At 52.4% G+C, this 115343-nt stretch carries 98 protein-coding genes, 4 tRNA genes and 2 rRNA genes (1 of these 104 running past the window's edge); 38 read left to right on the top strand and 66 right to left on the bottom strand.

Going from position 1 to position 115343, the window contains the following annotated elements; translation table 11 throughout:
• The 12 genes from M0P74_07175 to M0P74_07120 all read right to left on the bottom strand — a co-directional run.
• Positions 1 to 267: the 5' portion of a hypothetical protein gene (locus M0P74_07175; protein ID MCK9363363.1), read on the bottom strand. Its footprint begins 945 nt before the window's first position; only the first 267 of its 1212 coding nucleotides appear in the window; its start codon is at positions 265 to 267; its stop codon lies off the left edge, out of view.
• Between the two features lie 303 nt (positions 268 to 570).
• Positions 571 to 1431, bottom strand: a complete 861-nt coding sequence (locus M0P74_07170) for a polysaccharide deacetylase family protein (protein ID MCK9363362.1) — start codon at positions 1429 to 1431, stop codon at positions 571 to 573.
• A gap of 166 nt (positions 1432 to 1597) precedes the next feature.
• Positions 1598 to 2620 carry a bifunctional UDP-4-keto-pentose/UDP-xylose synthase gene (locus M0P74_07165; GenBank protein MCK9363361.1) on the bottom strand — a complete coding sequence of 341 codons (1023 nt, stop codon included), beginning with the start codon at positions 2618 to 2620 and terminating at the stop codon, positions 1598 to 1600.
• A complete protein-coding gene (locus tag M0P74_07160; protein MCK9363360.1) occupies positions 2617 to 3555 on the bottom strand; it encodes a formyltransferase in 939 nt (312 codons plus the stop codon). Before M0P74_07160 ends, M0P74_07165 begins: the two co-directional genes overlap by 4 nt.
• Positions 3552 to 4535 (bottom strand): glycosyltransferase, encoded by a 984-nt coding sequence (locus M0P74_07155; protein MCK9363359.1) that lies wholly within the window; start codon positions 4533 to 4535, stop codon positions 3552 to 3554. The genes M0P74_07160 and M0P74_07155 overlap by 4 nt, the downstream gene beginning before the upstream one ends.
• Positions 4536 to 4601: 66 nt before the next feature.
• A complete protein-coding gene (locus tag M0P74_07150) occupies positions 4602 to 5744 on the bottom strand; it encodes an aminotransferase class I/II-fold pyridoxal phosphate-dependent enzyme (GenBank protein ID MCK9363358.1) in 1143 nt (380 codons plus the stop codon).
• Between the two features lies 1 nt (position 5745).
• Complete coding sequence (locus M0P74_07145) at positions 5746 to 7422, bottom strand: glycosyltransferase family 39 protein (protein ID MCK9363357.1); 1677 nt, start codon at positions 7420 to 7422, stop codon at positions 5746 to 5748.
• Positions 7423 to 7594: 172 nt separating this feature from the next.
• Entirely contained in the window at positions 7595 to 9022 is a 1428-nt protein-coding gene (locus tag M0P74_07140; GenBank protein ID MCK9363356.1) for a HAMP domain-containing histidine kinase, read from the bottom strand.
• Positions 9022 to 9702, bottom strand: a complete 681-nt coding sequence (locus tag M0P74_07135; protein MCK9363355.1) for a response regulator transcription factor — start codon at positions 9700 to 9702, stop codon at positions 9022 to 9024. Before M0P74_07135 ends, M0P74_07140 begins: the two co-directional genes overlap by 1 nt.
• Before the next feature lie 81 nt (positions 9703 to 9783).
• The gene (locus M0P74_07130) at positions 9784 to 11490 is read right to left on the bottom strand and encodes a phospholipid carrier-dependent glycosyltransferase (protein MCK9363354.1); all 1707 of its coding nucleotides are present in this window, start codon (positions 11488 to 11490) and stop codon (positions 9784 to 9786) included.
• A gap of 281 nt (positions 11491 to 11771) precedes the next feature.
• Positions 11772 to 12086 carry an SHOCT domain-containing protein gene (locus M0P74_07125; GenBank protein ID MCK9363353.1) on the bottom strand — a complete coding sequence of 105 codons (315 nt, stop codon included), beginning with the start codon at positions 12084 to 12086 and terminating at the stop codon, positions 11772 to 11774.
• Between the two features lie 92 nt (positions 12087 to 12178).
• A complete protein-coding gene (locus M0P74_07120; protein MCK9363352.1) occupies positions 12179 to 12673 on the bottom strand; it encodes a periplasmic heavy metal sensor in 495 nt (164 codons plus the stop codon).
• Between the two features lie 924 nt (positions 12674 to 13597).
• Between M0P74_07120 and M0P74_07115 the strand changes: the two genes are divergently transcribed.
• The 6 genes from M0P74_07115 to lptG all read left to right on the top strand — a co-directional run bounded on the left by M0P74_07115 (position 13598) and on the right by lptG (position 19371).
• Positions 13598 to 14986, top strand: a complete 1389-nt coding sequence (locus tag M0P74_07115; protein ID MCK9363351.1) for an OmpA family protein — start codon at positions 13598 to 13600, stop codon at positions 14984 to 14986.
• Positions 14987 to 15044: 58 nt separating this feature from the next.
• Positions 15045 to 15359 (top strand): BON domain-containing protein, encoded by a 315-nt coding sequence (locus tag M0P74_07110; GenBank protein MCK9363350.1) that lies wholly within the window; start codon positions 15045 to 15047, stop codon positions 15357 to 15359.
• Positions 15360 to 15800: 441 nt separating this feature from the next.
• Complete coding sequence (locus M0P74_07105) at positions 15801 to 16241, top strand: DUF45 domain-containing protein (protein MCK9363349.1); 441 nt, start codon at positions 15801 to 15803, stop codon at positions 16239 to 16241.
• A gap of 153 nt (positions 16242 to 16394) precedes the next feature.
• Complete coding sequence (locus tag M0P74_07100; GenBank protein ID MCK9363348.1) at positions 16395 to 17111, top strand: enoyl-CoA hydratase/isomerase family protein; 717 nt, start codon at positions 16395 to 16397, stop codon at positions 17109 to 17111.
• 23 nt (positions 17112 to 17134) lie between these two features.
• Positions 17135 to 18295 (top strand): LPS export ABC transporter permease LptF, encoded by a 1161-nt coding sequence (gene lptF / locus M0P74_07095; GenBank protein ID MCK9363347.1) that lies wholly within the window; start codon positions 17135 to 17137, stop codon positions 18293 to 18295.
• On the top strand, positions 18292 to 19371 hold the full coding sequence (gene lptG, locus M0P74_07090) for an LPS export ABC transporter permease LptG (protein MCK9363346.1): 1080 nt from the start codon (positions 18292 to 18294) through the stop codon (positions 19369 to 19371). Before lptF ends, lptG begins: the two co-directional genes overlap by 4 nt.
• A gap of 44 nt (positions 19372 to 19415) precedes the next feature.
• On the opposite strand, the gene ahcY is transcribed toward lptG, so the two are convergent.
• The 4 genes from ahcY to panC all read right to left on the bottom strand — a co-directional run bounded on the left by ahcY (position 19416) and on the right by panC (position 23024).
• A complete protein-coding gene (gene ahcY / locus M0P74_07085) occupies positions 19416 to 20840 on the bottom strand; it encodes an adenosylhomocysteinase (protein MCK9363345.1) in 1425 nt (474 codons plus the stop codon).
• Between the two features lie 76 nt (positions 20841 to 20916).
• Entirely contained in the window at positions 20917 to 21558 is a 642-nt protein-coding gene (locus tag M0P74_07080; GenBank protein MCK9363344.1) for a DUF502 domain-containing protein, read from the bottom strand.
• A gap of 204 nt (positions 21559 to 21762) precedes the next feature.
• Positions 21763 to 22119: an aspartate 1-decarboxylase gene (locus tag M0P74_07075; GenBank protein MCK9363343.1), complete on the bottom strand. Its 357-nt coding sequence runs from the start codon at positions 22117 to 22119 to the stop codon at positions 21763 to 21765.
• Between the two features lie 56 nt (positions 22120 to 22175).
• On the bottom strand, positions 22176 to 23024 hold the full coding sequence (gene panC / locus M0P74_07070; GenBank protein MCK9363342.1) for a pantoate--beta-alanine ligase: 849 nt from the start codon (positions 23022 to 23024) through the stop codon (positions 22176 to 22178).
• Positions 23025 to 23330: 306 nt separating this feature from the next.
• Here panC and trxA point away from each other — a divergent pair, with 306 nt between their 5' ends.
• Positions 23331 to 23669 (top strand): thioredoxin, encoded by a 339-nt coding sequence (gene trxA, locus M0P74_07065; GenBank protein ID MCK9363341.1) that lies wholly within the window; start codon positions 23331 to 23333, stop codon positions 23667 to 23669.
• A 412-nt stretch (positions 23670 to 24081) separates the two neighbouring features.
• Here trxA and M0P74_07060 read toward each other — a convergent pair whose 3' ends face one another.
• From M0P74_07060 to M0P74_07045, 4 genes are all read right to left on the bottom strand, one after another.
• On the bottom strand, positions 24082 to 27324 hold the full coding sequence (locus tag M0P74_07060) for an efflux RND transporter permease subunit (GenBank protein MCK9363340.1): 3243 nt from the start codon (positions 27322 to 27324) through the stop codon (positions 24082 to 24084).
• A gap of 11 nt (positions 27325 to 27335) precedes the next feature.
• A complete protein-coding gene (locus M0P74_07055) occupies positions 27336 to 28493 on the bottom strand; it encodes an efflux RND transporter periplasmic adaptor subunit (GenBank protein MCK9363339.1) in 1158 nt (385 codons plus the stop codon).
• The gene (locus M0P74_07050; GenBank protein MCK9363338.1) at positions 28490 to 29887 is read right to left on the bottom strand and encodes a TolC family protein; all 1398 of its coding nucleotides are present in this window, start codon (positions 29885 to 29887) and stop codon (positions 28490 to 28492) included. The genes M0P74_07055 and M0P74_07050 overlap by 4 nt, the downstream gene beginning before the upstream one ends.
• Before the next feature lie 68 nt (positions 29888 to 29955).
• On the bottom strand, positions 29956 to 30213 hold the full coding sequence (locus tag M0P74_07045; protein ID MCK9363337.1) for a DUF2892 domain-containing protein: 258 nt from the start codon (positions 30211 to 30213) through the stop codon (positions 29956 to 29958).
• A gap of 155 nt (positions 30214 to 30368) precedes the next feature.
• Here M0P74_07045 and M0P74_07040 point away from each other — a divergent pair, with 155 nt between their 5' ends.
• Positions 30369 to 31046 carry a Crp/Fnr family transcriptional regulator gene (locus tag M0P74_07040; GenBank protein MCK9363336.1) on the top strand — a complete coding sequence of 226 codons (678 nt, stop codon included), beginning with the start codon at positions 30369 to 30371 and terminating at the stop codon, positions 31044 to 31046.
• A gap of 37 nt (positions 31047 to 31083) precedes the next feature.
• Here M0P74_07040 and rsmA read toward each other — a convergent pair whose 3' ends face one another.
• Genes rsmA through tsaD form a run of 3 tightly spaced genes read right to left on the bottom strand, consistent with a single transcriptional unit; the run spans position 31084 to position 33364 of the window.
• On the bottom strand, positions 31084 to 31914 hold the full coding sequence (rsmA, locus tag M0P74_07035) for a 16S rRNA (adenine(1518)-N(6)/adenine(1519)-N(6))-dimethyltransferase RsmA (GenBank protein MCK9363335.1): 831 nt from the start codon (positions 31912 to 31914) through the stop codon (positions 31084 to 31086).
• Entirely contained in the window at positions 31911 to 32360 is a 450-nt protein-coding gene (locus M0P74_07030; protein MCK9363334.1) for a DUF2062 domain-containing protein, read from the bottom strand. Before M0P74_07030 ends, rsmA begins: the two co-directional genes overlap by 4 nt.
• The gene (gene tsaD, locus M0P74_07025; GenBank protein ID MCK9363333.1) at positions 32357 to 33364 is read right to left on the bottom strand and encodes a tRNA (adenosine(37)-N6)-threonylcarbamoyltransferase complex transferase subunit TsaD; all 1008 of its coding nucleotides are present in this window, start codon (positions 33362 to 33364) and stop codon (positions 32357 to 32359) included. Before tsaD ends, M0P74_07030 begins: the two co-directional genes overlap by 4 nt.
• Positions 33365 to 33460: 96 nt before the next feature.
• Here tsaD and nadB point away from each other — a divergent pair, with 96 nt between their 5' ends.
• Positions 33461 to 35071 carry an L-aspartate oxidase gene (nadB, locus tag M0P74_07020; protein ID MCK9363332.1) on the top strand — a complete coding sequence of 537 codons (1611 nt, stop codon included), beginning with the start codon at positions 33461 to 33463 and terminating at the stop codon, positions 35069 to 35071.
• Positions 35072 to 35098: 27 nt separating this feature from the next.
• Here nadB and M0P74_07015 read toward each other — a convergent pair whose 3' ends face one another.
• From M0P74_07015 to M0P74_07000, 4 genes are all read right to left on the bottom strand, one after another.
• Positions 35099 to 36502, bottom strand: coding sequence for an amidophosphoribosyltransferase (locus tag M0P74_07015; GenBank protein ID MCK9363331.1), 1404 nt, complete (start codon positions 36500 to 36502; stop codon positions 35099 to 35101).
• Between the two features lie 106 nt (positions 36503 to 36608).
• On the bottom strand, positions 36609 to 37883 hold the full coding sequence (purB, locus tag M0P74_07010) for an adenylosuccinate lyase (GenBank protein MCK9363330.1): 1275 nt from the start codon (positions 37881 to 37883) through the stop codon (positions 36609 to 36611).
• Between the two features lie 37 nt (positions 37884 to 37920).
• The gene (locus M0P74_07005; GenBank protein ID MCK9363329.1) at positions 37921 to 39504 is read right to left on the bottom strand and encodes an acyl--CoA ligase; all 1584 of its coding nucleotides are present in this window, start codon (positions 39502 to 39504) and stop codon (positions 37921 to 37923) included.
• A 67-nt stretch (positions 39505 to 39571) separates the two neighbouring features.
• A complete protein-coding gene (locus M0P74_07000; protein MCK9363328.1) occupies positions 39572 to 40453 on the bottom strand; it encodes a MaoC family dehydratase N-terminal domain-containing protein in 882 nt (293 codons plus the stop codon).
• Positions 40454 to 40816: 363 nt separating this feature from the next.
• Here M0P74_07000 and M0P74_06995 point away from each other — a divergent pair, with 363 nt between their 5' ends.
• The 5 genes from M0P74_06995 (at position 40817) to M0P74_06975 (ending at position 48680) form a co-directional block, all read left to right on the top strand.
• The gene (locus tag M0P74_06995) at positions 40817 to 43399 is read left to right on the top strand and encodes a DNA internalization-related competence protein ComEC/Rec2 (GenBank protein ID MCK9363327.1); all 2583 of its coding nucleotides are present in this window, start codon (positions 40817 to 40819) and stop codon (positions 43397 to 43399) included.
• A gap of 72 nt (positions 43400 to 43471) precedes the next feature.
• Positions 43472 to 44863: a B12-binding domain-containing radical SAM protein gene (locus M0P74_06990; protein MCK9363326.1), complete on the top strand. Its 1392-nt coding sequence runs from the start codon at positions 43472 to 43474 to the stop codon at positions 44861 to 44863.
• 113 nt (positions 44864 to 44976) lie between these two features.
• On the top strand, positions 44977 to 45666 hold the full coding sequence (locus M0P74_06985; GenBank protein MCK9363325.1) for a response regulator transcription factor: 690 nt from the start codon (positions 44977 to 44979) through the stop codon (positions 45664 to 45666).
• Complete coding sequence (locus M0P74_06980; GenBank protein ID MCK9363324.1) at positions 45632 to 47071, top strand: ATP-binding protein; 1440 nt, start codon at positions 45632 to 45634, stop codon at positions 47069 to 47071. The genes M0P74_06985 and M0P74_06980 overlap by 35 nt, the downstream gene beginning before the upstream one ends.
• 145 nt (positions 47072 to 47216) lie before the next feature.
• The gene (locus M0P74_06975; protein ID MCK9363323.1) at positions 47217 to 48680 is read left to right on the top strand and encodes a DegQ family serine endoprotease; all 1464 of its coding nucleotides are present in this window, start codon (positions 47217 to 47219) and stop codon (positions 48678 to 48680) included.
• Positions 48681 to 48971: 291 nt separating this feature from the next.
• On the opposite strand, the gene M0P74_06970 is transcribed toward M0P74_06975, so the two are convergent.
• Positions 48972 to 49190, bottom strand: coding sequence for a hypothetical protein (locus tag M0P74_06970; protein MCK9363322.1), 219 nt, complete (start codon positions 49188 to 49190; stop codon positions 48972 to 48974).
• Positions 49191 to 49981: 791 nt separating this feature from the next.
• On the opposite strand from M0P74_06970, the gene M0P74_06965 reads away from it, so the two are divergent.
• Both M0P74_06965 and ybeY read left to right on the top strand, forming a co-directional pair.
• Complete coding sequence (locus M0P74_06965) at positions 49982 to 50974, top strand: PhoH family protein (protein MCK9363321.1); 993 nt, start codon at positions 49982 to 49984, stop codon at positions 50972 to 50974.
• Positions 50971 to 51423: an rRNA maturation RNase YbeY gene (gene ybeY / locus M0P74_06960; protein ID MCK9363320.1), complete on the top strand. Its 453-nt coding sequence runs from the start codon at positions 50971 to 50973 to the stop codon at positions 51421 to 51423. Before M0P74_06965 ends, ybeY begins: the two co-directional genes overlap by 4 nt.
• Before the next feature lies 1 nt (position 51424).
• Here ybeY and M0P74_06955 read toward each other — a convergent pair whose 3' ends face one another.
• Complete coding sequence (locus tag M0P74_06955; protein ID MCK9363319.1) at positions 51425 to 53080, bottom strand: LysM peptidoglycan-binding domain-containing protein; 1656 nt, start codon at positions 53078 to 53080, stop codon at positions 51425 to 51427.
• A gap of 908 nt (positions 53081 to 53988) precedes the next feature.
• Between M0P74_06955 and M0P74_06950 the strand changes: the two genes are divergently transcribed.
• The 8 genes from M0P74_06950 (at position 53989) to mocA (ending at position 61230) form a co-directional block, all read left to right on the top strand.
• Positions 53989 to 54402, top strand: a complete 414-nt coding sequence (locus M0P74_06950) for a MarR family transcriptional regulator (protein ID MCK9363318.1) — start codon at positions 53989 to 53991, stop codon at positions 54400 to 54402.
• A 92-nt stretch (positions 54403 to 54494) separates the two neighbouring features.
• Complete coding sequence (locus tag M0P74_06945) at positions 54495 to 55364, top strand: xanthine dehydrogenase family protein subunit M (GenBank protein ID MCK9363317.1); 870 nt, start codon at positions 54495 to 54497, stop codon at positions 55362 to 55364.
• Between the two features lie 12 nt (positions 55365 to 55376).
• A complete protein-coding gene (locus tag M0P74_06940) occupies positions 55377 to 55910 on the top strand; it encodes a (2Fe-2S)-binding protein (GenBank protein ID MCK9363316.1) in 534 nt (177 codons plus the stop codon).
• Complete coding sequence (gene hcrA / locus M0P74_06935) at positions 55907 to 58255, top strand: 4-hydroxybenzoyl-CoA reductase subunit alpha (protein ID MCK9363315.1); 2349 nt, start codon at positions 55907 to 55909, stop codon at positions 58253 to 58255. The genes M0P74_06940 and hcrA overlap by 4 nt, the downstream gene beginning before the upstream one ends.
• Positions 58215 to 58976: an XdhC family protein gene (locus tag M0P74_06930; GenBank protein ID MCK9363314.1), complete on the top strand. Its 762-nt coding sequence runs from the start codon at positions 58215 to 58217 to the stop codon at positions 58974 to 58976. The genes hcrA and M0P74_06930 overlap by 41 nt, the downstream gene beginning before the upstream one ends.
• A 1-nt stretch (position 58977) precedes the next feature.
• Positions 58978 to 59787: a selenium-dependent molybdenum cofactor biosynthesis protein YqeB gene (gene yqeB / locus M0P74_06925; GenBank protein MCK9363313.1), complete on the top strand. Its 810-nt coding sequence runs from the start codon at positions 58978 to 58980 to the stop codon at positions 59785 to 59787.
• 7 nt (positions 59788 to 59794) lie between these two features.
• Entirely contained in the window at positions 59795 to 60580 is a 786-nt protein-coding gene (gene yqeC / locus M0P74_06920; GenBank protein ID MCK9363312.1) for a selenium cofactor biosynthesis protein YqeC, read from the top strand.
• A complete protein-coding gene (gene mocA / locus M0P74_06915; protein ID MCK9363311.1) occupies positions 60580 to 61230 on the top strand; it encodes a molybdenum cofactor cytidylyltransferase in 651 nt (216 codons plus the stop codon). Before yqeC ends, mocA begins: the two co-directional genes overlap by 1 nt.
• Here mocA and prfB read toward each other — a convergent pair.
• The 15 genes from prfB to M0P74_06840 all read right to left on the bottom strand — a co-directional run bounded on the left by prfB (position 61202) and on the right by M0P74_06840 (position 78037).
• A protein-coding gene (gene prfB, locus M0P74_06910) for a peptide chain release factor 2 (protein ID MCK9363310.1) occupies positions 61202 to 62294 on the bottom strand; the annotation gives its coding sequence in 2 pieces (ribosomal slippage) (positions 61202 to 62224 and positions 62226 to 62294; 1092 coding nt in all). The two genes, mocA and prfB, sit on opposite strands and share 29 nt — an antisense overlap.
• Entirely contained in the window at positions 62275 to 63804 is a 1530-nt protein-coding gene (lnt, locus tag M0P74_06905; GenBank protein ID MCK9363309.1) for an apolipoprotein N-acyltransferase, read from the bottom strand. Before lnt ends, prfB begins: the two co-directional genes overlap by 20 nt.
• A gap of 64 nt (positions 63805 to 63868) precedes the next feature.
• Positions 63869 to 64351, bottom strand: a complete 483-nt coding sequence (locus tag M0P74_06900) for a DUF1156 domain-containing protein (protein ID MCK9363308.1) — start codon at positions 64349 to 64351, stop codon at positions 63869 to 63871.
• 23 nt (positions 64352 to 64374) lie between these two features.
• On the bottom strand, positions 64375 to 66075 hold the full coding sequence (locus M0P74_06895) for a helix-turn-helix domain-containing protein (protein MCK9363307.1): 1701 nt from the start codon (positions 66073 to 66075) through the stop codon (positions 64375 to 64377).
• Positions 66076 to 66097: 22 nt separating this feature from the next.
• Positions 66098 to 67552, bottom strand: a complete 1455-nt coding sequence (locus M0P74_06890) for a putative DNA binding domain-containing protein (protein MCK9363306.1) — start codon at positions 67550 to 67552, stop codon at positions 66098 to 66100.
• A gap of 1 nt (position 67553) precedes the next feature.
• Positions 67554 to 68738 (bottom strand): ATP-binding protein, encoded by a 1185-nt coding sequence (locus M0P74_06885; GenBank protein MCK9363305.1) that lies wholly within the window; start codon positions 68736 to 68738, stop codon positions 67554 to 67556.
• Positions 68739 to 68832: 94 nt separating this feature from the next.
• Complete coding sequence (locus tag M0P74_06880) at positions 68833 to 71565, bottom strand: DUF3883 domain-containing protein (GenBank protein MCK9363304.1); 2733 nt, start codon at positions 71563 to 71565, stop codon at positions 68833 to 68835.
• 189 nt (positions 71566 to 71754) lie between these two features.
• A tRNA-Asp gene (locus M0P74_06875) sits at positions 71755 to 71831 on the bottom strand.
• Positions 71832 to 71913: 82 nt separating this feature from the next.
• Positions 71914 to 71989: transfer RNA gene (locus M0P74_06870), tRNA-Val, on the bottom strand.
• Positions 71990 to 72078: 89 nt separating this feature from the next.
• Positions 72079 to 74499, bottom strand: coding sequence for an endopeptidase La (gene lon / locus M0P74_06865; GenBank protein MCK9363303.1), 2421 nt, complete (start codon positions 74497 to 74499; stop codon positions 72079 to 72081).
• A 25-nt stretch (positions 74500 to 74524) separates the two neighbouring features.
• Complete coding sequence (gene clpX / locus M0P74_06860) at positions 74525 to 75784, bottom strand: ATP-dependent Clp protease ATP-binding subunit ClpX (GenBank protein ID MCK9363302.1); 1260 nt, start codon at positions 75782 to 75784, stop codon at positions 74525 to 74527.
• A gap of 25 nt (positions 75785 to 75809) precedes the next feature.
• A complete protein-coding gene (gene clpP, locus M0P74_06855; GenBank protein MCK9363301.1) occupies positions 75810 to 76394 on the bottom strand; it encodes an ATP-dependent Clp endopeptidase proteolytic subunit ClpP in 585 nt (194 codons plus the stop codon).
• Positions 76391 to 77722, bottom strand: coding sequence for a trigger factor (gene tig / locus M0P74_06850; GenBank protein ID MCK9363300.1), 1332 nt, complete (start codon positions 77720 to 77722; stop codon positions 76391 to 76393). Before tig ends, clpP begins: the two co-directional genes overlap by 4 nt.
• Positions 77723 to 77764: 42 nt before the next feature.
• Positions 77765 to 77851, bottom strand: a tRNA-Leu gene (locus tag M0P74_06845).
• Positions 77852 to 77960: 109 nt separating this feature from the next.
• A tRNA-Pro gene (locus M0P74_06840) sits at positions 77961 to 78037 on the bottom strand.
• Between the two features lie 180 nt (positions 78038 to 78217).
• Here M0P74_06840 and M0P74_06835 point away from each other — a divergent pair.
• Complete coding sequence (locus M0P74_06835; protein MCK9363299.1) at positions 78218 to 78829, top strand: lytic transglycosylase domain-containing protein; 612 nt, start codon at positions 78218 to 78220, stop codon at positions 78827 to 78829.
• Positions 78830 to 78845: 16 nt separating this feature from the next.
• Here the strand turns inward: M0P74_06835 and M0P74_06830 are convergent, their stop codons facing one another.
• From M0P74_06830 to M0P74_06785, 10 genes are all read right to left on the bottom strand, one after another.
• A complete protein-coding gene (locus M0P74_06830) occupies positions 78846 to 79409 on the bottom strand; it encodes a helix-hairpin-helix domain-containing protein (GenBank protein MCK9363298.1) in 564 nt (187 codons plus the stop codon).
• A 1-nt stretch (position 79410) separates the two neighbouring features.
• Positions 79411 to 80631, bottom strand: a complete 1221-nt coding sequence (locus M0P74_06825; protein ID MCK9363297.1) for an aspartate kinase — start codon at positions 80629 to 80631, stop codon at positions 79411 to 79413.
• Complete coding sequence (tsaE, locus tag M0P74_06820) at positions 80632 to 81144, bottom strand: tRNA (adenosine(37)-N6)-threonylcarbamoyltransferase complex ATPase subunit type 1 TsaE (protein MCK9363296.1); 513 nt, start codon at positions 81142 to 81144, stop codon at positions 80632 to 80634.
• 16 nt (positions 81145 to 81160) lie between these two features.
• Positions 81161 to 81538: a holo-ACP synthase gene (gene acpS / locus M0P74_06815; protein MCK9363295.1), complete on the bottom strand. Its 378-nt coding sequence runs from the start codon at positions 81536 to 81538 to the stop codon at positions 81161 to 81163.
• A gap of 1 nt (position 81539) precedes the next feature.
• Positions 81540 to 82400: a dihydropteroate synthase gene (gene folP / locus M0P74_06810; protein MCK9363294.1), complete on the bottom strand. Its 861-nt coding sequence runs from the start codon at positions 82398 to 82400 to the stop codon at positions 81540 to 81542.
• Positions 82397 to 84250 carry an ATP-dependent zinc metalloprotease FtsH gene (gene ftsH / locus M0P74_06805; GenBank protein MCK9363293.1) on the bottom strand — a complete coding sequence of 618 codons (1854 nt, stop codon included), beginning with the start codon at positions 84248 to 84250 and terminating at the stop codon, positions 82397 to 82399. The genes folP and ftsH overlap by 4 nt, the downstream gene beginning before the upstream one ends.
• 111 nt (positions 84251 to 84361) lie before the next feature.
• A complete protein-coding gene (gene tilS, locus M0P74_06800; protein MCK9363292.1) occupies positions 84362 to 85774 on the bottom strand; it encodes a tRNA lysidine(34) synthetase TilS in 1413 nt (470 codons plus the stop codon).
• A 13-nt stretch (positions 85775 to 85787) separates the two neighbouring features.
• Positions 85788 to 86432 (bottom strand): HAD-IA family hydrolase, encoded by a 645-nt coding sequence (locus M0P74_06795; GenBank protein ID MCK9363291.1) that lies wholly within the window; start codon positions 86430 to 86432, stop codon positions 85788 to 85790.
• On the bottom strand, positions 86429 to 87331 hold the full coding sequence (locus M0P74_06790) for an MBL fold metallo-hydrolase (protein MCK9363290.1): 903 nt from the start codon (positions 87329 to 87331) through the stop codon (positions 86429 to 86431). The genes M0P74_06795 and M0P74_06790 overlap by 4 nt, the downstream gene beginning before the upstream one ends.
• A gap of 14 nt (positions 87332 to 87345) precedes the next feature.
• Positions 87346 to 88425 carry a peptidylprolyl isomerase gene (locus tag M0P74_06785; protein ID MCK9363289.1) on the bottom strand — a complete coding sequence of 360 codons (1080 nt, stop codon included), beginning with the start codon at positions 88423 to 88425 and terminating at the stop codon, positions 87346 to 87348.
• A gap of 246 nt (positions 88426 to 88671) precedes the next feature.
• Between M0P74_06785 and M0P74_06780 the strand changes: the two genes are divergently transcribed.
• Positions 88672 to 89883, top strand: a complete 1212-nt coding sequence (locus M0P74_06780) for a thiolase family protein (GenBank protein MCK9363288.1) — start codon at positions 88672 to 88674, stop codon at positions 89881 to 89883.
• 374 nt (positions 89884 to 90257) lie between these two features.
• Here the strand turns inward: M0P74_06780 and M0P74_06775 are convergent, their stop codons facing one another.
• The gene (locus M0P74_06775; GenBank protein ID MCK9363287.1) at positions 90258 to 93104 is read right to left on the bottom strand and encodes an anaerobic glycerol-3-phosphate dehydrogenase subunit C; all 2847 of its coding nucleotides are present in this window, start codon (positions 93102 to 93104) and stop codon (positions 90258 to 90260) included.
• A 382-nt stretch (positions 93105 to 93486) separates the two neighbouring features.
• Between M0P74_06775 and rsfS the strand changes: the two genes are divergently transcribed.
• The 12 genes from rsfS (at position 93487) to M0P74_06715 (ending at position 104814) form a co-directional block, all read left to right on the top strand.
• Positions 93487 to 93885 carry a ribosome silencing factor gene (rsfS, locus tag M0P74_06770; protein ID MCK9363286.1) on the top strand — a complete coding sequence of 133 codons (399 nt, stop codon included), beginning with the start codon at positions 93487 to 93489 and terminating at the stop codon, positions 93883 to 93885.
• Between the two features lie 22 nt (positions 93886 to 93907).
• Positions 93908 to 94648: a ComF family protein gene (locus M0P74_06765; GenBank protein MCK9363285.1), complete on the top strand. Its 741-nt coding sequence runs from the start codon at positions 93908 to 93910 to the stop codon at positions 94646 to 94648.
• Positions 94649 to 94654: 6 nt separating this feature from the next.
• Complete coding sequence (gene rfaE2, locus M0P74_06760) at positions 94655 to 95137, top strand: D-glycero-beta-D-manno-heptose 1-phosphate adenylyltransferase (protein ID MCK9363284.1); 483 nt, start codon at positions 94655 to 94657, stop codon at positions 95135 to 95137.
• A gap of 141 nt (positions 95138 to 95278) precedes the next feature.
• Positions 95279 to 95608, top strand: coding sequence for an RNA polymerase-binding protein DksA (dksA, locus tag M0P74_06755; protein MCK9363283.1), 330 nt, complete (start codon positions 95279 to 95281; stop codon positions 95606 to 95608).
• Between the two features lie 87 nt (positions 95609 to 95695).
• Positions 95696 to 98119: a primosomal protein N' gene (priA, locus tag M0P74_06750; protein ID MCK9363282.1), complete on the top strand. Its 2424-nt coding sequence runs from the start codon at positions 95696 to 95698 to the stop codon at positions 98117 to 98119.
• Positions 98120 to 98131: 12 nt separating this feature from the next.
• Positions 98132 to 99076 (top strand): methionyl-tRNA formyltransferase, encoded by a 945-nt coding sequence (gene fmt / locus M0P74_06745; GenBank protein MCK9363281.1) that lies wholly within the window; start codon positions 98132 to 98134, stop codon positions 99074 to 99076.
• Complete coding sequence (gene rsmB, locus M0P74_06740) at positions 99073 to 100431, top strand: 16S rRNA (cytosine(967)-C(5))-methyltransferase RsmB (GenBank protein ID MCK9363280.1); 1359 nt, start codon at positions 99073 to 99075, stop codon at positions 100429 to 100431. Before fmt ends, rsmB begins: the two co-directional genes overlap by 4 nt.
• 137 nt (positions 100432 to 100568) lie before the next feature.
• Positions 100569 to 101204 (top strand): MBL fold metallo-hydrolase, encoded by a 636-nt coding sequence (locus tag M0P74_06735; protein MCK9363279.1) that lies wholly within the window; start codon positions 100569 to 100571, stop codon positions 101202 to 101204.
• A 12-nt stretch (positions 101205 to 101216) separates the two neighbouring features.
• Entirely contained in the window at positions 101217 to 102101 is an 885-nt protein-coding gene (locus M0P74_06730) for a phosphoribosylaminoimidazolesuccinocarboxamide synthase (GenBank protein ID MCK9363278.1), read from the top strand.
• 86 nt (positions 102102 to 102187) lie between these two features.
• Positions 102188 to 103252, top strand: coding sequence for a molecular chaperone DnaJ (dnaJ, locus tag M0P74_06725; GenBank protein ID MCK9363277.1), 1065 nt, complete (start codon positions 102188 to 102190; stop codon positions 103250 to 103252).
• Between the two features lie 53 nt (positions 103253 to 103305).
• Entirely contained in the window at positions 103306 to 103707 is a 402-nt protein-coding gene (locus tag M0P74_06720) for a DUF3568 domain-containing protein (GenBank protein ID MCK9363276.1), read from the top strand.
• A gap of 129 nt (positions 103708 to 103836) precedes the next feature.
• Complete coding sequence (locus tag M0P74_06715; GenBank protein ID MCK9363275.1) at positions 103837 to 104814, top strand: flippase-like domain-containing protein; 978 nt, start codon at positions 103837 to 103839, stop codon at positions 104812 to 104814.
• Here the strand turns inward: M0P74_06715 and M0P74_06710 are convergent.
• From M0P74_06710 to M0P74_06660, 11 genes are all read right to left on the bottom strand, one after another.
• Entirely contained in the window at positions 104811 to 106214 is a 1404-nt protein-coding gene (locus M0P74_06710; protein MCK9363274.1) for a sigma-54 dependent transcriptional regulator, read from the bottom strand. The two genes, M0P74_06715 and M0P74_06710, sit on opposite strands and share 4 nt — an antisense overlap.
• A gap of 118 nt (positions 106215 to 106332) precedes the next feature.
• On the bottom strand, positions 106333 to 108558 hold the full coding sequence (locus M0P74_06705; GenBank protein MCK9363273.1) for an ATP-binding protein: 2226 nt from the start codon (positions 108556 to 108558) through the stop codon (positions 106333 to 106335).
• Positions 108558 to 109124, bottom strand: a complete 567-nt coding sequence (locus M0P74_06700; protein MCK9363272.1) for a DUF4390 domain-containing protein — start codon at positions 109122 to 109124, stop codon at positions 108558 to 108560. The genes M0P74_06705 and M0P74_06700 overlap by 1 nt, the downstream gene beginning before the upstream one ends.
• Positions 109125 to 109339: 215 nt before the next feature.
• The gene (gene lpxC, locus M0P74_06695) at positions 109340 to 110269 is read right to left on the bottom strand and encodes a UDP-3-O-acyl-N-acetylglucosamine deacetylase (GenBank protein ID MCK9363271.1); all 930 of its coding nucleotides are present in this window, start codon (positions 110267 to 110269) and stop codon (positions 109340 to 109342) included.
• 215 nt (positions 110270 to 110484) lie between these two features.
• Positions 110485 to 111051, bottom strand: coding sequence for an epoxyqueuosine reductase QueH (locus M0P74_06690; GenBank protein MCK9363270.1), 567 nt, complete (start codon positions 111049 to 111051; stop codon positions 110485 to 110487).
• Positions 111048 to 112097, bottom strand: a complete 1050-nt coding sequence (ruvB, locus tag M0P74_06685) for a Holliday junction branch migration DNA helicase RuvB (protein MCK9363269.1) — start codon at positions 112095 to 112097, stop codon at positions 111048 to 111050. Before ruvB ends, M0P74_06690 begins: the two co-directional genes overlap by 4 nt.
• 53 nt (positions 112098 to 112150) lie before the next feature.
• The gene (ruvA, locus tag M0P74_06680; protein ID MCK9363268.1) at positions 112151 to 112756 is read right to left on the bottom strand and encodes a Holliday junction branch migration protein RuvA; all 606 of its coding nucleotides are present in this window, start codon (positions 112754 to 112756) and stop codon (positions 112151 to 112153) included.
• Position 112757: 1 nt separating this feature from the next.
• Entirely contained in the window at positions 112758 to 113228 is a 471-nt protein-coding gene (gene ruvC, locus M0P74_06675) for a crossover junction endodeoxyribonuclease RuvC (protein ID MCK9363267.1), read from the bottom strand.
• Positions 113229 to 113309: 81 nt separating this feature from the next.
• Positions 113310 to 114062: a YebC/PmpR family DNA-binding transcriptional regulator gene (locus M0P74_06670; GenBank protein ID MCK9363266.1), complete on the bottom strand. Its 753-nt coding sequence runs from the start codon at positions 114060 to 114062 to the stop codon at positions 113310 to 113312.
• A gap of 103 nt (positions 114063 to 114165) precedes the next feature.
• A 5S ribosomal RNA gene (gene rrf, locus M0P74_06665) occupies positions 114166 to 114281 on the bottom strand.
• Positions 114282 to 114353: 72 nt separating this feature from the next.
• A 23S ribosomal RNA gene (locus M0P74_06660) occupies positions 114354 to 115343 on the bottom strand; the annotation flags it as partial.

The following is a 115343-nucleotide window of genomic DNA, read 5'->3' as shown; positions in this document are numbered from 1 at the left end:
AACCTCTTTCCAGTACCCCGGATCTTCGCTGATCGCCTGCAGGGAAATCGCCGGATTGGTGGTAACGCCGCGAACGAGCGAGTCTTCCGGATGAGCGGGATTGAACAGTCTGGTCAACTGACGCTCCAGCGTCGCTTTATCCGCCGCAGGGGTTTCAGCAAGGAGCTTGCGCCGCCAGTTCTCATAGGTCAGCGGCGAGGCGTCCCACCAGATCTCCATTCCGGGGCTCGCCTCGGCCAGTTTTTCCAAAAGATTATATTCCTTCATGTTTTGACTCCCGTCTATTTATAGTTGTAAAAAACTCGGAGCCTCATATAACACTGCGAGGCAAAATTACAATCTTTTTTAACATCTATTGAGGTAATTGCAAAACTCCCCATTCTGTCATTCCCGCAACGATTCTGAGCGGGAATCTGGTTCTAACTGCCTGAAAAACCATATTCCCGATAGAGACATTCGGGAATGACAAATGGTTTTGCAATTGCCTCCATATTATGAACATTAAGCTTCGCTTTCGGGAATGACAAATGGTTTTGCAATTACCTCTATTTGCTTAAATTTACCTGCCTCTCAGACGGCGCAGGCAACGGAGCGGCCCGGCAGAAGTTCGAGGCGAAACCGGCGGCGGGGAAGCTCAGCGCGATCCAGCAGGGAGATCATCTCGCCCAGTCTGACAAAGCGATAATCCATCTTTTTTATCGCTTCAATCAGGGCGATAAAATTATCGGCCATGATCCCGCCTTCGACCTCGGCATGAACCGGCAGGACGTGCATCCCGCCTTCGGCCAGCGCGGACAGAATTTTTTGCGTCCCCTCCGCCATCCCCACCTCCTCGAAACAGGGGATATCCGACGGGATTTCAACAAGATTTATCCCTTCGTGGATAAACGGCGCCCGCGCCCTTGTGCAACTTAGATACTCAAAACCAAGCCCGCCCACAATTGACAGCACGCGGTCATCGATCAGCCAAGCCGGGGCGCCGAATGACTGCGGTTTTTCTCCGACCAGGCGCTCAAAACCGGCGATGCCACGCTTAAACCACTCCCGTATCCAACTCTCTGATTTCGTGAAGAGCTCATCCTGCCAGCGCCGGTGATCCCAGGCATGAAACTGCACCTCGTGCCCTTCCGCCTTTATCCGCCGGACGATCTCGGGAAAAGAAAGGGCAATCATTGGCGATGGCAGCAGCGTTCCGTAGAGGGCCGTGCGAAACCCGTAAAGACTCGCCGCGCGCGTCCGGATCATTTTCTTCAAAAAACGGGGGTTTCTCAGAAGCTGCAGAACGGCCCGACCTGAGGCATCCGGGCCGATGCTTAAGTAAAAAGTCGCCGGCAGGTTGTTTTTTCTCAATATATCGAGAAGACAAGGCACCCCTTCCTTCATCCCCTGATAAGTATCGACATCGATTTTCAGACCCAGTATGCCGGACAAAACCCCTCCCCTCCCCAGCAGCCTAACTCCCTACCTGAGAGCTTTGAAAATCTATACCCTTTTGTCATTCCCGCGCAGGCGGGAATCTATAAGTTCCCGAAAAGACCAGATTCCCGTTTTCACGGGAATGACAATTAACAACATTTCGGGAGAAATTCAAAGCTCCCTACCTGTCATTTTCTTCGAGAAACGCATACAAAGTCATCCGCAGCGAATCATCCAGATTTATCTGAGGAGTCCAGTCTAAAAGCCGGCGCGCCTTTTCTATGCTCGGGGTACGGGTGATTATGTCCTGATATCCCTTCCCATAAAAATCCTCGGAGGACACTTCAATGATTTCCGAATAGGTTTTGTCGTCACGATGACGCGGATGCTCCATAAAGAGTTCCTTCAGCTTGTAGGCCAGCTCCCGCACAGAGCATTCATTGCCCGGACTGCCGATGTTGATGATCTCGTTTTTGCAGACATCGTCCTTGTTGGCGATGATCTTCACCAGGGCGGAGATGCCGTCATCTATGTAAGTGAAGCAGCGCTTCTGACTGCCGCCGTCAACAAGCGAGATCGGCCGCTTCAGCATCAGCTCCGCGATGAACTGCGTCACCACCCGGGAACTCCCCTCCTTCGCGGCGTAAAGGGAATCAAGGCGGGGACCGATCCAGTTGAAGGGGCGAAAAAGGGTAAATTCAACCTGCCCCCTTGTGCCATACGCGTAGATAACCCGGTCTAAAAGTTGCTTCGAGCAGGAGTAAATCCAGCGCTCTTTTTGTATCGGGCCGACCACAAGGTAGCTTTCATCCTCCTTGAATTCCCGATCGGGGCAGGCGCCGTAAACCTCTGAGGTGGAAGGAAAAAGCACCCTTTTATGATACTTTACGCACTGCTTGACGATATTGAGGTTCATCTCGAAATCGAGATTAAAAACACCAATTGGGTCCTCAACGTACAGTTTTGGCGTCGCGATCGCGACCAGCGGCAGCACGACATCGCATTTTTTGACATGGTACTCGATCCACTCCCGGTTAATCGCAATATCCCCTTCGATGAAATGAAACCGCGGATTTTGCAGGTTCTTTCCCAGACGGTCATCGGAGAGGTCCATCCCATAGACGCTCCAGTCCGTCTCGTCGAGGATGCGCTGCGTCAGATGGTGCCCGATAAATCCGTTTACCCCTAAAATCAATACCTTCATGATAGTTTTATTCCTTCCCTTTTTTTGAAAAAGTTATAAAGCGCGTCTCCGGTCATCCTTACCCCTTCACTCTGAACATCCAAAAGACGGATTTTCCCCTCCCCTGTCTGTACCGTAACCATTTTGTTCTCTACCCCAATTGTTCCAGGAATTTCCTGCTCGCTTTTCTCTCCTGTCTCCTCATCCTCCTGGGGCAGGCCCCACCATACCATCAGCCGGGAGCAGTCCGGCATAGCGCCGAACGCGCCCGGATAGGGGTCGGTAACTGCGCGAATCAGGTTATATATCCGCTCTGCCGGCCAGCTCCAGCAGATACGGCCATCGTCCGGCCGCCGGCCGCCAAAATAGCTGCCCTTCGCTAAATCCTGTTTGATACGGGGCGCCTTGCCGATTTTCATCAAAGGCAGCAGCTCGTCAAGAAGCCCGCCCGCGGCTGCGCACAATTTTCCAAAGAGCGCAAGCGCCGTGTCCTCAAACGCGATCGGCACAACCCGCTGACCCACGATATCGCCGGCATCGGGTTTATGCCCAAGATGGTGCAGCGTAACCCCCGTCTGCTTCTCACCATTAACCAGCACCCAGTTCACCGGCGCCCGGCCGCGATACTTGGGGAGCAAAGAGCCGTGGAGGTTATACGCCCCCCAGGTGGGAATTACGAGAATTTCATCGGGGAGCATAAAACGGTAGTAAAAGGAAAAGATCATCTCCGGAGCAAGCGCGGCGATCCGCTTCGTCCATTTCTCCTCGCGGATATCCATAGGACATTCCACCGGTATGCCCCGTTTTATTCCCCACTCCCGGACCGAGCCAAACCAGCAGTTCTCCGCCGGATCGTCTGCGTGGGAAAAAATCAAGGAGATTTCCAATCCGGCTCTTTCCAGGGCGTCAAGCCCCGCTATTCCCATGTTATGATAGGCAAATACCACTGCTTTCATGCTTTTTCTTCCGCCTTTGCAACTGGACCGCCATAAACCTTTTCGATCACATATTCCGGCCGTTTGCGAACCTCCCGGTATATCCTGCCGATATATTCTCCCAGAATGCCCAGGGCAAAAAACTGAAGTCCCACAAAGACAAACATGATGGCAAACAGCGTGAAGACGCCCTGAGCCGCCCAATGGGCGCCATAGATAAGCCGGGCGGCGGCCAGAAAAAGGCCGAACAGCACGCCGAGGAAGGCAAGCAGAACGCCTCCGTACATGATGAGTTTGATCGGCCATTCGGAGAAGGAGGCGACCAGATCGAACTGCAAGCTGATCAGTTTTCTCAGCGGGTAGTTTGATTTTCCCCCGTGCCGCTCTTCGTGGGCAACCTCTATCTCCTTGATGCGCTTTCCAAAATGGGTAGCCAGGGCCGGGATGAAGGTGGCATGTTCGTGACAGGAGATCATCCTCTCGACAACCGTCCGGCGGTAGGCCCGCAGCATGCATCCCCAGTCGGTCATGTGGACGCCGGTGATCTTCCGGGCAACGATATTGACGATTCGGGAAGGAATGATCCGAAAGAGGGAATCCTTTCGCTTTTTTCGAATCGTCCCGACCACGTCGAGCCCGTCCTCTTCCATTGCGGCGATAAGACGGGGGATCTCCTCGGGCGGATTCTGGAGATCCGCATCCAGGGTAACGATTATCTCACCGTTGACAACCGAAAAACCCGCCAGAATCGCCGCGTGCTGCCCATAATTTCTGGTTAGTTCGACAACCCGCACCTCGGGATAAACGGTAAATTCCTTCAAGAGTTCCAGCGATCGATCCCGGCTGCCGTCATCGACCAGGATTATCTCCCATCGTCTGTCTAAAGCCGCCATCACCGGGCGGATCCGTTTCATCAGCTCCGGCAGATTCTCCTCTTCGTTATAAACAGGAACTACTAATGATATCATATCTTTATAATTTCCAATGTTTTCTGTTGCCATCTCTTCAAGTTTCCTTCTGCGCTTTCACTCGAAAACGAAGTTTAATGTTCATAAAATGCGTGCATGTCAGCCGGCCATTATTTCCTTTATCGCCTCTGAGACATACCCGACGTCGTCATCCGTCATTTCCGGGAAAAGGGGCAGAGAGATGATTTTATCCGCGGCTTTTTCCGTCTCCGGCAGGGAGACAAGCCCATAGCGCTCCCTGACATATTTGAGCAGATGGCAGGGCGGGAAATGGAGCCCGTAGCCGATGTTGTAGTCGGAGAGCTTCTCCATGAAGCGCTCCCTTTTCATCGCGAGAATTTTCACCACAAAGAGGTGATGGGCATGTTCGTGCGGGTAGTCGGGAGCGAGCGTCAGTTCCAGCCCTTGCACCTCCCGCAGCCCCTCCTCGTACAACGAAACGATTTCGGCCCGGCGGCGGTTGAACTCACCGAGCCTATCAAACTGGGCGTTCCCCAGGGCCGCCTGGATGTCCGTCATGTTGTATTTCCAGCCCGGCGCCTCGATATCGTATTCGGGGTTCCCCCCTTTTCCATAGCGTTTCCAGGCATCCCGCTCTATACCGTGAAAGCGCAGCAGACGGAGTTTCTTTTCCAGTTTCTCATCGTTATGGGTGATCAGCCCTCCCTCGCCGGTCGTTATATTCTTGATTGGATGAAAGGAAAATATTGCAATCTCCCCGAAGCCGCCGGCATGAATTCCCCGGTAGCGCGTTCCCACAGCGTGGGCTGCGTCTTCAATTACAATCAGGTTATGACGCTGGGCAATCTCCTGAATTTTGTCCATATCCGACGGGGCGCCGCCAAAATGCACGGGGATAATCGCCTTTGTCCGGGGGGTTATCAAGGCCTCAATTGCATCGGCGTTGATGTTGAGGGTGTCATAGTCGATATCGACAAAAACCGGCCGGCCGCCGTGCAGCGCAATCATATTAACCGTTGAGGCAAATGTCAGCGAGGGGGTAATCACTTCATCGCCTGTGCCAATGCCAAGCGCCGTCAGCAGAATATCCATCCCCGCCGTTCCGGAAGTCAGGGAAACAGCGTACTTTGCCCCAGTAAGTACCTGAAATTTTTCTTCAAAAGTCTTACAGAGCGCCCCGGTTGTAATCCAGCGCGAGCGCAGACAAGCGGTAACTGCGGCAATCTCGGCTTCTCCGAGGGAAGGCCGGTTCATCGGCAGAAAATCCTCTCTTTTCTTCACATCAATTCTCCTTGGGGGTTGATCCGTTCAGTTGCAAAAGCGAGTACTCGGCACTCTGCCACAAAATGCGGCTCTCGGGAAACTCTTTTTTCAGCCTCGCCAGTTTTTCGTCGTTTTCCGTCGCGCAGTATAACCCTTTTGTATTTTTTGCCTTCTTGAAAAACGCCTCCGAATGGAGGAAGTAATGATCACGCTTTTCCTTAGGAAGTTGCAAAACACCGTACCCCAATTCCCCGATATCATCAACAATCGGGGTTTTTCTGCCGGTGTAAAAATCAACGCCGTAAAGTGATATCCCATATTGATACACCTCGGCATCCCGAGGAATATTGCTTTCGATAGCAGCAGAAAGCTGCCGGGCCGATTTGTAAGGAGCAAGATAATGGGACAGGGGCGCCGTCAGCGAAACGAAAAAAAGCGCGTAAAGCAGATAAATCGTCAAAAACCAGCCGCGGCCGCCTTTGGTTCGTATCCGGAAAGGCAAAAATAGTAAAACAAGCTGAATAAAAGCGGGTATCGCGATCAAGGCCAGCCATGTCGAAGGATTAACGCTATGTTTGGAGAGAAAAAGCGGGACAAAAAGCGCCGTCAGAAAAAGCAGGGGCATAATAATGCCGGCAAGGCGCCAGCCTCCGGCAACCGGATCGACCGTGTCCCCTTGGCTTTTCTCAAAACGCCGGAAAATCACGCCGAAACCAACGGCAAGCGGAGGGAAAAGCGGGGTCAGGTAGGGAACCAGTTTCGATGAGGATAAGGAAAAAAAGACAAAAATTAACCCTGCCCACACCAGCAAAAATGACTTCTCCTCCCTTTTGAACAGGGATTCGCCGCCCTTAACTCCCTTTATCGCCTCGGGAAGATAGAAAATCCAGGGCAGCGTTCCGGCAAGAAGGAAGGGGAGATAGTAATAGAGCGGCTGATAGTGATCATGAATCTTTGTTGTGTAACGTAAAAAGTGCTCCTGAATGAAAAAGAAGCGAAAGAAATCCGGGTTCTCCCGTTGCACGAGGATCAGCCAGGGCAGCGAAACCGCTGCAAACAGCAGGATGCCGAGGGGGGAGACGAGACGCAAGATGTCGCGGAACCGTCGGGAGAAAAGCAGCCAGACGCCAATAATGCCGAACGGAAACACGATCCCGATCAGTCCCTTAGTCAAAAACGCGAGGGCGCTGAAGAGGTAGAGGAGGTAAAGCCAAACCTTCCGTTTTTCCTCGCTGGCGAAAAACCGGAATCCCGACCAAATCGCCACCCCGAGGAAAAAGGCAAGCGGCATATCGAGAATGTTTATCCGACCGAGCGCCGAATGATATAAAAATGTCGTCAGTACAGCCGCCGCGTAAAGCCCCGTCCGGGGATCATGAAAAAAGAGCCCCATCCGATAGGCCAGGATGATGCACCCCCAGGCCGCAAGGGCAACAAAAAGACGCGCGGAAAATTCGTTTTTCCCGAAAACCTTGAAAGAAAGCGCCGTCGCCCAGTAGGCAAGCGGGGGCTTCTCGAAATAGACAACCCCTTTGAGCCGCGGGGTCACATAGTCTCCGGAGATATTCATCTCGTTCGGAATGGAACTGTAGCGCCCCTCATCCGGCTCCATCAGCGGCATGAAGGGGAGCGGCAGCAGATAGACAAAGATGGGGACAATCACCAGAACCAGCATTTTAATTGATTTTAAACCCATTTATCCGGAAATCCTGCCCATATTTTTATAAAGCTCCTAATGATTCTTAGCCATAAAATTTTCTTAATCATTTGCCGACGAGATTATTCATACTGAAGGCTCTCTCCGAGTGCAACTACCTTATTTCATATACAGAAAATTGTCAAACGGGGAATACCCGCCCAATCCTCCCTTAAACGGAAATTTCACTATAAGCCGCAACTAACTGCCCAGAGTTAATGGGAAGAAAAACCGTCACCTGCGTCCAATTTTCCACCCTGCTCTCAATTGTTATCTGTCCCCTGTGCAGTTCGACAATTCGTTTTGCGATCGTCAACCCCAGGCCGGAGCCGCCGAATTGGGACGACCGGGACTTCTCAATCCGGTAAAACTGTTCAAATACCAGGGGAAGTTCGGCTGCGGCAATGCCGGCGCCTGTGTTGCCGATTCTTATCGTCAACCCGGCTGCGGATTGCTCAACGCTTGCTTCAATCCGGCCGCCCTCCAGATTATACTTGAGGGCGTTGTCGATAATATTGGAGAAGGCGCGGCTCAGTTTTTCAGGGTCTCCTCTGACCACGAGTCGCTCGGGCAGGCTGATCTCCATCTTGATCCTCTGCGCATCCGCCAGAAATTCATATTCCGCCAGCAGCGAAGAAAAAAGCGCCGTAAAATCAAACGATCGGGAATCAATGCCCGCGAGTGTCTCCAGCGCTGACAGATTCAGCATATCCTTGACCAGTTTTTCCATCCGCAACACCTGGTTTTGCAAGCGCAAAAGGTTTTCTTCCGCAGACGGCCGCGATTTTTCCCCGTCAGCAGCGAAAATTTCCTCAACCGCCAGACGCATGGTTGCAAGGGGCGTTTTTAATTCGTGCGCCGTGTCAAACAAAAATTCCCGCTGTTTCACGAAGGAGTATTGCAGACGATCCAGCATCGTATTTATGGCGCCGGCAAGCTCACTGAACTCATCATGCCCTCTTCCCGTGGGGATCCGTCTTTCAAGATTCTTCTCCGATATATTGACCGCCAAATCCTTCATTTTCCCAATTGGTTGCAGTATCCGGCCGGCGACAAAACGGCTGATGACGATCAGAATAAGGGTGGAGAAAATAAGGCCGGCGATAATTCCGAAAATTATATCCCATATTTCCTCTTCCAGTTTCCCCAATGGCCGCGCAATCTGAGTAATGTAAGTTTTGCCATCAGCATTAATGGAGAAGGTCTTAACCCTGAATCTCACTTCCTGGATTTTGCTATTTTCAGAAGCAGGCTGTCCCTTGGGAACCACAGCCTTGACAACGGCGTCGGCGCCGACATTTAAGGAAGAGAGTCGCACCGCTTTGGCAAGGTCGGATTGGTAAATTATTTGATGCGAACCTTGCCGATAAATCCTGATCCAGTATGGATGCATTTTATCGAAAGAGTGATCAAGAACTGACGCTTCCCCCTGATTTTTAACGACAATCCTGGTTGTTCTGTCTGCCTCCTCCTGCAGCACGGCGTCCAGAAGTTCGAAAGGCTGTTCTATCAATTCAAAAAACAACACGACGGAGAACAGCAAACTGGCGATAAAGCCGGCCCCGGCGATGAACAGCGTTATTCTTGTTTTGACGGTCATTATTCCGAATCCCTGATAATATATCCAACCCCGCGCACGGTTTGAAGAATCTTGTCCTGTTCCCCATCGCCGATTTTACGGCGCAAATTTTTTATATGGACATCCATGAAATTAGACATGCTGAACGGATCAAAATCATCGCCCCAAACGTGTTCGGCCAGACTGAAACGAGAGACAACCCTGTTTTTGTTGTACAGGAGAAATTCCAGCAGCGAAAACTCCCTGGGAGTAAGCTCTACCTGTTTCCCCTGTCTCATTACCGTGCGGCTCACCGTGTCCAGCTCAAGATCATGAACCTTCAAAAGCGCTGCGGAGGCGCTGCCCGACCGTCTCAACAAGGCGCGCACCCGGGCCAGCAGCTCGTCGCGGGAAAATGGTTTCGCGAGGTAGTCATCCGCGCCAAGATCGAGCCCTTTGACCTTATCGGCGGCATCGCCCCTGGCAGTAAGCAGCAGCACCCTCGTCCCGATTTTTGCCTTGCGCAACTGCTTTAAAACCGTCAGGCCGTCAATCTTCGGCATCATGATATCGAGGATAACAATATCAAACGCGGCTGCGGACAATTTGTCCAGAGCTTGTTCGCCGTCCTGCGCCGTTTCCACCGTATATCGCTGATTTTCCAATATATTTTTTACTTGTTCCCGCAGCGAATTTTCATCGTCAACAAGTAAAACTCTCATAAGCGCGCCCCTTAAGATATCTCAGCCGCCCGGTCCCAAACAAATAAAATTATGCGAACCGAGTTATTATTCACCAATTTTTCAGAACTTTAATAACACATATCCCAAAGATTTGCTTTCCGCGAGAAACAGCGGCTGGGGAAGCTGCTTGCGCCATTGAGAAAAATATTTACCGCGGGCTACCAGAATTGTTTTTCCCTTATTTTCCTCAATCAGGGCAAGCGTGGATTTCATATCAAGCCCTCTGTCTTTGGCATCCTTATAATTCAGCCCGTAATCGAGCTCGCCGGCGCCGCCGATAATGTTAACATCGGTACGCCGCCAATACCAGCAGACAGACCTCAGGGAATCTTCGTCGGAAATAATAACAGAATTGGCATCTGTCCCTTTCTTATACTGTTCAAGAAAGCTGCCCGGCGCTTTTGCCGCAATGGTCGCGTCAGGTATCACAAAATGAAAGAAAAAAAACAGAAGAAGCGGCGCCACTCCAAACAGTAAAACCTTGCTTGCCAATGTTTTACTTCTAAGAGCCGAGATGCAAAAGATCACAAGAAAAAGAAGCCCGTTTACCGCCATTACCGTTTTCCAGGGTTTGCTGTACGGATGAAAACCGTCATAGCCAAAAAACTGCAGCAGCAAAAAGGCAATCAGGACAACCCCGAAAAATGCCGCGCTGAAAACGGCGCCCCCTTGAAAACGTTTTTTCCACCGCTCTTTTTGGAGCGCCTCAAAAAGCCCGAAACTCATCAGGAGCGCGGCAGGCGGAAAACAAGGCAAGATGTATGTCAACAGTTTTCCGTGGGAAAAAGAGAAAAACAAAAAGGGGAGCGCCAGCCAGCCAATCGATAATTTCAGAAGCCTCCCTTTTACCCCGGTCTCGTTAAGCAGCGCTCTGACTCCCGGAACAGCCGCGGGAATCATGAACGTCCAGGGTATGAACATGCCGGGGGCGGCCAAAATGAAAAACCAGAAAGACTCCCGGTGCTGGGCGTTTTCAGCCAAAAAGCGCCGGATATGTTCATTCCAGAAAAAAAACCGCCAGAAATCCGGCTCTCTGGATTGAATCATCAGCGCCCAGGGCATGGAAACCAACAAAGCGGCAAGAAGCGGCAACCAGCTCATCCTAAGCAGGTCAACATAACGGCGCCGCCAAAGCAGATAGGGGGCAAGGGCCAGAACCGGCACGGCAAAGGCAACAAATCCCTTGGTGAGAAAGGCCAGCCCGCAGAAAAGCCCGGAAAGCACCAGAAAGATTCTTTCCCTGCCGGAGCCGGGTGATTCTTCGGAGGCGAAAAAGAAGGCGGCAATCGTTGCCGTTACGAAGAAAGAAAACAGGCTGTCGAGCACGGCCGTGTTGCCGACGCCAAACACCTCAAAACTGGAGAGAAAAACAAGGGCGGCAACCAGTGCCGGAAAATTATTATTCTCTCCCGGACGCCGCACCCGAATGGCCAACGCAAATATCAGCAGCGCCGAGAGCCCGACTGCCAGGGCGGAAGGAAGACGAACGGCGAAATTGTTTTCTCCAAAAAGCAGCAAAGAGCCGGCGCCCACCCAATAGCCCAGCGCCGGCTTTTCAAAGTAACGAAGATTGTCCAGCCGGGGCACAATCCAGTCTCCGGATGCAATCATCTCGCGGGGTATTTCTGCATAACGGGTTTCGTCCGGCTCCAGGAGTTCCCCCGCCCCCAGGGGTAAGATATAGGCAAGCAAAAAAAATATGAGAAGCAGAAACCCATATCTTTTCTGGAAAACTGTCGCTTTGAGCGCACTGGAATTGATCTGCATTTGCCGCCTCTTCTTCATATTAACCAACACCGTTCGTCTCCCGCTTGCAAAAACGTCAAGCCGGGGAGGAAATCCGGATGCTGATTAACATGTTAAAATGAAGAATTGATGAAGGCGGGAAGAAAAACAATTTTATTTCTAATTTCGGCCCTTTCAGCGGGCGCGGATCAGGATGGATAGTATAAGCTATGACAGGCCCGGACAATCAATTTTCTCCTGCCATACTGGTTACTTTCATACCTGCCCGCGCCATCTGCACGGCTAATCCATAATCCTTACGCCTAAAGGTCCTTCCTGGTTTTCTCAAACTCGTCCTGCGTGATCTCCCCTTTGGCATAACGCTTTTTCAGTATATCAAGAGGGGTTTCCCGCTGCGGTTGCCCATAATTTCTGTTTCCGGCGCCCCTGATGAACCACCAGATTGCCGCCGCAATTAAAACAATCAGCAAAATCATTCCCATAAACATTCCTCCGTAACCAAAATTCATCGGCCCTCCCCAGCAACCGAGACCTCGCGGGCCGTAGTAAGCTTCTCCGGCGCTGGCCAGGAGCAAAACGCCCGTCATCATGATAAACGCTGCAAGATATTTTTTCATCTTCTCAACCTCCCTATTATTTTATCGCATCGAATGCCTGCTGGAACTGGAACAGTCGCTTCGACCGCTCCAGTTCGGGTTGAAGGCAAATTTTATCGCCCGCAGGGAGCATCGTCGAAATCGTAATTCATCATTCCTCTGCCGGCAAAGCCTCTGCCCGCATTGGGGATGGCCTTTCTGACGGCAAACATATGCTCAATTCGCTTTTGCTCAAACTGCCCTTCCAGTTCGGATATCTCTTTCTGCAAACGAGCAGCCTTCTCGGCATCGGGATTCTCCCTGGCAAATTCAGCTCTCAACTCAAGCCCTTTTGCATAAAGTTCCTGCCGGGTCTTTTCCGTCGCACTGAGAAACGCGTCTCGTTCTTTTTCCATCTTCGCGGCGTCCTCGTCGCTAAAATTTCCTCGGTTGCCGCATCCCTCTTCAATATTTCCCATCATTCCCGGGCCATAGCCTGAACCCCTGCCGTATTCACCCGCATTGCGGCCGTAACCTCTACCCCAATCGGCATACGCGTACGATCCGATTCCCAATACCGCGACCACCGCCAAAATCAATAGAGTCTTACCTTTTTGCATCCGTTTCATTTACTTCTCCTTTCAAAGTTTATCCATTCTTTAAATTCACCACGCGGATAACGTCTCATTTCCGTTCGGCAGTAATACAGCAAACAGCGTGCCACTATGCTTATGTGAACTGCAATATATATCCAAAGTACTGTTATTGTTATTTATAATGTATATGGGCGTCAAAGGATAAGTAGCGATTCTTTTATGCGCCGCCGACCGCTGCGCATAAAATACCCATATCAACCGTTTTGCCGAACCTACTGGATAGATAGTATCCACTTTCATCACAAGATTTAGAACAATGTTCTCCCTCCGCCAGGAGACAAACGCTCTAACATCAAGACAATAAAATATATATAATGATTTCTCCCCCGGCCAGCAGTTATGTCTTCGTGGCAATATTATGATCGCCGGAGCAGAACTTTCTTCCGGAATGAAGATAGTGTTCGCAGAGAGTGCGAATTTTTTCAGCAGTTGATAGAATATAAAATGCTCCTCCCCCAGCAAGTTACGGGAATGTACTCTTAGCCCAAATTCATGAATTTCAAAAAAACATTTATTAAGAGGCAATTGCAAAACCATTTGTCATTCCCGAAAGCGAAGCTTAATGTTCATAATGTCTCTATCGGGAAAGCATACCGACCCTGAAAAAAAAGGGGCAGGTCTCCCTCAACATGTTGAGGTTCCACCAAATATAAAGGCTAAACAAATTATTACTCACTCCTCCGCTCTTCCCTCTTATTAACCCAACCCCCTGTTATTAAAGCCTCAATCTAACATTATAATCTTTATTATTTTTTTGGCAGGCCCTTTGCTATTGCTATTTACATTGATGGTCATTTCACACCAAGGCAAGTTTTTATTATTGGGGAAAAGGCAAAGGGTAACTTCTAAAAAAGCGGTTTAAGGCTTGTTGAGTAAAAATGGGAAAGGAGAAGTAAGATGAAAAAGATGTTGGCAGTATCAATGTTTATTATGGCAGTTTTTGCGCTTTTCGCTGGATCGGGCGTTACGCGAGCGCAAGCGGCAGATGAAGGTTACGCTATTACGTATGGAAGGGGCATAATCCTGACTTCGCTCGATGGTGATAACTGGATTGTGAGGAATTCCGGGACTGACGTGTCTCTTGTCGATCTGGAATACGGGCAGGAAAAGTATGTGGCCGTTGGCGGCCGCGGTACGATCCTGACCGGTCTCAAGGACGGCTCAGAATGGACCATCAGGAAGTCCGAAGTCACCAGCGATCTCAGTGCCGTAAGGTTTGGAAAAGGGATCTTCGTGGCAGTCGGCAGCGAGGGTACGGTCACCACGTCGCCGGACGGAGTCACATGGACCAAAAGGGCGAACCTGACTATTTATGCCCTGAGAAGTCTCGCCTATGGCAAGGATAATTTCGTAACTATCGGCGAGCGGGGTGCTATCTTCAACTCACAGGACGGTATCTACTGGGCACGTCAGCCCTCGCAACATACCAGCAACCTTGTCGGCCTTACATACGCGAAGGGCAAATTTGTAGCCGTTGGGTCGGAGGGAAGAATCCTGACGTCGCCGGACGACGGGGCGATATGGACTGAGCGTTATTCAGGAACGACGGAGCATCTCGCCGCTGTCGCCTATGGCAAGAAGAAATACGTGGCCGTGGGCGCCTATGGCACAATCGTGTCGTCGCCTGATGCACTGAACTGGACTAAAGAAAGGTCCGGTTCGACAAGTTTTCTCGCGGCAATCACGTATGCGGGTGATAAATTTATTGTTGTTGGTACGGATGGTACAGTATTGGAATCGCCCGACGGGACGAACTGGTCCTTTTCGCGTTATAGACCAATCGTTATCCCCGAACCGGAGAAGATGGCTAAAGAGCCCGTCGTTATCATGAAGTATGAACCGAAGGTCGAGAAGAAGGCCGTCATCATTGCGTCTGAACCAAAGGTCGAGGAGCTGATTGTGGCCGCCGCAGTTGAGCCGACGATCATTATTCTTGCTTTTGAAGACGTACATTTCGATTTCGACAAGTCCAACCTTAAGCCGTCAGCGCAGACGATCCTGAAAAGAAACGTCCAGTTGCTGAAAGATAACCCGAAGGCCAAAGTCCGCATTGCCGGCTATACCTCTGCCTCCGGCACAGAAGCCTATAACCAGCAGTTAAGCGAAAAAAGGGCAAATGCCGTCCAGGCATACCTTATTAACGAAGGCATCATTACACCGGACAGGCTTTCCACCATCGGCTATGGCGAGACAAACCCTGCCGTTTATGAAGCAGCGCCGAAAGAGCTTTACTCGGAAGCAGCCAAGGCTAACATGAGAGTGCTTTTTGAAATTATTATTCAATAGGTGCAGTGGATTAAGTTGTCCAAACCAAAGTTTTAACTTATTAAAAGGAGCCAAAATCGTGAAAAAAATAAATATCGTAATCTGTTGTTTCGCGGCTTTGATGCTGATCGTAACCTTTACCGCCTGTGCTTCGACACGCACACATGAAAGTGCCGGTGAATTCGTTGACGATTCGGTTATCACAACCAAGGTGAAATCTCTTATCGCGGCTGATGATTTTCTAAAGTCATTTCAGATCAGTGTTGAAACGTATAAGGGCGCTGTGCAACTGAGCGGCTTCGTTAATTCTCAAAAGGCCGTCGATAAAGCGCTTGAAATCACCCGTAGCGTCAAATGGGTAAAATCCATAAAGAATAGTCTGATCGTGAAATAGGCTGTTGATATCGTTTCCCCCAGTTTTATATGAATCCCCCCATCCCCCCTTTACCAAAGGGGGGTAAGGGGGGATTTTCATGCTTCGTTGTGCCCGCTTCGGGCATGGGGGTTTATAGGCAAAGCCCGCTATCTGCCTTCGGCCAGGCGAGGTTCACCCTCGTGCCTGGCCGAAGGCTTATTGTTAGTGCCAAGAGTAAGTAGAAATCATCACTGACAACCATGCTTGACACATTTACTGCGGTGAGTAAAATTACTCATCGTATTGAGTAAATTGTAAATCGTGGCATAGGCATACTGATAAGCGGAACGTGAGCTCCGCTTCGCTACGCACACGGTTCGCTTATCGCCGGCTGTTGCGCTACGCTCGAACACTCTTGACAGGCTCCGCTCACGCTCCGCCTATCAAGGCAGCGCGCCGCTGTTTTATTACAACCAGATCGTGATCGCCACCTGCCGCAACGAAGCCAAGTTCGGCACCATCGCCACCCATAGCGAGAAGCACTTCTACCGCTGGGCCGATCCCTATCCCCGCACGGTGGATGACCTCCCGCACGGCGGCAGCGGCCCCAATGATCAGCAGCGCCTGGTCGCCGGGATGCTCGCCCGCGAACTTGGCGTCAATGTTGCCGGGATCAAGATCAAGGACAGCCGTTATCGCTGGGGTTCCTGCACCGTCAAGAACAACGTCGGTTTCAACTGGCGGCTGATCAAGGCGCCGATGTTTGTCATCGACTACGTCATCGTCCACGAACTCGCCCATCTTATCGAAACTAACCATACACCCCGGTTCTGGAACGTCGTCCGTACACAAGCCCCGATGATGGACAAAGCGAAGGTCTGGTTGAAGGAGAACGGCCAGTTGCTGGAAGATGCAATATAAGGCGCCCGAGCGGGTCTAATTCCATGCAGAGTTACTGCTTTATCTCCCCGAGAGTCCCGGATATTTCCATCTTCTTGACATACCGCTCAAGATATGCCATGCAGACCGACATTGATCCTGACCATCTCTATTACCCGCAAGGAGGCGCGAGATATGTCGTCCATTAAATGGCAAAAAAGTGAAACCGTCGCCGTTATTACGATGACTAATGGTGAAAACAGGCACAACCCGGAGTTTATCGAATCAATTCTTTCCGCTTTTGATGAGATAGAAAATGATACGGATGTATTTTCCGTGATAATAACATCCGACGATCCGAAAAGCTGGTCGCAGGGGATCGACCTGCAGTGGATGACCACCGCCGTTGCCGGAAATGACCTTCAGGGAATCAGGGATTTCATGTACGGCCTGAATCGCCTGTTTAAACGGATGCTGCTCTACCCGATGCCGATCATCGCCGCAATCAACGGCCATGTTTTCGGCGACGGGAGCATCATGGCCTGCGCCTGCGACTTTCGCTTCATGAAGGCGGACCGCGGCTATTTCTGCTTCCCGGAGATAGACATCAATATCCCTTTTCTTCCTGGGATGCTTGCCCTCACCAAAAAGGCGATCCCCAACCATAAACTGCAGGAACTCATTTTAACCGGGAAAAGGGCCGGCGCACCGGAGCTGGCGCAAAGTCACGTTATCACAAAATCCTGCAAGGACGCAGAAGAACTGATGACAGAGTCGCTCCTGTTTGCAAAATCCTTCACGAAGAAACGGCCGATCTTTGGTGAAATAAAAAAACGCATGTATGGATGCATCATTGACACCATGGATAATGAGGATCCCAAATTTATCGAGCCGTTGCAGTTGACGATGTAGAAGCGGGGATAAAATGTAAACAGATGAAGAAAGGATTGATGTTCAAAATTATCAACCGCTACATACTGAGGGAAATAGTCGTCCCCTTTTTCATGATCCTCGCGGTGCTGACCTTCGTGCTCCTCATGGGCAAGATCCTGCAGGTGATGGATCTGATGGTCAACAAGGGGATTTCTTTTCTCGATATCTTCCGGCTGATTATCTATCTTATCCCCGGGTTTCTCGTTTATACGGTGCCGATCTCCCTTTTGATTGCCATCCTGATCGGGGTGGGCAGACTATCCGGCGATAATGAATGGACCGTCCTGCGCATGTCCGGCCTTAGCCTCCTTCAACTTTCGCGGCCAGTCGCCCGCGTTGCCTTCGCGGCCTTTCTGATCACCCTGGCAACAACACTTTTTCTTGTTCCCAAGGGCAACCTCGCCTCCCGGTCGCTGCTGTTTGAGATTGCGCGCAGCGGCGCCGGCGTCGGCATCCCTGAAAAGATATTTATCGACTATTTCAAGGATATTCTACTGTACGCGGACAGAATTCCCGCGCAGGGCGATTTTCTGGAGGGAATCTTCATCTCCGACAACCATCTGGGAAAGGAAGCAAACACGGTGATCGCCCGCCGCGCCTATCTCATCTCCGACCCCGATAAACGTTACATAACCCTCCGGCTGGAAGACGGCAGCACGCATACCGTAGATGCAAATCTGAACACCTACCGCAAGGCTGATTTCCGTTTTTATGATATGAAACTGGAAATTGGGGCAACCATCGCCGGGGAAGAGGGGAAGCGCAAGTCCAGCAAAGAGATGACATTCCCCGAATTGAAGCGCATGGTTAACGACCGGAGTCTTAAAGACGTGGAAATAAGAGAGCTGCTGATTGAATTAAATAAAAAGCTCGCGATCCCGCTCTCCTGCCTGATCTTTCCGCTGCTTGGGATTCCGCTGGGGATGAGGGCCCACCGCTCTGTTCGCGCCCGCGGCTTTATTGCAGGCGTGTTTTTGGTGATGATCTACTACCTGTTACGGCTGATCGGCGAGGGGCTGGTCGAATCCGGCAAAATCGCCCCTTTTGTCGGCGTCTGGACGCCCAACGCCATCTTTGCCGTTGCCGGGGCTTTACTATTTTTCAACTCGGCCCGCGAAAAAACGCTGCTGAAATTTTTCAGAACTCGAAGAACCAAAGCATGAAAATCCTCGACCGCTATCTGCTGAAAGAATATCTGCGCAACATGCTTTTGATTGCCCTTATCTTTGTCTTTCTTTTTCTCACCATCGATTTCTTCGAAAAAATAAGAATGTTTCTCAGCAACCACGCCACCTTGGAGCAAATGCTCGGCTACTCCCTCCTCCAAGTCCCGATTGCCCTGTCGCAAACGCTCCCCGCCGTCGTTTTACTGTCAGCGCTGATCACGTTCGGCAATCTGTCGCGTCACAGCGAAATCATCGCCCTGAAGGCCAATGGCATCAGGCTGTTCCGTTTTGCCGTCCCGACCCTGGGCATCGCGCTTTTGGCATCGCTTGCGGTTTTCCTTCTTAACGAATGGATTACCCCCTACGCCTATGCAAGAGCTGACTATATCCGCTATGTTGAGGTGCAAAAACGACCCAGCCCGGGAAGCTTCAATCATGGGCAGATCTGGTACCGGGGAGAGAAAGGCATTTACAATTTCCGCATGTTTGATGCCGGCGCCAAATCGCTGCAGGGGATTACCATCTACTATCTCGACCACCAGATGAATCTGTTGCAACGCCTTGACGCCAAAAGAGGGGAATGGAAAGAGGGAAAGTGGCTTTTTTACGATCTGCTGATCACCCGGTTCGACGGCGGCGATTTTCCGGTCATTTCCAGGCTGAAAACGCAAACAGCCGATATCCCCGAAACGCCTGCTGATTTCAAACTCGTGCAGAAAGATGCGGAGGCCATGGGCTATTTGGAGTTGAGGCGATATATCAAAAAGCTTCAGGCGGAAGGGTACAACGCCACCCGCTATATCGTCGAGCTTCAGGGCAAGATCGCCTTCCCGCTGATCAGCATCATCCTGTTCGTGATCGGTTTTTCCTTCTCGCTGCGCTCGGAAAGGAGCGGCGGAATCGCCACAGGGATCGGAACCGGATTAATCATCGGCTTTTCCTACTGGATAGTCTTCGCCTTCGGGATTTCGCTCGGACGTTCGGGAGCGCTTTCTCCCATCCTCGCCGCCTGGTTTGCCAATATCCTTTTCGGCTTGGGGTCTGTTTTTCTTTTGTCCCGAGTAAGAAGCTAAAAAAGGCGACCATTGGGTCGCCCTTTCGTTGTTGCCAATAGAAATCAATAACGGTAGTTTTCCGCTTTGAACGGCCCCGCAACGGGAACGCCCAGATAGTCCGCCTGTTTCTTCGTCAGTTTTCCCAGCTTCGCTCCGAGCCGCTCAAGATGAAGCATCGCCACCTCTTCGTCCATCTTCTTGGAGAGCGTGTAAACAGCGGTTTTTAATTTGCCGGTTGCCAGTTCCAACTGGGCGAGACACTGGTTGCTGAAACTTGTGCTCATCACAAAACTGGCATGCCCCGTCGCGCAGCCAAGATTGACCAGCCGCCCCTCGGCAAGGACAATGATGCTCTTGCCGGATTTCAACGTCCATTTATCGACCTGCGGCTTGATATTATGGCGTTTGCATTCCGGGTTGCTCTCCAGGTAGTGCATGTCTATTTCGCTGTCGAAATGGCCGATGTTACAGACAATCGCCTCGTTCTTCATCTTCTCCATATCCCTGCCGGTTATCACGTCGCAGCAGCCGGTCGCCGAGACAAAAATGTCTCCCTCCCCGACAACATCGCCCAGCGTCTTGACTTCATACCCCTCCATCGCCGCCTGCAGGGCGCAAATGGGATCAATCTCAACGATCACAACGCGGGCGCCGAACCCCCTCATTGACTGGGCGCAGCCTTTCCCCACATCGCCATAACCGCAAACCACCACCTTTTTCCCGGCAATCATTGTGTCGGTGGCCCTTTTAATCCCGTCGGCAAGGGATTCCCTGCAGCCGTAAACATTGTCGAATTTCGACTTTGTCACCGAATTGTTCACATTGATGGCCGGGAAAAGCAGCTCTTTCCTTTTTTCCATCTGGTAGAGCCGATGCACCCCGGTTGTCGTCTCTTCCGAAACCCCGCGGATTTTTTTCGCCACCTTGTGCCAGTGCTGCGGATCTTCCTTCAGGCCTTTCGCGAGGCGCTCCATGATAATTGACATCTCTTTGTTTTCAGACGGCTTTTTCAGCAGGGAGGGGTCATCCTCCGCCTTCACCCCTTCATGCACAATCAGGGTCGCGTCTCCGCCGTCATCGACGATCAGGTCCGGTCCTGAGCCGTCCGGCCAGGTCAGGGCCTGTTCGGTGCACCACCAGTACTCTTCGAGGGTCTCCCCCTTCCAGGCGAAGACGGCTGCAGAGCCGGCCTTGGCAATCGCCGCGGCGGCATTATCCTGCGTGGAAAAGATGTTGCACGACGCCCAGCGCAGATCAGCCCCCAACTCCTTCAAGGTCTCGATCAGCATCGCCGTTTGAATGGTCATATGCAGACTGCCCATTATTTTCAGCCCCGCGAGGGGTTTCTTCGGTCCGTACTTTTTTCTGATCGCCATCAACCCCGGCATCTCGTTTTCCGAGAGCCGCATCTCCTCCCGTCCCCAGTCCGCCAGGGAAAGATCGGCAACCCGGTAAGGCAACTTGTTCTCGAGCTTCAAAAATTTCATGCGTTAATCTCCTTTTATAATTTTATCGATTGGCGGAAAGCGGATTTACAGCCGCCCGCCTTTATAAAGCATTTCTTCACTTACCACCATTGCCATTAACGGAGACGGCATCCGGGCGATCCCGGGGGATCACGACGCCGGTGGAAATAATAAGGGTAAAGGCCTCCTCAACGGAAATATTGATATCGATAATTTCTTCGCGGGGCACGATAATATAGGTACCGGTCGTCGGGGTGAGGGCATGGGGGAAATACACCCCTAACGTCGGGCCCAATTTCTCCTGGATTTCCCGGTTGGGAGTCCCGGTGACGAAACCGATGCTGTAGATGCCGCGGCGGGGATACTCCACGAGAACTACCCGTTTAAAGCTCTTTGTTTTATTGGTAAACAGACTGTCCGAGATACTTTTTATGGCCTGGTAGATGCTTCTGACCACCGGGATTCTGCCGACAAAGCGCTCACCGAACTCTACAACGCGATTGCCGATATAGCTTGCCGTCACCATGCCGGCAAGCAGGATGAGCAGCACCGTAAAGATCGCGCCCAATCCGGGAACGTGGAAACCAAGCAAAGTATCCGGCTGATACCTCTCAGGGATTACCAAAAGGAGGTTGTCCATAACGCCGATGATAAAAGAGAGGATATAGAGCGTCAGGCCAGCGGGGATTACTACAACAAGACCGGTTAAAAAAAACCTTTTTATTTTCTTTTTAAACATCCAACCTTCACCAGCTGTTCATGAACACTTTCGTTACCAAATGCGACGCTTAATGTCCACCATCATGCATGCACATTCGGTACGCGGCTAAGTATCAGAATCAGCAAATATTTTCAATCGTTTATTTTTTAAAAATGCCGCTGCTGGAAGCTCAAGCTTCACGTGCGAAGACGGCATAAGTAAGGCGCGTTACCAGACGATCGGTCAGGAAATGCTCTTGATACGGTTATTTTCATCGAGCAGGATCTTCCGGGGATGCCAGTTGGCCGCCTCGGATTCATCAACCATCACATAGGTCGCAATGATAATCAGATCCCCCTTGGCAACCTTTCTGGCCGCAGCGCCGTTGAGACAGAACACTCCGGAATCTTTCGGACCGGGAATAACGTAGGTGGAAAATCGCTCGCCATTGGAAACATCATAGATATCGACTTTTTCATAAGGGATGAAATTAGCCGCCTCCATGAGCCCCTCATCGATCGTAATGCTTCCCTCATAATGAAGATCCGCATCCGTAACGGTGGCCCGGTGGATTTTAGACTTAAGCATAAATCTCAACATGAGCATACCTCCCGTGAAAACAAAGTTTAATGTTTTAACTATCAGATAGTTGTATTCTATTTATTCTGAAAAACCAGGTTGTCTATCAACCTTGTCTTTCCGACCCATACCGCCAAGGCAAGAACCGCTTCCCCATCAATCTTATCCACATCCCTGATCGTCGCCGCATCGCAGATCTTGGCGTAATCAATGCGGGTATGGGGAGTATTGGAGATCATCTCCCTCACCTTTTCGAGGATCGGGGCGGCGTTTTGCTCCCCCTGCGCATAGAGGTCGCCGGCAAGCGCCAGGGAACGGCTGAGACACAGGGCAGATTTTCTCTCTGCCGGGCTCAAATAAACGTTCCGGGAACTCATCGCCAGACCGTCAGGCTCGCGGGTTATCTCCATCCCGACAATCTCAATATCCAGGTTGAGATCGCGCACCATCTGCCTGATTGTCACATACTGCTGAAAATCCTTTTTCCCGAAGATCGCCGCGTGCGGTTTGACGCTATGGAAGAGTTTCGTGCAGACAGTCGCAACCCCGCGGAAAAAATTGGGGCGGGAAACGCCGCAGAGGTTTTTTGTTGTCTCCTGAACCTCAACGTATGTCTGATATCCTTCCGGATACATCTCGTGGTTGTCCGGATTGAAAATTACATCGACGCCCACCCCTTCGGCAAGGGCTCTATCCCGTTCAAAATCACGGGGATAGGCCTCAAAATCCTCCGTCGGGGCAAACTGGGTCGGATTTACATAGATGCTGACGACCAGACAATCGCCGGCCTTCCGCCCCATCCTCATCAGATTCAGGTGCCCCTCATGAAAATAACCCATCGTCGGTACGAGGACAATCCTTTGTCCCCGCAACCTTTCGGCTTCCGCAAATTTATGCATCTCATCAACAGTTTTAATTATTTTCATCTTCCGCCACCTGCAAAAAAGCCCCCTCGCCAAAGACGAGGGGGCCTGCAATAAAAACACAGATAATCAATCCCTTACGTCCCAGTCCGCATTCGGATCCAAGCGTTGTTCGCGCCCTATCAGACACCCTGTGGTTTGTCAAGAATTTTGTTTAATTGGCGCTTGCAACTACTCGCAAAACTTCCGCCGTTGATATGGATCAATGACAAGCCCCCGAGCCAGGGGTTATCATGCAGCCATATCCATGATAATCGCCAGATGTAAATAGCAAAAGATAAATACAAACGAATGCGAAAGGGGTATATAATGGAAACGAAAGAGTTTGTCGGACACGCCAATGATGTCACCTTCGAATTGGCTCTGTTAAAAACGGACAAACCGCTGGTGATCGATTTCTGGGCGCCCTGGTGCGGGCCCTGCAGAGCAATCGCTCCGGCGCTGGAAGAGGTCGGCAAGGCTTACGGCGGGCGGGTAAAGGTAATAAAGGTGAACGTTGACGAGTCTCCGAAAACCACCGAGCATTACGGGATCCGGAACATACCGACGCTGCTGTTTTTTTGGGAGGGAAAAGTCCGGGAAACCATCACCGGCATGACGACCAAAGAGAAGCTTGCAGCTTTCATCGACCGGAACCTGCCCGGATAACGGGCGAATAGCAGCGTGAAAATTATTGCAACAGGGAAAACTCAAGGAGGATAAGAATGAACGATTTTTATATTTTATTGATTGTGGTCGCAGTGTGGCTTTTCGTCCAGTTGTGGCTCCTTCCCAAAATGGGCGTCTCGTCCTGACTGCGCTCGGGCTGCTCCGTTGAGAGCGGCAAAAAGAAAGCGGAAGAGATTAAGCCGAAAAACTGACCTCCTATTCTATAAAACTCTCATGACGGCCTGCCGTCACAAAGGGGAATGAAAGCGAAGCTTAATGTTCACAAAATCGAGGGTCGAACCCATTCCCACCCTTTCCCTCCCCTTGAAGGGGAGGGAAGTTGGATGCAATATTTTCAGCAAGTTGAGTTATATTTTCAGTTGAAAAGGGAGTGCGGCAAGGAGAGAAATGCTCATTTCTGTTCCTTTTCCTCTTCGCAGCTTTCCTCCATCTGTTCGGCCATCGGGCAGGTTTTTTTCTGGAAAAACTCAAAATAGAGGAGCGGCACCGCGATCAGCGTCAAGGCTGTGGCGCCGACAGCGCCGAACATCATCGCGATCGCGAGCCCCTGAAAGATCGGGTCGAAGAGCATCACGAACGAGCCGACCACAACGGCCGCGGCGGTCAGGACAATCGGCCGGAAGCGGACAGCGCCGGCCATGATCAGCGCGTTTTCCAAATGCCCCTTGTCGCGCCACTCCATCTCGACAAAATCAATGAGGAGGATGGAATTTCTTACAATTATCCCCGCGAGGGCGATAAAGCCGATCATCGAGGTGGCCGTGAAAAAGGCGCCGAAAAGCCAGTGACCGGGCAGAATCCCCACCAGGGTCAGCGGGATCGGCGCCATGATGATAAGCGGCGTGATGAAATTCTTGAACCAGGCAACGATGAGGACATAAATCAGGATCAGCACCGCGGCAAAGGCCAGCCCCAAATCCCGGAACACCTCGTAGGTTATGTGCCACTCTCCATCCCACTTCATCGAGTATGTGTCCTCCAGCCAGGGCTGAACGGTGGAGTATTGTTTCAGGCCGTAGCCTTCGGGCAGCTTCATCTTTTCGATTGTTTTCTTCATCTTCATAATCGCGTAAACCGGGCTCTCCTCCGTTCCGGCTACATCCCCCAGGACATAGGTCACGTTTTTGAGGTTCTTGTGGTAGATTGTCTTTTCCTCGAAGCCGTCCTGACGCTTCACCAGCTCAGAAAGCGGAATCATGGCCCCTCCAGGAGTCGGCATCCCGATCGATTCCAAGGAAGCGATATCGGCCCTCTTCGCAAGCGGCATCCGCAGAAAGAGTTCTACCGGTTCCTTTTCTTTATCCAGATGGACAACTCCGGCGCCCATTCCATTCAACGCAATTCTCAAACTCTGAGAAACCGCCTCGGCAGTGACCCCGGCCCGGGCCGCCTTGTCCTGATCCACCGCCAAACTTATCTTGGGCTGGTCTTCCTCCACGTACCAGTCCACATCGACCACGCCGTCGGTCTCCGTAAAGACCTTTTTAATCTCGCGGGCAATCTCGATTCGCCGCTTGTCATCGGGACCGTATATCTCCGCCACCAGCGTGCTTAGGACAGGCGGCCCGGGAGGAATTTCCGCCACCTTGACCCGGGCGCCGTAGCGGTCGCCGATTTTCTTCAAGTTCGGCCGCAGCCGCTTGGCGATCCCATGGCTCTGTTCTTTCCTCTCTTCCTTGGCGACAAAATTCACCTGAAGGTCGGCGACTGTGCTGCCGGCGCGCAGAAAGTAGTGGCGCACCAGACCGTTGAAGTTATAAGGGGCGGCCGTTCCAACATAGGTCTGATAATCGGTGACCTCCGGGACGGTTTTCAGATATTCCCCCATCTCTCGGGCCATCGCCGCCGTTTCTTCCAGGGTTGTCCCCTCCGGCAGATCGATGATGACCTGGAGTTCGCTCTTGTTGTCAAAGGGCAGCATCTTGACGGTGACCTTCTTGAGGGGAACCAGCATGACGACCAAAAGCAGCAGAAAGACGACACTCCCCAGAGCCAGCATCCGCTTGAATCTACTCTCCAGCAGGGGCCCCAGGATCCTTTTGTAAATGCGGAACATTTTTCCGCCCTCTTCGGTTACATCGGTCTTTTTCACGTTCTTCAGGACGATGTAGCTGAGCCACGGGCTGACGATAAAGGCAACCAGCAGCGAAAAGATCATCGCCGCCGACGCGCCGACCGGTATCGGGCGCATATAGGGCCCCATCAGGCCGGAGACGAAGGCCATCGGAAGTAGCGCGGCGATCACCGCCAGCGTGGCCAGGATGGTGGGATTGCCCACCTCGGCCACTGCCAGGACGGCGGTTAGCGGTTCGATCTTGTGGAGCTTGAAGTGGCGATGGATGTTTTCCACGACGACGATGGCGTCGTCAACCAGGATGCCGATTGAAAAGATCAGCGCAAAAAGGGTCACCCGGTTCAAAGTGTAGCCGTAGAGGTAGTTGATCAAAAGCGTCAGGGCCAGCGTCACCGGGACGGCGACCGCGACCACAACAGCCTCCCGCCAGCCGAGGGTCAGCGCAATCAGGATTATCACGGCGATGGTGGCCAGCAACATATGCTTCAGCAGCTCGTCGGATTTCTCTTTGGCCGTATCGCCGTAATTCCGGGTTACAGTGACGTTCACATCCCCGGGGATGAGCTTGCCCTTCAGCGCCTCCACCTTTGCCAGCGCCTCGTGCGCAACAAGGCTGGCGTTGGCGCCTTTTTTCTTGGCGATGGTGATGGTAACAGCCTCTTTCTGTCCTGCCGCCTCGCTTTTGATTCCCTTTTGGGCCGCCGCCGCTCCCAGTCCCATGAAAACATAATTAGACGGTTCTTCCGGACCGTCGGCAATCGTGGCCACATCCCGCAAGGTTACGGGTCGGCCGTTAAAAACACCGGCGACTACGCTGCCCACATCTTCGCTGTTTTTCAGAAAAGCCCCCGTTTCCACGAGGTATTCCCTGTTTCCGGTCGGGAAAGAGCCGGAAGGAAGACGGAAGTTTGCCTTCTGCAGCGCGCCCATGATCTGGAAGGAGGACAAATGGTAAGCCTTGAGCTTCGCCGGATCCAGCGTAATTAAAACCTGCCGTTTCTGCCCGCCGATCAGCGAAAACTCGGATACGTCCTGATTCTTCTTGATTTCGTCGCAAACCTCGGCGCCGATCCGCCGGAGTTCATAGCCGGAGTAGCGGTCGCTGTCGCTCCAAAGGGTCAGCGTGAGAATCGGAACGTCGTCAATGGAACGCTGCTTGACCAGCGGCGGCATTACGCCCGGCGGCATCCGATCGAAGTTGGACGAAAGCTTGTTGTTCAGGTTGACAATGCTCTCCTCCATGCCCTGCCCCACATAAAAACGGACAATCGTCAGATTGAAGCCGGGCTTGACGATGGAGTAAACATATTCCACCCCTTTGATTTCCCACAGCAGCTTTTCCATGGGTTTTGTAACCCGGGCTTCCACTTCCTGCGGCGAAGCCCCCGGATAGGCGACGAAGATGTCGATCATCGGCACGAGGATCTGCGGCTCCTCTTCGCGCGGGGTGATAACGACCGCCAGCAACCCGAGCAGCAGAGAGGCAATGATCACAAGCGGCGTCAGCTTGGATTTGATAAACGCCTTGGCAATATTTCCCGATATTCCGATACCTTCCATGATGAATTCCTTTACTTTTCCTTTTTCAGGATTCCGCCGTCCACAGCCTTTTCAACCCCGCCAACGATGATCCGGTCGTTGGGTTTCAGGCCCGACAGGATCTCCAGGCGACCTTCATACTCCCTGCCGGTCCTGACCAGACGGTAGGTGACAATGTTCTGGTCATCCACGGCATAAACTCCGGCAAGCTGCCCCTTTTCAACAACGGCAGCGCGGGGCGCCAGCAGGATTTCTTTCTTACCCTGGGGAATCCTGACTTTGGCGTACAAACCGGTCCTCAGACCGGGGCCGCTTACGGAAACCTTCGCCGTGAAGGAACGCGACATGGGGTCAACTGCCGGAAGAATCTCCTTGATCTTTCCCGTCATCTGCCGGTTGAGGGCCTCGATCGACACCCAAACCGGCGCACCGATCTTCAGCCTGCCGGCGAGGCTTTCATCAACGGCGATTTCCGCCATGTAGTCGGCCGCACTTTCCAACGTCAGAAGCGGCATGCCGGGCACGGCCATGCTCCCCACTTCCGTCTTCTTTTCCGTAACCACACCCTTTACCGGGGAGGTAACCCTGGTGAAACCGAGATAAATCTTTGCTTCGGCAAGACCGGCTGCCGCTCGTTTCACCATCTCCTGCCCGCGCTCATATTCCAGCCCGGCCACTCTTTTTTGTGTCTCAAACTGATCCATCTCCTGCCGGGAGATGGCTTTTTCCTCGTACATCTTTTTATAACGCTGATAGGTAATTTCAACCAACTCGCGATTCTGCTTTCCCGATTCCAGGGCCTTGGCCGCCTCCTGATGGCCCGCCTCAGCCGCATTTACCTTCTGCACCACATCCCGGTCGTCGATGGTCAAGAGCAGTTGCCCCTTCTCCACCGCGTCTCCCTCCTTTACGAGCAGGGAGGTAACCGCCCCCATCATTCGCCCGGCCACATAGCTGGTTTTGGCAGCCCGGATAGTGCCTGCGGCTTCGTAAAATTCATCAACCGCGGTGGGTGTAACCGTTGCGACTGATACACCGCTTATGACCGGCTGCTTTACCGGCGCGGCAACCGGCGCCGCCTTCTCGCCGCAGCCGGTCAGCAGAAGGGCCGCGACCAGCAGCGGAAACAGCGCCTGCAGGAGCGGCCTTTTTTCCTTTTTCTGCCGCCCGCCTATTGTTCGTGCTTTCATTTTGTCCTCCCATTTTGCTCTTCGCTCTGCAACCCCTGGAGAATCGTGCCGCTTGCATAACCGAGGTTGAAGACCGCCAGCTTGTATTCATTTTCCCGGGCCACCCGGTTGGCCCGCGCGTGGTCAAAACTTAACTGTGCGTCCAGCAGATCCACCATCGGCGACAGCGCGCCTTCGTACCGCACCCACACGAGCCGTCGGCCCTCTTCGGCGGTTTTCAGCTCTTCCTGCGCGAGTTCCCTGTTTTTTTCTGCCTCTTTCAGGGTCAGCCACGCCTCGTCCACCTGGAAGGAGACCATCTTTTTCATCCCTTTGAGATACTCTTCCGCCTCAGCGGCCTGGTACCCGGCCTTGATCTTCTCATACCTTGTTTTGGCGCCGTCAAAGAGTTCCCAGCGGAGGAAAGCCATCACCTGCCAGCCGTCCCCCTCGCCGCCCAGCGGGTGGTTGCGGTCATTCCACTGATAGGTTCCGCCCACACCCACCATCGGGTAATAACCAGCTTCGGCCAGTTTGATCTGGTTCCGGGCGTTCTCGGTCCGCAGCTCCAGGGATTTGACATCCCTCCGGGACAGCGCCTGGTTGCGCAACGATTCAATCTCCGGCGCCGGCAGGACGGGCGTATCCGTGAAAACCTCGACCGCTTCCGCGGAGCCGATCATGAGTCCCAGCCCCCGTTTGGCCACGTTGAAATTCTTCTCCGCACTGACAAGCCGCTGCCGGGCCTCTGCCACTGCCGTTGAGGCTCTGAGCGTATCGGAGTAAAGCCCAAGGCCTGCCTCATAGCGAACCTTGGCAAGACGCTCATGCTCCTGCGCATCCTCCAGGGCTTTTTGTGCAACTTGGACATACGCGCCGGCGGTGCCCGCCATCAGGTAGTACTGAACCACCTTGAAGGCCACCTCTTCCTTTTTCCTTTGCAGCGACTCTTCCGAGGCAGCCGCCTCCGTTTTGGACATCGCTATTCCCACATTCGCTTTTTTTACAAAGAGGGGCTGTTCCAGCGTGAAGGCTGTCTGAAAGTCGTTGACGGCCTCCGGATGGTTCAGCGTCTCGGGGACAAAGTCGGCCATTCCGATCCGCTGCTGATTGAGCTTGGTCATGAAGGCGTAAACAGGACTGGCCGTTCGTAAATATCTCTCCTCCAAAGATATTTTGGGCAGCAGGGAACTGCGGGCAATGCCCACCTCCGCACCCTTGGCAGCGTTGGCGTTTCTCTGCGCCTGGAGTTCATGGTTGTTTTTCAGGGCCATCCTTACGGCCTCCTCCAATGTAAGCCTTTCTCCAGCGGCGTTTCCTGTTCCCGTCATCGCCGCCAACAGGGAAAGAATAAAGAAAATGGCGGCGACGGCGCGTTGCTTATGTCTGCTTCTCATTTCGTTTGTTGTTTTCATCTTGCCTCCTGCTGCCTGACGGAACCGCCCCGGGTTGGGTTGAACAAGGAACAAAACTAACGAGGAACTTACCGATTCGTTGCCGCGGTATAGGGATGTTTCGCGTTGCTCTTGGAAAGATTCCCCTTTCGCTCATTATCGCGCGGAACGCCTAACTTTTCCAGAAAAAATATCATCGGACACCATTTTGTAAAAGCGGACTGCAAAAGGTTGAGTCCGACGAAAGCCGTGAAAAACAGCCAATATGGACTGTAGAGATAGGAAAGCAGAACCGAGATCGTGATAAAACTGCCGGCAATCGCCCGTATATATTGTTCCATTTTCATTTTCATTCCCCCTTTTTTCCCCGGCAAAGCGCCGGAGCTGCAAATTATATTTTGTTTCCCTTCGCTCCCTGTGTTAAACATTTTCCAATCTTTGCGCCATAAATACGCGCTCGCGCGCGGAATGTCATTGATCTGAATCAACGGGGAGGATTTTTATGGATATCTTGAAGCAAATGCAGACATTGGACTTATTCCAGGGGCTGCCTGCCGAAAAACTCAAGGCGTTGTCGGAACACGCCCGTTACAGAACCTACAAGGCGGGAGAAATGTTCCTGGGCGAGCTGGATCCCGCCCATGCCTTTTATGTCATCGTCACCGGCCAGGTAAAGCTCTACAAAAGTTCTCCCGAGGGAAGGGAACAGACGCTCAATCTGCTTAGGCCGGGAGACCCCTTCGGCATGTGCACCGCCTTCGCCATCGATTCTTTTCCGGCAAACGCGATGGCCCTTGAAGATAGCAGCCTCCTCTTGATCCCCGGGACGGTCATGGAGGCCGTCGCGATGCAAGAGCCGCGCCTGTTGGTGAACATCATCCAGGTTCTCTCTGATCGCCTCCGGGAATCGATGATCCTGATCGAGTCGTTGTCGCTCAAGGAGCTTCCGCAGCGGCTCGCCTCTTTCCTGCTCCATGCCCAGAGGATGGAGGGCGCACAGGCAAACCAACTGGAACTGACGGTCACGCAGCGGGAGCTGGCCAAGATCCTGGGCGCCACCCCGGAAGCCCTTTCGCGGGGAATCCGGAAAATGAGCAACGCCGGGTTGCTGGCGGTGGACGGCAGGTCGATCCGGATTCTGGATCGGGAGGCACTTAGCGAGCTGGCGGAGGGGGAGTGATCGCTCATTGCCCGGCTACAGAACAGCCGCAAAGCAGCTATTCCCGAATGGCGCTGTCGGCAAGGCAAGCCGTAAGCTGCGTAAACTCTTCCAGAGTCAGGGTCTCCGCCCGTCTTGTCGGCTCAATCCCGCACTCGGCAAAGGAAAAATCAAGCATTTCCCTTGAAAAACCCATATATAAAAGGTTGTTGAAAATGTTCTTGCGCCTGTGAGCGAAGGCGGCATGAACCAGCTTGTCAAAAAGATCATTGCGAGAATCGTCCAAGCCCTCTTTAACGGTCATCCGCACTACAGCGGAAGCAACATCCGGAACGGGATAAAAGCATTGCGGGGGAACCGTCATTTCATAAACTGCGTCCGTATATTTTGCGACCATTACCGAGGGTATTCCATATTTTTTTGTCCCGGGGATAGCGGTGATCCGGTCGGCCAGTTCCTTTTGAAACATCAGGATAACGGACGCTATCGCGTTGCGAAATGACAGCAGGCGAAAGAGAATCGGGGTGGAAATATAGTAGGGAATATTGCCGATAACCTTTATTTTTTTATCTTTGTCAGCGGCGGAAAAATCGTATTTCAGAACATCCTGGCCGAGGACTTGAACGTTTTCAACACCGTCAAAGCGCTCATGCAGAATATTCAACAGTCTGGGGTCTATCTCCAGGGCAATCACCCGGCGGGCCGTTTTGGCCAGTTCCTCGGTCATAAAACCGAGCCCCGCCCCAATCTCTACCACCGTTTCATCCGCCGCAGACGCGGACAGGGCGGCAATCCGCCTCATGATATTCATGTCCGTGAGAAACGACTGCCCCAGTTTCTTCCGGGGGCGAATGTCATAGGCAGCGATCAATTTCCGAACGGTTGTCACGAGGCAGTCCGCTTTCTTATTTTACTGACAAAATAGCGAGCGATAAAATAGGCGGGAACGGCAAAAAACGGGGCCATGCAGATCCCGCCGACCAGGAGCGGCACGAGTATCTCGCGCCCGGCTGACGCAAGTACCCGCAAACTGTAGTCATTAAATTGGAAACCGCTGCCTCCCATGCCGAGGAGAAAACGGCCGAGCTTGTACTGGGAAAGGTAAAGAAGGGGAATGGTAAGCGGGTTGGACACGAGCCAGGAAACAATATAGGCGGCCGATATATTCTGCCGGAAAGTGATCCCGATCAGGACGATCAGCGCCGTATGGAAGGGGATTGTCGGGGTAATGCTGACAAAAACCCCGATTGCCATTCCCATGGCGATCTCCCCGGGGTCGCCCTGGAGGCTGAGAAAGCGCCGATAAAAGTCTCTTAGTTTATCCTGAATGATCATATTGCCGTTGCAAGAGGGATGCGTGATACGGCATTGAGGTCAAGACCGTCTTTAAACCCGCTCTGCAGCAAGTGGGTCCCAACCACCGCGATCATTGCCGCGTTGTCCGTACACAAAATGGCGGGAGGAATAAAAACATCAATTCCTGCGGCTTGGGCCTCACCGTACATTTTCTCCCGCAGGCGGCTGTTCGCGGCAACGCCGCCGCAGACAACAATCCGTTTTGTCGAAACCAGCCGCACGGCGCGGATCGTTTTTTCCGTCAACACATCGCAGATTGCCTCCTGAAAGGAAGCGGCAAAGTCCGGTATTTCTTCGGGCGTTATGGGGAAATCCCTTTTTTTTATCTTCGTCAGGAGGGCTGTTTTCAACCCGCTGAAGCTGAAATCGAGGCTGTCGCGCATCGCCCGAGGAAAATTGAAAGCAAGGGGGTTGCCCTTTTTGGCGAGTCTGTCGATCTCTACCCCGCCCGGATAGCCGATGCCCAGAAGGTTGGCGGCCTTGTCAAAGGCCTCTCCCGCCGCGTCGTCTCTCGTTTGCCCAAGCAGGGTGAAATCCCTGAATCCTTTGACAAGGTAAAGGGAAGTATGACCGCCGGAGACGGCGAGGGCGACAAAGGGAAAGGCGGGGGGATTATCAGTCAGGAATATCGCCGCGATATGACCTTCGAGGTGATTGACGCCGACGAGCGGCAACCCTAAGCCGAAGGCCAGGGCCTTGGCAGTGGAAAGTCCGATCAAAAGCGAGCCCACCAGTCCCGGCCCTTTTGTCACAGCAATTGCGTCAATTTCGTCTATGGTGACGGCCGCATCTTCAAGCGACTGCATGATCACCGGCGCGATCGCCTCGATATGCTTCCGGGAGGCGATTTCCGGAACCACCCCCCCGTAACGTTCATGCACCTTCACCTGGGAGGCAATAACATTGGAAAGCATGGCGCTCCCGTCTTTCACAACCGCGGCGGCCGTTTCATCGCATGAAGATTCTATTCCCAGCACCAGCATCCCAATCCACATCCCCGAATTTTATTTACAAATCGGGGGGAAATATATATAGCTATACCCGTTTTTGCAATTAAACTTTTCAAAGAAGGAATAATCATGGAAATTTATACTGACTTTCTCGTTCTCGGCACAGGAATCGCCGGCCTCAGTTTTGCCATCAAAGCATCGCAATACGGCACCGTGGCGATGGTGACAAAAAAGGAAAAGATGGAATCGAATACCAATTACGCGCAAGGCGGCATCGCGGTGGTTCAGGATGAACTCGACAGCTTCGAGGAGCATATAGCCGACACCCTGGTCTGCGGAGCGGGACTTTCGAAGGAAGAGACCGTCCGTTTTGTCGTGGAAGAGGGACCAGCCCGAATTGAGGAACTCGTTGAATGGGGGGTGGAATTCACCCATTCGACGGAAAATGTCGGCAAGTTTGATCTGGGCCGCGAAGGCGGACACTCCCGCAGAAGGGTTGTGCACGCCAAAGACCTCACCGGCCGGGAAATTGAAAGGGCCCTGAACGAAAAAGCCGGCAACATTGAAAATATCCGGTTATTCGAGAATCATATCGCCATTGATTTGATCATGAAGGCCTCCGCCCTTGGGCAAAAAACCGAAAAGGACCGGTGTATCGGCGCTTATGTCCTCGATATCAACGGCAGGGAGGTTCATACCTTCCGGGCAAAATTCGTAATGATGGCAACCGGAGGCATCGGCAAGGTATATCTTCTTACCACCAACCCCGACATCGCGACGGCAGATGGGGTGGCGATGGCCTACCGGGCGGGGGCAAAAATCGCCAATATGGAATTTATCCAGTTTCACCCGACCTGCCTCTACCACCCCGACGCCAAATCCTTTCTGATCAGCGAGGCGGTTCGCGGCGAAGGCGGGGTGCTGAAGCTGAAAAACGGCGATACCTTTATGGAAAAATACCATCCCTTCCAGAGCCTGGCGCCGCGAGATATCGTCGCCCGGGCGATTGACACGGAGCTGAAGAAATCGGGCGACGAGTGCGTTTTTCTCGATATCACCCATAAAGGGCGGGAGTTCCTCTCCGCAAGATTCCCCAACATCTATGGGAAATGCCTTGAATTTGGAATCGATATGGCAACGGAGCCGATTCCCGTGGCCCCCGCGGAGCACTACCTCTGCGGCGGGATTGTCGTGAACGAAACCGGCGAGACCTCCCTCCCGGGACTCTTTGCCTGCGGCGAGGTTTCCTGCACGGGACTGCATGGCGCCAACCGGCTGGCAAGCAATTCGCTTCTGGAAGCCGCCGTCCTCGCCCACCGCTCCGCGAACCGGGTCGCGGAATTGTTCAGGGAACTTCGGCAGGAAGAGACTATTCCCATTCCCCCCTGGGACCCGCGGGGGGCGACAGAAATTAACGAGGCAATCTTCGTCACATACAACTGGGAAGAGATACGCCGCTGCATGTGGCAGTATGTGGGCATCGTCCGCTCCGACCGGCGCCTGCAGAGGGCGCAACACCGGATTGACATGATAAACCGGGAAATAGACGAGTATTACCGGGACTTCCTTGTAACGAGGGATCTGCTGGAGTTGCGCAATATCGCGCTCACAGCGAAGCTTATCGTCACCTGCGCCAGAATTCGCAAGGAAAGCCGCGGCTTGCACTACAATCTCGACTATCCCGAAAAAAACGACCGTGTCTGGCTAAAAGACACGGTCATCTCGAGAAACGATTTATAAAACCTGATAAGCAGCAGTAAAACAGCATCAGAAATAACTTGAGCCGTCCCAGCAATGGGTGCAAATTCTTTCCTTTGGCAAGCCGATAGCTTCTACAAGATCGTCAAGTTTCTGGTACTTTAGCGTAGTTACACCAATATTTTGCCTGATTTTTTCAATCATTTGCTGATAACGGTCTGTTCCTGCTTTGGCATATTCCTCCAGATGGCTGGCTTCTGCTCCTTCAATTTCCTTGATCGCTTTGCGTCCGGCAAGGTCAAGTGTGGAGCGCGACCGGGAGAAATTAAGGAACAGGCAAGGGAAAATGAGGGTGGGACAGGCCGGTCTTATGTGGACTTCCCTGACGCCATAGTCGTATAAGATCCTGACATTATCTTTTAATTGAGTCCCCCTGACAATCGAATCGTCGCAGAAGAGAATCCTTTTCCCGTTTATCAGCGTTTTTATCGGGATCAGTTTCATTTTCGCCACCAGATCTCTCATTTCCTGGTTTTGCGGCATGAAGCTCCGCGGCCATGTTGGCGTATATTTTACATAAGCCCGTTTATAAGGGATTTGTTTTTCTATCGAATAGCCAATAGCGTGAGCAACCCCGGAATCAGGGATGCCTGAGACAAAATCGACCTGGACATCATCATTTTTTGCCAATGCCGCACCACAGCGGTACCGGCACTCTTCGACATTTATATTTTCGTAATCAGAGCTGGGATAACCGTAATAAACCCAAAGGAAAGCGCACACCTGCATCTTATCATTGGGTTTTCGGCGCTGCTCATATCCATCAGCCGTGATAAACACGATTTCACCCGGGCCCAGGAACTTTTCTGTTTCGTAGCCAAGGTTGCAAAACGAACTTGATTCCGAACTTACGGCAAAGGCCCCTGCCTTTTTCCCAATGACCACAGGGGTTCTTCCCAGTTTGTCCCTTGCCGCAAACAATCCGTCTTCGGTCAGCAGCAACAAAGAACAGGACCCTTTTACCTTTTCAAAAACATTTTCTATCCCCTTTTCATACGAATCCTCTTCATCGATCAACATGGCGATCAGCTCTGAGGGGTTGGCTTCGCCATCGATGGTTTCCGAAAAGTGCCGGTACTGCTTCAGGGCTCGGTCGGTAAGCTCTGCAATATTGTGAATCTTGCTGACCGTGACAATGGCAAATTCCCCGAGATGGGACTTGATCATGATCGGCTGCGATTCCGTGTCACTGATAATGCCGATGCCGCTGTTGCCATGAAATTGAGGGAGATCCGGTTCGAATTTTGTCCTGAAATAGGAGCTTTCCAAGTTATGGATGCTTCTTTTAAATTCCCGGGAATTTTTTACCGCCATTCCCCCCTTTTTTGTGCCAAGGTGGGAATTGTAATCTGTTCCGTAGAACAAGTCATCTACACAATCGGATACTGAAATGGCGCCGAAGAAACCGCTCATGATTCTCTCTTTCTTTTATTATATTTGTTTTATTTAAATAAGTTACAAATACTCCATACCTCTCAAGGATATATTCTGGCTCGCCTTTGAATTTTCGTCCTTCCTATCATAGCGAGGGGCCGAAGACGCGGGCGAAGATAAAATCAACCTGCCGGATGAAATTTTGAACATCGAACGCCTCTTCGAGGTCGGCTTTGTCGATACGGGAGACGACTTCGTCGTCCTGGAGCAGCAGTTCTTTGAATTCGACGCCGTTTTCCCATGATTTCATCGCATTGCGCTGAACGATTGCGTAGGCGTTTTCCCGCGTGATCCCCTTCTCGATCAGTTTCAGCAACACCATCTGCGAGAAAATAACCCCCTTCGTCATCTGGAGGTTGGCCAGCATCCGCTCCGGATAGACGACCAGCCGGTCGATGAGCCCGGTGAAGCGCGACAGCATGAAATCGAGCAGGATTGTCGCATCGGGGCCAATCACCCGTTCAACGGAGGAATGGCTGATGTCCCGCTCGTGCCAGAGGGCGACATCCTCAAGGGCGGCAACCGCATAGGAGCGCATCAGGCGCGCCAGACCGGAGATATTTTCCGAGAGCACGGGGTTGCGTTTGTGCGGCATCGCGGAGGAACCCTTCTGCCCCGGCGAAAAATACTCCTCTGCCTCGCGCACCTCCGTCCGCTGCAAAAGCCGGATCTCCTGGGCGAATTTGTCGAGTGAGGACGCCACAATCGCCAGCGTCGTAAAATATTCCGCATGACGATCCCGCTGGACAATCTGTGAGGAGGCAGGCGCCGGCTTCAATCCTGCCATACTGCATACGTACTCCTCGATAGAGGGGTCAATGAAGGAAAACGTGCCGACGGCGCCGGAAATCTTGCCGGCGCTGATCGTCTCTTTCGCCCGCACGAGTCGTTCGCGGTTGCGCTCCATCTCGGCGTACCAGACGGCCAGCTTAAGACCAAAGGTTATCGGTTCCGCGTGGATTCCATGAGAACGTCCGATCATCAGCGTCCGGCGGTGGGCAAACGCCTTTTTTTTCAGCGCGTCGAGCAGCAGGTCAACATCCTCTATCAGAAGCTCCACCGCCTCGCGCAACAAAAGCGCCAGGGAGGTGTCAAGCACATCCGACGAGGTCATGCCGCGATGGATAAACCTGCTGTCCGGGCCAACCTTCTCCGATACGGAGGTCAAAAAGGCGATCACATCGTGTTTGGTCGTTTTCTCGATCTCGTCGATCCTTTCAATGTCGAAACCGGCCCGCTCCTTGATGTTTTTAAGCGCGTCCGGGGGGATTTCGCCCTTTGCAGCCATCCCCTCGCAGGCCAGAATCTCGATATCCAGCCATTTCTGAAACCGGTTCTGCGAACTCCAGATTGCCTCCATTTTTTCCCGTGAATATCTCGGTATCAATCTATCCTCCTTATATATTCGCTAACTCTTCCTTCAACGCAAGTTTGTTCACCTTGCCGCTCGCAAGCAGCGGCAGAAGCGGACGGATGAAAAACTTTTTCGGAATCTTGAAGTTGGCAAGCCGGGAGCGGCACAGCTCCCGCAGCTCTTCTTCGGAGGCTTCCTTGCCCGGCATCTGCATTATCCAGGCCCAGCCGACTTCCTGGTACAGCTCATCGGGAACCCCGATTACGGCGGCAAACAACACCCCTGGACTGGTTTCCAGAACTTCCTCTATCTCGCGGGGATAAACATTTTCTCCGCCGCTCTTGAACATCTCGGATTTTCGCCCGGTAATGGATATGTAACCGCGGGCATCCCTGCTTGCCAGATCGGAGGTATAGAACCAGCCATCCTTGTCGAGCACCTCAGCCGTCATCTCCGGCTTGTTGAGATAACGCTTGAATATCGAAGGCCCCCGGAGGGCTATCTCTCCGATCTGACCGTCCGGCAGCTCCTTGCGGTTTTCATCAACGATCTTCAATTCGAACGGCGGCGCAATCTTTCCCGCAGTAGAAAGCAGGGTTTCCAGGTCATCCCCTTTTTCGGAGTAGGTGACAAACCCGCAAACCTCCGTGCTGCCATAGCCGGTCAGCAGAGCGGCGCCGGCATTTTTACAGATTCCGGAAAGCAGTTCGAGCATAATCTTCGGGGCGGCGGCGCCGGAAAAGACAATCGCCTTCAAACTGCTGAAATTGGTTTGAAAAAACTCCGGTTGCTTCATCTCTAACAGAAACATAACCGGCACCTGCCCCCAGAGCGTAATCTTCTCCTTTTCGATGGTCTTCAAAGTGCCGACCGGATCAAACTGCTCCATATGCACAATGGCGCCGCCTTTCATTATGGAGGCAAAGGCAATCTCGGTATCCGCCGCGACGTGGTTTATCGGAAAATGGAGGAGACAGCGGGCTTCGTTATCCACGCCGAACTTTAAAACCTCCACCTTGATGTTTTCAACTATTCCTGCGTGGGTGTGGAGAACCCCCTTCGGTTTCCCGGTAGAACCGGATGTGTACAGAAGGAGCGCCTCGTCGTCAGGACAAACCTCCGTGGCGCGTTTTGTCAGGAGGACGTCAAACTCCGGCCGGGGCCTGTTTACAAAGTCAGTAAAATTATCGGCGCCCTCAAGCGGCTCGCCGATAACAAACACCCTCTTGATGAACGGAAATTCCTGCTTCAGGGCAGTAATTTTATCTCCCAGATCGGCGCCGAGAAATGACCGAACCGCAATGAGAATAGACGGTTTAGAGTCGCCAATCTGGTAGCGCAGCTCGTCGAGGGTAAGCTTCGGATTCAACCCCAGCCAGACAGCCCCGACTTTCCCCGCCGCCATGTAACTTAACGGAAATTCATTGCGGGCAGCGGCAAGCAGCGCAACCTTCTCGCCCTTCTGCAAACCGATTTCCAGATAGGCGCGGGCGATCTGGTCCATCCTTTTCTTGAAATCAGCCCAGGTCAGCCGCTCCTCTTCGTAGATTAGCGCCTCGGCCACAGGCTTTTCCGCTGCCCATTTTTCCACGTAATGCCAGGTCAAATTCAAATCCTGCCAGCTCATTGGTGTTTCCTCCCTTAGTTTGACAGTTGCGTACCAGAATACTGCTTTTCTGCCGCTTTTTTGATCTTCACCGTGAGGCGAAAGAGACAACGCCGTCGCTTACGGCCTTTTTACCTTCGGAATTAATTATGTTAAAGAAAACATTGACATCCTCTCCCTTGCGGAAGCGGCCGACCGCCTGCACGCTTATTTCGCTTCCCGGCAGAACCATCCCGGTAAAACGGCAGGCTATGGCTTTTACCCGTGCGGGGTCGCCGCCGCATTCCCTGTCTATAACCTCGCGCACCCCCAGCGCCAGCGTCGCAGTTCCCTGATAGATGATGCCGGGCAGCCCAACCTGCCGGGCAAACTTGACGGAGGTGTGGATCGGGAAACAGATGTTCGTGCAGCCATCGTAAATGAACGGAGCTTCTCTCGACACGGAGATAATCGTTTCCCAGAGCAGCGAGGGATTGCCGTCATTTGCAGCAATTTCAGGAAGTTGATCAGCGCCCGCGCCTCCATCAGGGCAGAGCGCTCCCCGCATCAACGCCCCCAAATGCTCCGTAAAGACAAGCCTGTCCCACTCGTCATAAGCGTCGTAGCGCAAAACCATCAGAGTTCCCGCTTTGTGGGGGATAATGGCCGCAAGCCTCCCCTTTATGGAAAGGCGGTCTCCCGGCACTACCAGACGATAAAGCTGGAGATGTTCCGTATAGTGCACCTGCGACAGCAGAACTTCATAGGGAAAATCGGGGATATCCAGATATTCCCAGATTCGCTCGGAGATCGGCCAGGTGATTGCCACGCAGAACATCGGCGGGGCCGCGATGCCTCCGGGCCGCTCATCGTCCACGTAGCGGGGATTGGCATCGCCCACAGCGGCGGCATAATTTGTCGTCTGCCGCCAGGTGATCTGCGTTTCCAGTGGTTTGAGGACAGCGCCGACGAAACGTGAGCTTATTTCCATAATGAATCTCCTTGCACCTGGCTCTTCAAAACGGCCTGGGTTCAACATCTCCGCAAAAACAGGGTTTATCTATCGCACGCTAATCATTGCAGTCAATGACAAATCGTTATGTTTATGGAAAAGCTTAATTGCTCTGCGTTCAACAAGTCTTGTATGATACATTGAAAATCCAATATGTCAACGGGGGATTTGACACGGGGGATTTGAGCTTACAGGGACGATGATCAGAGGCCGGACGTTTGACAGCGCCTCGCATTTTTCTATTGACAGTCGCTCGCGTACCTCCTATCCTGCACCCGCCGGTTATCCTCCTTTCTAATAATCACCCGGGCCGGCCTTCCTTTAGATAAAGGCGAAAGAGGCATGCGAAGACCCTTTGTTGCCATGACGGCGGCGCTGATGGCGGGCATTTCGTGCGGAAGCATCTGGATTATCCCGGTTTTTCCCGTTCTTGCCTCTATTGCTTTGCTGCTCGTCGCGACCGTCCTTTACGAACACCGCAAACTCTGTTTTGAAAAAATCAGTCTCCGTTTTCATTTTTTCAGCAGGTCTGCCATCGTCCTGGCTTCCTTGCTGCTTTGTGTTTTTTTGCTGGGAATCCTTCTGATCGGCCTCTATCTTTATCCGCCATTGCCGAAAAACCACATTGCCCATTTCATCGAAGACCGTCCACTGACCGCGGAAGGAATCGTTGCCGAGAATCCCCTGAGATCTCCGGAGAAGACCGACCTGGTCGTTTCCATCTCCCGCATTCTCAAGGATAAAAGCTACATCCCCGCCTCAGGTTCTGTGCTGCTGAGCATCCGCGGGGAAAACCCGTTTCGCTACGGCGATTTCATTCGTTTCCATGCACGCCTTAAAATTCCCCGCAGCTTCAAGAATCCTGGCGGATTTGATTACGAAAGGTATCTGCGCCTGCGGGGCATCCTCGTCAGGGGTTTCCTCAATGACAATATTTCCTTCGTTGTCCTGCGCCGCGACCAGGGGAACCCGCTGAAGGCAAAACTGGAGGGTTTTCGGGAGCTGATCCGCCGAACCATCTCCGAAAAATCGCCCGGCACGGAGGGAAGCATCATTCAGGCGATGATCCTCGGCGATCAAAAATCCATCCCCAGAGAAACGATGGAAAAGTTCAACAAGACCGGGCTTACCCATATTATCGCCATCTCCGGATTCAACATCGGGATTGTCGCCGCCTTCGCCCTTTTTCTGGCGCACCTGCTTCTGAAGGCGGAATACATCCTCCTGCGGGGAAACGTCGCTAAGTTAGCCGTAATTATTGCCATCTCCGTTGTTATTTTCTACACCGGGGTTGCCGGCGCCGGGATCTCCGTGCTGCGCGCGACGATCATGTTTACGGTTTTTTTGACGGCGCTTTTGCTCGACCGGGAAGGCGACCTCTTCAATATTCTCGCTTTTGCCGCCTTTCTGATTTTAATCATTGCCCCCTCTTCGCTCTTCGACATTTCCTTCCAGCTTTCGTTCGCCGCGGTCGCCGCGTTGATCTTTTTCATGCCTGAATTCATGAATATTCTCCCGCCGCCCCCGGTAAAAGAACCCTTTGCCAATATAAAAACGAGAATGATCTACATCATCAAGATGTCCGTCCGGGGAATTGTAATCTTTTTTCTCGTATCGCTGACAGCGACACTGGGAACGCTGCCCCTGATTATCTTCTATTTCAACCGGATTCCGCTTGTCGGCCTTGCCGCCAACATGATCTGCGTGCCGATTCTCGGCGTGCTGGCGATTCCCGTTTCCCTGGCCATTGTCCTTGCCGCGCCACTCTCTTCCTCCCTGGCCGGTCTGGTGGTGGGTCTGACGGAACTGCTCGTTAAAATCTCGCTCTTTTTCGTTGATCGTTTTGCCGCCCTTCCCTGGGCTTCCCTCATTGTTTCCACCCCAACCATTCCGGAGGTTGCGGCTTGGTACGCATTGCTTATCTGGGCGGGTCTGGCCCTGGGCCGCTTTTCCAAGCCAGCGGCGCTGAAAATAAGTCTGGCAGGCAGATTTTTTTTCATCGCGACGCCGTTTTTCGTAATGCTGTTCTTAGCTTCAACCTGGACATATCAATATTTAAGCAACGCCCATCAGACTGACCTTTCGGTGACAGCCATCGATGTCGGTCAGGGGAACAGCATCCTGGTGAGGTTTCCCGGTGGAAAAAGCATGCTTGTGGACGGGGGCGGTTTTTTCGACGAGAGCTTCGACATCGGAAAACTTGTAGTGGCGCCTTATCTCCTCCACGAAAGGATAACAAAGATAGACACCGTTGTTCTGACGCATCCTGATTCCGACCACCTAAACGGTCTTTTATTCATCCTGGAAAATTTCCATGTAAACGAGGTTTGGAGCAGCGGCGATGAAGCCGCAACCGCTCAATACCGTTCCTTTCTGGATATTATCGGTAAAAAAAGAATAACCCACAGAATTATGGCAAGCGGGCTGCCCGAGATTGACTTCTCCGGCGTTCGCATCCTGATTATGAACCCGCCCGCCTCCCCTCCGACTCCCCTCCCCTTTATTGCCGAGGAGACGGAAGAGCGAGGTTATCCTACCGGGACAAACGACCGCGCCCTCGCAATAAAATTTTCCCTGGGGAAACGGAGCATTCTCCTGCCCTCGGACATCTCCAAGGCCTCCGAGGAGAGGCTGGCCGAATCAGGCCTTGATTTGAAGAGCGATGCGCTGATTGTTCCCCACCACGGAAGCCGCTTCTCCAGCAGCCTCCCCTTTCTCGAGAAGGTTGCCCCCAAAATCGCCGTTGTCAGTTGCGGTTATAAAAATCTCTTCGGTTTTCCCCATCCGGAAACACTGGAAAAATATCGGCAGATAAACGCCGATTTGTATCGCACTGACGAAGACGGCGCCGTCCGGGTAACAACAGACGGAAGAAACATCGTCGTTGATTGCATCGCTTCCGGCGCTTGCGAAGACAGAATATAGCTCCTGAATTCACAAAAAGAAACTGCCTTCCGGTTATTGCAGCAGAAACGCTTCTGTGTTAGCAAGCGAGTCATGAAATATCAGGCGCTGCTTATCAACCCGTGGATTTATGATTTCTCCGCGTACAACCTCTGGTATAAACCACTGGGACTTTTGTCCATAGCCTCCCTGCTGCGGATAAACGGGATTGCTGTCTCGTTTATCGACTGCCTTGAAGACGATCCGGAACTGCGCCCCGAAAGCGCAATTTACCCAGGGAAAATAAGAGCCGACGGCGCGGGGACATATTCCCGGGAGCGTATTATCAAACCTTTGCCACTGCGGATGATCCCGAGAAATTATCACCGTTTTGGCCTGCCCCCCGAAATCTTCCTGAAAAAACTGCGCAATCTCCCACGTCCGGACATCATCATGATAACGACGATGATGACTTACTGGTATCCCGGCCTGTTTGCCATCATCCCCTACGTGAAGCAGGTCTTTCCGGGCGTTCCCGTTGTTATCGGCGGCAATTACGTCTCCCTTTGCCCGCAGCATGCATCGCAAGCGGGGGCGGATTTCTGTCTCCCCGGGGCGGGCGAGGCAACCCTGCCTGGACTTTTAAAAGACCTTTTAAAAATAGATATGCAATTCCTCCCCGACCCCGATAATCTCGACTCATACCCCTACCCGGCCTTCGACTTCCTTCGCAACCCTGCCAGTTTGCCGATCCTGACCTCGCGAGGCTGTCCCTGCCGCTGCAGTTATTGCGCCTCGCATCTGCTGTATCCAGGCTTCCGCAGAAGAGACCCACTCCTTGTCGCCGCGGAGATAGAGTTCTGGCATCGGCGTTGCGGAACAAGAAATTTTTCCTTTTATGACGACGCCCTGCTGGTGAATTCGCAAGAAATGGCAACGCCGCTTTTAAAAGAGTTAATCCGAAGAAATCTGCCTCTCCATTTCCATTGTCCGAACGGACTGCATCTGCGAGAAGTAACCCCGGAAATAAGCAGGCTTATGTATAAGTCCGGCTTTAAAACCCTCCGTTTCGGCTTTGAAACCTCTGATCTGCTCCGGCAGAAAATAACGGGCGGCAAGGTTAGTAACAAGGATTTGCAGGAGGCCGTGAAAAATCTTCAAAAAGGGGGCTATTCCCCGTCCGACATCGGGATATACATTCTCTGCGGACTCCCCGGCCAGTCGGCCGAGGAGGTTGCCGAAAGCATCGAATACGTCCAGACCTTCGGGGCGCGTCCAATTCTGGCGGAGTATTCGCCGATTCCCGGCACCATCCTCTGGCCCGAGGCCGTGGCCTCTTCACCCGACCCGGTCGCAGCGGAACCACTTTTTCAAAACAACACGTTGCTTCCCTGCAGGAATCAGTCGCTTACCCCTGCCGCTTACCAAAAACTGAAATTAATGACCAGGGGTCGGCGGAATACTGTCATTCTCTGCCGCAGTAATGCCACTGGTGAAAAGTATTGACAGCTTGGGAAGGATTGGCTTATTTATTAAACCGATAAAATAATCGGCAGATTGAAAGGGTTTCTTTTTCAGCGAAACGTTTTTTTCAACAGCAACCGGCAAAAGAGGGTTCAATGCGAGTCTTACTAGTCGAGGATGACATCAAGATCGCCTCTTTCATCGTCAAGGGGCTCAAAGCGGCCGCTTTTGCGGTTGACTGCGCCATGGATGGCGAGGAAGGTCTCGAACTCGCCATGTCGGAACCATATGACGCGGCGATTATCGATCTGATGCTTCCAAGAAGAACTGGTCTGTCGTTGATCAAAGAGATGCGGGCCGAGAAGGTGAATACCCCCGTTTTGATTCTTAGCGCGAAGAGTTCCGTGGACGACCGGGTAAAGGGGCTCGATACCGGGGCAGACGACTATCTTACGAAACCTTTTGCCTTTTCAGAGCTGCTGGCCCGTGTTCAGGCCCTTATCCGCAGGGCAAGCGGCACGGCGGATCCCGCCCGTTTGAGCGTCGGGGATTTGTCAATCAATCTGCTTACCAGGGAGGTGGCAAGAGGTGAAAGACATATCGATCTCCAGCCGCGGGAGTTCTCACTGCTCGAATACCTGATGCGCAATGCCGGGAGGATTGTTTCTAAAACGATGATCATGGAACATGTGTGGGACTACCATTTCGATCCGCAGACCAATGTGGTTGAGGCAAGAATCAGCAGGTTGCGGGAAAAGATAGACAGAGACGCTGATCAAAAACTGATCCATACCGTTAGGGGTGCGGGGTATGTCATTAAAGAAACCGGTTCGTTTCCGCAATAGCCTTACGCTGCGACTAACCCTGTGGTACACAGGCATTTTTGCGGTTTTCTCCCTGGTCGCCTTCTTCTTGTTTTATACCCTTATCACGTCCGTCATTCAAGAAAAGACCGATCAGGACCTTCTGAGTCAGGCCGGACAGTTTTCGGCGGTCTTGACCCAGCGGGGCATAGAGACGGTCGAGGGGATCGCGGTATTCGAAGCTAAAGCGGCCGGGGAAAAGAAAGTTTTTTTTCGTTTTCTTTACCCGAATGGTCAGGTTTTTTCGTCATCCAATATGGATTACTGGAAAGACATCTCCATAAATAAGGAGGCCATTGCGAAGATTCTGGGCGGGGATGGGCAGGCGATCGAAACGGTCAGTCTGACCATCACGAACAATCAGGTTCGCATCCTCTATGCGATGATCGGTCCGGGGGTTATCCTGCAAGTCGGCCAGTCCATGGAAAACTATAGGCGGATCATTGAAGCCTTCAAGGGGGTGTTTCTTGCCACGATGGCCCTGCTCATCGCTCTGGCGGCAGGAATTGGCTGGTTCATGGCCCGCCGCGCGGTTTCGGGAGTTGAGGCCGTCACTATAACAGCTCAGAGCATTTCCGGAGGAACGCTCGAAAAGAGGGTCCCCGTGAAGAATCGCGGCGACGAGATTGATCAACTGGCCGTTACGTTCAATCAGATGCTGGATCGAATACAATCGCTTGTTGCCGAAATCAGGCAGATGGGCGACGATATCGCCCATGATCTGAAAAGTCCGCTTACCCGCATCCGGGGTATGGCGGAAATAACGCTAACCACCGGCAAATCACTTAATGAATATGAAACCATGGCGGCAAGCGTGATTGAGGAATGTGATCTGCTTCAGAATATAATCAATACGATGCTGATGATATCGAGGACCGAAGCAGGCGTGGAAAAACCGTCCGGGACAACGATAGATCTGGCAAAAATCGTCAAAGACGGCTGCGAACTTTTCGGGGCAACCGCCGAGGACAGAAACATAACCCTCTCCTGCAATGTTCCGGAGGAATGCATGATTCAGGGTGATGCCCGGATGATTCAGCGACTTTTGTTCAATCTGCTGGACAATGCGATAAAGTACACCCCCGCAGCGGGAGTGGTCAGGACGTCGCTTTCGCAAGACAAAGGATCACGAGTTATCCTCAAAATTGAAGACACGGGGATCGGCATTTCCGCTGTGGATATCCCCCGTATTTTTGAGCGATTCTACCGGGGCGACAAAAGCCGCTCCGCATCCGGCTCTGGCCTCGGGCTTAGCCTGGCAAGGGCAATAGCCCGCGCCCATGGAGGCGACATCCGGGTGGTAAGCCGGATAAGCAAAGGAAGTGTCTTCACTGTAACCCTGCCGATTTCCCTCGAAAGCTCTCTCCTCGGAAATTCCCCCGAATAAACCAGCTCCTCAATTTTGTACGCTTGACGAACATTACCAAATGGTCACTTTGCGATCATCCTCCCGTTAGGTTCGATCATTATAATGGATTAAAAATAAAAAAGGGGCTGATATCAAGCCAAAATTTTAACGAGGAGGATAGGTCATGAAGGTAAAGAATAATATCAAGATGGCAGTGGTTGTCCTGTTTTTGACGGTCGCGGTTGCCGGGTTGGGTTACGGAATGAACGCTGCCGGTAAAACGGGCGAGACGCGAACAGCGCAAGCGGCGGGGTCTTTTGCCGGGTCAGCGATGATTCCCAACAATTTCAGCGATCTGGCAGAAAGAGTGAGGTCTGGCGTCGTCAACATTCAGGTCAGTAAAAAAATCAGGGACACCGGATTGGAAAGATTCGGGGGAAACCCATTCGGCGAAGGTAATCCCTTCGGTGATTTTTTCGGGCCGTTTGGCGATTTCAGAAACAGGCATCCCGAGAGGAGACAGCAAGGAATAGGTTCCGGCTTCATCATGAACAACGACGGTTACATCCTGACCAACAATCATGTCGTAGATGATGCCGGCCAGATCAAGGTAAAGCTGACGAATGGGAAGGAGTTTGACGCCAAGATCATCGGCCGTGATCCCAAAACCGATCTGGCCCTCATCAAAATTAAGGCTTCAGCCGATCTACAGCCGCTGAAACTCGGCAATTCCGATGACATGAAGGTGGGAAACTGGGTGCTGGCGGTCGGAAGTCCCTTTGGACTCGAGCAGACGGTTACCGCAGGAATTGTCAGCGCCAAGGGCCGGGTGATCGGCTCCGGGCCCTATGACAACTTCATCCAGACCGACGCTTCGATTAACCCCGGCAACAGCGGCGGTCCGTTGATCAACATGCTGGGAGAGGTTATCGGCATCAACACGGCCATTATCGCATCCGGGCAGGGAATAGGATTTGCGATTCCGATTAATATGGCCAAGGAGATCGCCCCGCAGCTTCAGAAACGGGGGCATGTCACTCGGGGATTGCTGGGCGTAACGATTCAGGATGTAACCCCGGAACTGGCAAAATCGCTTGGTCTCGGCGCAACCAAAGGCGCCCTCGTTTCGCAGACGCTTCCGGGTGAACCGGCCGACAAGGCAGGAATCAAACAGGGTGATGTCATCATCAATTTTGATGGACGAAAGGTTGAAAATTCCAAGGATCTGCCGCGGATTGTCGCCGCCACTCCAATCGGGAAAGAGGTAGCGGTAACGGTGATAAGGGATGGAAAAGAGATAAAACTGCAGGCAAAGATCGGCGAGATGGAGGAGGAAAAGAGCGCCGGGCTGAAAACTCCCGGACAGCCTACCCTTGGGGTTTCCGTGCAGAACCTGACGCCTCAGGTGGCCCGGGAGCTCGGGCTGAAGCAGACTGCCGGGGTGGTCGTAACCGATATTGAATCCGGAAGCCCGGCGGAGGACGCGGGGATTCAGCCCGGCGATGTTATCGAGTCGGTCAACCGCAAGCCAGTCAAGAATGTAAGCGAGTTTGTCAAGGAGGTAGAAAAGGTGAAAAAGGGCGACGGCCTTCTACTTCTTGTCCAGCGGGGACAAAGCGCCCTTTTTGTCGGAATAACGCTCAAGTAAGACAGGCCCTCAAGCGCCGGGCTGACGAAAGAATCTCACGCCAGCCCGACGCCGGCTTTTCAAGGTAACGCGAACCATTCAAAGAAAAAGTGACATACCTCCAAGATCCAAGGGGAGTTGCCACCAATTTGACCTATGCCGCAAACAATGTGGATCTCAGCGAGCTCAAGAACGGACTCGGCTCCATCACCGCGACCTATAACGACAAGCGCGACATCAAAACCCTGACCATTCGCGCGGGAAAGACCAAGTTCTTTGAATGCAATGCTTTTGGGCAGGTGGAATACACGCTCAGCTATTATTTTTTATCCGGTCGCCGGCGATGGTCATCTCCGGCAGGTCGGTCAGAAAGTTGATCAGCAGAATCTGCTTCGGCAGCATCGGCAAAAACGGCAGGAACAGCGAAGCCCCGGCCATGCTGAACGTGTTTCCGAAATTCGCGCTGGTTGCCATGAACACATACTTGAGCGTGTTGGCATCGAACCGCTGATTTTGTCCGCATGATGCCAAAAAAACATACCCAGATGCACTCTCCCTTGAGCAGTGCACTGGTCTGACTGCATCCTTCGTTCGCTTAAAACCAGTCTTGCCAATGTTAAAAAGGCATTAACCCTACCCTGCCGCTGTTTTGACCCTTGAGCTCCTCTCATAACTCAATATCGCTCATATCCCTTCTGTCCGACAGTGAGAACAAATTTACCGTACCGGGATCGTAAAGATGCTTGACAAGCTTTTTCGATGTTAGTATATGGATGCCGACGGCGGGGTCTGCTGTGTTCGCTATTGAGTCGGACTGCTGGATTGCAACATTTAAAGAGCAGCAGGACCCTTTGGTGCTTTGGCACCGCTTGAGGGCCAATTTTTTCATGTACCGACTTTCCAGCGCCAAGACAAAACGGCACGAGCGGATTTCGTCGTCACCTTATCGGCAGTTTTCCTGAAAACTTCTTCAGCCTCAAACGAAGGTCCTTTAAAATGCCGCTTTTGTCCATTACGATCCATCCTGTTGGGGTAATTTGATTTGCGGACGGAAAATCAAAAATTGAGTCCCTTGCTTGCACTGTTCTGGTGGGCGAAAATAACTCTGATGGGGCTGATTTCCCTCTTTTTTCTGCTTTACGGCATAGAAACCCTGATCGGCGCCTATTCATTAAAAAACCCCTTGGATTTCATCATGTATTTTTTCTCCGCCAGCTTCATGATTCTGGTGAGCAGCGTCGGAGTAATATTTTCATTCTTTAAAATTTACGGGCGCCTTAAAGCGCGGGATAGAAAAAAAACGCAGGAGGAATTGCGGAACTTTGAAAAAAACGACAGCGCCGGAAATTCTGGAAAAACTGAGTTTTAGCGACAATGATTCCCTGCGCACGCTGTGCGGAGAGCATGACCGGAACTTAAGGCTGATTGAAAAACTCGCGGCGGTAAAGATCGCCGTTCGCGGCAATGCCGTTGTTCTCGGCGGTGACAAATCTTTAATCCTGCACGCTAAAAATCTCTTTTTGCAACTCTATGAAATAACGAGCAAAGGTTATAACATTTTTCCGCTCGACATCGAACAGGCCCATAAAATCCTTGCGGAGGATTCCCATGCTGACTTGGAGAAAATATTTCTCGATACGATCTTCATCTCTTCGAAAAAACGCATTATCACCCCCAAAAGCCTCTCGCAGAAAAGCTATATAGACGCGATCAGAACCTCCGATATGGTCTTCGGCATCGGACCGGCGGGAACCGGCAAGACCTACCTGGCAATGGCCATGGCCGTCGCCGCATTAATGGAAAAGAAGGTAAGCCGCATCTCGCTTGCCCGCCCAGCCGTGGAAGCCGGAGAAAAACTGGGCTTCCTACCCGGCGATCTTGCCGAAAAGGTCAACCCATATCTCCGTCCCCTGTATGACGCCCTGTTCGACATGATTGATTTTGACAGGGCCCAGGCGTTGATCCACAAGGGCGTAATCGAGGTCGCACCGCTTGCCTTTATGAGGGGGCGCACGCTGAACGATTCCTTTGTCATTCTCGATGAAGCCCAGAACACAACCCCCGAGCAGATGAAGATGTTTTTGACGCGACTCGGTTATGGGTCAAAGGCAGTTGTTACCGGCGACATAACCCAGATCGATCTCCCCCCGGACAAGGTTTCGGGACTCGTCCAAGCTAAGAATTTGCTGAATCGCATCGAGGGAATACGTTTCATCTATTTCTCCGATCGGGACGTGGTGCGTCATCCTCTCGTACAGCAGGTAATTCGCGCTTACGATCAGGGGGAGCAAAAGAGCGGGAGGAAAAAACCGTGACGGTTTCGCTTCACAATAAACAGAAAAAAGAAACGATCAATAAAAGCAGGCTCCGTCGGAGTTTAAAGAGACTTCTGAAGGAACTTAAGCGGGAAAACGGCGAAGTGAGCGTCCTTATCGTGGACGATGCACAGATACAGGCCATAAACCGCGACTATCTCGACCGGGACCGGCCGACCAATGTCATCTCTTTTGCGATGACGGAGGGCGAGGGGGGGGATATTCACCCTGAGGTATTGGGGGATATCATCATTTCGGCAGAAACGGCCGCGCGGGACGCCGCTTGCGCGGAGCTGCCGCTAATGGACGAGCTGGAATTCCTGCTGATCCACGGCATTCTGCACCTGCTTGGGTATAACCACGAAAATACCCTTCCGGAGGAAGTGGCGCGGATGAAAGTAAAAGAGGATGAATTATTTTTTCTGTTGAGAAATTACCGTCTGGATTGAACTATTGAACAAGTATCTCCTGACCTGGATAGATATCGTCCTTGAGGGTCAGCTTGTTTAGGGTCAGCAACTTCTGGAGGGCAACCCCTTTTTCTTTTGCTATCCTGGCAAGATTATCCCCCTTTTTCACCTTGTATGTCTTGGCTTCCGCCTTGCCCTTCTGGGGAATCGACGCTTTTTTCGAGTCCTTCTCTTCCTTCTGTGAAAGCCGGATGGTTTGTCCGATCTTCAAGACATCCTTCTTCAGATTGTTGATCTTCTTCAGATCGGCCACGGAAACGTGATAGGTATCGGAAAGTTTCGCAAGGGTATCGCCCTTCTTGACTTTATGGACGCTCGCCTTGGCAGTCACCGAAGAACTTACAGAAGTTGTCGAAACGCTCGTTTTCGTAATCGGGATATTCAATTTCTGCCCGGCATACAATCCTCTATTGGACAACTTGTTGGCGGAACGTATTGAGCTTACGGATGTTCTGTATTTTTCTGCGATGTATCCCAGGGTTTCTCCCCTGCGCACCTTGTATTTTATGAAAACGCCTTTTACCGTCCGGGAAGAGGCGCGGGGAATGTCGGCATTGGGAATGTCGGCGGCAAGCTGCAGGAGTTTGTCGGCATTGCCTGACGGGACCTTCAACTTGTACGGTTTGTTCGGAGTTGTTTTAAGCCGCAGTTCGGCATTCAGGATAATCAAGTTTTCTTCCGATACTTCCAGTTTTGCCGCAATGTCCTGTAAACGCATTGACTTGGTTGTCTCAACCGTTTCATAGGCGGACACGTCGTATTTGCTCTTTTCCGCTGTAAAGTCGAACCCGTACTTTGCGGGGTCTTTAACGACCAGCAGCGTCGCAATAAACCGGGGAACATAGCGCGCAGTTTCATTGGGCAGTTTCTGATATAGATCCCAGAAGCGATCCAGGTAGTTTATCTGCTGAGAGGCAATTGTGCGCGCGACCCGTCCCTCCCCGCAATTGTATCCGGCCAAAACGGTAAGCCAGTCTCCGAACATCGCATGGAGGTCTTTGAAATACGCAATTGCCGCCCTCGTGGATTTTTCAATATCCATCCGTTCATCAACCCAGTCATCCCGATTCAGACCGTACTTGTAGCCGGTCGAGGGGATGAACTGCCATAGACCCAGCGCCCTTGCAGAAGAAAGGGCGTTTATTTTAAAGCCGCTTTCCACGAGGGGCAGCCAGGAGAGCTCATCCGGCAATCCCGCTTTCTTGAGCTCCGCCGAAATTTTCGGGCGATAGATAAGGGAGCGGTAATAAGAGGATATAAAAAAATCGCGCTCATAGTTTTGAAAGGAACGTATCTCCTTTTCAACGTCGGCATTGGATATTAAAGGTATTTCCCCGCGCTTCCCCTTGGCGGCAGTGGGAAAGGAATTATAAACGGCGAGAATCCTCTTGGAAATTATCAGGCGAAGATCGTCCTTCTGCCTGGCAATTTCAGGATTGCCGTTGGTATCGAGCAACAGGGCATACGCCTGATCGAGCATCTGCAGGGCATCGTCCAGCTCGCCTTTTGCCCAGTATTTGTGCGACTCGTCCAAAAGAACAAGCGCCTCTTCCATGATATCCTTTTCATTCTCAACTTCCGCTGAATTTTTATTCTTCGAGGGATCTTTTTCATAATCTACAAGAGAAGAGTCCATCAGATCATCCCTTGTGTATGGTTTATGTTTTATAACAGGCGGTGGATTCGCCGGCGCGGAAACAATCGCCCTGCTGTTTGCGGAAAGGGAAACTGAATTTTTAACGAGGTCCGTTTCCTTAAGGGGAGCAGCGACCTGAGATAATTTCGCCCCGGTTGAAACCCCCGACTTTTCGGCAGTGGCTTTCCCAGTTGGGGAAGGGAAAGCTGCTGACGGAGCATTCTCAGTGCGACCATTGCTTTGGGGTGCGACGCTTTCGTTTCCGGCAGTTTCCGTCGAGAGGGTTGCACATGCTGAAAACATGAAGACGCTTAAACACAAAAATACAGCAACTATTGTCGCAGTATTCGGCCGGCTGATTTTAATCATTTTTTTTCTCCGTCCATCTTTAATCTTACAACAGGAAGAGATGACTCTCCCTGTTACAACGAATGAATCCACCTGCCTGTACAATATTTGTAGTACGTTCGGCTGGTTCTCCTATCATATTTTTTATTCTCCACCAACGTTTATTTTCCCGAACATCCCAGGCATCTCCCCTAAATGATTTCAACCGGCCTGGCGGGCGACCTTGCGGACGTTTGTCCGCCTTAGCTTTGGGCCTGTCCAAAAATAACCTGAACATCTTGCATCTCATCTTTGGGCCATCTTTGGCTGTGGCTCAATCACAAAATCCTCAACGTAGCGCTGCTACGTCTGCGGTTTTGTTCAATCGCCGCAACCAAATCCAACCCAAATCTGAGCGCAATCTTGCCCAGGTTATTTGTGGACAGGCCCTTTGTGTCGGCCCGGACAATCAATACTACATCGTATGTCCTCAATGAAAAGTTCGATATCTCCAGCGCGCATTTTTTCCCTTGACATGTTTTTCCGTTGTTGTTATCTTGCATACAAGAGGATTTTTGAAAATGACTTCGTATAGGGAAAATATAGTTTTTTTACTTGCCAAAGCCCACCAGCGGGCCCAGAGCGCCTTGAAGGGGAAACTCCGCACTTTCGGGTTAACCCCTATGCAATGCCTGGTCATGGAATCTCTCTGGGAGGAAGACAGGCTTTCCGTAGGAGAAATCGGCAGGCGAATTGCTTTGGATACGGCTACGCTGGCAGGGGTGCTGGAGCGCCTGGTTGCCGCAGGATGGCTGCGGCGAGAAACTGATCCCGATGACGGAAGGGTGGGAAGAGTCTCACTGACGGAAAAAGCGCGGGCAGCAATAACCGATCTAAAATCTGTCATCGAACGCACAAATAATGAATTGTTGAATAATTTCAGCTTGGAAGAAAAGCTTCTCTTTAAACGTTTCCTGCGTGATATCAAGGAGTAGCGGAGTGAAATTTTTTACCTATATACATCGCATACGAGGTATCAGGAAGCGCAATTGCCTCGTCTATTTTAAGAATTTGAAGGAGATGAAAGATGAACATGCCTGATTTTGAGTATCATGCCCCGGAGACTCTGAAGGAGGCCTGTGCGCTCCTGGCCGAACTCGGAGGAAATGCCACAGTGCTGGCCGGCGGAACGGACGTTCTTCACAAGATGAAGACGGGGAAACTGGCCCCGGGGCATCTGGTCTCTCTCAAGCGCTTAGACGAACTCCGGAATATCCGGAGCAAATCCGGCCGCGGCATTGTCATCGGGGCGCTCACCCGGCACAATGAAATATATAACTCGCCGCTTTTACAGGAGCTCTTTCTCTCGCTCCCGATGGCGGCCCACACCATGGCCTCGAACCAGATCTGCAACCTGGGGACGCTGGGAGGAAATATAGTAAACGGCGTCCCTTCCGCCGATCTCCCCCCGATCCTGATTGCGCTCAAGGCAAGCATTCGCCTGGTATCCGCCCAAGGCGAGCGGAGCATGGCGCTGGAGGATTTCTTCTGCGGGGCGGCCCAGACCCGGATTTTCCCGGGCGAGATACTTGCCGATGTAACAATTCCGGAGCAGTCCACAACCGGCAGCACCTACATCAAGTTCGGCCTGCGTCGTTCCGGCGCCCTGGCCGTTACCGGCGTTGCCGTTTCGGTTACGGTACAGAAAGACACCTTGCGCGAGGCACGGGTCGTTCTGGCCTCCGCCGCTCCTACGGTGATGAGGGCTCGCAATGCTGAAAGCTGCCTGTCTGGTAAAAAGATCAGCGACGAACTTCTGGCGCAGGCAGGGAAACTGGCGGCCACAGAGAGCCGTCCCCGGGACAGCATCCGCGGCTCTGCCGAGTACCGCAGGAACCTGGTGGAGGTGTTGACAAAGCGCGCCCTTCGCAAGGCAATCGATAAAGGTCACGTGTAAGGAGGCAATGATATGTCACAGGTTATAACTGATAACAACGGGGTAAAGCGCTACCTGATCACCATTAATGTAAACGGCGATTCCCATTCCTTGCTGGTGAAGGGGAATGCCATCCTGACCAACGTGCTGCGCGACGATCTCAATCTCACCGGCACCAAGAAGGGATGCGAGCTCGGCGACTGCGGCTCCTGCACCGTGCTTTTGGACGGCAAGCCGGTTGACTCGTGTATGGTTTTGGCCGTGGAAGCCGACGGTCGGGAAATCACGACCATCGAGGGGGTCGCCGCCAATGGCAAGCTTGACGACATCCAGCAGTCGATGCTCAACCATGCCGCAGTGCAATGCGGCTACTGCACCCCCGGCATGGTGCTTTCAGCCAAGGCCCTTCTGACCCGCAACCCCCACCCCTCTGAACGGGAAGTGCGGGAGGCCATTGCCGGCAACCTCTGCCGCTGCACGGGATACGTCCATATTGTTGAAGCCGTCCTCGCCGCTTCCCGTGGGGAGATCACCCCTGCCGATCACGAAGAAGGAGAACCCCGATGAGCAACAACTATAAAGTAATCGGCCGCAGCGTCCAGCGCATCGACGGCCCGGATAAGGTAACGGGCGCCGCGAAGTACACCGGCGACCTGAAATTTCCCAATATGCTTTTCGGAAAGATCCTGACAAGTCCCCACGCCCATGCCCGGATCATTTCCATTGATGCCTCCGCGGCTGAAAAACTCCCCGGTGTAAAGGCAATCATCACCCACAAGGATGTGCCGTCCATGAAGTATGGGCTCAGTCCGGCGCGCTGGGACGAGAACATCTTCTGCAGCGACAAGGTGCGTTTCGTCGGCGACAAGGTTGCCGCTGTGTGCTGCGTGGATGAAGAAACCTGCTACAAGGCCCTGAAACTCATCAAGATAGAGTACGAAGAGCTGCCGGCAGTGCTCGATTACATCCATGCCATGGATGAGGGACAACCCCTGATTCACGACGAGTACAAGCGTAACATCAACACAGAGATCCATCAGGAGTTCGGCGATGTGGAGCAGGCCCTGGCCGCTTCCTTCCACGTGCGCACCGACACCTTCCGGGGGCAGCGCGCATACCAGTCCCCCATCGAGCCGCACTCCTCCATCTCCATGTGGGATGGAAAAAAGCTCACTATCTATGCGAGCACCCAGTCTCCCCACTACTTCCAGCACTACATAGCCCGGCAGTTCGACCTGCCCATGGGGGATGTCCGGATCATCAAACCTCATGTGGGAGGCGGCTTCGGCGGTAAAATGGAGCCGACCGGGCTTGAATTCGCCGGTTCGGTGCTGGCAAAACTTACCGGACGGCCGGTGCGGATGTTTTACGACCGGGCTGAGATGTTTGCCCATAACCGGGGGCGGCACGCCCAGCACATGGAGATCACCACCGGCGTCGATAAGAAAGGGAAGATCCTTGCCGTCAAGGCCAACTTCATCATGGACGGAGGCGCCTACACAAGCCTCGGGATAGCCAGCGCCTACTACGCCGGGGCACTGCTGCCCCTGACCTATGAATTTGACAACTACAAGTTCGACATGTTCCGGGTTTATACCAATCTGCCTGCCTGCGGCGCCCAGCGCGGACATGGCGCCCCCCAGCCCAAGTATGCCTTTGAGAGCCACCTTGACAATGTTGCCGCCGACCTGGGGATCGATCCGATGGACATCCGGCTCCTCAATGCCCGCAGGCCGGATACAGTTACACCCAATGATTTTCAGGTGAACTCCTGCAAGCTCCGTGAATGTCTGGAGCGGGCAAGGGTAATTTCGGGCTGGGATGAAAAAAAGAAAAATCTCCCCCACGGCCGGGGCATTGGAGTGGCAACGGGCAGTTTCGTCACCGGGGCCGGCTATTCCATCTATCGCACCGATCTCCCCCATGCAGCAGCCGTCATCAAGGTCAATGAGGACGGCACATCGGCCACTCTTTACACCGGCGCGGCCGACATTGGTCAGGGCTCTGATACGGTTCTTTGCCAGATGGCCGCAGAGGCAATGGGATACCGCTACGAACAGATGAAGATAGTCGCGGCGGACACCGAACTTACACCCATCGATTTCGGCGCCTACGCCAGCCGCCAAACCTATATGTCCGGGGCTGCCGTCAAACAGGCCGGCGAGGAGATCAAAAAACAGCTCCTTGCAATGGCCTCAACCATGCTCTCCCTGCCTGTAGCTGATCTGGACTGTGAGGAGGGCGTGATCTTTTCCAAATCCCGCGCCAATAAGACCATTTCCTTTCAGGAGGCAGCGCGCCGGCATTTCGTGCTCAGGGGGCCGTTGCTCGGCAAAGGCGCCTACACGCCGCCCAAACTGGGGGGAACCTTCAAGGGAGCTGCGGTTGGCACCTCGCCGGCCTACAGCTTCGGGGTCCAGGTGGGCGAGGTGGCGATTGACGAGGAGACCGGGGAGATCACAGTGGTGGGAATCTGGGACGTGCACGACTGCGGCAAAGTGATCAACCCGCGCCTGCTGCATGGGCAGGTGCATGGAGCGCTGTACATGGGAATGGGAGAGGCATCCTGGGAGGAGGTTCTTTTCGACGACAAGGGAAGGATCAAAAACGCCGACCTGGCCAATTACCGGGTGCTTACCGCCCTGGATATGCCGCCGGTCCAGTCGGAGGTTGTCGACAGCTATGAGCCAAGCGGCCCCTGGGGCGTCAAGGAGATTGGCGAAGGCTCAACCAATCCCACCCTGGGAATGTTCTCCAATGCCATTTTTGACGCCATGGGAGTGCGCGTCAACAGCCTGCCGTTGAGTTACGAAAAGATATGGCAAGCTCTCAAGGAAAAGCGTGAAGAGGAAGTCGAGGAAGGAGGCAAGCATGTGGGACTGGATAGGCAAATTAGAAGAACTGCGGCGTAATGATCAGTTGTGCGTACTGGTTACGGTCACCAAGAGCAGCGGGTCAACCCCGCGCAAGCAGGGGGCCAAAATGATCGTTCTTTCGAACGGAATATTTTTCGGCACGGTAGGCGGCGGAACGCCGGAGCTTTACGCCCTGGAGGACGCCCGTAAATGTTTCGACAGTTTGCAGGGCGCCACCTCGGAGATACCGTTAAAACCAAGAGGGGAATTTCCCGCCTGTGGAGGAACCATGGAATTATATCTGGAAGTACTCAACGATAACCCTTCGCTCTACCTGTTCGGCGCCGGCCATGTCGGTCAGTCCCTCTGTCAGGTTATGGAAGGAACCCCCTTCCGGATTCACCTGATCGATACGCGCGAAGAGTGGATCAACTCGCCGGCCATTCCGCAAAGCGTGGTCTGCCATCAGTGCCAGTGGAGCGATTTTATCGAAAAAACCAACTGGGATCCGCAGCGGAGCTTCGTCGCCATCCAGACCTACAGCGGCGCTGTCGATCAGCAGGTGCTGGAGGAGGTTCTGCCCCATCCGACCCGTTACCTCGGCATGATCGGCAGCAAGTCTAAATGGGCCGGCATCAAGCAAAACCTGGAGAAAAAGGGGTTGGATATCTCCTCTGTCCGCTGTCCAATCGGCCATGATAACGGCGGCGATTCCCCGCGGGAGATCGCCATCAGCATCGCCAACCAGCTTATCGCCACCTATAACGGACTGGAATGAAGTGGATATCCGGCTAAAAGAGCTCTTCATAATTATCAAGGGCGCCGGGGAGCAGGCCACCGGCATCGCCTGTCGGCTCTATTGCGCCAACTTCAGGCGAATACTGATGTTAGAGACCAGTTCTCCCCTGGCCGTCCGGCGGCAGGTCTCCTTCTGCGAAGCGGTCCATGAAAAGAGCATGACAGTGGAAGGAATCGAGGCAATCAAGGTTGTTGACAAGGCCGAACTTGCTGCCGCATGGGCGACAGGGAAGATCGCCGTCCAGGTGGATCCGGCGGGAGAAGCCATTTACCGCTTGCGGCCGGATGTGCTTATCGATGCGACAGTGGCCAAACGAAACCTGGGGATTTCCATCGCAGACGCCCCGCTGGTGATCGCCCTGGGGCCCGGCTTCACGGCCGGAGTGGACTGTCACGCAGTGATCGAGACTAACCGCGGCCACAATCTCGGCCGCCTGATTGCCGAGGGAATGGCCGAGGCGAATACCGGCATCCCCGGCAATATCGGCGGTTACACGGCGGAACGGGTGCTGCGCGCCCCGGCGGACGGCATCTTCACTTCCGAAAAGAAGATCGGCGATCTGATCCGCAAGGGGGAAGTGATCGGCCGAATCGGCACGGATGAGATAACTGCGAAGATCGACGGCATCCTGCGCGGCCTGATCAGGCCCGCGTCTATCGTCGCCAAGGGGCTCAAGATCGGCGACGTCGATCCGCGCGGTAAAGCAGATTATTGCGGCACCATCTCGGAAAAAGCCCGAGCCCTTGGCGGCGCCGTTCTCGAAGCGCTGCTCAACGCCTATAACCGGTAAGCGGCACATGAGAACGATCGAAGAGATATTTTGCAATGAATCGCGGGGAGTATTGAGCCTGACCGGGGGTGGCGGAAAGACGAGTCTGATGTTTCAGCTCGCCCGGCTGTTGGTTGGAGCCGGGATGAGGGTGCTGACCACGACCACAACCAGGATATTTCCGCCCACCGCGGAGCAGTCAGAAAAGGTATTTATTGACAGAGACCCGGAGTTGATAATGCGGCTGGCGTCGGCCTGCATTCAAACGGCCAGGCATGTTACCGCTGCCTCCATGCGCCTGGCGGATTCCGGCAAACTCCAGGGTTTTTCCCCGGAGACAATCTGCACCTTCGCAGAGTCTGGCCTTTTCGACTGGATCATCGTGGAGGCCGACGGAGCGGCGATGCGCCCCCTCAAGGCGCCGGAAGATCACGAACCGGTCATTCCCTCCTGCACGACGATTCATGTTGCAGTGGCGGGACTGGAGGCGGTAGGGGCAGAGTTAAATGAAAAGCTGGTCTTCCGTTCCGGGCGCGCCGGAGAGCTGATGGAGCTTTCTGCAGGAGAAACGATTACCGAGGCGGCGCTGACGCGCCTCTTTGTCAACCCCCTCGGCCTCTTGAAGGGCGCCCCTCCCAAGGCCCGCCGCTTCATCTTTTTGAACAAGGCCGACGACCGCAAGCGGCGTGAGAGCGGCGCCCGGATTGCCGAATTGCTCCGCCATAGCCTACTTCCCGAAGTTGCGGGAGTTGTCGTCGGGCAAGCGCTGGCGGGGGTGTGCATCCATTCGTTTCACCCCCTGGGGGGAGCGTAATGAATCGTCCTGCGCGCGTTGCCGGGGTGGTCCTTGCTGCCGGAACAGGTTCCCGGATGAACAGGGCGAAGCAACTCCTCCCCTTTCGGGGAAAAACCATCCTGGAATGTGTTGTGGACACCGCCCTTGCGTCGTCGCTCAGCCAGGTAGTAGTGATCCTCGGTCACCAGGCGCGGAGCATCCTCTCTTTGCTGCAGGGGCGGGATTTGAAGACTGTTATAAATTACGACTACGAAGACGGTCAGAGCACTTCTCTCAAGGCTGGTTTGCAGGCGCTGACACCGGATACAGAGGCGGTATTATTCCTGCTCGGAGATCAGCCGCTCATCAGTCCGGAATTAATAGACGCCATCTTGGCAGTCTATCATCGGTCGCCAGCTCCCATTGTTATCCCGGTATTTGCAGGAGTGCGCGGCAATCCCGCCCTCTTTGCCCGGCAGACCTTCCCCAAAATAGCAGAGCTGACCGGTGATTGCGGCGCCAGAGCCATCTTCGCGGAGTATGCCGATCAGATACTGGAGACGCCTGTTAGCGATCGCGCCATCCATTTAGACATTGACACCGAGGAAGATTACCAGAATCTCCTCAGGCTTGAGACGCAGGTCTCGCCAACTTTAACAATCAATTCTGGATCAGATATCCCTCGATAAAACGGTCAATATCCCCATCGAGCACCTGATTGACATTGCCGGTCTCCAAATCCGTGCGATGATCCTTTACCATTTTATAGGGATGCAAAACATAGGAGCGTATCTGACTTCCAAAGTTAATGTTTTTTTTCGTTTTATTCACTTCGGCAAGCTTCTCGTTCTGCTCCTTCAATTTCATCGCATAGATGCGCGAACGCAGATATTTCATGGCCATTGACTTGTTTTTGTGCTGCGAACGCTCATTTTGACACTGCACGACAATCCCGGTCGGCAGATGGGTAATACGGATCGCCGAATCGGTCTTGTTGACATGCTGACCGCCCGCGCCTGAGGAACGAAAGGTGTCGATGCGCAGGTCTTTTTCATCTATTTCGACAATAATGCGGTCATCAACCTCCGGGAAGACGAAGACGGACGCAAAGGATGTATGCCGTCTGGCCCCTGCGTCAAAAGGGGAGATTCGCACAAGCCGGTGAATCCCGATCTCCGCCTTCGCGTAGCCATAGGCGTACTCGCCCTTGAGCGTCCAGGAGACGCTCTTAAGACCCGCCTCATCGCCCGGCAGGTAATCTATGATCTCGGTCTGAAAGCCTTTTCTTTCCGCCCAGCGCAGATACATCCGCAGGATCATCTCGGCCCAATCCTGCGCCTCGGTCCCCCCGGCACCGGCGTGGATCGACATGATGGCATTCATCACATCCTGCTCGGAGCCCAGCATCATTTTCAGCTCTTCATCGCGCAGCTCAGCGTCGATCTGGGCGAGCTCTTTTTTTATCTCTTCTTCAGCCTTATTGTCCTTTTCCGCCGCGGCCATCTCGGCAAGTCCCCGAAAATCGGACAGGCTCTCCCTGCGCCCTTTCCACTTTACTACAATGTCCGACAGATTGCTCTTTTCCCTCAGCAGGGTCCCGGCCTTCTCCGGGTCATCCCAGAAACCGGCCTTTTCCAATTCCTTTTCCAGTTCCCTTATTCGCAACTCTTTTTCAGGCAAGTCAAAGACAGTCCCCAAATTTTTCCAGTCTTTGGGTTAAATCGATGAGCATTTCATGTATTTCTTCCTGCATGTCTTGTTCTCCTTCTTATTATAATTCCATATGCGATCAGCATGATAAAACAGATATATGCAAAGATGTCGCCGTATGCCGCATAAAAGGTCTTTTTGTCAATATATTTTACTTCACCCCTCAGAACTGTTCTGGTGAAGATGGCCGTCCGGGAGCTTATCGCGCCGGTGGGAGCGATGATTGCGCTGATTCCGGTATTGGCTGCCCGCACGAGGTAGAGCCTGGTTTCCACGGCCCGGAAGACGGTCATCGACAGATGCTGATACGGGGCGGAGGTTTTTCCAAACCAGGCGTCATTGGTGATATTTACCAGCAGATCGGCGCCGCGCTTTTTGTACGCCCGGGCCGCCTCGGGAAAGATTCCCTCATAACAGATAAAAACCCCTAAACGACGCTTGCCGCTGACAAGAGGAACAAAATCACTTCCAGAACGAAAATCGCCGATGCCTGCCACCAGCTTGCCGATAAAGGGAAATAACCGTTTTAGCGGGACATATTCGCCATAAGGGACAAGGTGCACCTTGTCATAACGCCCGGCAACCGCCCCACTCGGTTCCAGCAGATAGGCGCTGTTCATATAGGCTACAGTTGCGCCTTCCTGTTCATAATGGGGGCTGCCGAAAAGCAGGGCGCGATCAGCCGTCTGGGCCAGCGCCATCACCTTTTTCTGCAACGGAGATGGATAACCGAAAAAAAACGGCGCCGCCGTCTCCGGCCAGACGATGATGCCCCCTTTTGCCGGAAGCGAAGCGAGGGAAAGGCTGGCATAAATATCTATTGTTTCCGATTGGTAGCGGGGGTCCCACTTGCTGCTTTGCTCGATATTCCCCTGCACAAGGACCACCTCGGCAGACGGCGCTTCGATAAGGGAATCTTTAATGTCGGCAAGCCGGAAATAACCGTAGAAAAAAATCAGCAGCATGACGCCAAACACCGGCAGCAGTTTCCTTATGGGCATACTGCCTGCCGGACGCGCTTCCAGAATTGCAAAGATTGTCTCATTGACCAAAACGATCGCAAACGATATCCCATAGACACCTGTAATATCGGCTATCTGGATAGCGGTTGCGTTCAAATACTGGGAATAGCCAAGATTTTCCCAGGGAAAACCGGTGAAGAGCTGGGAACGGGCAAACTCGAGGATAACCCACACCAGCGGGACGGCCAGCAGCGAATCGCGTCCGCTTTTCCGGAAGAAAACTACTCCTGCCGCAAAAAGTCCTGTGTATATGCTCAGGTACGCGGAAAGAAGCAGCATCACCGCTATGCCGACATAGATGGGCAGGCCGCCGTATTGCACGACGACGAAGGAAATCCAGTAAAGAATGCCGGTGTTGGCAATCATTCCGGCAATGAAGCCCGTCCGAAAGCCCTCCGCCGGCGTTGAACCTTTCAGCGCATAAAACAGCGGCAAGAGGGCAAACCAGGCAACCAGGCCGTTTCCGAATTTCGGAAAAGAGAAAAAAAGCAGCCCGCCCGAGAGCGCCGCCAGCAGCATTCGTCGTTGCAAACCCCGATCTTCTATGAAATTTTCAAAGCTGCTGGGCACTGTATTCCCTTAAAATTATTAACATTTATTCCTTTTCAAATTCCTGGCTTGTAAATTTCAGCGTCCGGCTGTTTTCGGTGACGGTGCGAACCACACGATCGGGCGCGCCGGAGGGAATATCCGCCTCCACCTCCAGCGTGACCGTCACCTTTGCACCGACCAGACCGGAGAGATGGGCAATCACCTCATCGGCGATACGGCTGGCGTCACGCCCCACACGGGCGGGGTCCAGAGTCACGGTTCCATGGAAGCGTTTCAACACCGCCGCCAGGGGCCGCCGCGCCCACCAGAGATGCAGTGTGCTCGGATGCCCGTGGCGGATAGACTTCTCCCGAGCCGACGCCCTGTTGATGGCATCCAGCGGCAATACGACTTCAATGAGTTTTTTCTTATAGTTCATGCCGTTTTCAGAAGTTTTCCGGCCGACTTCCTTTGTTTGTCGCCGATTCAGCCCCATCGTCAGGTCTTTTCCGGCCGATTTCGGACGACCGGTGATAGATTCCGCCAATATGGTGATAGAAAAGTGATGGATTAACCATGATCCCCTTCAATGATATATTTCGTGCTTCGACCGCGACCGGTGGTTTGAACGATTCCAAGTTCGAGAAGCGCGGTCAAGTCGCGATACACGGTCAGGTAGGCAACTCCAAACTCTTTTCGACACCATCCGCTTGTGACCGATCCATGCTCCAGGATATACGCCAATATCGCCTTTTGCCGATCATTCAGACGCGCCTCGATCGCCGGGGTCACCAAAAGCCGCTTCTCAGGCACTCGCAGTCGCTCGACGTTATCGCCCGGACCGGGGAATGTAATCTGGAAATAGCCCATGTCTGTACCAAGGAGCGGCGGATCGAGCCCGTGGTCGAGCATCTGGTCGTGCATCCGGCGGAAGCCGCTGCCGCGTTCCTCTATTCGGTGAAAGTATGACAGACACTGGGCCAGAACAGGGTTTCGCGAACAGGGGCGGTATTTCCCCTTGCGCAAGTTGGCGAGCGTGAGCGGTCGAGGGGGAAGGCCAGGGCTCAAGAGGGTGACTCGATCAGCGAAGATCTCAAGGATGATCTTGCGACCGGCGTCCTCGTACTGGCGGTGCGCCACCGCGTTGACCAGCGCCTCGCGCAGACCATCGACAGGGTACTCGTCAAGACGCAGGCGTTCGAGCCCGACGATACGCATCGGGTGGCGGGTGTTGCGATCGATGAAGGCGATGGCGCGATCGATCGCCAACGGCATGGGCGACCGGATGTCCTCGTGGTCCCGCGGGTCGCCGTCCGGTTCAGTACTTCGGTAGGCATCGGCGAGAATGCGGCACTGGGGAAACACCATCGAGGGATCCTTGGCAAGGAGAACAATGCCAGCAGCGGTGGCGTAGGTTAAGCCTGTGCCCTGGTCACGCCAGGCAAGGCCGCGAGCAGAGGCGCCGGATAAGAGATCCGCAGCCGAAAGACTGCCCGCATCTCGGTTCTCGGCCGCTGCAATCAATCTGCGTAGCACCTCGTGGTCAAGATCCTGCCAACGGAGACGAGCAAGCGGCTGCGATTCGAACGAAGAGGTGGCCTCTATGGTCTGCTGGGCGATCTTATCCTCGTCGCTGGACGGGGCGATGCCGAATTTGTCTGCAAGAAGCTTCACCAAGGCAGCACGGACTTCCTTTTGGAGCTCGATGATGTTGCCGAAACGCTTGAATTTCGGCCCGTCTGCATCGAGTTCAGCAAGAAGTTTTGATGTCCCCCGCTCCCTTTTTAAGCTGCGGTCGCCCTTGATGAACGCCAGTATGGGCAATGCTTTTTTCTTAGCACGTCGGTACTCGGCGTGGGTAATCGACAGTCCCCCCACCGGCGTGCCGTATTCGATACCTACTATGAGCAGATAGACCTGGCAGCCATCGAGCGATTGCAGGCATCCCTCCAGCGCCTTGTCCGGGGAAGCCGGTTCCAACTCGTAGAGTACGGGCGTGCAGTAGGCCGATAGGAAAGCGTCGGTGTTAATCAGGTTCTGGACGATAAGGCGCTCGTCCTCAAGTTCCTTTTGGACCGAACTGACAAAAACACAGAGTTTCGCACTCATCGTGGCGCCTCCGCCTGTGCCCATCGGTTGTGCAGTTTCGCACCGATCTTCCTTCCTGCCGGCGAAGCGGTTGGGCTTGGCCTTCCGGTAGTCAAAATTATACTCCGGCAGTATGTCTTCCCGAACCATCGAGGGCGTTTTAGACGTTGCAGGTTTCTTCATAAACTTCTCGTTATCGAATCGATTATCCTTCACTCTTTTCGATCACTTCCCAATGCCCGCCCTTGGCCGGGCCAACACGGCGGAGACGACCGTCACTCTGTAGCTGTTGGATGTTCCGTTCAATGGATCGCTCCGTCACTCCGATGGTCAAAGCCAGCTCCGGAATAGTGATTTCACCATTTTGACGGATGGCATTCAGAATTTTCCCCGACGTTTTCCCCGACGTTTTCCCCGACGTTTTCCCCGACGTTTTCCCAGACGTTTTCCCCGACGTTTTCCCCGCACTTTCCGGCAAACCAGTGAGTTCTCCCGAACCAGATATTGCTTTCCGGTGAACCGTTGCGGTGAACAGGCAGACTTCCCGATCATCGGTAAAGTCGATGTCCGGCCATTCCTCCAGCGCCCGTTTGATCCCGGAGCCGAGCCCGTGATAGGGCAAAAGCCCCTTGGCCACAAAGGAAACCAGAATCGAGTTGCGGATATTGGACATCCCCGTACGAATTTTCTCCACCGTGAGGTTATCGGGCAGATGGCCGGGGCTGATGATCTCGATGCGGTTGTCGAAGATGAAAAGACGAATCGTGGCGCTTACCAGATAGTCCCGATGGATCAGGGCATTGACCAGAAGCTCCTCGAAAACCGCCTCCGGGATCTCCGGCAGACCCGGCGCATTGACGCCGCGCCCGGCCTGCACCTTGTGCAGGTTGCGCATGACAAACGCCAGGGAATCGTCGAACATCTTGCGCAGGGAACCGGAAAAATCCTCGGTATCGATATAGTCGCTGACGTGGATTTCGTTTCCCGGATAGCGGATCGCCTTGACGACAAACTGGGGTTTGATCCACTCCGGACGCTCGGCAAACAGAAGGACACCCGCCAGATTCAGCATCCCCTCAGCGGTGGCCAGGTTCATGTTCTGTAAAAGCCGCAGAAGTTCGGCGGGCGAGTCGGGATATTCCTGCTTGTACACATCGCGCAGGAAATCGCGAAAACGCAGCTTGTCGAGTTTGTCGATGCCCGCCCGGGTGGGCAATTCATCGGCGTGGAACTGATCGGAAATCTGGAAGAGCCGGCGCAGCTCCTCCTTGGAATTGATCCGCCGTTTGTCCGCCCCGCATTTCAGCCAGATGACGCCGTTTTTGTCGAAATAGGGTTTGTCAATCCCCCTGGGTACGGTCAGAACGATGACGATGCTTCCATTGGGAAGGCCTACATTTTCCGTCTGCACTGTGAGCGGGCTTCGCACATGCTGGCTGGCCACGTTGCTGATGAGTTGGTTGATCCGGGCGACATCCTCCCGCGTCAGGCCGGGCGTGGAGCCATCATTCCCTACGCCAATGTAGATAGTCCCGCCTTCGGAATTGGCAAAAGCTGCCATCTCCGAGGCCAGAGCATCGTTGTTCTTCACGTTGGCATTGAACTGGCGGGTGCTGTCTTCGCCGAGAGTTATACTGGAAAGCAGGTCGTTTATCTTCATCTCAAATCACCTTCCACCACGGCGCGGCCAGCACGGTGGGCGTCAACCATTCGATCTCCGTGCCATTGTGCAGCAGCAGCCCTGCGCGCGCATCTTTGCCGTACTCATGCTGGAAGGCAATCAGATTCGCAGCGTCCCGCACCCTGGGGCGGGACGTTGATTTAATCTCGATGGGCAGCACCTTCCCCTCCGTCTCGATTACCAAATCCACTTCTTCGCCCGTCGTCGTCCGCCAATAGAGAATCTCCGTGTTCAGAAGCCGACCGCATTGCCATACCAGCAGATCAAGCAGAATCAGATTTTCGAGGTGAGCGCCAGTCGGTTCGGCCATTCCGGAAAGGTGCATCGCCAGTCCGACGTCGCCCCAGTACAGCTTGGGAGACTTGAGGAGACGTTTCGTACGGTTCACCGAATAGGCCGGCAAGCGAATCAGGAGGTACGAAGTTTCCAGTAAATTCAGATAGCGGTGTATCGTGGGCTGTTTCAGTGATAGATCGCGGGCCATTTCCGTCTGGTTTACGAGCTGCCCGAGACGAAAACAGGCTGCCCGCATCAGCCGGCGAAAATCAGGCAGGGCGGCGATGGAGGAAAGCATCTGAAGGTCCCGTTCCAGGTAGGTCCGAACGTACCCATCGAACCAGACCATCCTATCCTCTGCCTGGGACATGTGGACGGCGGGCGTGGGAAATCCGCCGCGTCGGGCAAATTCCTGCCAGTCTTCCGGGCCAGATGTGTCTACGCTGAGGAGATCGGGCCATTGGACGTCATTCGCCGCGACCAGTTCTTCCCACATGCCACACCGGCCAAGGCCCAGTTGCTCCCGCCGGGTCATCGGCCAGAGGGTAAGGTAGCTGGCGCGACCGGCGAGCGATTCGGATACTCCCTGCATCAGGAGCAGATTAGCCGATCCGGTCAGCAGAAATCGGCCGGACTGCCGGTCGGAATCAATCGCCCGTTTTACGGCGATTAGCAGGTCGGGTTCCCGTTGCACCTCATCGAGGGTCACGTTCATCGCACTACCAACCAGTGATTCGGGATTTTCCCTCGCCAGTTCGAAGACATCCATGTCATCCAGGGAAAAATAGGAACGCTTTTCCTGCGTAAGCACCTTTACCAGGGTGCTCTTGCCAGTCTGACGGGCGCCGGTAACCACAACGGCAGGCATCACGCGTAAACGTTGGCTCAACGCAGCCATCATGTGTCGGGGATATGTATTTTCATTCATGGCGTGAATTATATTCATTCATGAGCGAATTTGCAAGTGTTTATGACGGTGCTGTTTATGACGGTGCCTCTGCCCGCGCCAGCAGCTCGGCGAAATCGTAGCTCACGCTTGTCACGCCGAAGTCCGGCTCGCGCTGGAAGGGCTGTCTTATATAGTGGACTCGGTGTGAGTCGCCGTCGATGAATTCCACGATGGCGAGGATGAAGTTCTCGGGCTTGTTGAGAGAATAGAGGATTTCGTTGCGGGTTACCGTGATCGTCGGCGCGCCGGTTACACGACCCTTCACCTCGATGAAGCGCAGCTTGCCGGTGCCCGGCACACCGCTCTCGACATCGTAGCCGAGTTTCTCAAATTCGCGATCGGTTGGCTCGAAGCCGAGACTGCGCTCGATCTCCATGACGATGGCGCGAGCGCGCGCCGCACTGGCCTGTGTATCGGCCTGAAAGCGCAGGCATCTTGCCTGCTCCTCTGCGGACGGTACGTCCGAACTCCCGGCAATGGCAGCAAGAAGCCCTCTCGGTACCACCAGCATTCCGCCCAGCACCACCGGCGGCAACGGTGATATCTGGGCTTCGAGTTTCAGATCTTCAAGACGCTTCTGCAAACGCCCCTGAAGCAGGTCAGCCCGTTTGCGAGCCTCGCCTGAATTGAGCCGGCTGCCGGTCTTGCCGGCCTGCTCCTGAAGTTTAAGCTCCTCCGCACGATGATCCCAGTAAGTGATCTCCTTGGTGAGCCGCTCCTTGACCGCTGCCTCGGTCTTGGCAATCAGGACAAGCTTGGGACCCCGTACCTCCGCCAGATGTTCGGGAACGACGTTCACAACTGCGTGGCCCTGAGCCTTCTTTTCCAGATCCCGGGTTATCCAGGCGCACTCGGACCGATCAAGCAGGTCTTCGACACTCGGCTCGTCCTTGGCCAGAGGCCGATAATCGAGATAGGGGGCATAATTCAGATGGCGCGTGGCGCCGTCGGCGTCGAGCTCCACATAGAGCATCCTCCTGGAGACGACGCGGCGCTCTCCCGAGCGCGTAAGGCTTGCGTCCTGGATCGCATGCTCCAGATAGAACATCACGCGCGGCCGGGTGCCCGGGTCGCGTTCATCCACCAGCACTGCGCCGCGCTTCAAGAGATCACGGTGGCGCTCGAGGGTCAGATCGATGACCGAATCGAGCAGCGGGTGCCCCGGACACATAAAGGCGGCCAGCGGCTGGCCTTGAGGCGCTACCAGCGGTTTTTCGAAGGCAATGCGTTCATAACGCGGCAAAACCGGTTCGCCGATACCGATCAGGCGATCGCGATTGCGCACCGGGGCCGGGACATGGGTGACCTCGTAGCGGCGCGGCTCCCGCTGCCTGGCCGATCCTCCTAAATAGCGGAAAGCTTCGAGGAAAAAAGACTCGATATAGTGTGGCTGCAGGCGGCGGGCCTCTGCCCGTTCCATGTCCTTTCGGATGCGTTGGACGCGGCTCGCGTCCATGGTGTCGTGGGCAAGGGCGTGGTCTTCGAGCAGTTCCTGGAAGTGGTCGCGGTCGAGCGCGTGCTCCACGACCGTTGTGAGGCGAGCTTTTACTTCAGGCTGATCGCCGTAACGGATAGCCTCGATCAGAAGATCCCGCAGCAATTTGCCTTCGAACTGGAACTTGCCGAGCACGTCGAATACCTGGCCGCCGAGGGTTTGGCGGGCCTGCTCCAGCTTCTCCAGGAGCTTGCGATAAACGTCGCCTTCCCGGGTCTCTTCGGCAACCAGGTTCCAGAGGTGGCATACTTCCGTCTGACCGATCCGGTGGATGCGCCCAAAGCGCTGCTCGATGCGATTGGGGTTCCACGGAAGGTCATAGTTGACCATCAGGTGGGCCCGCTGGAGGTTGATACCTTCGCCGGCAGCATCGGTGGCCAGAAGCACCTGCACCGCCGGATCGTGCCGGAAGGATTCCTGCGCCTTCATGCGCTCCTCGCGGCCCATGCCGCCGTGGATGATGACCACCGCCTCACTGCGGCCGAGCAGCGTGGCGATGCGGTTTTCGAGATAATTCAGGGTGTCGCGGTGCTCGGTGAAGAGAACGAGCTTCTGATGCATTGAGGGTGTGGGCCGGGGAATAACTCCGGCGCCATAAGGTTTGATCGCTTCGGTCACGCTGCCGGAAACAGCAGCGGTGGTAAAAATCTCACACAGGAGTGAGGAGAGCTCACGCCACTTCGTATCCGTACCGCTGCGCCGGACGCTAAGCGCCAGGACCTCCAGCCCCTTCAATGTCTCGATCTCGGCCTTCAGCTCAGCAATGGACCGTGCCGCGGTCGCCTGATCGAGAATCTCCTCCTCGGCAGCCTGGACTTCGTTGTCCGGGGCATCTTCAAGGTCTTCGACATCCTCGGCATCCAGTACCGGAAGGTCGGGCTGAGGCATCGGCGCAGTTCCACATCCGCGCTGAAGAACCTCCATCTCGCGCAATCTGCTTTCCAGTCGTTCGCGACGGCGGCGGAGCGATTGATAGATCGCTTCGGGCGAGGAAGCGAGCCTCCGCTGCAGAATCATCAGCGCAAAGCCAACGGTCCCGGCCCGTTTATCATTCGCAAGCGCCTCGGCACGGTTGAACTCCTCGCGCACGTAGTCGGTCACCGCCTTGTAGAGTTGGGCCTCGGCTTCGGAAAGCTTGTAGGGCACGGTATAGGCAATGCGCTCGGGAAACAGGTGCGTACCGTCGAACTTGAGGAGGTTTTCCTTCACCATCCGGCGCATCAGATCGGAGACATCGGTCACATGCACCCCGTCACGGAAGCGACCCTCCATTTAATCAGCCCCCCGCACAAAGTGACCCATTGGGAGTTATTTGGATGCAGATGGTAAAAAGCAGAACGGCACCTCCGGATTTGCCGCCACGGAAAAGAACCGATTCGTTGCTGGGGATGGTGCTGGGGACGGCGGGAGAAGAAAAAGAAACAGGGGGCGGAATAACTTCCTAACCCCCTGTTTTCATTTTGGCGGGGCCGAGGGGACTTGAACCCCTGGCCTCCGGCGTGACAGGCCGGCGTTATAACCAACTTAACTACGACCCCGTAAATAAAAAATTTATCTGCTCGAAATCTCCCCAAACCCATAAGCCTGCGCGAACGGCCCCGGAGAATCACGCTTTTTCCATGGTAGGCGGAACAGGACTTGAACCTGTGACATCCACGGTGTAAGCGTGGCGCTCTCCCAGCTGAGCTACCCGCCCATATTATCAAGCAGCGGGGGCCTCTTTAGCAATGATTACAATCCTTGTCAAGAACTAAGTTCGAAAAAACGACAAATCCTCCCGCGCTTTCAGCAGGGCAAGGGGACCGTTTCCTCGATCTTGCTGCTCACAGGAACGCCCCCAATATCTGCCGGGTTCTCTTCTTTGGGCAGCAAAGCGGCGCTCATCACCTCATCAACATTCTGAACAAAAATCATTTTAAGCTTCTTCAGAACGTTTGCCGGCACCTCGCTCAAATCCTTTTCATTGTCCTTGGGAATTATTACCGTCTTTATTCCCGCCCGGTGGGCAGCCAGCAGTTTTTCCTTCAAACCGCCGATGGGCAGCACCCTTCCGCGGAGGGTAATTTCCCCCGTCATCGCCAGATCGCCCCGCACCTTGCGATTCGTCAGGGCCGAGGCAATGGAGGTCGCCATGGCAATGCCGGCGGATGGTCCGTCCTTCGGGATCGCCCCCTCCGGGACATGCACGTGGATGTCCGTATCCTTGTAAAACCCTTCAGGCAATCCGAACTCCCCGGAGCGGGAACGCACGTAGGTGAGCGCGGCCTGGGCGGACTCCTGCATGACATCGCCTAATTTGCCCGTCAGGGTCATCTTGCCGGAGCCTTTCATTACCGTTGTTTCGAGGGTCAAAAGCTCCCCGCCCACCTCCGTCCAGGCAAGGCCAATCGTTAAGCCGACCCGGTCCATCCCCTCGTTTTCATTATCCCGGAATTTCGGTACGCCGAGATATCCCGAGACGGCGTTTGCGGATATCTTTATGCATGTTTTTACCCCTTCCGATACTACCTTCCTGGCAACCTTACGGCAAATGGAGGATATTTCCCTGTCCAGATTCCGGACTCCCGCTTCTCTGGTATAGTTGCGGATCATCGTCAGAATGGCGCCTTCGGTAAAAACCAGATTTTTCTTGCTCAGCCCGTTGGCCTCAATAATCTTGGGGACAAGAAATTTAACGGCGATATTGAGCTTCTCCTGCTCGGTATAACCGGCAATCCGGATTACCTCCATCCGGTCCTGAAGAGGCGCGGGAATCGTTTGCAGGACGTTGGCAGTGGTAATGAACATTACGTCTGACAAGTCGTAATCAACTTCGAGATAATTGTCGTTGAAGGCATTATTCTGCTCCGGATCGAGAACCTCGAGCAGCGCCGCGGAGGGATCGCCGCGAAAGTCGGAGCTGAGCTTATCGACCTCGTCCAGACAGAAAACGGGGTTGCTGCTTCCCGCCTTTTTTAAAAGCTGGATTATTTTCCCGGGCATTGCGCCGATGTAGGTGCGCCGGTGCCCCCTTATTTCCGCCTCGTCCCGCACCCCGCCCAGGGAAAACCTCACAAACTTCCGGTTTGTCGCCCGTGCTACCGATTTGGCGATAGAGGTCTTGCCGACCCCCGGAGGACCTACCAGGCATAAAATGGAACCCCTGTTCTTTTTGACGAGGGTCTGGACAGCGAGGTACTCGATGATTCGCTCCTTTACCTTCTTGAGGCCGTAATGATCCTCTTCCAGAATCGTCTCAGACTCTTTCAACGCGTAATTGTTCGCAGTTTTCTCCTCCCAAGGCATGTCGAGAAGCCAGTCGATGTAATTTCTCACGACGGTGGCCTCGGCAGACATCGGCGCCATCATCTGCATCTTTTTGATTTCCTGCTTGACCTTTTTGGCGGCCTCTTCGGGAAGCTTTTTCTGCTTCAGCCTCTTTTCCAGCTCGATAACTTCGCTTTTAAATTCATCCTTCTCGCCCATTTCCTTCTGAATGGCCCGCATCTGCTCGTTGAGGTAGTAATCCTTCTGGGTCTTTTCCATCTGCTTTTTGACCCGTTTTTTTATTTTTTCCTCAACCTGCAGGATCTCTATCTCGGAAAGCATCAATTTATAGATTGCTTCCATTCTGTCGGGAATGCTCGTGATCTCAATAATTTTCTGTTTGTCATCCAGTTTGGCGTTGATTTGGGAAATGACGATGTCGGCAAGCTTGGAGGGGTCGTTAATGGCAGATACCGTTCCGGCCATATCCAGATGAACCTTGCCGGTCATTTTGGCATAGTTTTCAAAGGCAGCGCCGATGCTCCTCATCAGCGCCTCAATGCGGAGGGCATCCTCTTTCCCCGTTTCCTCGAGCTCATCCACCAGAACGAGGAAATGCTCCTCGCAGAAAACGTAGTTTCTGATGATTCCCCTTTTCCTGCCCTCAACCAGCACCTTGACGGTGCCGTCGGGGAGACGCAACAACTGGATTATAATCCCGATTGTGCCAACGCTGTATATATCCTCTTCGCCCGGCTCGTCTTTCTGGGCATTTTTTTGCGCTACCATGAAGATCTCTTTTTCATCCTTCATGGCGGCCTCAAGCGCGGCAATTGACTTTTCCCTGCCCACAAACAGCGGGACAATCATGTGCGGGAAAACCACCACATCCCGAAGCGGCAAAAGCGGCATTTCCGCGTCATTCTGCATCAACTCATTTGTTTCTCTTCTGGAGGTCATTTATTATTACCTGTAATAGTTAAAATCACGCCGTCTCGGATTTTTTTTCGAGAAGGAGAATAGGTTTTTCATCATTTTTTACAACTTCTTCGCTGACGATGCATTCCAGCACATCATTGCGGGAAGGAAGCTCATACATTATCTCAAGCAGGGTGTTTTCCATAATCGCCCGCAAACCGCGGGCGCCGGATTTTCTTTCCAGCGAGAGCTCGGCAATGGCCTTCAAGGCGCCCTCGGTAAATTTCAATTTGACCCCGTCCAGCTCGAAAAGCTTTTGATATTGCTTGACAAGGGCATCCTTCGGTTCCAGAAGAATTCGGATCAGATCATCATGCGTCAACTCTTTGAGCGTCGAAATTACCGGCAGCCGGCCGATAAATTCCGGGATCAGGCCAAACTTGAGAAGATCCTCAGGCTGCACTTTGCTAAGCAGTTCATCCTTGTTTTTCTCTTTATTACTACGGATCTCGGATCCAAAACCGATAGAGTTGGAACCAGTCCGGCGAGAGATTATTCCGTCGAGATCATTAAAGGCGCCGCCGCAAATGAAGAGGATATTCGTCGTATCTACCTGAATAAACTCCTGTTGGGGGTGTTTTCTGCCTCCCTTGGGGGGGATGCTCGCCGTTGTCCCCTCAATAATTTTCAAGAGCGCCTGCTGCACGCCTTCGCCTGAAACATCGCGTGTTATCGAGGGGTTGCCAGACTTTCTGGCAATTTTGTCGATCTCGTCAATGTAAACAATCCCTCGGGATGCCTTCTCTACATCATAATCGGCGTTCTGCAGCAGGCTGAGGATAATATTTTCCACATCCTCCCCAACATATCCCGCTTCCGTCAGCGTCGTTGCGTCGGCAATGGTAAACGGAACATTCAGCATCCTGGCCAGTGTTTTCGCAAGCAGGGTCTTCCCGGAACCGGTTGGCCCGATCAGCAGGATATTGCTCTTCTGAATTTCCACCCCTCCCACATCCGCGCCTGCGGAGAGCCTCCGGTAATGGTTGTACACCGCCACGGAGAGAATTTTCTTGGCTCTTTCCTGACCGATTACATACTGGTCAAGAAACTTGACAATGTCCCTCGGCTCCGGAAATCCCCCGGAAATTGACCCTTTATCTTCCTGATTTTCCTCGTTAATGATCGAACGGCAAAGCTCAACACATTCATCGCATATATAAGATGTCGAACCGGCGACAAGTTTTTTGACCTCATTTTGTCCCTTGCCGCAAAAAGAACAGTACAATATCCCCTTTTCGTAGCCAGAATCCTTTGGTTTTCTCCCCATTATGGAACCCCTTCAGCAAACTTTGTTAAGCCCTCTTTAAGATGACTTCATCGATAATGCCATACTCTACAGCATTTGTCCCCGACATATAATAATCACGCTCGGTATCGGCGGCAATCTTTTCGAGCGGCTGACCGGTCAAATCGGCGAGGATCTGATTCAGCTCCTCCTTCAATCTCAGAATCTCGCGAGCCTGAATGCCGATATCGGTGGCCTGCCCCTGGAATCCGCCCAGCGGTTGATGGATCATAATCCGGGAATGGGGCAGCGCATAGCGCTTTCCCTTTTGCCCCGCCGCGAGCAGCAGGGCGCCCATGCTGGCCGCCTGCCCCATGCAGACGGTACTTACCGAGGGCTTGATGTACTGCATGGTATCATAAATTGCCATCCCGGCGCTGACGCTGCCGCCCGGAGAGTTCAAATAAAAAAATATGTCCTTATCGGGATCGTCAGATTCCAGAAAGAGCATCTGGGCAATCACCAGATTCGCGACATCGTCATCAATTGCCGTGCCGAGAAAGATGATCCGATCCCGCAGGAGCCGGGAATAGATATCAAAGGCCCTCTCCCCGCGGCCATCCTGTTCTACAACCATTGGTATCAAACTCATTTTGCAGCATCCCCGCTTTCTATTTTCTCAGCCTCCCGCACCGTTATATTTGCCTTAGACTCAATAAATTCATACGTTTTACGGTTTATAAGTTCACCCCGGATATTTTCCACAAGATTATCCTTTTCGAGAGATTTTCTGAATGTTTCATAGTCCTGGGAGCGCTGAAGCGCGAATTCCCTGATCCTTGCTTCCAACTCTTCATCCGTTGCCGCGATCGCCTCCTTTTGGGCAATCTTGTCCAGCAAAATAGTTGTTTTAACTATCTTGGCCGCTTCGTCCCGGAAAGGAGCACGCAAATTAGCTGCCAATTCCTCGGCCTTCTTGGGGTCCATACCCTCGGACACCATTCTGCTGTGCGCATCGGAAACCATATAATAAACCTGCTGTTCAATAAATGCTTCCGGCGCCTCAAAAATATTATTTTCGAGCAGTTTATCGCCGATCTGCTTTACAAATGCCGCGTCAAGGCGCTTCTTTTTTTCTTCCTCGGCTCTTTTTCGGACATCCGCCCGCAGCTCGTCAAGGGATGTATATTTCCCGAAATTTTTAATAAATTTATCATCGAGGTCAGGAAGCCTCCTTACGCGAATATCCTTTATCGCAACTGCGAACTGTACATTTTTTCCTGCCAGACGGGGCGCCTGATAATCCGCGGGAAAGGTAACCTCAATATTCTTGGTCGCGCCCTTTGGAGAATCGATCAGCTGTTCTTCGAAACCGGGGATAAACGACCCTGAGCCTATTTCCAGAAGATGGTTTTCCGCCTTCAGTTCGGGGAGCTTTTCCCCGGCGAGGGCGCCTTCAAAACCGATTGTGACAAAATCACCGGTCTGAACGCCTCTTTCTTCCTCTACGTTCTCCAAGACGGCAAACATCTGGCGCATCTGCTGCATGTTTGCCTCCAGTTCGTCGTCGTTAACAACGGGCGTCTGCTTTTCCAGTTCCAGCCCCGTATAGCCCACCGGCTCTATCTGCGGCTCAACGTCAACAGTGGCGGTGAAGGTAAAGTTCTTTTCCTGCTCTATCCCCTCTTGTTCTATCTGGGGCTGACTTACCGCGGCGATGTTATGCTTCTGGATCGTTTCCCAGTAATAACGATTAACAAGATTGGAAATAGCATCCACCTCTACGTCCTGGCGGTAGTATTTTTCCATTATATTACGGGGTATTTTACCTGGCCTGAATCCTTTGATCCTGGCTGTTTTTCCGGCCTTCTGATAAACTTTGTCCAGTTCATGTTTAACGTCATCCCAGGGAATCTCAAAAGAAATCCTCTTTTTTACGGAACTGACATCATCGATCTTTGGTTCAACAATTTCACTCACGGCAGCACACTCCTTATGTTTATCTCAATACCGGGCCAAGTATGGTGCGAGAGAGGGGATTTGAACCCCTACCCGCGCAAACGGGCTGGATCCTAAGTCCAGTGCGTCTCCCAATTCCGCCACCCTCGCATTTTCTTATCGCCTTTATATTCATCCGATACTTTTATGTCAACCTATGGATATAAGGAAGATGCGAAAAATATTAAAAAACCGCCCTTTCGGCGGTTTATTTTACTATTGGTCGGGGCGAGTGGATTTGAACCACCGGCCCTCTGAACCCCATTCAGATACGCTACCAGACTGCGCCACGCCCCGACATCAATTACTGCGATCGTGACGTTTCTTAACACCATAAATTATCTCTGTCAAGGACAATGACACGGCAAAAAAGCAACCGAGCGGCAGCAAGGCGAAAACGGAAGATTATAAAAAGCTTGAATAAACGATCGCTGTTGGGGTATAGTCAGGGCACAAGACAGGGAGCGATGGGAAGTAATGAAATCCAGAAAATATATCTTGGCTGAAAAATTTTTCTTTTTTTGCGTTGTCGCCGTATTCCTATTGGCGGCAACGTCAGCCTATTCAGATATTTACCGATACACTGATCCTGAAGGCGTTATCCACCTGACTAATGTACCGACAGACAACGGCGCCCCTTATGTCCTGGTAATGAGGGAAAAGCGGGTGCTTTTAAAGGCGCCCGGGAAGATTTCCGCTTACGAATCTCTAATTAATCAAGCTTCCGAAAAGTACGCCGTTGATTCAACCCTTGTCAAGGCTGTAATCAAGGCTGAATCCAATTTTAATCACAAGGCCGTCTCGCCCGTCGGCGCCCGGGGGCTCATGCAGCTCATGCCGGCCACCGCGGCTTCCCTTCAGGTAGCCGACTCCTTTCATCCGGAAAGCAATATAGACGGCGGGGTCCGCTATCTGCGCTACCTGTCCACCTTATTCAAGGGCAATCTGCCTTTGGTCCTTGCGGCTTATAACGCTGGCGAAAATGCCGTCCTGCGCTATAACAACAGCATCCCCCCCTACAAAGAAACCCAGACCTATGTAAAAAGGGTGCTTCACTACCTTGAACAGTACCGGAATGAGAAGAATTAAAGATGTTTAAATAAACCTACCTGCTCAAACCCGTTGTTAAGTAGTCCCTTATTTTCTCAAGTTTTTTCTCTTTAATTCCCGGGATATCCGATAGATCAGCCAAACTGGATAAATTCCCCCTCTCCCTGCGTCTCTGCACAATTCGCGCCGCGTCCCCCTCCCCAATGCCGGGGACAAGAGCCAGGTCGCCTGCCGAAGCCCGATTGACGTCAAGCGGAATGCCCAAGGCAACCCTTGTTGCGGCGGACATTTCCCCTCTCTGCAAACTGCCGTCGCCAGCAACCGTAAAAAGGGCGCCCTGAGAAATCTTTGCCCCCAATAGACTTTCTTTATAGCCGGGGTTTTTTACACCGGCGGCCTCAATCAGGCTTTGAGGCGCAGCGCCGGGGGGGAGGAAATAGATTCCCTCGCCCTGAAAGCCGCGGAGTTCGACTGCAATAAAATCCGCATTCTGCAGCACCAAGGGTATGGGTTCTCCTTGCCGCGGCTGTCTAATGGTGAAGGACGAAAATCCATAAATTGCCAGGCAGACAAGCAAAACGGCAAGCATGCCGGCTCGCTGTCCTGTGGAGACGATCATTTCAACGCTCTTTCTCCAGTTCAAAGGCATCGTGCAGGGCGGTCACGGCCAACTCCGTGTACTTTGCCTCGACAACGCAGGAAACCTTGATTTCGGAGGTGCTGATCATCAGGATGTTTATCCTTTCGTTGGCAAGCGTCTGGAAAATTTTTGCCGCAACGCCGGCATGGCTGATCATGCCGCTGCCGATCACGGAAACCTTGGCAACGTTCTCGTCCACTTCCAGCTTATCCGCGCCGATCGCATGAACAGCCTCGCCGATAATCCGCTTGGCCTCAAGAACTTCCTTGCGGGAAACGGTGAAGGTCATGTCCGTATATCCATCGATGCTCGCATTCTGAATGATCATGTCCACCATGATATTATGTTCTGCCAGCGGCGCAAAGATGGCTACCGCAATCCCGGGACGGTCCGGAACATGAATAACCGTTATCTTGGCCTGGTCGCGATCATACGTCACGCCGGAAACGATTTCCTTCTCCATATTTTCAGCCTCCTTTGTTACAAGCGTCCCCCCTTCATCAGAAAAAGAGGATTTTACATAGACCGGCACGTTGAATTTTTTTGCCAGCTCCACCGAACGCGGCTGCAGCACCTTGGCGCCCGCCCTGGCCATTTCCAGCATCTCGTCGTAGGTTATCCGGGAAAGTCTCCGGGCTTTACTGCAGATGTTCGGATCAGTTGTATATACCCCGTCAACATCAGTATATATATCGCATACATCCGCGTTCAGCGCCGCTGCCAGCGCCACGGCGCTGGTGTCGGAGCCGCCCCTGCCAAGCGTGGTTATGTTGTTGTCGCCATCCCTCCCCTGAAAACCCGCGACAACCACAATTGTTCCTTCTGCCAGCTCCTTCAGTACAGCCTCTTTCTGCACGCTTAAGATGCGGGCCTTGCTGAAGGCCTGATCGGTAATGACGGGAACCTGAAATCCCAGAAAAGATTTTGCCTTATGGCCCATGCCATTGAGCATGATGGCAAGCAGCGTTACCGTTGCCTGCTCGCCGGTGGAAATAAGCGAATCGTACTCCCGCAGGTTTGGTTCATCCGCCGCCTGCCGGGCAAGTTTAATAAGGCGATCCGTCTCGCCGGACATGGCCGATAGGACAACAACCACCTCATTTCCTTCCCCTTTTGTGCGGACCACCTTTTTGGCCACATTGGCAATCCTCTCCAGATTGGCAACCGAGGTGCCGCCATATTTCTGTACAATCAAAGCCATCTAATTAAAGCCCTCCTCCGAGCGGCGCTTCTTAAAAACTACGCCTTTTAGTCTCTGCCTAATCGATCCCTCTGCTGTGGAAATGCGTATTTCCCTTTTTGTCTCGTCAAGATATGTGAAGGCGAGGAAAATGGCGCCAGCCGGAATAAAATCGGCAATCTTTTCAGCCCACTCTACAACCGTAACCCCATTTCGGGAAACCGTTTCGTCAAATCCTGCGTCGAGCAGCTCCGCGCTTCCGGCAAGACGATAGACGTCGAGATGATAAAGAGGCGCTGCCTCGCCCGGGTACTCGTTGATCAGGGTGAAGGTCGGCGAGACAACCGCATACGCATCGGGAACCCCCATACCTTTGGCTATTCCCTGGACAAAGACCGTTTTCCCCGCTCCCAATTCCCCGTGCAGCGCGACAAAGTCGCCAGCCTTCAGGATCCTGCCGATGTCAACTCCCAGCCGAAAGGTCTGTTCAGGGTTTTCCGATACCAGAGCAACAAAGAAGCTATTTCCAGTCAAAGCTGCATCCGCCCGTTCATTTATCAAGAATAACGATGGCGGTCGCCAAATCGTCTGTATGCGAAATGCTTACCGCAACTTTTTCCCTGCACCCGCCGCGCTGTAAAGCCGAGGCTTTTCCGGACAGCTTGACAGTGGGCTTCCCGTTGCCGTCGTGAATCGTTGCAATATCATTAAAGCCGATTCCTCCGCCCAATCCGGTCCCCAGCGCCTTTAAAAAGGCCTCTTTAACGGCGAAACAAGCGGCAAAATGCAGAGCCGGACGCGCCTTGGCCTGACAATAGGCAATTTCCTCAACCGTGTAGATGCGCCGAATGAATGCGTCTCCCCATTTGGCGAGAATCCTCTCGACTCTTGCAACCGCTACAAGATCAATCCCGACGCCGGATACCATTTTAAGCCCTGCTAATTGCATCCGCCATCAGGACCACCTTCTTCATGACGGAAACATCATGCACCCTGACGATATGCGCCCCACCCATGATTGAAGCCGTTACCGCAGCCGCAGTCCCTTCCATACGCTCGGCAGGCAGCCCCCCCGTTATCTTGCCAATGAAGGCTTTGCGGGAAACACCCATAAGAATTGGTCTTCCTAATTTTTTAAACTCGCCGAGATGGCGAATAAGTCGCAGATTGTCGTCCGCTGTTTTGCCGAAGCCGATGCCCGGATCAATAACTGTTTGAGTCCGGCCTATTCCTTCCGACAGGGCCCTTTCCATCCGTTCCTGCAAAAACTCCGCTATATCGTCAAGCAGGGAAGGGTAAGTCAAGTCGCCCTGCTGCATCACCTTGGGGATACCCCGCATATGCATCAAAACCACCCCCGCGCCCGCGGCAGAAATGGTTTTTGCCATTGCCTCGTCATAATTCAGAGAGCTTACATCATTTATTATTTCCGCGCCTGCCCTCAACGCCTCCCGGGCAACCTCCGCCTTCATGGTATCAATCGAAAGAGGGATGGAGAGCTTTGCCGCAAGGCCTCGAATAACCGGAATAACCCTCGTTAGCTCTTCTTCGACGGAAACGGCGTCTGAACCGGGACGAGTGGATTCGCCGCCAATGTCCAGGATGTCGGCGCCCTCTTCGACCATCCGCATCCCTTCCTCGATTGCCTTTTGCGGCGAAGCGTAACGGCCGCCATCCGAGAAGGAATCGGGGGTCGCATTGATGATCCCCATGATCAGAGTGCGCTCGCCCAAGACAATCTCCCGGCGCGACGTCCGAAACAGCAGATTGTCGTCATTCACTTCTTTCATAAGGTTGTCTCTGCCGGACCGCCTTCTTCAATTTGCGAGCGGACATCTTCAATTTGCGGGAGGACATCGCCCTTGATGAGTGCATCAAGTTCCTGCCCGGTTAATACCTCTTTTTCGAGAAGTACAATGGCGATTTTGTTAAGCAACTCCAGATTATCCGAGAGAATACCCCTTGCCCTCTCATAACTGGAGATAACAATCTGGTTTATCTCTGCATCTATTTTCTTGGCCGTCTCTTCGCTGTAATCCTTGTGGGAGGCAAATTCCCTTCCCAGAAAAATCTGTTCTTCCTTCTTGCCATAGCTCAGGGGCCCGATCGCCTCGCTCATTCCCCACTCGCAGACCATCTTGCGAGCCAGGCCGGTAGCCCTCTCAATATCGTTCCCGGCCCCGGTTGTATAATCCTTGAGGATAATTTCCTCGGCAGCCCGCCCCCCGAGGAGTATGACGATGTTATTGAGAAGAAACTCCCGCGGATAGGCATGCTTCTCATCAACCGGCAGTTGCTGGGTAAGACCGAGCGCCATTCCCCGGGGGATGATCGTTACCTTGTGAATAGGGTCCGTTCCAGGAAGCATGCGGGCCACAAGCGCATGACCCGTTTCGTGATAAGCGGTGTTTTTCTTTTCCTCATCACTGATCACCATGCTCTTGCGCTCCGTCCCCATCATCACCTTGTCTTTGGCATACTCGAAGTCGGACATGGAGACCTTATCCTTGTTGAAACGGGCGGCGTACAGCACCGATTCATTGACAAGATTCTCTATGTCGGCGCCGGAAAATCCCGGCGTTCCCCGGGCGATAACGCTGAAATTGACATCCTCGGTAAGGGGTGTTTTGCGGGCATGAACCTCCAGGATCTTTTCCCTGCCGCGCACGTCCGGAAGCGGCACCACCACCTGGCGGTCGAAACGGCCGGGTCGCATCAGGGCTGGATCCAGGACATCCGGACGGTTGGTCGCGGAAACGAGGATAACACCCTCATTCGATTCGAAACCATCCATCTCGACCAGTAACTGGTTTAAGGTCTGTTCCCTTTCGTCGTGTCCGCCGCCCAGACCGGCCCCACGATGACGCCCCACCGCGTCTATTTCATCGATGAAGATTATGCAGGGGGCATTCTTCTTCCCTTGGACAAACAGATCGCGAACACGGGAGGCGCCGACGCCGACAAACATCTCCACAAAATCCGAGCCACTGATGCTCAGAAAGGGGACATCCGCCTCCCCGGCAATTGCCCGCGCCAGCAGTGTCTTACCTGTCCCGGGAGGGCCGACAAGCAATAGTCCTTTGGGGATTCTCCCCCCCAATTTGGTATATTTCTTAGGGTCGCGCAAAAAGTCAATGACCTCCTGCAACTCGGCTTTTGCCTCTTCAACCCCGGCCACATCGAGGAACGTAATCTTTTTTGATTTGTCATTGACCAGACGAGCGCGGCTTTTACCGAAAGCCATCGCCTTGCCCCCCCCGCCCTGCATTTGCCGCATGAAAAATATCCAGACCCCGATCAGCAGGAGCATCGGCAGCCATGAGACAAGCAGCGTCATATACCAGGGGGAATCATCAACGGGCTTGGCGGAAATGCGCACCCCCTTCTCCTTCAGCAGGGCAATCGCACCTGCATCTTTAGGGGCATAAGTCTTGAAAACCTTGCCGTTGGTCAATTTACCGGTTATGTTCTCTCCCTGAATCGTCACCTCGGAAACCTGTGATTTTTCAACATTGCTTAAAAACTCGCTATAGATCATCTCTGTTTGCGCTATTTTCGGCTGGCTGAAAAGATGGTACATCATAACGAAAACCAGACTGATCACAAGCCAGAGCGCTATATTTTTCTGTAGAGGATTCAATTTGTTATTCTCCTTTTATGAACATTCGACAACTTTTCCATGAACCGCAACCCACGGGGAACGGTTTATAAACTGTCCACAGCACACATTTCAATTGCGCCCTTGATTACTTCAAACCAACTCTATTTTCAACACTTTTTTAGTTTTTTCGGTAATGCGCACCCTCTGGCTTATCCGCTCGCCGGCAATCCAGATAACCGACTGCGCGTCAACCAGCAGGGGAATGGTCTCTCTCTGCGCGCTGGGAATCTTTCTATCAATGAAGTATTTCTTCAACTTCTTTGTTCCTCCCAGCCCCAAAAGATCAATCCGGTCGCCATAACGCCAATTTCTTATAAACAACGGCGGATGGATGCAATCATAATCGATAAAGGCCGTCTCCGGGTGGCTTTTAAACTCCGCAAACCCCGGTTTATCAATCATCGCTGCCCGGATATTCATATTAATTTCAGGCAGACTGATCGTCCCCGGAATTTTAACCTCTCTCTCGAAACCGCCTTCTTTACTCTTTGAAACCCCCTCAGCGGTTCGCAGGTCAGACACTTTCATGATCTTCAGGACCGCCGCCCGTTTTTCGACCAATATCCGCGCGGGAAGATCAAACTTGCGAAATCTATTGTCTTTTTTATGGCACAATTCCAGAACCGCCTCTATATGAAGGCAGCCAATACGTTTTTCAAAAGCGGTCATCCCCTCCAGCAAAAATTTAATAAGGCGCGCCTGAATCGCCCGGTGCTGCTGCAAAAATTCCGATAACGGAATGGCAATTTCTCTATCGTCTTGACTTATCCCCCAGGAAACTGCCAATTGCCGAACAACGTCAAGCATATAATCGTCTTCCTGCCGGATGATCTCGGCGGTGCGGGCGACCCCCGCTGCAAGCTGCGGGTTGTAGCGCTTCGTCAATTCGGGAAGAAGCCAGTTGCGGATGCTGTTGCGCAAAAAAGTCTGGTCCGAGTTGGAGCTGTCCGTCCTGTAAGAAAGCCCCTCCCTGCTTAAAAACTCCAGAATCTCGCTGCGGCTGACATATAGCAGCGGACGGATCAAATAATCATCCCGAATTGGGGCAATTCCCTTGAGACCGTCCATACCGGCGCCTCGGAGAAGATTGATAAAGAATGTCTCCACCTGGTCGTCCCGATGGTGGCCGGTGGCTATCTTTTCAGCACCGCATCCGGCGGCAGTTTCATACAAAAAGCGATAACGCTCCTCCCGGCTGCTCTCTTCTATGGACTTCCCGGTTTTTTTTTGCCGCTCGCGGATATCCACCCTTTTTGTTATGAATGCTATATTCCTTTTTTCACTAAGAATTCGCACAAAATCCTCATCCCGATCGGCATCTTTGCCCCGGAGACCATGGTTAAGGTGCGCCACGGTGATTTTCAGAGAGTATTCCCCGGCAAGAATTTCCAGGATTCTCAGCAACGCGACCGAATCAGGGCCGCCGGAGACGGCGGCCAAAACGTGTTCGCCGCGTCTGAGGAGAAGATTATCAGCAATGGTTTTTCTTACGGTGTTGAGCATTAGTTGGCATTGATCAGCAAAAAAAAGCCTTCAGGTCGGAGAGCCGCTCGCAGACGAAATCAGGGGCAAGACTGAGCAGTTTTTCCCTGTCGCTTATCCCGTTAAGAAACGCGCAACTTATTGCGCCCGCCCTTTTCGCCAAAAGAATATCGTTGGCGCCGTCGCCTATCATCACCGTGCGCGCCGGAACAACCCCCCTCTTTTCCATGATCAGCTCCAGAAGACGGGGATCCGGTTTTTTGAAAGGGGTGCTGTCCTCTCCGCAAACATCGAGAAAATAATCATTGATACGCAGGGACTTCACTATCCTGAGCGTATATTTTTCGGTCTTGTTAGTCACAAGAACCTTTTTTTTATCACCGAAGTAGGCAAGAAAATCAACAACATCGGGGTAGAGGGCGGTATGATCTAACAGATGCCCCTCATAATAATCGCGAAACAATTCTATTGCCTGGGGAAAATACTTATCCGCCTGACCTCCCAATGCCCGCTGGACAGTCGCTGAAACACCATCGCCAACATATTCTTTTACAGCCTCCACGGTTATCTCGGCAAGACCAAGCGTTGACAAGGCATGATTTACAGAATCAGTCAAATCAATGGTTGAATCGATCAATGTGCCGTCAAGATCGAAAGCCAGCATGTCAACGGATTTCATCTTTCCCCCATGGCCGAGGCAATGTGCCGCACTGTCTGGCGGTAAACCCCGGCATATATCTCCGGGGAAAGAAAGTAGCTGGGACGTTCTTTATAGACCGCATCCAGAACCTCTTGCACCGTTTCCTCCACAGAACCGGTTCGCCGGTAAATGGCCTCAATTTTCGTTCGATGCTCCCTTGCCGACTCCATGCTGTTTTGGATATAGTTATTTGCCTCTTCGCCCGTTACATACCCATAATGATCGGCACAGAAAATATCCACCGGCAAAGAGGAAAGCTTCGCCAGACTTTGCTGATATTGGGTATAATTGGAGTTGCCGGCGGGTAAGATTATGTCCTCAAAGGGGATTCCCCCTCCATCCGACGGGAAAAGCGCTTTTATTTCCGGACAGTACGCAGAAAGGGAGCAGGAGGAGTGACCCGGCGTCTCCAGAACCCGCACCGTCAAACCGCCCAAATCGAGCACACTTCCCTCCTCAACAACGGAGCCGCTGACATCATCCCGCCACTCCAGATCCATCCCCTTCAGCAAATCCTCAACCCCTACCCTTTTGGCTACCATAAGGCTCGAGGAATTGATTGTGGCAATAGCCTTTTCCATCTTCAGTATCTCCCACCCCCGGGCAAGGGCGAAAATCTGCAGCTCCGGATAACGGCGTTTGAAGAACGGAACCAGTCCCACATGATCAAAATGGGCATGAAGAATAATCAGCTTGCCTATCTTCTCCTCTTTAATATGGAAATCCTCGAGCTGTTCGAGAACAACAGGCGCCAGATAACTCATCCCGCCACTTATAATCAGCGAACAATCATCCCCCTCCAGCAGGTAAACGCCCGATTCCTCTCTCCCGAGGTACCAGAGGCGATCACATACCTTGCCCGCATTGCGGTGTCTCATTTTGAGTCCTCCCGTTAACCGTTTATAACTATCTTCGTTCCCGTCTTAAGCCTTTTCATCATTTTTTCAAAATTTTCTTCCTGCTTTTGCCGTTCCATAAAGGCGGCAATCTTCTTTTTCATCTCGCCGTCCAGTTTTAGCGTTTCGGCGGCCTTATGTTCAAGCACCTGGATTATGTGAAACCCGAAATCGGTCTTGACAATCGGGCCGATCGCCTTGGGCGCCTGTGAAAAAGCGGCATCCTCAAAGGGTTTGACCATCTGCCCGCGGCCAAATGTTCCAAGATCTCCGCCCTTTTCCTTGCTTGGACAATCGGAATTATTGGCTGCTAACTGCGCAAAATCTTCCCCGGCCACCAATTTTTTACGAATTCCTTCAGCCTTGGCCAACTTCTGCGCCTTGGTCTTTTCGTCGTCCTTCGCTTCACTGGCCACCAGAATGTGCCGGGCATGCACCGATTCCGGCTTTAAAAACATCTGTTTGTTTTTGGCATAGAAATCGTTGATTTCCTTATCTGTTGCCTTAAGGCTTCCCCCCGCCTCCTGCTGGATAAGCTTTTTTATCTTGATGTTGTTGCCGACCTCTTCGCGAAACTTTGCCATATCCATGCTGTTTTGCTTCATAAATCCCTCGATCGTCTGTCCAGGAGGCATATTCGCCTTAACTTCCTCGATGAAGGCAGTAATCTCCTTTTCACTCGCCGTGACCTTCTTGGTCGCTATCTCCTTTTTCAAGAGGGTCAAATTAACAAACCCGTCTATTATTCCCTTGCGGATATCGCCTCTGGCCTGTTCCAAACGTTCCGGGGGTATCTGTCCCGCAATTTGCGCCATTTTCTGCTCGACTTGCGCGGCGACTTCGGCATTGGTAAGCTTCAGTCCATCTACTTCAACGGCTGTTGCGCCTCCATCTACCGTTGCGGCCGGGGTTGCGTTTTGTCCGGCAGGCAAGGCCGCAGAGGCGTTCCCCGCCGGCGCCATAATCTGTTTAACCGTCTTATCTTTTTCCGCATTCGCATCGCACCCGACTGTAATGCCGAAGATAAAAGCAAATACCGCCGCAATTGTAACATACCGCCCAATTTTCTTAGTCACGCCCCATCCTCCTGAAAGTTTATTCATATCCCGCTATCATCCTGATTTTACATAGATAACACATAGCGCATCTGCTAAAACATGAGTAAGTATATGCGAAAGCAGGCGCTGCCGTCAAGCGGATGGTGATCAAAAAAATCTTGACAACCGAAAAAATTGTATATATTTCCTCAACTCTGAAGGTATGGAAGCAACAAGGGATAGTTACAGGATGGCAACGTGTTTTGCTAACAGGGAGGATGTTATATGAACGTTTTTGAAAAGGCCTATATACCCTACAATGGTTATTACTCTACCCCTTTTGTCCGTTGGCAGGGAAGCATGCAGAATGAAAATTCAATCGAGCTGGCGGGAAAAACGGCGCGAAGGTGGCTGCTCGAGAAAAAAAAGATTGACCCTGCTATTTTTGACTATATGTACTTCGGGATTACCATTACCCAGCCCCATCTGTTTTACAGCCACAACTGGGCCGCCGGCATACTGACCGACAACAAAAAGAATCTGCCCGCCCTGATGGTAAATCAGGCCTGCACAACTTCCACAACCATCCTGAATCTGGCGGCGCTGGCCGTGGAACACGGCTCGCTGCAAGTTGCCTTTGGTCTGATGGCCGACCGCTGCTCCAATGGCGGCCACACGGTATGGGCGAACCCGATGGGCCCCGGAGGCGAGGTATATTCGGAAAACTGGCTGATGGACAATTTCAACAATGACCCCAATGTTTACCCGCCCACCAAGATGGTGCAGACCGCCGATAACGTGGCCAAAAAGGAAGGAATCACCAAAGAGGAGTGCGATGCCGTGACGTTGCGCCGCTATGAGCAGTATGAGATGGCGCTGGCCAACGACCGAGCTTTCCAGAAACGGTATATGTTCCCGGCGGAGGTAAAGGTCTCAAAGAAAAAAACCATCTTGATAGAAGAGGATGACGGTGTGACCCCAACGACGGCAGAAGGTTTGGCGAAGCTCTCTCCCATTGAAAAGGGCGGGGTTCACAGTTTCGGCGTACAGACGCACCCGGCTGATGGCAACGCCGGCTTCATCGTCACAACCAGGGAAAAAGCGAAGGAATTGAGCGCGGATCCCAAGATCGAAGTCCGGATCGTCTCCTATGGCTTTTCCAGGGTTGAGCCCGGCTTCATGGCTGCGGCGCCGGTGCCGGCGGCTCAGATGGCCCTTGCCAACGCCGGCCTGAAAATCACCGATATGAAGGCGATCAAAAGCCATAACCCCTTCGCGACAAATGACATCAATTTCGCCAAAAAGCTGGGCAATGACGTCATGAAGATGAATAACTACGGATCATCCATTGTCTATGGCCATCCCCAGGCGCCGACCGCAGGCAGAATCATTGCCGAAATGATTGAAGAAGTCGCCATGGCCGGCGGCGGCTACTGCCTCTGGGCCGGTTGCGCCGCCGGCGACACCGGCGCCTCCATGATCTTCAAGGTAGGTTAAAAAACACTCAGGGCCTGTCCACAAATAACCTGGGCAAGATTGCGCTCAGATTTGGGTTGGATTTGGTTGCGGCGATTGAACAAAACCGCAGACGTAGCAGCGCTACGTTGAGGATTTTGTGATTGAGCCACAGCCAAAGATGGCCCAAAGATGAGATGCAAGCTGTTCAGGTTATTTGAGGACAGGCCCTCAGGCCGGAACTGCTGATTACCGCCGGTCCGGCCTGAGTGTTATTCCTTATTTCTATATCCAAGCTTTTTCCCGCTTAACCTTCGTTCGTTGTGCGCAACTGAAACTGACACGGAAGATCGCCCTCGCCCAGATGATAAACATGAATTCGCCTGATGCCTTGCTCAGCTTGTTTTTACTTCCGGTTACTTCTTAGCCCTGTAGGCTTTCGCGAGCAGGGAAACCGGGGCAACCGCCTTTCTTTGCGTTCCCTGAAAGATTTGCAGAGCGCAGGCGCCACAGCCGGTTATGAGCTGCTCAGCATCGGAAGCCCTTATTTCGTTGAATAATCGCTCGCCAATCGCCAGCGAGAGGTCGTAGTTCTTTTTCTTCAGGCCAAAGGTGCCCGCGATGCCGCAGCACTCGTCAGAGTATGCCTGAACCGTAACCCCGGGAATCAGCCGGAGCAGTTCCACCGGCTCCTTGACAATGCCGAGCGCGCGGAGGTGACAGGGATTGTGGTAGCCGAGTTTGACGTTCAAACTGCCGAAATCCAGGCTAAGCTCGCCTTTTTTATGAAGCTTCATCAAAAAGTCATGAATATCATAGCAGTTTCTTGCCACACTTACCGCCTCTTCCGAATGCACAATTTTCGGATATTCCATTTTAACGGCAAGAGCGCAGCTTGACTCGCTGAAAATAATGGGAATGTTTTTGTCTGCAAATTCTGATAGTTTGCGAATATTGAATTTGATGTCCTCTTCAACCGCGCTTAAGGCCCCGGAACTCAGACGGGCGATGCCGCAGCAGCGGAAATCTGGCAGGAGAACCTCAAAACCGTTCTTTTCGAGAATTTCCACGGTTGCCAGACCGTCATCCTCGGGCTCATTAAAATTGGTATAGCAGCCCGCAAAAAAGACGACCTTCCTGGCGCTGGTCTTATGCGGACGGCTCTCCATTTTTTTCTGCAGCGTGCAATTCGGAAATATCGGCAGCGTCCTACGGGAATCAAGGCCAACAGCAATTTCCATCCCCTTGCGCAGCGGCTTCAGCGAGTTAGCCAGATTGGCAAGAGGCGCGAACATACTCGATATCTCGCAGAGCTGACGGGTGCTTGCCAGGACTCTCTGGCCGAAAGGCTCCCCGTTTTTCTCTATTTCATAAGCCCGGCCCATGACCGCAAGCCAGGGAATGTCGGCGCCCGATGGACACTCTGTCAGGCACCGCTTGCAGTTCACGCAAGAGTCAAGAACCTCCTTGAATTTCGGAGAATCCAGAATAGCCCGGTCGAGCGTTCCGTCCAAGTATCCGCGGATCAGCGTCGCCTTTGCCCTTCCCAGCGCCCATTCCTCCAGCACCTTCATTGCCACCGGGCAGTAGGAGCGGCACTTCCCGCAGCCTGAACAGACCCCGCTTGCCTCCTGCACCTCTTCACTGGTCAGGATCGCGGACAGGGAAGAACTCTCGTCTTTTTTCATAAATTTGAGGAAGTGGGCAAGGGGATTTTCATCCCCGCCGACGATGGAGCCGGGGTTTAAGATGTTGTCGGGGTCGAAAAGTTTTTTTATTTCGATAAACGCAGCGTAAAGCTTGGGATACTGCCGCCGGGTATAATAGGTCCGCAGCCGGCCGTCCCCATGTTCGCCGCTGATCGTTCCCTTGAGTGAAAAGATAAGCTTGTAGGTTTCCTCGGCAATAGCCAGCATCTTCTTCACTTCTTCTTCCTGGCGCAGGTCCAGAAAGACCATCAAATGCATATTGCCGTCGCCGGCATGTCCATAGATGCCTGCATCAACCCCGTATTTACTGAATATTTCCCGCAACCCCTTGATATACTGCGGCAGCCTTGTAGGATGGACTGCGCCGTCCTCAACAAAGGCCACGGGCTTTTTGACGCCTTTTGTTTTATTGAGGATCGGGCCGGAGATGGCGCGCACCTTTCCCAACATGGCCATGTCCTTCTGGTCCTTTGCCACTTTTATTTCCACGGCCAAATTTTCGCCCTTCAGGGCCTGCTCGACCTGGGAAAACTTTTCGCGGAGCTCACCCTCCTCTTTTCCCTCGAACTCGATGAAAAGCATCGCTTCAACGCCCTCCGGCAGATACGGCCGCAATTCCGCCTTCTGCTGCCGGGCCAGATCAAGAATCCGCCGTTCGATGATCTCCAGCATCGTGGGCTCCAGCTCACGGATTTTCTGGACAGCCCGGCCGACCTTCTCCAATGAATCCAAATAAACCAAACCGCCCAGGGTCTTCCCCGGAAGCGGACAGAGCCGGATTTTCGCCTCGGTAATAATCCCGAGCGTTCCTTCGGAACCCACCAAAAGGGGGGTCAGATCCATAGCCCCATTCTGCTGAATACTCCAGAGATCATAACCTGAGGAATTCTTGATCGTGAAAGGTTTTTCTTCTTCAAGCGGTTTTTTGTAACGATTGAGGACGTCGGCAAGTCCCTGATAAAGTGCTCCCGTCTTTCCAGGAGCATTTCCCCCCGCAACAGGCCCGGTCGTAATCATCTCGCCATTGGCGAGAACAATCTCCAGTGAAAGCGCCGTATCGCGGGTAGCCCCGTATTTTATGGCATGCGGGCCGCTGGAATTGTTCGAGATCATGCCGCCGATGGTGCAATGCTCTTTGGTAGAGGGATCAATCGGGTAAAAGAGCTTGCTCGTTTTGAGCAGTTTGTTCAGAGCGCCCGGCGTTATGCCCGGCTGGACGCGGACCCATTTTTCCTGAGCGTTCTCTTCCAGAACATTATTCATGAAGCGGGAAAAATCGAGAATGATTCCCTCGCCCAGCTCGTTCCCGACACGGCTGGTTCCTCCCCCCCGGGCAATAAGCGGAATTTTATTGCGGCTTGCATACTGCACGACTTTGCTTACATCATCCTTGTCCCTCGGCTGCACAATCCCCAAAGGCTTCACCTGAAACAGGCAGGCCGCGCTGCTGTAGAGAGTTCGGCTGAGATCATCGTAAAACACCTCGCCCTTGATCATTTTTTTGATCTCTGTAAATATTTTTTCCGGGTTTAAGGAACTGTCTGTTGCGCTCATCCTGTTATTCCTCTCCAATAGAGATGATGGGAATTATGATTCGCCCGCCCTAACTTACGTCGCACTGCCCTGATTGCCGGGCCATTTTTTGAGAGGGCGCGGCTGCCGGGTGTATAGGGGGGTTGTTTTAGCTTGTCAAGCAATAATCAACCTTGGTGACGGGGGGTTGTCTTGTTTTTTGCATTAAAGACATAAGGGCATCCTTTCGGGGGGGAAGCAATGATTCACGATCAGGATGTCCATTGACATAAATCCCGTATTCTGCTACAAAAACCATCAAGAGTTGAAAAAATCCGAACGAACAGCAAAATTTGTGCGCCTCCGGAAAAGGGATGTTCATGTTCAGGATAATACAGGTAAATGTTTATTATTGGGAGGAAGCTTGCCAGAAAAAAAGGAAAATGATTCACCGGAAAGGTTATTGCTCTTCATTAACGCCCTGCTGGATAAAAAAGCCTTAAACCCCGTTGTGCTCAATGTAAAAGAAATCTCCGCTTTTGCCGATTGGTTTATTATCTGCAGCGGGACATCCGACCGGCAGGTCAGGGCAATATCCTCTGCTATTCAGGAAAGTGTAAAAAAAGCAGGACTCCTGCCCTTGGGCGTTGAAGGCGAATCGGAGGGAAAATGGATGCTTCTCGATTACGACGACATCATCGTGCATGTCTTTCTCGAATCGATTCGCATCTTTTACGACTTGGAGCGACTATGGGCGGAAGCCCCTCTAATGGCGATCCCGGAGGACGCAACGGCCCTCCGTTCGCTGCCGAAAGCAATATAACCCGCAGAGAAGGTCCAAGGCATTGAATATTCTTGCCGGGATTGCGGACATTATTTTCCCGCCTTGCTGTGTCGTTTGCGGAGAGCTTCTGCAGCGGCATTCTTCACTGTCTCTCTGCGAAAACTGCCTGAAAGGAATCAGCTTTATTGTCTCGCCGCTTTGCCCTCGCTGCGGGATCCCTTTTCCCGCTGAAGAGGGTAGCGATCACCTCTGCGGCCAGTGCCTGATGGAGGAAAAACCATACGCGCTCGCCCGTTCCGTCGGAAGGTATGAAGGAACAATCCTTACCGCCATTCACAAGTTCAAGTACCACGGCAAAACCGGAATCGGCAAGGCGCTGGGAAACATCATGGCCGATTTCGCCTCCGGAATATGGGAAATGGGAACGTTCGACCTGATCATCCCGGTTCCCCTGCACATCAAAAGACTGCGAGAAAGGGGATTCAACCAGGCGGTGATCCTGGCACGCGCGTTGTCCAACCGTTTCCATGTCCCGCTTGACTTTTCATCGTTAAAAAGGGTGCGGTTTACGCCGCCGCAGGTCGGCATGGGCAGAAAAGAGCGTTCGGTAAATGTGCAAGGGGCGTTTTCCATAAAAAACCCTGAAAACATAGCCGGGAAAAAAATCCTTTTGATTGACGATGTTTACACAACGGGAAGCACTCTTGCCGAGTGCTCCCGCGTTCTGCTTGACGCCAATGCCGAAGCAGTGGCCATCTTGACCGCGGCTCGGGCAACCGGAGAACATACTGCGGAGAAATGAGGATACATGAAAAATATTCTGTCCTGGGAAGAGTTGAAGGAGACGGTGGAAAACCTGCGGGGAAAAGGCGGCAAAATCGTATTCACAAACGGATGTTTCGACATACTTCACGCGGGGCACGTCCGGTATCTCAAGCAGGCAAGAGCGGCCGGGGACGTTCTTGTCCTGGGACTTAACAGCGACTCCTCCGTCAGGAAGATCAAGGGGGACAGACGTCCCATCGTACCCCAGGAAGAAAGGGCCGAGGTGGTTGCCTCTCTCAAAGCGGTCGATTACGTAACCCTCTTCGAAGAAACGACGCCCCTCAAACTGATAGAGCATCTGAAGCCTGATGTTCTCGTCAAGGGCGCCGACTGGCGCGTTGAGGAAATTGTCGGCAGGAAAGAGGTCTTGTCATGGGGAGGAAGGATTGAACTGATCCCCATCGTTGAAGGCGCCTCCACGACCAACATTATAGAAAAGATACGCCTTGCCTACACAGAAAAATAGTCGCCTCTATTTTTTTCTTTACAAAATATCGGCAATCATGTAGTATAACTCCCTTCATAGTTAAGCTGATAAAATAAAGGAAGGAGTAAGGCTCTGAAAAACGCATTAACACCTGGAAAGTATGAGTTCTTTCGCCAACTTTTGACGAAGAAGATCAATGAGCTCCTGTCTGAGGCGGGGAAAACCGTGTCGGAAATGACTAACGGCTTGCGGGAGAACTACCCCGATCCGAACGACCGCGCTTCGTTGGAGTCGGACCGGAATTTTGAACTTCGCATCCGGGATCGGGAGAGAAAGCTGATCATGAAGATGCAAGAGGCGATAAAAAGAATCGACGACGGCACCTTTGGCTTATGCGAGCTTTGCGGCGGCTTGATCTCGGAAAAGAGGCTGATGGCGAGACCCGTCACCACGCTGTGCATCAACTGCAAAACAAAACAGGAAAAGGTTGAAAAACTCGAGGGAGAATAGCAACCGGAACTGTTTATCGCGAGGCTAAAAATATCTTGAATCTCTTCCAGCATTTTATCTGCGATTTCATTTAACGGGAACTGCCGAATGTTCGTCAGGGTTGTCATACCCATTCCCTCCCCAAAAACATTTATCTACGCCGTCCCTTCAGAGTCAGCCGCATTTGTCGCCATCGGCAAAAGGGTTGTCGTCCCCTTCGGGGCAAAACGCCTTACCGGGTGGATTGTCGAACTCTCTGCCGAGACGTCAGAAATCCAGAACGTCAAAGATATTATTGCCATTCCCGACGCGGAACCGCTGTTTTCCGGGGATGACCTGGCTTTTTTTGAATGGATAGCCAGCTATTACCTTCATCCCCTGGGAATGGTATTGGCGGAGGCCCTGCCCGGAGGGATCAACACTACTGCAAGCCAAAACTGGATTCGGCTTGTCCCCGGCACCGAAAAAAACGAAAAAAACCTTACAAAAGGACAAAAATCTCTATTGGAATTGCTTTCTTATACCCCTAAAGGCATATCTTTGCGTAACCTTTGCCGGAAAGTCGGGAAAAAAGACATTCACCGGGAAGTCAGTATTCTTGAAGGAGCGGGCTTAATCATCTCAGAAGAGGTTGCCGGACATCCGGCCATTATCCCAAAACAGGAAAAATGGGTAGGAATCACTCAAAAGTCCCTGACAAACCTGAAGCTGACGGAAAAGCAGACCGCCCTCCTGAAGCTGCTGTCGGAAAAAGAAGAAATGCCTGTTTCCGCGCTTGAAGAGCGGATGCGCAGCCTTTCCTTTCTCGACAGTCTGGCAGCCAAAGGGGTAATCCGTCTTTACGAAAAAGAGGTTTTCCGGGAATATCTCCATGCAGAAGAACTGCCGGAAGACAATAGCAAGATAATCCTCAACAGCGACCAGTCAGCAGCGCTTGCCGAGATAAATAAGGGACTGAACTCACGACAATTTTCTCCGTATCTGCTGCACGGGGTTACAGGAAGCGGAAAGACGGAAATTTATCTGCACGCCATGGAAGAAGTCCTCCAAAGCAAGGGAAGCGCGCTCTACCTTGTCCCGGAAATTGCCCTCACCGCCCAGCTTATCCGCCGCGTCAAGAGCCGTTTCCCGGAAGAGAAGATCGCCGTTCTGCACAGCGGCATCCCCAACAATACCCGTTATGATCAATGGCGAAAGATAAAAAGCGGGGAAATACGGCTGATCGTCGGCGCGCGCTCGGCGATTTTTGCCCCGGCCCGGAACCTGCGCCTGATAGTCGTTGACGAGGAGCATGACCCCTCCTACAAGCAGGATGACCGCCTGCATTATAACGGCCGCGACCTTGCCCTGTACCGCGGGAAAAAAACCGGCGCCGTGGTACTGCTTGGCTCCGCAACACCTGGGATACAAACATATTTTTATGCACAGGCCGGCATTTACCGGTATTTATCTCTGCCCAAACGGGTCAATTCGCGCCCCCTTCCCCGGGTGGAGATTGTTGATATGCGAAACGAACGGGACAGCGGCGGACGCATGCCGATCTTTTCCCGCCGGATGATTTTGGCCCTGGGAGAAACCCTCTCCGCAAAAAAACAGGCCCTCATTTTCCTCAACCGGAGAGGCTTTCACACCTACGTCTTCTGCCCGGCCTGCGGTCATGTTTTTAAATGCCCGGCTTGCGATCTGGCCTTGACCTATCACGCGTCCCAAGATGTCCTCAAATGCCATCACTGCGATTTTACATCAAAAAAACAAAAAACTTGCCCGGCCTGCGGCTCTGAACGAATCCACAGCCAGGGGGCCGGAACCGAGCGTGTCGAGGAAGAGATCAAAAGACTGTTCCCTGCTGCCGCTATTGCCCGGATAGACAGCGATACATCCTCCCGCCGGGGCACGTCCGAAAAAACCCTTGCCGCTTTCGCCAAGGGAGAAATCGATATCCTGGTGGGAACGCAGATAATCACCAAGGGCCATGACTTTCCCGGCATAACCCTGGTGGGCGTCATTGCCGCCGATTCATCCTTGAACGTCCCGGACTTCCGAGCCGCGGAGCGAACCTTCCAGATTCTTTCCCAGGTCGCCGGCAGGGGTGGACGCGGTGATCAGCCGGGCATAGTCGTTGTCCAGACGTTCACCCCTTACCATCACTCCATCATGAGGGCCCAGCAGCACGATTACCAGGGATTTTACAATAATGAACTGCCGACTCGCCGGGAGCTGAACTATCCGCCCTATTCCCGGCTGATTGGCCTCCATTTTTCGAGTCTCAACGAGGAGAAAGGAAAAAGAACCGTCGCCCGCATCGGAACGGCGGCCCGCAAGCTGGCACTGAGCTTCGCCGCCGGCAAGGCGGACATCATCGGCCCGGCGGAATCTCCGCTGCACCGGCTCCGGGGAAGGTACCGCTGGCAGATGCTCGTGCGGGGCAAGGATGGAGGCGTCCTCCGCCAGCTTGCCCAGAAACTCCTGGATGAGGTAAAGGGGGAAGGGATCGAAATCAGGATAGATGTAGATCCTGTCCATTTTATGTAGGAGAGTGCTGTTATGGAAAAAACCGGAATCGTTTTCATGGGCACGTCAACCTTTGCAGTGCCGGCTCTGACCGGGCTCGTTGAGTCAGGATGGCCGATTATTGCTGTCGTCACACCACCGGACCGCCCACAGGGCCGGGGAAGGATAACCGCGCCGCCGCCCTTGAAAATAACTGCCGGGGAGCTGGGGCTTCCCATCATCCAAACGGAAAACGTCAAAGACAAAAGCTTTCTGGAAACATTTAAAAGTCTGGCGCCGGAAATGGCCATTGTCGCCGCCTTTGGACAAATCCTTCCCAAACCAATACTTTACGACACCCCCAGGGGATGCATCAATATCCACCCCTCGCTCCTTCCCAAGTACCGGGGAGCAGCGCCAATCAACTGGACTATCATCAACGGAGAAAAAATAACCGGCGTCACCATTATGAAGATGGACGCCGGGATTGACTCCGGCGATATCCTGCTGCAAGAGGAAACCCCGATCGGCGAGGATGAAAATTTCGGTGCACTGCACAGCCGCCTTGCGGAAATGGGAGCAAAATTGCTATTAAAAACAATATCTTTATCGCTTACAGGGAATATTCATCCGCAGAGGCAGGATCACTCGCTTGCCACATTTGCCCCTCCGCTGGACCGCGAAATAGGCATGATCCATTGGGAAGCTGACTGCCAGAAAATCGCCAGGCTCATCCGCGGGCTCTCCCCTGCCCCTTGCGCATACACCTTTTTTCATCAGAAGAAACTCAAGATCTTTTCCGCGACGGCAAAGACTACCCCGACCTCAGAGGCGCCGGGGGTAATAATCGGCAAGAGAGATGGCGCCCTCTGCATCGCCGCGGCAAACGGTTGCGTTTATCTGACCGATGTGCAGATGGAAGGGAAAAAGAGAATGAGCATCGATGATTTTCTACGAGGAGCGCCTGTTTCGGCAGGAGAAAAGATCGGCCGGATATGACGGAAAATGTAAAAAAAGCCCTGTCGGCGCGCGGCATTGCCGTGGAAATCCTCAACCGCATAGAGCTGAAAGGCGCTTATGCGGAGCCGCTTCTCGACTCTTATCTCTCCGGAAATAATCTCATAAACCGGCAAGACAAGGGGCTTATAACCGAGCTGGTCTATGGCGTCCTGAGAAACAGAAACAAACTGGACTGGGCAATAGCAGGAATATACACGGGAAATTTTGACTCGATGGAAATACCGGTCCGCAACATCCTCCGGACAGGGGTGTATCAGCTCCTCGCTACCGACCGGATTCCCCCTTTTGCCGCGGTCAATGAGGCCGTCGAGATAGCGCAAAATATCCGCCCCCAGGCGGCTGGTCTTGTAAACGCCATATTGCGCAACATTATCAGAAAGAAGGAGCGGATTGTCTGGCCGGAGATCGCCGGAGATTTCATAAGTGCGATCAGCGTCCTGTATTCTCACCCGACCTGGATAGTGGAACGTTGGCGGAAGCTGTACGGGGCAGAGGAGACCACCGCCATCTGCCGGGCCAACAACGAGATTCCACCCTTAACCATCCGGGTAAACACACTGAAAATATCAAGAGATGAGATGATTTCAGCGCTGAAAAAAGATGGCATTGCCGCTAAATCTGCGCCGTTTTCCCCGGAAGGGATTATCATTTACGATAATTACTCAGGGCTCCGCGAGACAGACGCCTTTCGCCAGGGAATGATCCGGGTGCAGGATGAGTCCTCCCAGCTAATTGCCCATCTTGTTGCCCCCCAACCGGGCGAACAGATGCTTGATCTCTGCGCCGGCGCGGGAGGAAAAACACTCCATATTGCGGCGCTTATGCAAAACAGGGGGGAAATAACCGCGGTCGATAAAAATCGCGCTAAACTTAACCAGCTTACGGCAGAGGCAACCCGGCTCGGGGTCAAGATTGTCCGGATTGTTCAGGGCGATGGCGCCAAAAAGAGTGCGTCCGTAAGCGCAATGTTCGACAAGGTGCTGGTGGATGCACCCTGTTCCGGACTCGGCACGTTGCGCAGAAACCCGGAGATTCGCTGGCGTCTTACCCGCCAGGATATCTCGGCATTACAGCAGACGCAAAAGAGTTTGCTGAAAAATGCCGCTGAGTGCGTCCGCTCCGGCGGCAGTCTCGTTTACTGTGTCTGTACAACCACTCCGGAAGAAACAGAGGAGATCGTCGCCGATTTCCTCAAATCCGATAAGCGCTTCAAGCTGACCCACCCTATAAATCTCCCCTCCGAGATAATAACGGCGGCAGGCTTTTTGCGCACATTTCCGCACCGCCACTTTCTGGACGGCTTTTTCGGCGCTGTTTTTGTCCGGAACAGATAACAATTTGGAACTGTCACTTTTTACGATCATGGCCACTGCAGTTGGATTGCAATCGGCAAATAGCATTGACTTTATTCAACAAGAGTGATAGCTTTCACCGCCTTATAAATACCGTTAGCAGCGGGGAGGGAATGAAAATGTTTATCGAACAACGGCAGGTCGGGCATATAGGGGTTTTCTCCTACCTTGTGGGAGACGAAGCTTCCGGGGAAGCGCTGGTAATAGATCCAGCGGCCGATACGGAAGGAATAATCGGCTTGGCGGCGAAACACAACGTCCGGATCAGCGCTATAGTGAATACGCACGGCCACGTGGATCATATCGGCGGCAATGCGGACATGAAAAGGATAACCGGCGCAAAAATCATCATCCACGAGGACGATGCGGATATGCTGATTCACACCCCGGCAGAGCTGCTGCGAATGTTTGACGCCCAACCATCGCCTCCCGCGGACCAGACGGTTACCGATGGCGACATGATCCAGGTTGGGGGGATAAAGCTCCGGGTTATCCACACCCCCGGCCATTCTCCGGGAAGCATGGTTCTGTTTGTCGATGGATACGCCTTTACCGGCGACACATTGTTTGTCGAGGCTGTAGGCCGGACCGACCTTCCTGGCGGTTCCTGGGATACAATGTTCGCTTCCATCCAAAATAAACTGCTCATCCTTCCTGATGAAACCGTGGTGTTTCCCGGCCATAATTATGGAAGTTCCCCTAGTTCGACGATTGGTCATGAAAAAAAATATAACCCCTTTCTGCGTGATTTTTAAAAGGAGATCAACATGGACAGCCAAGGAATCATGAAAACGGATTTTCCGGGAATGATGCTATCCGGCACGGGAAAGGTGCGCGACATATATGACCTGAATACGCACCTTTTGATTGTAACAACGGATCGGATATCCGCCTTTGACCATATTATGCCGAACCCCGTCCCGGGCAAGGGGGAGGTGCTGACAAAGATGTCCGCCTTCTGGTTCAAAAAAACGGAGGATATCATCGCCAATCATCTAATTTCGACGAATCCTGATGAATATCCCGTGGAGTGCGCCCCCTATAAGGACATACTGAAAGGCCGGAGCATGCTGGTCAAAAAGGCAAAGCCCTTGCTGGTTGAATGCGTTGTCCGCGGCTATTTGAGCGGCTCCGGATGGAAGGATTACCAAAGTGGAAAGACTGTTTCCGGCATAATGCTGCCGGCAGGGCTCAAAGAATCATCCCGGCTGCCGGAAGCCATTTTCACCCCCTCGACAAAGGCGCCGGACGGAGAGCACGATATGCCAATCAATCGCACGGGGATGGAAAAGCTGATCGGAGCGGAAATGACAGCAAAAATCGTCCGCACGAGCCTTGCCATCTATGCAAGGGCCGTTGCTATTGCGGATTATGCGGGAATTATCATTGCCGATACAAAGATGGAATTCGGCATCCTAAACGAGGAGCTTATCCTGATAGACGAACTCCTAACGCCTGATTCTTCCCGTTTCTGGCCAAAGGATGACTACGAAGAGGGACGTCCGCAGAAGAGCTTCGACAAACAATTTCTGCGTGATTATCTGCTGTCGATCGGCTGGAACCAGAAACCGCCTGCCCCGGAACTGCCCGCCGCTATAGTCGCCAAGACGGCCGACAAATACCGGGAGGCGTTAAATCGATTGGTAAGATAACTCCCGGACCGGGTTGACATGTACGGTGGAGATGTCTATTTTACAATTATACAAAAATAGAAAGTTAGAGGGAATATCGGTCAAGAATGGCTACGAAACGTTGTTACTACGAGATTCTCGGCGTTGACAGAAACGCCGATGCGGACCAGATCAAACAAAGCTATCGCAAAATTGCCATGCAGTGCCACCCGGACCGAAATCCGGGCAACAAGGAAGCTGAGAATCTGTTCAAAGAGGCTGCCGAGGCGTACGAGGTGTTGAGCGACCAGGAAAAACGGGAGCTCTATAACCGTTACGGACATGAGGGTCTAAACGGCGCCGGATATCATGGATTTTCTGGATTTGAGGACATTTTTTCCAGCTTCGGGGATGTCTTCGGAGATGTTTTCGGCTTCAATACAGGGCGCTCCCGTGCGCGCACATCAGCCAGGGTGGGCGCGGATTTACGGTATGACTTGCAGATATCTTTCATGGATGCAGCGCTCGGAATAAACACCGAGATTGAATTGGACAAATATGCGGCTTGTCCGGAATGCCACGGATCAGGATGCGCCCCGGGAACCGCTCCGCAGACATGCAGCCGCTGCAACGGACGAGGACAGGTAACACAGTCGAGCGGTTTTTTCAGCATCAGTACAACCTGTCCGCAATGCAATGGCAGAGGGACCATAATCGCCGCCGCCTGCAAAAAGTGTTCGGGGACGGGCAGGGTGATCATTACTAAAACAGTTCAGCTCAAGATACCGGCCGGGGTGGAAACCGGCTCCCGACTCCGCCTGCGCGGCGAGGGGGGAGAAGGCGAAAATGGAGGGCCCAGCGGAGATTTGTACGTTTTCATAGAGGTGAAACCTCACGAGCTCTTTGAGCGAAAAGAGGACGACATCTATTGCCATATTCCCATCACCTTTGCCGAGGCTGTTCTCGGGGGAAATATCGAAGTGCCAACCCTGACAGGAAAGGAAAAAATTAAAATACCGAAAGGAACGCCGAACGGAAAGGTGTTTCGTCTGAAAGGAAAGGGCATCCCCCATTTGCGCAATTATGGCCGCGGGGATCAGCTCATAGAAACGGTGATCAGCGTTCCTGAAGGCATTACCAAGAAGCAGGAGGAACTCCTGCGCGAATTCGAGCGACTTGGCCGGAACAATTAACCTTTGGATAAACTGTAGGCACTCGGTCTGTTAGTTGGAAAGAGAGGTAAATTATGCGGAAAACTGAAAAGTGGCTTTTATCTTTGGCGGCGCTGGTATTTTTGCTCGCGGGCTGTGCGGCGGCTCTGGTTGGCGGGGCGGCGATAGGGGCCGGTTCCGGGACCTACTTTTTTATTAATGGCGAGCTGAAAACAGATTACTACCAATCATTCGATGATGTTTGGAAGGCTTCCGAAAAAACGGTGGCGGATATGCGGGGCGTGGATGTGATACCCGAAAAGGAGATCGGCAAAGGGAAGATCACCTCCCGGATAAATGGAGAAAAAGTTGACATATCTGTATCCTATAAGGCAAAAAACGTGACCACCGTTGCAATCAGGGTGGGACTTGTCGGACACAAGCTCTCTTCCCAGTTGATTCACGACAAGATCGGGGATAATCTTTCCCGAAAATAGTTTATCTTGCCAAAGCCAATCGGCTCGTCTTGCCCGGGGCAAAGCGGCTTGCATCCACCATGCTGAGGACAACGGGAACCCGAAGTTTAATGCTCTTATAAAACGACGATTAATGTCCACACAAGGCCAATGAGAATAAAGGTTATTACAGGCCTGTTGATCAGCGCGCTTTTGGTCTGGCTCTCATTCCGGGGCATCGACATCGGTGAGGTTTACAGTTCCCTTCATAAAATAAACGGCGCCCTGGTAATATCATCGCTTGCGGTCATGATTTTGATGCAGGCACTCCGGGCAATTCGTTGGGGATTTATACTTAAGCCTCTTGATCCGCTCATCAATAAATTTACAATCTTTTCCATAACAAGCGTCGGTTTTCTGGCTATTATCGCCATCCCGGCGCGTCTCGGCGAGTTGGCCCGACCTTATCTAATCACAAAAAAAAGTCGTGTCCCGATGAGTTCCGCCCTCGGCACCATTTTTGTGGAAAGGGTACTGGACATCCTGACAGTTCTTGTCATTGCCGCCGTGGTTTTCTTTTTAACACCCCTTCCTCTCTGGCTTTTTCGTGCCGGGGTATCATTATTTATCTTTACTGCAGTTATATTCGGCTTAATGATAATGGCCCTCCGCTGGAAGGAAAAGACGGCGCTCCTGCTGATCCCGGTCATCGCCAGAATACCACCCAAGATAACAACAAAAATAGCTGAAATAACGGGTTCTTTTGTCGAAGGATTAAGCATTATGAAACATCGCTCGCTTTTTGGCGCGGTGGTGATCCTGTCGCTGATAATCTGGCTGGCCGACGCCCTGGCAATTTACCTTCTCTTTCTGGCCTTCTCTCTAAATCTGCCGCTTACCGCTGCATTTGTCATCATGATCATTCTGATTGCCGGGATCGCAATCCCGGTTGCCCCCGGGTTCATTGGCAACTGGCATTACTTCTGCATTTTGGGCTTGGGGTTGTTCAACGTGGCAAAAACGGAAGCGCTCACCTTCGCAGTAATATATCACGCCCTATCTATCGGGATAATAATAGTTCTCGGGGTTGTTTTTCTTCCCCTTTACAGCTTCTCGCTTGACGACCTGAAAAGTCGGGATAAGCTCTAACCTTCCTCAGTTTCCCCGGAATCAGTTTTAGGATCGAGGCCATAACCGCGAATTTTTTTATGGAGGTGACTTCTCTCCATGCCGATCGCCTCGGCTGTCCGGGAAATGTTGCCGCTGAAGTCGCGTAACCGGCGGATAATGTACTGACGCTCGAAATCCTGTTTCGCCAATCGGAAAGAATCGGTTGAAATTTCTTCCTTATTTGGTGAATTCTCTTTTTTATGAACATTAAGCTCTGCTTTGCCCAGCTCCGAAAAGATGTCCGTCTTGGAAATTACATCCGCAGGCGTCGTTATTATCAATCTTTCCACAACATTCTTAAGCTCTCGCACGTTTCCCGGCCAGTCGTGGTTCATCAACGTCACAAGCACCTCTTCGGTAACAGTTTTTACCGTCTCTCCTTCCCTCATCGCAAAATCCTTGAGGAACCTGTCTACCAGAAGGAGGATATCATCCTTACGATCTCGGAGCGGCGGAACACGTAGCGGAATGACATTAAGGCGGTAAAAAAGATCCTGGCGGAACCGGCCTGCATCCATCTCTTTTTCGAGTTCTTTATTGGTTGCCGCAAGCACCCGCACGTCTGTCTGAATGAGACGGTTGCCGCCAACTCGTTCAAATCTTTTCTCCTGCAAAATCCGCAAGACCTTGGCCTGTGCCTTCAGACTCATATCGGCGACTTCATCGAGGAAAATAGTTCCCTCGTTCGCCATTTCGAACTTTCCCCTTCTTTTCGCCGTCGCCCCGGTAAAAGATCCCCTTTCGTGACCGAACAGTTCGCTTTCTATCAAATCTTCCGGGATTGCCGCGCAATTAACCTCAATAAAAGGTTTTTGCGCCCGGCGACTCTGGTGGTGGAGAGATCGGGCAACGAGCTCTTTCCCCGTCCCGTTTTCACCCATGATCAGTATCCAGGCATTGGTGGGGGCAACGATATCGATCATCTCCTTCAGTTCGAGAATAACACTGCTGCTGCCGGTCAATTCGTATTCATGGCTGACCTTTTGACGGAGCAGAATGTTTTCCTCTTCCAGCCGGACAAAATCCAGGGCATGGTTGACCACCAGGATCACCTTCTCCAGTGACAGGGGTTTTTCAATGAAGTCAAATGCCCCCAGCTTGGTCGCCTTAACAGCCGTCTCAATGGTTCCGTGGCCGGACATCATCACTACCTGTATCTGGGGATAAGAGGCCTTGATGGATTTCAGAACAGCGATCCCATCCATTTCCGGGAGCCATATGTCCAAAAGCACAAGATTGGGCTGTTCATCCTCGATGAGACGTAATGCCTCTTCGCCGCTTCCGGCCTTCAGAACCTCATAGCCTTCATCTGTCAGTATCCCGCCCAGCGCCTGGCAAATACTCTCTTCATCATCGACAATCATTATTGTTTTATTCATAAATGTAACTCATCCTTCAACATGCTTATTACGAAATCGGAATGTAACCGAGCGCTTCCTTAACGAAACAAAAAAGTTAGTTACCTTTCAATATCTTCCGCATAGGAAGGTGCAAAATTTATTTTTTATCCTCAACCGGCAACTCGAAGATAACAATGGTGCCTCCTCCTGGATTATCCTCAACAAAGACTCTTCCATGATGATCATCAATAATGGAACTTACTATCGCCATTCCCAACCCCGTTCCTGTCTTTTTTGTGGAAAAATAAGGTTCAAACATCTTTACCCGATAGTCGGGCGGAATACCACAACCATTGTCGGCGACCGTCACCCTTGCCGCCTTTTTTTCACCATCGTAGAGGCTCCAGACCGCTATACGACCATTATGGGCAGGCAGGGCGGCAACGGCATTGTCGAGCAGATTGACCATAACTCTCTTAATCTGTTCACTGTCCATCATCAATGGAGGAATATCATCCCCCGGGTTAAAAGAAAAATCAACCTCCCGATGGGCATCTTTAAACATGATTACCGAGTTCTGAATGGTCTCGTTCAAGTCCTTGAGGCTGAGATTTGTAACCGGCAATCGCGCATAACGGGAGAACTCATTCACGAGATTTTTCAATACCTCAACCTGATCGATTATCGTTCGCGTACATTCCCAGAAGACCTCTCCGTCCTCCTGGAATCTGTTGCCATATTTCCGTTGGAGACGTTGCGCGGAAAGCTGTACCGGCGTAAGAGGATTCTTGATTTCATGGGCCATCCGCCTTGCCACCTCGCGCCATGCCGCCGTCCTCTCCGCTCTCTGCAGTTGGGTAATGTCTTCAAAAACCAAAGCCAGACCCATCTCCCGGCCTTCATCGTCACGAATCTCCGTAACCGTGATAAGGATAGTCAAAGCCCGTTCCCCTTGCAGGACATCTATCTGTTTTTCAATGAAACCGCTTCCGCCCTCCCGCATCTCCTGCAGAACCGATTCTGCCAGGATCCGGTGATCGGGAATCAGCACCTCATCATAACGCTTCCGGACAATGCTCCGGTAGTTGATGCCAAGCATCTTCTCCGCCGCCCGGTTGATCGTGGTGATAAAACCGCTGCTGTCAATGGAAATCACGCCAGCCGAAACATTGCGGAGAACGGTTTCCATATAATTGCGACGTCGCTCCAAGTCAATATTTGCCTGCTCCAGACTGCCTTTACTCTTTCTGAGATCCTTGGTCATCTGATTAAAGGAATCCACAAGAACGCCCAGCTCATCGTCCGCAACAGTGTCAATCTGATGTTCCAGATCCCCTTGCGCAACCCGGCGCGTCCCCTCCGCCAAGTTTTGCAACGGTACAGTAATCCCCCTTGCCAGGTAGATGCCAAACCAGGTTGCGGAAAAGATGATCAACAGCATCACAATGAAAAGGGTTATTATGTAACCAAATTTGATCGGCGTCTTCAGAAGGGACAGTTGCCTGTATTCCTCGGATGCCTTTGATATTACATTTATTCTTTCTGTAATTCCCGCAGGCAGGAAATAACTGACCGCAACAAACCCTACCACCTCTTTGGGCAAGGACTGCGAAAAAACAGGGACAACCCCTCGTATCAAATCGCCGCTTTTGATCTGTTCCGTGACCGTCAATTCCTGACCGGTAAATACGCTTTCAATTTCTCCGGGAGAAAGATGCTTCGGCACAATCAATGAGTATTTGCTGTCTCGTAATATCAGGTTATTCTTATGATTATTAATCTGAACCTCGACCATGTTGAGCTTATAGGTCTTGTGCCGTCTCTCTACCAAGGCCTCCAAATAAGAAAATTTTTCGACCTCATAAAGGCTGTTGCTCGTAATATCGGCACTTAGTTGACGGGCATAAAATTTCGCTTGCTCGGCCGATTGCTGATAATAAATCTGCGCGACCTCCAGCGTTCGGTTCAAGGCCTCGCCGATACGGATGCTGAACCAACTATCAATGCTGGAAGAAAGAAAATTGATCGATACCAGAAACAGTAATACCGTAGGAATAAGGGACAAACCGACAAAGGCTGCAACCAGACGGGTACGCAAGCGGGAACCAGCAATCCCGTGCCGTCTTTCAAGGATCAGTTTGACGATATTCCTGATAATCAGAAAGAGAAGAAGGATGATTAAGATGATGTTGATGTTTATCAGGCCAAAAATCAAAACATTTCCGGAAACGGGCAGAACCAGGGTTTCACCGCGAAATAACAGGCTTTCCATATAGGTAGCCCCGGCAATGAGCGCTATCGTAATAAAAATGATAATCCATTCACGCTTCCTTCTTCTTGCCTCCCGAGGATCAAGTTGTGCCGTCCTGGTAATTTTCTCCATCAGAACAAGAACCTTTCCTGGCGCCAGTCTGTTTCAAAGTCCCAGCTTGATATGAAAAAAAACAGATATTCAAGATGGAGCGGCAGGCGCACCTTATCCAATTTTGCCTTCAGTTTTACCAGGTAATACTCATTTTTCGTTAAAGCGCCAAGCCCTGCCAATGGAACCGCATTGACCTCAGCCATCATTCTCTTGGCGTTTTCAAAATCGGGAAAATTTACCCATGTTTTCTGATTATCTACCGAGACATTAAATATTTTTTTTACATTGTCGTACTTTATAGTATGGTGAATTTCTATGTTTATTATTTTCTTGTTCGGAAACCAGGAACGTTCTTTATAAAGATGAATTTGAAACGTAAAGGCGGTAGGAACGCCAGCCAAAATTGCATCTTCTATTTCTGAGTTAAAGCAATCTGCTACACGAGCATATAGCAATAAATTCGTCTGGCCGTTCGTCACTAAAAGATCCGCGATGGACGCCTTTTGCGCCTGTAGGGAAGAGGGGGCAAAAAAAAGAGAGAACACCAATAGACAAGTTACCAGCAAAGGCTTGACAGTTAGCATACAACCGCCTTAAGTTATTCGAGTTTATATCAATTCCTGATTTAGGCAAAAGGAATGAATATAACGAACCAAATTTTTAAAATGCTGAACTTACTATGAATATAGTAAAAGAGTGGGACGTAAAAAGCAAGACCTATCTGCAATCAGCAACGTCAGGGTCAAACTGCCGGCAAATTCCCGACAGCAAAAGAGGGCGCCGGGGCTAAAAGCGAAACTTAATGTTGATAATCCAAGACATGAAAAGAGGGCGCCCGCAGGCTCTCTCTTTTGAGAAGCATCCCCTCTATATTAAAATTATTCACAAGAACCCAGCAATCCTGCCGCAGCAGAAGTTCTTTAAGAAGCAGGTTGTTCAAGCGGTGACCGGATTTTGAGGCCACAAAATGACCAATAATGGGAATCCCCAGCAATGCCAGATCTCCTATCGAATCAAGTATTTTGTGTCTCACAAACTCGTCCGGAAAACGGAGCCCTTCCTTATTGATAATCCGGTTTTCATCAAGAACTATGGCGTTTTTAAGAGAACCGCCCAGCGCCAACCCCCGGGCCTGCAGATACTCCACATCGCGCAGAAACCCAAAGGTTCTCGCCGCGCTGATTTCTTTTTCGTAAGAAACGTCCGAAAATTTAAAATTGTATGACTGAGCGCCAATATCTTTATGCTTAAATTCAATATCATAGGTTATCTCAAATTCCGAGGACGGGATAAACATGGCGGCACCCTCCCCCTCGGAAACCGCTACCTTCTTCTTGATAACCAAAATTTTTTTTACTTTCCCCTGCGGCCTCGTGCCGACATTTTTCAGGAGTTCCACAAACGGTCGAGCGCTGCCGTCCATAATCGGCAATTCGGAAGCGTCAATCTCAACAATGGCATTGTCAACGCCCATGCCGCTGAACGCGGACATAAGGTGCTCAACCGTCGAAACGGTGGCGCCATTGGCTCCAAGGGTCGTCGCAAGCGTTGTATCAACAACGTTATGGACATCCGCCTTGATTTTGTTGCGAGCAGGCAGGTCCGTGCGTACAAAAACAATCCCCTCATCAACGCCCGCCGGTCGAATTACCATTTCAATCTTTCTTCCGGAATGCAAACCGACACTTTTGCATGCTATCTCATTTTTTACCGTTCTTTGCAGAAACATTCCCGTCTATCTTTCCAAAAATAATTTTTCATACCTCATCAAAACAACTTCCGGTACTGAACAGCAATATTAATGCCATCCATCGTAATATTTTATCAAAATAAAAATAGGGCCAACCATCTATAAACAGGTAATTTCTATCGAGCTTCGAAAAACATCCTTAGGGGATTGACCGGCAACTGTGTTTTAAAGTACACACCCCGGGGCATGTTTGTTCATACGGAAGGCTTAACAGTTTTGCTTTTGGGACTGCGATAGTAGCGCTCCTTCTCACTGTATATGCATCCACAGTAAGGCTGCCGATACATCCCCATCTCTTTGGAAACCTGGACTCCCTCAAGCCAACCCTCCCGAAAATCACGATACAGGAAGGCAACTCCCTGCTTTTTTGCCTCTTCCTCGGCGATTTGCCTAATCAGGTCGTGTTTTTGATAGCGGCTGTACAAAAGGGTGGTGCTAAATGCGTCAAAGTCATGCTCACGGGCGGTACGCGCCGCCCAGGAAAGTCTTATCCGGTAACAGTAGCTACAGCGGTCATCTTCATGGAAGACAACCTGACGCAAGAAGTCTTCGAACGGGTACAAATCATCATCCCGCATCAACTTAAAGCTGACTTGCTCGGCGTAAGCTATTAGCGTATCGAGGCGTCTTTTATACTCCATGTAGGGATGTATATTGGGATTATAGAAGAGACCCTGCACCTCGTTACCCTCCTCGCGGAGGATCCGCAATGGGTAGAGCGTGCACGGGGCACAGCAGGAGTGGAGTAAAATTTTCTTCAAAATAGCCCACCTTGATTTGCCTCGGCCCATTGCCGCCCGAAATGCTTATATGCGAGCCTGGTCGCGATTCTTCCCCGGGCGGTTCTTTGCAGATAACCCTCCTGAATAAGGTAGGGCTCATATACATCTTCGATCGTCTCCCGCTCTTCGCCGATTGCCGAGGAAAGGTTGTCGATGCCGACCGGGCCGCCTCCAAACTTGTCGATTACCGCAAGCAGAATATTGCGATCCATCTGATCAAATCCTTTCTCATCGACATCGAGCATTGCGAGGGCCTGTTCTGCAACATCCCTGTTTATAATACCATCGGCCCGCACCTGGGCAAAATCCCTTACCCTCCTCAACAGACGGTTGGCAATTCGGGGCGTACCCCGGGAACGCCGGGCCAGCTCCGCAGCGCCCTCCGCCCCGATATCGACCCCCAGAATCCTGGCCGAGCGACAGATGATGATGGAAAGCTCCTCCGGCGTGTAGAACTCGAACCTGAAACTCATGCCGAAGCGATCCCTGAGCGGCGAAGTCAGAAGGCCAGCCCGTGTTGTGGCCCCGATCATCGTAAATTTCGGGATATCAAGTTTCATCGAACGGGCGGATGGTCCCTGCCCGATTATTATATCGATGTAGAAATCTTCCATCGCGGGATAGAGTATCTCTTCCACCACATGCGACAGGCGATGAATCTCATCAATGAAAAGGACGTCATTTTCGTGCAAATTGGTAAGTATTGCGGCAAGGTCCCCCGGCCTTTCAATAACCGGCCCGGAGGTAATCTTTATGTCAACACCCATTTCCCTCGCCATAATGTAGGCAAGGGTGGTTTTTCCCAGCCCGGGAGGACCGTATAAAAGAACGTGATCAAGGGACTCTTTTCTTAGTTTGGCAGCCTCGATGAAAACGGAGAGATTCTTTTTAATCTTCTCTTGTCCTATATATTCGGCAATGGTTTTGGGGCGCAAGGAGAGATCGTAACCATCATCTTCGGCAATAACGTCTGGAATTGTAAGGGGATTCTTGGGCGATATTAATAGGGAATCGGATTTTTTCACGTCATCTTCCAGAAAAATTAAAAAAATTTTATAAATACTGCAAGTTTTAAACGTCAGGCGGAAAGAATGCGCAACGCCCTTTTCAGAACCTGATCGATCGAAGGAAGCTTGTCATTTTCCTTTATTATCTGCTCGACAACATCTTTAGCCAATGCGCCTTTATACCCGAGATTGACTAACGCGGAAAGAGCGTCTTCCTTCAGATGCTCGTGTTTCGGGACAGCCATCCCACCGGATTTGTAATTATCTATGCCGAGTTTTACAACCTTGTCCTTTAGTTCCAGAATCATCCGTTCCGCCGTCTTGCGGCCTACCCCGGGAATGGCGGTCAGGCGCTTCAGATCCTCGCCCGCAACAGCCCTGAACCACTCCTCTGCCGGAATTCCGGAAAGAATATTTATCGCCAGCTTGGGCCCGATGCCGCTAACGGAAATCATCATCTGAAAGACATCCCGCTCAATCTCTGTGCTGAATCCATACAGGCTGATGGCGTCTTCTCGCACATACATGTGGGTTTGCAGGATAACGGGAAGACCTGGATCAGGAAGCTCATAAAAGGTGCTGAGGGGGATATATACAAGGTAACCAACGCCATTTACATCGATAAGGCAATTCAAAAGAGATTTCTGAACAATTATGCCATTTAGCGAAGCAATCATCTCAAACCTGTTCAGTCTTTAAAAAATTGATATGACAGATGGCGGCAGCCAGGGCATCAGCGGCATCCGGGGGAGGAATCTCCGCTAATTTAAGGATATTTTTTACCATCATCTGCACTTGTCTCTTCTCGGCAAAACCATAACCGGCGACAGCCTTTTTTATTTCCAGCGGGCTGTATTCATAAACAGCCAACCCTTCCTGGGCGCCGGCAAGAACGGCAACACCACGCACGTGTCCCTGCTTAATCAAACTGTGGACATTCTTGCCATAAAAAATGTCTTCGATTACCAGTATCTCAGGGTTAGAGCGCCGAATCGCCTCTTTTATCCCCCTGTACACATCCATCAGGCATACCGACAGACTGGCACCCTTTGACGGCTTTATCTCTCCATAAAAAACGCACTCAAATCTGCTCTTTACCGTCTCGACAACACCGTAACCAGTAACTTGACTGCCCGGATCAATACCCAAAACCCTCAATTCACTTATACCTTTCGCTTACGCTTCAATCCGGTTTTACTGCATTTATAAGCATTTTACAAATCTGGCAGGCTATTGACTCAATTTATCCATTATTTCATCGGAAATATCGAAGTTGGCATAAACATTCTGGACATCGTCATTGTCTTCAAGCTTTTCCATCAGCTTCAACATCTGCTCCGCCTTGGCTTCTTCCAATTTAACGGTATTCTGCGGAATTTTACCTACACTCGCCTCAAGATATTTCCATTTTTTATCCGATATGGCCTTTTTGACATTTTCAAAGGCAACTGGCTCTGTGATTACTTCCCATTCGGAATCCTGATCCCGGACATCATCTGCTCCCGCCTCCAGGACAACTTCCAGGAGCTCATCCTCGCCAACCGTCTTCTTGTCGATAATTATACTGCCCTTTTTGTCAAACATCCATGATACGCAGCCATTCTCCCCCAGATTGCCGCCGTGCTTGGAAAGAATATGCCGTATTTCGGCGACTGTTCTGTTTTTATTGTCGGTCATCACATCAACCAGCACCGCTACCCCCCCTGGTCCATACCCCTCGTAGGTAGTCTCTTCGTAGGCTGCGGCGCCGGCAAGCTCGCCAGTGCCTTTCTTTATCGCCCTGTCAATATTATCTTTGGGCATGTTGACTTCCTTGGCGTCAAGAACCGCCTGCCGCAAGCGGGGATTGCCCTCAATATCCCCGCCGCCCAGTCGTGCCGCGAGGGTAACTTCCTTAATCAATTTAGTAAATATCTTACCCCTTTTCGAATCAATTTCGCCCTTTTTCCTTTTGATTGTACTCCATTTAGAATGCCCGGACATGGCTTATACTCCTTGATTTTTTGATGGATAGACTCATAGCATACGCTAAGCGCAATTGTAAAACAAAAAAAACCCCTTCCACTGGGGAAGGGGCTAAAAAAAATTTCGGCGGCACCTACTCTCCCACACAGTCACCCATGCAGTACCATCGGCGCTGGAGAGCTTAACTTCCGTGTTCGGAATGGGAACGGGTGGATCCTCTCCGCTATCGCCACCGAAATATCCTATAATGGCAAACAATTGCATATTGTGTTTTAGAACCAAGTGCATCATCAAATCAAAATAAATATTATGGTCAAGCCTCACGACCGATTAGTATCAGTAAGCTCAACACATTACTGTGCTTGCACACCTGACCTATCAACCTCGTGGTCTACGAGGGGTCTTTAGTCCTGATGTCTCCACCAGGAGGGATATCTTATCTTGAGGTGGGCTTCCCGCTTAGATGCTTTCAGCGGTTATCCCTTCCGAACTTAGCTACCCAGCGATGCCGTTGGCACGACAACTGGTACACCAGAGGTTCGTCCATCCCGGTCCTCTCGTACTAGGGACAGCTCCTCTCAAATATCCTGCGCCCACAACAGATAGGGACCGAACTGTCTCACGACGTTCTGAACCCAGCTCACGTACCGCTTTAATTGGCGAACAGCCAAACCCTTGGGACCTTATTCAGCCCCAGGATGCGATGAGCCGACATCGAGGTGCCAAACCACGCCGTCGATGTGAACTCTTGGGCGTGATAAGCCTGTTATCCCCAGAGTACCTTTTATCCGTTGAGCGATGGCCCTTCCATGCGGAACCACCGGATCACTAAGACCTGCTTTCGCACCTGCTCGACTTGTAGGTCTCGCAGTCAAGCTCCCTTATGCCTTTACACTCTACGGCTGGTTTCCAATCAGCCTGAGGGAACCTTCGCGCGCCTCCGTTACACTTTAGGAGGCGACCGCCCCAGTCAAACTACCCACCAGACAATGTCCCTGACCCGGATTACGGATCGAGGTTAGAACTTCAGAATAATCAGGGTGGTATTTCAAGGTTGGCTCCATGAAAACTAGCGTTACCACTTCACAGCCTCCCACCTATCCTACACAAACCAGTCCGAAATTCATTGTCAAGCTATAGTAAAGGTTCATGGGGTCTTTCCGTCTAGTTGCGGGTAACCGGCATCTTCACCGGTTGATTAAATTCGCTGAGCTTCTCGTCAAGACAGCGCCCAAATCGTTACGCCATTCGTGCAGGTCGGAACTTACCCGACAAGGAATTTCGCTACCTTAGGACCGT

The sequence above is a fragment of the Syntrophales bacterium genome (assembly GCA_023229765.1).
Taxonomy (GTDB): Bacteria; Desulfobacterota; Syntrophia; order Syntrophales; family UBA5619; genus DYTH01.
This window is presented reverse-complemented; position numbering and strand designations above follow the sequence as displayed.

Excerpts from the sequence above, each read along its gene's own strand:
- yqeC (MCK9363312.1), top strand. The coding sequence starts at position 59,795 with ATGAGAACGATCGAAGAGATATTTTGCAATGAATCGCGGGGAGTATTG.
- acpS (MCK9363295.1), bottom strand. The coding sequence starts at position 81,538 with ATGGTATCCGGCGTCGGGATTGATCTTGTAGCGGTTGCAAGAGTCGAG.
- M0P74_07155 (MCK9363359.1), bottom strand. The coding sequence starts at position 4,535 with ATGGCAACAGAAAACATTGGAAATTATAAAGATATGATATCATTAGTA.
- M0P74_06895 (MCK9363307.1), bottom strand. The coding sequence starts at position 66,075 with ATGAAGAAACCTGCAACGTCTAAAACGCCCTCGATGGTTCGGGAAGAC.
- M0P74_06980 (MCK9363324.1), top strand. The coding sequence starts at position 45,632 with ATGTCATTAAAGAAACCGGTTCGTTTCCGCAATAGCCTTACGCTGCGA.
- mocA (MCK9363311.1), top strand. The coding sequence starts at position 60,580 with ATGAATCGTCCTGCGCGCGTTGCCGGGGTGGTCCTTGCTGCCGGAACA.
- M0P74_07130 (MCK9363354.1), bottom strand. The coding sequence starts at position 11,490 with ATGCAGATCAATTCCAGTGCGCTCAAAGCGACAGTTTTCCAGAAAAGA.
- M0P74_06705 (MCK9363273.1), bottom strand. The coding sequence starts at position 108,558 with ATGGAGAAAATTACCAGGACGGCACAACTTGATCCTCGGGAGGCAAGA.
- M0P74_07160 (MCK9363360.1), bottom strand. The coding sequence starts at position 3,555 with ATGAAAGCAGTGGTATTTGCCTATCATAACATGGGAATAGCGGGGCTT.
- M0P74_06995 (MCK9363327.1), top strand. The coding sequence starts at position 40,817 with ATGCGAAGACCCTTTGTTGCCATGACGGCGGCGCTGATGGCGGGCATT.
- M0P74_06735 (MCK9363279.1), top strand. The coding sequence starts at position 100,569 with ATGTTTATCGAACAACGGCAGGTCGGGCATATAGGGGTTTTCTCCTAC.
- M0P74_06975 (MCK9363323.1), top strand. The coding sequence starts at position 47,217 with ATGAAGGTAAAGAATAATATCAAGATGGCAGTGGTTGTCCTGTTTTTG.
- M0P74_06720 (MCK9363276.1), top strand. The coding sequence starts at position 103,306 with ATGCGGAAAACTGAAAAGTGGCTTTTATCTTTGGCGGCGCTGGTATTT.
- clpP (MCK9363301.1), bottom strand. The coding sequence starts at position 76,394 with ATGAGTTTGATACCAATGGTTGTAGAACAGGATGGCCGCGGGGAGAGG.
- rfaE2 (MCK9363284.1), top strand. The coding sequence starts at position 94,655 with ATGAAAAATATTCTGTCCTGGGAAGAGTTGAAGGAGACGGTGGAAAAC.
- M0P74_06945 (MCK9363317.1), top strand. The coding sequence starts at position 54,495 with ATGAACATGCCTGATTTTGAGTATCATGCCCCGGAGACTCTGAAGGAG.
- M0P74_06950 (MCK9363318.1), top strand. The coding sequence starts at position 53,989 with ATGACTTCGTATAGGGAAAATATAGTTTTTTTACTTGCCAAAGCCCAC.
- M0P74_06930 (MCK9363314.1), top strand. The coding sequence starts at position 58,215 with ATGTGGGACTGGATAGGCAAATTAGAAGAACTGCGGCGTAATGATCAG.
- ruvA (MCK9363268.1), bottom strand. The coding sequence starts at position 112,756 with ATGATTGCTTCGCTAAATGGCATAATTGTTCAGAAATCTCTTTTGAAT.
- M0P74_06985 (MCK9363325.1), top strand. The coding sequence starts at position 44,977 with ATGCGAGTCTTACTAGTCGAGGATGACATCAAGATCGCCTCTTTCATC.
- lpxC (MCK9363271.1), bottom strand. The coding sequence starts at position 110,269 with ATGTTTCTGCAAAGAACGGTAAAAAATGAGATAGCATGCAAAAGTGTC.
- lptG (MCK9363346.1), top strand. The coding sequence starts at position 18,292 with ATGAAAATCCTCGACCGCTATCTGCTGAAAGAATATCTGCGCAACATG.
- M0P74_07005 (MCK9363329.1), bottom strand. The coding sequence starts at position 39,504 with ATGAGCTGGCAGGATTTGAATTTGACCTGGCATTACGTGGAAAAATGG.
- rsmB (MCK9363280.1), top strand. The coding sequence starts at position 99,073 with ATGACGGAAAATGTAAAAAAAGCCCTGTCGGCGCGCGGCATTGCCGTG.
- M0P74_07115 (MCK9363351.1), top strand. The coding sequence starts at position 13,598 with ATGAAAAAGATGTTGGCAGTATCAATGTTTATTATGGCAGTTTTTGCG.
- M0P74_06775 (MCK9363287.1), bottom strand. The coding sequence starts at position 93,104 with ATGAGCGCAACAGACAGTTCCTTAAACCCGGAAAAAATATTTACAGAG.
- M0P74_07075 (MCK9363343.1), bottom strand. The coding sequence starts at position 22,119 with ATGTTGAGATTTATGCTTAAGTCTAAAATCCACCGGGCCACCGTTACG.
- M0P74_06955 (MCK9363319.1), bottom strand. The coding sequence starts at position 53,080 with ATGGACTCTTCTCTTGTAGATTATGAAAAAGATCCCTCGAAGAATAAA.
- M0P74_06990 (MCK9363326.1), top strand. The coding sequence starts at position 43,472 with ATGAAATATCAGGCGCTGCTTATCAACCCGTGGATTTATGATTTCTCC.
- M0P74_06715 (MCK9363275.1), top strand. The coding sequence starts at position 103,837 with ATGAGAATAAAGGTTATTACAGGCCTGTTGATCAGCGCGCTTTTGGTC.
- M0P74_07015 (MCK9363331.1), bottom strand. The coding sequence starts at position 36,502 with ATGAGCGGTTTCTTCGGCGCCATTTCAGTATCCGATTGTGTAGATGAC.
- M0P74_07055 (MCK9363339.1), bottom strand. The coding sequence starts at position 28,493 with ATGAAAGCACGAACAATAGGCGGGCGGCAGAAAAAGGAAAAAAGGCCG.
- folP (MCK9363294.1), bottom strand. The coding sequence starts at position 82,400 with ATGAAAGAAGTGAATGACGACAATCTGCTGTTTCGGACGTCGCGCCGG.
- M0P74_06795 (MCK9363291.1), bottom strand. The coding sequence starts at position 86,432 with ATGAAATCCGTTGACATGCTGGCTTTCGATCTTGACGGCACATTGATC.
- M0P74_07125 (MCK9363353.1), bottom strand. The coding sequence starts at position 12,086 with ATGAAAAAATATCTTGCAGCGTTTATCATGATGACGGGCGTTTTGCTC.
- M0P74_06835 (MCK9363299.1), top strand. The coding sequence starts at position 78,218 with ATGAAATCCAGAAAATATATCTTGGCTGAAAAATTTTTCTTTTTTTGC.
- M0P74_07000 (MCK9363328.1), bottom strand. The coding sequence starts at position 40,453 with ATGGAAATAAGCTCACGTTTCGTCGGCGCTGTCCTCAAACCACTGGAA.
- nadB (MCK9363332.1), top strand. The coding sequence starts at position 33,461 with ATGGAAATTTATACTGACTTTCTCGTTCTCGGCACAGGAATCGCCGGC.
- hcrA (MCK9363315.1), top strand. The coding sequence starts at position 55,907 with ATGAGCAACAACTATAAAGTAATCGGCCGCAGCGTCCAGCGCATCGAC.
- trxA (MCK9363341.1), top strand. The coding sequence starts at position 23,331 with ATGGAAACGAAAGAGTTTGTCGGACACGCCAATGATGTCACCTTCGAA.
- M0P74_07030 (MCK9363334.1), bottom strand. The coding sequence starts at position 32,360 with ATGATCATTCAGGATAAACTAAGAGACTTTTATCGGCGCTTTCTCAGC.
- M0P74_07040 (MCK9363336.1), top strand. The coding sequence starts at position 30,369 with ATGGATATCTTGAAGCAAATGCAGACATTGGACTTATTCCAGGGGCTG.
- M0P74_06830 (MCK9363298.1), bottom strand. The coding sequence starts at position 79,409 with ATGATCGTCTCCACAGGACAGCGAGCCGGCATGCTTGCCGTTTTGCTT.
- M0P74_06730 (MCK9363278.1), top strand. The coding sequence starts at position 101,217 with ATGGACAGCCAAGGAATCATGAAAACGGATTTTCCGGGAATGATGCTA.
- M0P74_07145 (MCK9363357.1), bottom strand. The coding sequence starts at position 7,422 with ATGGGTTTAAAATCAATTAAAATGCTGGTTCTGGTGATTGTCCCCATC.
- purB (MCK9363330.1), bottom strand. The coding sequence starts at position 37,883 with ATGGAGGCAATCTGGAGTTCGCAGAACCGGTTTCAGAAATGGCTGGAT.
- priA (MCK9363282.1), top strand. The coding sequence starts at position 95,696 with ATGTTCGTCAGGGTTGTCATACCCATTCCCTCCCCAAAAACATTTATC.
- M0P74_07060 (MCK9363340.1), bottom strand. The coding sequence starts at position 27,324 with ATGGAAGGTATCGGAATATCGGGAAATATTGCCAAGGCGTTTATCAAA.
- clpX (MCK9363302.1), bottom strand. The coding sequence starts at position 75,784 with ATGGGGAGAAAACCAAAGGATTCTGGCTACGAAAAGGGGATATTGTAC.
- M0P74_06700 (MCK9363272.1), bottom strand. The coding sequence starts at position 109,124 with ATGCTAACTGTCAAGCCTTTGCTGGTAACTTGTCTATTGGTGTTCTCT.
- M0P74_07045 (MCK9363337.1), bottom strand. The coding sequence starts at position 30,213 with ATGAAAATGGAACAATATATACGGGCGATTGCCGGCAGTTTTATCACG.
- M0P74_06940 (MCK9363316.1), top strand. The coding sequence starts at position 55,377 with ATGTCACAGGTTATAACTGATAACAACGGGGTAAAGCGCTACCTGATC.
- ahcY (MCK9363345.1), bottom strand. The coding sequence starts at position 20,840 with ATGAAATTTTTGAAGCTCGAGAACAAGTTGCCTTACCGGGTTGCCGAT.
- M0P74_06890 (MCK9363306.1), bottom strand. The coding sequence starts at position 67,552 with ATGAAGATAAACGACCTGCTTTCCAGTATAACTCTCGGCGAAGACAGC.
- M0P74_06790 (MCK9363290.1), bottom strand. The coding sequence starts at position 87,331 with ATGAGACACCGCAATGCGGGCAAGGTATGTGATCGCCTCTGGTACCTC.
- M0P74_07140 (MCK9363356.1), bottom strand. The coding sequence starts at position 9,022 with ATGACCGTCAAAACAAGAATAACGCTGTTCATCGCCGGGGCCGGCTTT.
- tilS (MCK9363292.1), bottom strand. The coding sequence starts at position 85,774 with ATGCTCAACACCGTAAGAAAAACCATTGCTGATAATCTTCTCCTCAGA.
- lptF (MCK9363347.1), top strand. The coding sequence starts at position 17,135 with ATGAAGAAAGGATTGATGTTCAAAATTATCAACCGCTACATACTGAGG.
- panC (MCK9363342.1), bottom strand. The coding sequence starts at position 23,024 with ATGAAAATAATTAAAACTGTTGATGAGATGCATAAATTTGCGGAAGCC.
- tsaD (MCK9363333.1), bottom strand. The coding sequence starts at position 33,364 with ATGCTGGTGCTGGGAATAGAATCTTCATGCGATGAAACGGCCGCCGCG.
- M0P74_06880 (MCK9363304.1), bottom strand. The coding sequence starts at position 71,565 with ATGGAGGGTCGCTTCCGTGACGGGGTGCATGTGACCGATGTCTCCGAT.
- M0P74_06670 (MCK9363266.1), bottom strand. The coding sequence starts at position 114,062 with ATGTCCGGGCATTCTAAATGGAGTACAATCAAAAGGAAAAAGGGCGAA.
- fmt (MCK9363281.1), top strand. The coding sequence starts at position 98,132 with ATGGAAAAAACCGGAATCGTTTTCATGGGCACGTCAACCTTTGCAGTG.
- M0P74_06780 (MCK9363288.1), top strand. The coding sequence starts at position 88,672 with ATGAACGTTTTTGAAAAGGCCTATATACCCTACAATGGTTATTACTCT.
- M0P74_06710 (MCK9363274.1), bottom strand. The coding sequence starts at position 106,214 with ATGAATAAAACAATAATGATTGTCGATGATGAAGAGAGTATTTGCCAG.
- M0P74_07135 (MCK9363355.1), bottom strand. The coding sequence starts at position 9,702 with ATGAGAGTTTTACTTGTTGACGATGAAAATTCGCTGCGGGAACAAGTA.
- dnaJ (MCK9363277.1), top strand. The coding sequence starts at position 102,188 with ATGGCTACGAAACGTTGTTACTACGAGATTCTCGGCGTTGACAGAAAC.
- M0P74_07165 (MCK9363361.1), bottom strand. The coding sequence starts at position 2,620 with ATGAAGGTATTGATTTTAGGGGTAAACGGATTTATCGGGCACCATCTG.
- M0P74_07050 (MCK9363338.1), bottom strand. The coding sequence starts at position 29,887 with ATGAAAACAACAAACGAAATGAGAAGCAGACATAAGCAACGCGCCGTC.
- M0P74_07120 (MCK9363352.1), bottom strand. The coding sequence starts at position 12,673 with ATGAAACGGATGCAAAAAGGTAAGACTCTATTGATTTTGGCGGTGGTC.
- M0P74_07100 (MCK9363348.1), top strand. The coding sequence starts at position 16,395 with ATGTCGTCCATTAAATGGCAAAAAAGTGAAACCGTCGCCGTTATTACG.
- M0P74_07080 (MCK9363344.1), bottom strand. The coding sequence starts at position 21,558 with ATGTTTAAAAAGAAAATAAAAAGGTTTTTTTTAACCGGTCTTGTTGTA.
- M0P74_06825 (MCK9363297.1), bottom strand. The coding sequence starts at position 80,631 with ATGGCTTTGATTGTACAGAAATATGGCGGCACCTCGGTTGCCAATCTG.
- lon (MCK9363303.1), bottom strand. The coding sequence starts at position 74,499 with ATGACCTCCAGAAGAGAAACAAATGAGTTGATGCAGAATGACGCGGAA.